Annotated in this window: 110 protein-coding genes and 3 pseudogenes (1 of these 113 cut by a window edge); 36 read left to right on the plus strand and 77 right to left on the minus strand. The window is 42.2% G+C overall.

Features of this window, described 5'->3' with window-relative positions:
* The 3 genes and pseudogenes from ACRQQK_RS11645 to ACRQQK_RS11655 form a co-directional block, all read left to right on the plus strand.
* Window positions 1–525 (plus strand): annotated as a pseudogene (locus tag ACRQQK_RS11645) (hypothetical protein); the annotation flags it as partial.
* Between the two features lie 2 nt (window positions 526–527).
* On the plus strand, window positions 528–2,210 hold the full coding sequence (locus ACRQQK_RS11650) for a BatD family protein (protein ID WP_457511582.1): 1,683 nt from the start codon (window positions 528–530) through the stop codon (window positions 2,208–2,210).
* A 117-nt stretch (window positions 2,211–2,327) separates the two neighbouring features.
* A complete protein-coding gene (locus tag ACRQQK_RS11655; protein ID WP_457511584.1) occupies window positions 2,328–2,543 on the plus strand; it encodes a DUF3820 family protein in 216 nt (71 codons plus the stop codon).
* 358 nt (window positions 2,544–2,901) lie between these two features.
* On the opposite strand, the gene ACRQQK_RS11660 is transcribed toward ACRQQK_RS11655, so the two are convergent.
* Both ACRQQK_RS11660 and ACRQQK_RS11665 read right to left on the minus strand, forming a co-directional pair.
* Window positions 2,902–3,936 (minus strand): hypothetical protein, encoded by a 1,035-nt coding sequence (locus ACRQQK_RS11660; protein ID WP_457511586.1) that lies wholly within the window; start codon window positions 3,934–3,936, stop codon window positions 2,902–2,904.
* Between the two features lies 1 nt (window position 3,937).
* Window positions 3,938–4,618 (minus strand): hypothetical protein, encoded by a 681-nt coding sequence (locus ACRQQK_RS11665; RefSeq protein ID WP_457511588.1) that lies wholly within the window; start codon window positions 4,616–4,618, stop codon window positions 3,938–3,940.
* Between the two features lie 330 nt (window positions 4,619–4,948).
* Here ACRQQK_RS11665 and ACRQQK_RS11670 point away from each other — a divergent pair.
* Window positions 4,949–5,074 (plus strand): annotated as a pseudogene (locus ACRQQK_RS11670) (putative quorum-sensing-regulated virulence factor); the annotation flags it as partial.
* Between the two features lie 221 nt (window positions 5,075–5,295).
* On the opposite strand, the gene ACRQQK_RS11675 reads toward ACRQQK_RS11670, so the two are convergent.
* On the minus strand, window positions 5,296–8,058 hold the full coding sequence (locus ACRQQK_RS11675; RefSeq protein ID WP_457511589.1) for a hypothetical protein: 2,763 nt from the start codon (window positions 8,056–8,058) through the stop codon (window positions 5,296–5,298).
* A 467-nt stretch (window positions 8,059–8,525) separates the two neighbouring features.
* A complete protein-coding gene (locus tag ACRQQK_RS11680; protein WP_457511591.1) occupies window positions 8,526–8,894 on the minus strand; it encodes a RidA family protein in 369 nt (122 codons plus the stop codon).
* Window positions 8,895–9,263: 369 nt separating this feature from the next.
* Between ACRQQK_RS11680 and ACRQQK_RS11685 the strand changes: the two genes are divergently transcribed.
* Window positions 9,264–10,514 (plus strand): DEAD/DEAH box helicase, encoded by a 1,251-nt coding sequence (locus ACRQQK_RS11685; RefSeq protein WP_457511593.1) that lies wholly within the window; start codon window positions 9,264–9,266, stop codon window positions 10,512–10,514.
* 148 nt (window positions 10,515–10,662) lie between these two features.
* On the opposite strand, the gene ACRQQK_RS11690 is transcribed toward ACRQQK_RS11685, so the two are convergent.
* The 3 genes from ACRQQK_RS11690 to ACRQQK_RS11700 form a co-directional block, all read right to left on the minus strand.
* Entirely contained in the window at window positions 10,663–11,076 is a 414-nt protein-coding gene (locus tag ACRQQK_RS11690) for a VF530 family protein (protein WP_457511594.1), read from the minus strand.
* A 291-nt stretch (window positions 11,077–11,367) separates the two neighbouring features.
* Entirely contained in the window at window positions 11,368–12,921 is a 1,554-nt protein-coding gene (locus ACRQQK_RS11695) for an arylsulfatase (RefSeq protein ID WP_457511596.1), read from the minus strand.
* A 512-nt stretch (window positions 12,922–13,433) separates the two neighbouring features.
* Window positions 13,434–14,348: a GlxA family transcriptional regulator gene (locus tag ACRQQK_RS11700; RefSeq protein ID WP_457511598.1), complete on the minus strand. Its 915-nt coding sequence runs from the start codon at window positions 14,346–14,348 to the stop codon at window positions 13,434–13,436.
* A 117-nt stretch (window positions 14,349–14,465) separates the two neighbouring features.
* Here ACRQQK_RS11700 and ACRQQK_RS11705 point away from each other — a divergent pair, with 117 nt between their 5' ends.
* Window positions 14,466–14,984, plus strand: coding sequence for a cysteine hydrolase family protein (locus ACRQQK_RS11705; protein ID WP_457511600.1), 519 nt, complete (start codon window positions 14,466–14,468; stop codon window positions 14,982–14,984).
* 442 nt (window positions 14,985–15,426) lie between these two features.
* Here ACRQQK_RS11705 and ACRQQK_RS11710 read toward each other — a convergent pair whose 3' ends face one another.
* Window positions 15,427–16,308, minus strand: a complete 882-nt coding sequence (locus tag ACRQQK_RS11710) for a LysR substrate-binding domain-containing protein (protein WP_457511602.1) — start codon at window positions 16,306–16,308, stop codon at window positions 15,427–15,429.
* 191 nt (window positions 16,309–16,499) lie between these two features.
* Between ACRQQK_RS11710 and ACRQQK_RS11715 the strand changes: the two genes are divergently transcribed.
* Complete coding sequence (locus ACRQQK_RS11715; RefSeq protein ID WP_457511604.1) at window positions 16,500–17,687, plus strand: MFS transporter; 1,188 nt, start codon at window positions 16,500–16,502, stop codon at window positions 17,685–17,687.
* 178 nt (window positions 17,688–17,865) lie between these two features.
* Here ACRQQK_RS11715 and ACRQQK_RS11720 read toward each other — a convergent pair whose 3' ends face one another.
* The gene (locus ACRQQK_RS11720; protein WP_457511606.1) at window positions 17,866–18,504 is read right to left on the minus strand and encodes an HD domain-containing protein; all 639 of its coding nucleotides are present in this window, start codon (window positions 18,502–18,504) and stop codon (window positions 17,866–17,868) included.
* A 36-nt stretch (window positions 18,505–18,540) separates the two neighbouring features.
* A complete protein-coding gene (gene fabF, locus ACRQQK_RS11725) occupies window positions 18,541–19,815 on the minus strand; it encodes a beta-ketoacyl-ACP synthase II (RefSeq protein WP_457511608.1) in 1,275 nt (424 codons plus the stop codon).
* Between the two features lie 126 nt (window positions 19,816–19,941).
* Here fabF and ACRQQK_RS11730 point away from each other — a divergent pair, with 126 nt between their 5' ends.
* Both ACRQQK_RS11730 and ACRQQK_RS11735 read left to right on the plus strand, forming a co-directional pair.
* On the plus strand, window positions 19,942–20,538 hold the full coding sequence (locus tag ACRQQK_RS11730) for a TetR/AcrR family transcriptional regulator (protein ID WP_457511610.1): 597 nt from the start codon (window positions 19,942–19,944) through the stop codon (window positions 20,536–20,538).
* A 321-nt stretch (window positions 20,539–20,859) separates the two neighbouring features.
* Window positions 20,860–21,198: a cytosolic protein gene (locus ACRQQK_RS11735; RefSeq protein ID WP_457511612.1), complete on the plus strand. Its 339-nt coding sequence runs from the start codon at window positions 20,860–20,862 to the stop codon at window positions 21,196–21,198.
* A 95-nt stretch (window positions 21,199–21,293) separates the two neighbouring features.
* On the opposite strand, the gene ACRQQK_RS11740 is transcribed toward ACRQQK_RS11735, so the two are convergent.
* The 5 genes from ACRQQK_RS11740 to ACRQQK_RS11760 form a co-directional block, all read right to left on the minus strand.
* Window positions 21,294–21,788, minus strand: a complete 495-nt coding sequence (locus ACRQQK_RS11740) for a YcxB family protein (protein WP_457511614.1) — start codon at window positions 21,786–21,788, stop codon at window positions 21,294–21,296.
* A 281-nt stretch (window positions 21,789–22,069) separates the two neighbouring features.
* Window positions 22,070–22,330 carry a DUF5062 family protein gene (locus ACRQQK_RS11745; protein ID WP_167410567.1) on the minus strand — a complete coding sequence of 87 codons (261 nt, stop codon included), beginning with the start codon at window positions 22,328–22,330 and terminating at the stop codon, window positions 22,070–22,072.
* Between the two features lie 383 nt (window positions 22,331–22,713).
* The gene (locus ACRQQK_RS11750) at window positions 22,714–24,600 is read right to left on the minus strand and encodes a methyl-accepting chemotaxis protein (protein WP_457511616.1); all 1,887 of its coding nucleotides are present in this window, start codon (window positions 24,598–24,600) and stop codon (window positions 22,714–22,716) included.
* A gap of 110 nt (window positions 24,601–24,710) precedes the next feature.
* On the minus strand, window positions 24,711–27,284 hold the full coding sequence (locus ACRQQK_RS11755; protein ID WP_457512348.1) for a bifunctional aconitate hydratase 2/2-methylisocitrate dehydratase: 2,574 nt from the start codon (window positions 27,282–27,284) through the stop codon (window positions 24,711–24,713).
* Between the two features lie 130 nt (window positions 27,285–27,414).
* Window positions 27,415–28,800: an ATP-binding protein gene (locus ACRQQK_RS11760; RefSeq protein WP_254869189.1), complete on the minus strand. Its 1,386-nt coding sequence runs from the start codon at window positions 28,798–28,800 to the stop codon at window positions 27,415–27,417.
* 484 nt (window positions 28,801–29,284) lie between these two features.
* Here ACRQQK_RS11760 and ACRQQK_RS11765 point away from each other — a divergent pair, with 484 nt between their 5' ends.
* The 4 genes from ACRQQK_RS11765 (at window position 29,285) to ACRQQK_RS11780 (ending at window position 33,603) form a co-directional block, all read left to right on the plus strand.
* Window positions 29,285–30,268, plus strand: a complete 984-nt coding sequence (locus ACRQQK_RS11765) for a Bug family tripartite tricarboxylate transporter substrate binding protein (RefSeq protein WP_457511619.1) — start codon at window positions 29,285–29,287, stop codon at window positions 30,266–30,268.
* A 14-nt stretch (window positions 30,269–30,282) separates the two neighbouring features.
* Window positions 30,283–30,768, plus strand: coding sequence for a tripartite tricarboxylate transporter TctB family protein (locus ACRQQK_RS11770; RefSeq protein WP_457511621.1), 486 nt, complete (start codon window positions 30,283–30,285; stop codon window positions 30,766–30,768).
* Between the two features lie 20 nt (window positions 30,769–30,788).
* Window positions 30,789–32,303 carry a tripartite tricarboxylate transporter permease gene (locus ACRQQK_RS11775; protein WP_102954257.1) on the plus strand — a complete coding sequence of 505 codons (1,515 nt, stop codon included), beginning with the start codon at window positions 30,789–30,791 and terminating at the stop codon, window positions 32,301–32,303.
* 244 nt (window positions 32,304–32,547) lie between these two features.
* The gene (locus tag ACRQQK_RS11780; RefSeq protein ID WP_457511623.1) at window positions 32,548–33,603 is read left to right on the plus strand and encodes a 4-oxalomesaconate tautomerase; all 1,056 of its coding nucleotides are present in this window, start codon (window positions 32,548–32,550) and stop codon (window positions 33,601–33,603) included.
* Between the two features lie 59 nt (window positions 33,604–33,662).
* Here ACRQQK_RS11780 and ACRQQK_RS11785 read toward each other — a convergent pair whose 3' ends face one another.
* The 3 genes from ACRQQK_RS11785 to ACRQQK_RS11795 form a co-directional block, all read right to left on the minus strand.
* Window positions 33,663–34,361, minus strand: a complete 699-nt coding sequence (locus ACRQQK_RS11785; protein WP_167410576.1) for a response regulator — start codon at window positions 34,359–34,361, stop codon at window positions 33,663–33,665.
* A 401-nt stretch (window positions 34,362–34,762) separates the two neighbouring features.
* Window positions 34,763–35,242: a DUF2127 domain-containing protein gene (locus ACRQQK_RS11790; protein ID WP_457511625.1), complete on the minus strand. Its 480-nt coding sequence runs from the start codon at window positions 35,240–35,242 to the stop codon at window positions 34,763–34,765.
* A gap of 175 nt (window positions 35,243–35,417) precedes the next feature.
* The gene (locus ACRQQK_RS11795) at window positions 35,418–36,791 is read right to left on the minus strand and encodes an L-cystine transporter (protein WP_457511627.1); all 1,374 of its coding nucleotides are present in this window, start codon (window positions 36,789–36,791) and stop codon (window positions 35,418–35,420) included.
* 604 nt (window positions 36,792–37,395) lie between these two features.
* Here ACRQQK_RS11795 and ACRQQK_RS11800 point away from each other — a divergent pair.
* On the plus strand, window positions 37,396–38,391 hold the full coding sequence (locus tag ACRQQK_RS11800) for a transporter (RefSeq protein WP_457511629.1): 996 nt from the start codon (window positions 37,396–37,398) through the stop codon (window positions 38,389–38,391).
* A gap of 38 nt (window positions 38,392–38,429) precedes the next feature.
* On the opposite strand, the gene ACRQQK_RS11805 is transcribed toward ACRQQK_RS11800, so the two are convergent.
* The 4 genes from ACRQQK_RS11805 to ACRQQK_RS11820 are packed head-to-tail and all read right to left on the minus strand — an operon-like array spanning window position 38,430 to window position 40,656.
* Window positions 38,430–38,987 (minus strand): hypothetical protein, encoded by a 558-nt coding sequence (locus ACRQQK_RS11805; protein ID WP_457511631.1) that lies wholly within the window; start codon window positions 38,985–38,987, stop codon window positions 38,430–38,432.
* A gap of 17 nt (window positions 38,988–39,004) precedes the next feature.
* Window positions 39,005–39,682 (minus strand): C39 family peptidase, encoded by a 678-nt coding sequence (locus tag ACRQQK_RS11810; protein WP_102939583.1) that lies wholly within the window; start codon window positions 39,680–39,682, stop codon window positions 39,005–39,007.
* Window position 39,683: 1 nt separating this feature from the next.
* Window positions 39,684–40,010: a carbon storage regulator gene (locus tag ACRQQK_RS11815; protein WP_102939584.1), complete on the minus strand. Its 327-nt coding sequence runs from the start codon at window positions 40,008–40,010 to the stop codon at window positions 39,684–39,686.
* 25 nt (window positions 40,011–40,035) lie between these two features.
* Window positions 40,036–40,656: a hypothetical protein gene (locus ACRQQK_RS11820; protein ID WP_457511633.1), complete on the minus strand. Its 621-nt coding sequence runs from the start codon at window positions 40,654–40,656 to the stop codon at window positions 40,036–40,038.
* Between the two features lie 487 nt (window positions 40,657–41,143).
* Between ACRQQK_RS11820 and ACRQQK_RS11825 the strand changes: the two genes are divergently transcribed.
* Window positions 41,144–41,764: a response regulator transcription factor gene (locus ACRQQK_RS11825; protein ID WP_457511635.1), complete on the plus strand. Its 621-nt coding sequence runs from the start codon at window positions 41,144–41,146 to the stop codon at window positions 41,762–41,764.
* Between the two features lie 64 nt (window positions 41,765–41,828).
* Here ACRQQK_RS11825 and ACRQQK_RS11830 read toward each other — a convergent pair whose 3' ends face one another.
* From ACRQQK_RS11830 to ACRQQK_RS11870, 9 genes are all read right to left on the minus strand, one after another.
* Entirely contained in the window at window positions 41,829–42,806 is a 978-nt protein-coding gene (locus ACRQQK_RS11830; RefSeq protein ID WP_457512350.1) for an HAD family hydrolase, read from the minus strand.
* 79 nt (window positions 42,807–42,885) lie between these two features.
* Window positions 42,886–44,142, minus strand: coding sequence for a BatD family protein (locus ACRQQK_RS11835; protein WP_457511637.1), 1,257 nt, complete (start codon window positions 44,140–44,142; stop codon window positions 42,886–42,888).
* Window positions 44,135–45,844 (minus strand): VWA domain-containing protein, encoded by a 1,710-nt coding sequence (locus tag ACRQQK_RS11840; RefSeq protein WP_457511639.1) that lies wholly within the window; start codon window positions 45,842–45,844, stop codon window positions 44,135–44,137. The genes ACRQQK_RS11835 and ACRQQK_RS11840 overlap by 8 nt, the downstream gene beginning before the upstream one ends.
* A complete protein-coding gene (locus ACRQQK_RS11845) occupies window positions 45,837–46,832 on the minus strand; it encodes a VWA domain-containing protein (RefSeq protein WP_457511641.1) in 996 nt (331 codons plus the stop codon). The genes ACRQQK_RS11840 and ACRQQK_RS11845 overlap by 8 nt, the downstream gene beginning before the upstream one ends.
* Window positions 46,825–47,319, minus strand: coding sequence for a DUF4381 domain-containing protein (locus tag ACRQQK_RS11850; protein WP_457511643.1), 495 nt, complete (start codon window positions 47,317–47,319; stop codon window positions 46,825–46,827). Before ACRQQK_RS11850 ends, ACRQQK_RS11845 begins: the two co-directional genes overlap by 8 nt.
* Complete coding sequence (locus ACRQQK_RS11855; protein WP_457511646.1) at window positions 47,316–48,266, minus strand: DUF58 domain-containing protein; 951 nt, start codon at window positions 48,264–48,266, stop codon at window positions 47,316–47,318. Before ACRQQK_RS11855 ends, ACRQQK_RS11850 begins: the two co-directional genes overlap by 4 nt.
* A 5-nt stretch (window positions 48,267–48,271) precedes the next feature.
* A complete protein-coding gene (locus ACRQQK_RS11860) occupies window positions 48,272–49,255 on the minus strand; it encodes an AAA family ATPase (protein WP_457512352.1) in 984 nt (327 codons plus the stop codon).
* 66 nt (window positions 49,256–49,321) lie between these two features.
* On the minus strand, window positions 49,322–50,620 hold the full coding sequence (locus tag ACRQQK_RS11865) for an anaerobic sulfatase maturase (RefSeq protein WP_457511649.1): 1,299 nt from the start codon (window positions 50,618–50,620) through the stop codon (window positions 49,322–49,324).
* A gap of 65 nt (window positions 50,621–50,685) precedes the next feature.
* Entirely contained in the window at window positions 50,686–52,203 is a 1,518-nt protein-coding gene (locus ACRQQK_RS11870; RefSeq protein WP_457511651.1) for an arylsulfatase, read from the minus strand.
* Between the two features lie 142 nt (window positions 52,204–52,345).
* Here ACRQQK_RS11870 and ACRQQK_RS11875 point away from each other — a divergent pair, with 142 nt between their 5' ends.
* Window positions 52,346–53,188 carry a LysR family transcriptional regulator gene (locus ACRQQK_RS11875; RefSeq protein ID WP_457511653.1) on the plus strand — a complete coding sequence of 281 codons (843 nt, stop codon included), beginning with the start codon at window positions 52,346–52,348 and terminating at the stop codon, window positions 53,186–53,188.
* Between the two features lie 21 nt (window positions 53,189–53,209).
* On the opposite strand, the gene ACRQQK_RS11880 is transcribed toward ACRQQK_RS11875, so the two are convergent.
* Window positions 53,210–54,172 carry a GGDEF domain-containing protein gene (locus tag ACRQQK_RS11880; protein ID WP_457511655.1) on the minus strand — a complete coding sequence of 321 codons (963 nt, stop codon included), beginning with the start codon at window positions 54,170–54,172 and terminating at the stop codon, window positions 53,210–53,212.
* A 139-nt stretch (window positions 54,173–54,311) separates the two neighbouring features.
* Here ACRQQK_RS11880 and ACRQQK_RS11885 point away from each other — a divergent pair, with 139 nt between their 5' ends.
* Window positions 54,312–54,749, plus strand: a complete 438-nt coding sequence (locus ACRQQK_RS11885) for a DUF3069 domain-containing protein (protein ID WP_457511657.1) — start codon at window positions 54,312–54,314, stop codon at window positions 54,747–54,749.
* Between the two features lie 87 nt (window positions 54,750–54,836).
* Here the strand turns inward: ACRQQK_RS11885 and ACRQQK_RS11890 are convergent, their stop codons facing one another.
* The 3 genes from ACRQQK_RS11890 to ACRQQK_RS11900 form a co-directional block, all read right to left on the minus strand.
* Window positions 54,837–55,880, minus strand: coding sequence for an AbrB family transcriptional regulator (locus ACRQQK_RS11890; RefSeq protein ID WP_457511659.1), 1,044 nt, complete (start codon window positions 55,878–55,880; stop codon window positions 54,837–54,839).
* Window positions 55,881–55,949: 69 nt separating this feature from the next.
* A complete protein-coding gene (locus tag ACRQQK_RS11895; protein ID WP_457511661.1) occupies window positions 55,950–56,645 on the minus strand; it encodes an aspartate/glutamate racemase family protein in 696 nt (231 codons plus the stop codon).
* 23 nt (window positions 56,646–56,668) lie between these two features.
* Window positions 56,669–57,136, minus strand: coding sequence for an HAD family hydrolase (locus tag ACRQQK_RS11900; RefSeq protein WP_457511663.1), 468 nt, complete (start codon window positions 57,134–57,136; stop codon window positions 56,669–56,671).
* 313 nt (window positions 57,137–57,449) lie between these two features.
* Here ACRQQK_RS11900 and ACRQQK_RS11905 point away from each other — a divergent pair, with 313 nt between their 5' ends.
* Window positions 57,450–58,124, plus strand: coding sequence for an SDR family oxidoreductase (locus ACRQQK_RS11905; protein WP_457511665.1), 675 nt, complete (start codon window positions 57,450–57,452; stop codon window positions 58,122–58,124).
* Between the two features lie 149 nt (window positions 58,125–58,273).
* A complete protein-coding gene (locus ACRQQK_RS11910) occupies window positions 58,274–58,975 on the plus strand; it encodes a tRNA (adenine(22)-N(1))-methyltransferase (protein WP_457511667.1) in 702 nt (233 codons plus the stop codon).
* 32 nt (window positions 58,976–59,007) lie between these two features.
* Here ACRQQK_RS11910 and ACRQQK_RS11915 read toward each other — a convergent pair whose 3' ends face one another.
* Window positions 59,008–59,511, minus strand: a complete 504-nt coding sequence (locus ACRQQK_RS11915; RefSeq protein WP_457511669.1) for a GNAT family N-acetyltransferase — start codon at window positions 59,509–59,511, stop codon at window positions 59,008–59,010.
* A 230-nt stretch (window positions 59,512–59,741) separates the two neighbouring features.
* Here ACRQQK_RS11915 and ACRQQK_RS11920 point away from each other — a divergent pair, with 230 nt between their 5' ends.
* Window positions 59,742–60,263, plus strand: coding sequence for a DUF2058 domain-containing protein (locus tag ACRQQK_RS11920; RefSeq protein ID WP_457512354.1), 522 nt, complete (start codon window positions 59,742–59,744; stop codon window positions 60,261–60,263).
* A gap of 82 nt (window positions 60,264–60,345) precedes the next feature.
* On the opposite strand, the gene ACRQQK_RS11925 is transcribed toward ACRQQK_RS11920, so the two are convergent.
* The 7 genes from ACRQQK_RS11925 to ACRQQK_RS11955 form a co-directional block, all read right to left on the minus strand.
* Window positions 60,346–60,780 (minus strand): GNAT family N-acetyltransferase, encoded by a 435-nt coding sequence (locus ACRQQK_RS11925; protein ID WP_457512356.1) that lies wholly within the window; start codon window positions 60,778–60,780, stop codon window positions 60,346–60,348.
* 15 nt (window positions 60,781–60,795) lie between these two features.
* The gene (locus ACRQQK_RS11930) at window positions 60,796–61,287 is read right to left on the minus strand and encodes a GNAT family N-acetyltransferase (protein ID WP_457511671.1); all 492 of its coding nucleotides are present in this window, start codon (window positions 61,285–61,287) and stop codon (window positions 60,796–60,798) included.
* A gap of 23 nt (window positions 61,288–61,310) precedes the next feature.
* The gene (locus tag ACRQQK_RS11935; protein WP_457511673.1) at window positions 61,311–61,505 is read right to left on the minus strand and encodes a DUF1289 domain-containing protein; all 195 of its coding nucleotides are present in this window, start codon (window positions 61,503–61,505) and stop codon (window positions 61,311–61,313) included.
* Between the two features lie 3 nt (window positions 61,506–61,508).
* Entirely contained in the window at window positions 61,509–61,979 is a 471-nt protein-coding gene (locus ACRQQK_RS11940; protein WP_457511675.1) for a GNAT family N-acetyltransferase, read from the minus strand.
* Between the two features lie 240 nt (window positions 61,980–62,219).
* Window positions 62,220–62,585 (minus strand): VOC family protein, encoded by a 366-nt coding sequence (locus tag ACRQQK_RS11945; RefSeq protein WP_457511677.1) that lies wholly within the window; start codon window positions 62,583–62,585, stop codon window positions 62,220–62,222.
* Between the two features lie 387 nt (window positions 62,586–62,972).
* Window positions 62,973–63,221: a DUF3297 family protein gene (locus ACRQQK_RS11950; RefSeq protein ID WP_457511679.1), complete on the minus strand. Its 249-nt coding sequence runs from the start codon at window positions 63,219–63,221 to the stop codon at window positions 62,973–62,975.
* Between the two features lie 128 nt (window positions 63,222–63,349).
* Complete coding sequence (locus ACRQQK_RS11955; protein WP_457511681.1) at window positions 63,350–63,844, minus strand: arsinothricin resistance N-acetyltransferase ArsN1 family B; 495 nt, start codon at window positions 63,842–63,844, stop codon at window positions 63,350–63,352.
* Between the two features lie 156 nt (window positions 63,845–64,000).
* On the opposite strand from ACRQQK_RS11955, the gene ACRQQK_RS11960 reads away from it, so the two are divergent.
* Complete coding sequence (locus ACRQQK_RS11960; protein ID WP_457511683.1) at window positions 64,001–64,198, plus strand: hypothetical protein; 198 nt, start codon at window positions 64,001–64,003, stop codon at window positions 64,196–64,198.
* Between the two features lie 39 nt (window positions 64,199–64,237).
* Here ACRQQK_RS11960 and ACRQQK_RS11965 read toward each other — a convergent pair whose 3' ends face one another.
* The 4 genes from ACRQQK_RS11965 to ACRQQK_RS11980 all read right to left on the minus strand — a co-directional run bounded on the left by ACRQQK_RS11965 (window position 64,238) and on the right by ACRQQK_RS11980 (window position 67,967).
* Complete coding sequence (locus ACRQQK_RS11965) at window positions 64,238–64,456, minus strand: VF530 family protein (RefSeq protein WP_042485806.1); 219 nt, start codon at window positions 64,454–64,456, stop codon at window positions 64,238–64,240.
* An 89-nt stretch (window positions 64,457–64,545) separates the two neighbouring features.
* On the minus strand, window positions 64,546–64,821 hold the full coding sequence (locus ACRQQK_RS11970; protein ID WP_457512358.1) for a putative quinol monooxygenase: 276 nt from the start codon (window positions 64,819–64,821) through the stop codon (window positions 64,546–64,548).
* A gap of 240 nt (window positions 64,822–65,061) precedes the next feature.
* A complete protein-coding gene (locus tag ACRQQK_RS11975; RefSeq protein WP_457511686.1) occupies window positions 65,062–66,051 on the minus strand; it encodes a 2-hydroxyacid dehydrogenase in 990 nt (329 codons plus the stop codon).
* A 500-nt stretch (window positions 66,052–66,551) separates the two neighbouring features.
* A complete protein-coding gene (locus tag ACRQQK_RS11980; RefSeq protein WP_457511688.1) occupies window positions 66,552–67,967 on the minus strand; it encodes an MFS transporter in 1,416 nt (471 codons plus the stop codon).
* An 84-nt stretch (window positions 67,968–68,051) separates the two neighbouring features.
* Between ACRQQK_RS11980 and ACRQQK_RS11985 the strand changes: the two genes are divergently transcribed.
* Window positions 68,052–68,534, plus strand: coding sequence for an Rrf2 family transcriptional regulator (locus tag ACRQQK_RS11985; RefSeq protein WP_457511690.1), 483 nt, complete (start codon window positions 68,052–68,054; stop codon window positions 68,532–68,534).
* A gap of 55 nt (window positions 68,535–68,589) precedes the next feature.
* Here ACRQQK_RS11985 and ACRQQK_RS11990 read toward each other — a convergent pair whose 3' ends face one another.
* Complete coding sequence (locus ACRQQK_RS11990; protein ID WP_457511692.1) at window positions 68,590–69,279, minus strand: helix-turn-helix transcriptional regulator; 690 nt, start codon at window positions 69,277–69,279, stop codon at window positions 68,590–68,592.
* Window positions 69,280–69,367: 88 nt separating this feature from the next.
* Here ACRQQK_RS11990 and ACRQQK_RS11995 point away from each other — a divergent pair, with 88 nt between their 5' ends.
* Entirely contained in the window at window positions 69,368–69,772 is a 405-nt protein-coding gene (locus ACRQQK_RS11995) for a VOC family protein (RefSeq protein WP_457511694.1), read from the plus strand.
* Between the two features lie 507 nt (window positions 69,773–70,279).
* Here the strand turns inward: ACRQQK_RS11995 and ACRQQK_RS12000 are convergent.
* The 15 genes and pseudogenes from ACRQQK_RS12000 to ACRQQK_RS12070 all read right to left on the minus strand — a co-directional run bounded on the left by ACRQQK_RS12000 (window position 70,280) and on the right by ACRQQK_RS12070 (window position 82,197).
* On the minus strand, window positions 70,280–70,708 hold the full coding sequence (locus tag ACRQQK_RS12000) for a hypothetical protein (RefSeq protein WP_457511696.1): 429 nt from the start codon (window positions 70,706–70,708) through the stop codon (window positions 70,280–70,282).
* Entirely contained in the window at window positions 70,692–71,378 is a 687-nt protein-coding gene (locus ACRQQK_RS12005; protein ID WP_457512360.1) for a hypothetical protein, read from the minus strand. The genes ACRQQK_RS12000 and ACRQQK_RS12005 overlap by 17 nt, the downstream gene beginning before the upstream one ends.
* Window positions 71,379–71,708: 330 nt before the next feature.
* Window positions 71,709–71,936 (minus strand): annotated as a pseudogene (locus tag ACRQQK_RS12010) (PAAR domain-containing protein); the annotation flags it as partial.
* Window positions 71,937–72,478: 542 nt separating this feature from the next.
* Window positions 72,479–72,958: a YehS family protein gene (locus ACRQQK_RS12015; RefSeq protein WP_020329986.1), complete on the minus strand. Its 480-nt coding sequence runs from the start codon at window positions 72,956–72,958 to the stop codon at window positions 72,479–72,481.
* A 345-nt stretch (window positions 72,959–73,303) separates the two neighbouring features.
* Complete coding sequence (locus tag ACRQQK_RS12020; protein ID WP_457511698.1) at window positions 73,304–73,726, minus strand: GFA family protein; 423 nt, start codon at window positions 73,724–73,726, stop codon at window positions 73,304–73,306.
* A gap of 29 nt (window positions 73,727–73,755) precedes the next feature.
* The gene (locus ACRQQK_RS12025; RefSeq protein WP_457511700.1) at window positions 73,756–74,091 is read right to left on the minus strand and encodes a 5-carboxymethyl-2-hydroxymuconate Delta-isomerase; all 336 of its coding nucleotides are present in this window, start codon (window positions 74,089–74,091) and stop codon (window positions 73,756–73,758) included.
* A gap of 60 nt (window positions 74,092–74,151) precedes the next feature.
* The gene (locus ACRQQK_RS12030; RefSeq protein WP_457511702.1) at window positions 74,152–75,096 is read right to left on the minus strand and encodes a D-2-hydroxyacid dehydrogenase family protein; all 945 of its coding nucleotides are present in this window, start codon (window positions 75,094–75,096) and stop codon (window positions 74,152–74,154) included.
* A 75-nt stretch (window positions 75,097–75,171) separates the two neighbouring features.
* Entirely contained in the window at window positions 75,172–75,636 is a 465-nt protein-coding gene (locus ACRQQK_RS12035) for an ASCH domain-containing protein (protein WP_457511704.1), read from the minus strand.
* Between the two features lie 48 nt (window positions 75,637–75,684).
* Complete coding sequence (locus ACRQQK_RS12040) at window positions 75,685–76,152, minus strand: N-acetyltransferase family protein (protein ID WP_457511706.1); 468 nt, start codon at window positions 76,150–76,152, stop codon at window positions 75,685–75,687.
* 64 nt (window positions 76,153–76,216) lie between these two features.
* Entirely contained in the window at window positions 76,217–76,666 is a 450-nt protein-coding gene (locus ACRQQK_RS12045) for a GNAT family N-acetyltransferase (RefSeq protein WP_457511708.1), read from the minus strand.
* Window positions 76,667–76,818: 152 nt separating this feature from the next.
* On the minus strand, window positions 76,819–77,172 hold the full coding sequence (gene rplT / locus ACRQQK_RS12050; protein WP_042485688.1) for a 50S ribosomal protein L20: 354 nt from the start codon (window positions 77,170–77,172) through the stop codon (window positions 76,819–76,821).
* Between the two features lie 41 nt (window positions 77,173–77,213).
* On the minus strand, window positions 77,214–77,408 hold the full coding sequence (gene rpmI / locus ACRQQK_RS12055) for a 50S ribosomal protein L35 (RefSeq protein WP_042485685.1): 195 nt from the start codon (window positions 77,406–77,408) through the stop codon (window positions 77,214–77,216).
* A 118-nt stretch (window positions 77,409–77,526) separates the two neighbouring features.
* Window positions 77,527–78,078, minus strand: a complete 552-nt coding sequence (gene infC / locus ACRQQK_RS12060) for a translation initiation factor IF-3 (protein WP_167410682.1) — start codon at window positions 78,076–78,078, stop codon at window positions 77,527–77,529.
* A gap of 3 nt (window positions 78,079–78,081) precedes the next feature.
* Window positions 78,082–80,010, minus strand: a complete 1,929-nt coding sequence (gene thrS, locus ACRQQK_RS12065) for a threonine--tRNA ligase (protein WP_457511710.1) — start codon at window positions 80,008–80,010, stop codon at window positions 78,082–78,084.
* 294 nt (window positions 80,011–80,304) lie between these two features.
* The gene (locus tag ACRQQK_RS12070) at window positions 80,305–82,197 is read right to left on the minus strand and encodes a DEAD/DEAH box helicase (protein WP_457511712.1); all 1,893 of its coding nucleotides are present in this window, start codon (window positions 82,195–82,197) and stop codon (window positions 80,305–80,307) included.
* Window positions 82,198–82,574: 377 nt separating this feature from the next.
* Between ACRQQK_RS12070 and rnb the strand changes: the two genes are divergently transcribed.
* Window positions 82,575–84,617, plus strand: coding sequence for an exoribonuclease II (gene rnb, locus ACRQQK_RS12075; RefSeq protein WP_457511714.1), 2,043 nt, complete (start codon window positions 82,575–82,577; stop codon window positions 84,615–84,617).
* A gap of 75 nt (window positions 84,618–84,692) precedes the next feature.
* On the opposite strand, the gene ACRQQK_RS12080 is transcribed toward rnb, so the two are convergent.
* Window positions 84,693–85,046: a DUF3024 domain-containing protein gene (locus tag ACRQQK_RS12080; RefSeq protein ID WP_457511716.1), complete on the minus strand. Its 354-nt coding sequence runs from the start codon at window positions 85,044–85,046 to the stop codon at window positions 84,693–84,695.
* A gap of 304 nt (window positions 85,047–85,350) precedes the next feature.
* Between ACRQQK_RS12080 and ACRQQK_RS12085 the strand changes: the two genes are divergently transcribed.
* Entirely contained in the window at window positions 85,351–86,175 is an 825-nt protein-coding gene (locus ACRQQK_RS12085; protein WP_457511718.1) for a phosphate ABC transporter substrate-binding protein, read from the plus strand.
* Window positions 86,176–86,228: 53 nt separating this feature from the next.
* On the opposite strand, the gene ACRQQK_RS12090 is transcribed toward ACRQQK_RS12085, so the two are convergent.
* Both ACRQQK_RS12090 and ACRQQK_RS12095 read right to left on the minus strand, forming a co-directional pair.
* The gene (locus ACRQQK_RS12090; RefSeq protein WP_457511720.1) at window positions 86,229–86,900 is read right to left on the minus strand and encodes a MaoC family dehydratase; all 672 of its coding nucleotides are present in this window, start codon (window positions 86,898–86,900) and stop codon (window positions 86,229–86,231) included.
* A gap of 408 nt (window positions 86,901–87,308) precedes the next feature.
* Window positions 87,309–89,015, minus strand: coding sequence for a HAMP domain-containing methyl-accepting chemotaxis protein (locus ACRQQK_RS12095; RefSeq protein ID WP_457511722.1), 1,707 nt, complete (start codon window positions 89,013–89,015; stop codon window positions 87,309–87,311).
* Between the two features lie 198 nt (window positions 89,016–89,213).
* On the opposite strand from ACRQQK_RS12095, the gene ACRQQK_RS12100 reads away from it, so the two are divergent.
* On the plus strand, window positions 89,214–89,486 hold the full coding sequence (locus tag ACRQQK_RS12100) for a PepSY domain-containing protein (protein WP_457512362.1): 273 nt from the start codon (window positions 89,214–89,216) through the stop codon (window positions 89,484–89,486).
* On the plus strand, window positions 89,479–89,994 hold the full coding sequence (locus ACRQQK_RS12105; RefSeq protein ID WP_457511724.1) for a cytochrome b/b6 domain-containing protein: 516 nt from the start codon (window positions 89,479–89,481) through the stop codon (window positions 89,992–89,994). The genes ACRQQK_RS12100 and ACRQQK_RS12105 overlap by 8 nt, the downstream gene beginning before the upstream one ends.
* Window positions 89,995–90,548: 554 nt before the next feature.
* Here the strand turns inward: ACRQQK_RS12105 and uxuA are convergent.
* The 5 genes from uxuA to ACRQQK_RS12130 all read right to left on the minus strand — a co-directional run bounded on the left by uxuA (window position 90,549) and on the right by ACRQQK_RS12130 (window position 96,037).
* Window positions 90,549–91,622 (minus strand): mannonate dehydratase, encoded by a 1,074-nt coding sequence (uxuA, locus tag ACRQQK_RS12110; RefSeq protein WP_457511726.1) that lies wholly within the window; start codon window positions 91,620–91,622, stop codon window positions 90,549–90,551.
* Between the two features lie 3 nt (window positions 91,623–91,625).
* Window positions 91,626–93,107, minus strand: coding sequence for a mannitol dehydrogenase family protein (locus tag ACRQQK_RS12115; RefSeq protein WP_457511728.1), 1,482 nt, complete (start codon window positions 93,105–93,107; stop codon window positions 91,626–91,628).
* 119 nt (window positions 93,108–93,226) lie between these two features.
* Window positions 93,227–94,189 (minus strand): TRAP transporter substrate-binding protein, encoded by a 963-nt coding sequence (locus tag ACRQQK_RS12120; RefSeq protein ID WP_457511730.1) that lies wholly within the window; start codon window positions 94,187–94,189, stop codon window positions 93,227–93,229.
* Window positions 94,190–94,205: 16 nt separating this feature from the next.
* Window positions 94,206–95,567: a TRAP transporter large permease gene (locus ACRQQK_RS12125; RefSeq protein WP_457511732.1), complete on the minus strand. Its 1,362-nt coding sequence runs from the start codon at window positions 95,565–95,567 to the stop codon at window positions 94,206–94,208.
* Window positions 95,564–96,037: a TRAP transporter small permease gene (locus tag ACRQQK_RS12130; protein WP_457511734.1), complete on the minus strand. Its 474-nt coding sequence runs from the start codon at window positions 96,035–96,037 to the stop codon at window positions 95,564–95,566. Before ACRQQK_RS12130 ends, ACRQQK_RS12125 begins: the two co-directional genes overlap by 4 nt.
* 441 nt (window positions 96,038–96,478) lie before the next feature.
* Between ACRQQK_RS12130 and uxaC the strand changes: the two genes are divergently transcribed.
* From uxaC to ACRQQK_RS12145, 3 genes are all read left to right on the plus strand, one after another.
* Window positions 96,479–97,891, plus strand: a complete 1,413-nt coding sequence (uxaC, locus tag ACRQQK_RS12135; protein ID WP_457511736.1) for a glucuronate isomerase — start codon at window positions 96,479–96,481, stop codon at window positions 97,889–97,891.
* A 95-nt stretch (window positions 97,892–97,986) separates the two neighbouring features.
* Window positions 97,987–99,447, plus strand: coding sequence for a tagaturonate reductase (locus tag ACRQQK_RS12140; RefSeq protein WP_457511738.1), 1,461 nt, complete (start codon window positions 97,987–97,989; stop codon window positions 99,445–99,447).
* Window positions 99,448–99,456: 9 nt separating this feature from the next.
* Complete coding sequence (locus tag ACRQQK_RS12145) at window positions 99,457–100,944, plus strand: UxaA family hydrolase (protein WP_457511740.1); 1,488 nt, start codon at window positions 99,457–99,459, stop codon at window positions 100,942–100,944.
* A 90-nt stretch (window positions 100,945–101,034) separates the two neighbouring features.
* Here ACRQQK_RS12145 and ACRQQK_RS12150 read toward each other — a convergent pair whose 3' ends face one another.
* Window positions 101,035–101,784 (minus strand): GntR family transcriptional regulator, encoded by a 750-nt coding sequence (locus tag ACRQQK_RS12150; protein ID WP_457511742.1) that lies wholly within the window; start codon window positions 101,782–101,784, stop codon window positions 101,035–101,037.
* A gap of 196 nt (window positions 101,785–101,980) precedes the next feature.
* On the opposite strand from ACRQQK_RS12150, the gene ACRQQK_RS12155 reads away from it, so the two are divergent.
* Window positions 101,981–102,667, plus strand: coding sequence for a DNA-3-methyladenine glycosylase I (locus tag ACRQQK_RS12155; protein WP_457511744.1), 687 nt, complete (start codon window positions 101,981–101,983; stop codon window positions 102,665–102,667).
* 81 nt (window positions 102,668–102,748) lie between these two features.
* On the opposite strand, the gene yghU is transcribed toward ACRQQK_RS12155, so the two are convergent.
* Window positions 102,749–103,609 carry a glutathione-dependent disulfide-bond oxidoreductase gene (yghU, locus tag ACRQQK_RS12160; protein ID WP_457511746.1) on the minus strand — a complete coding sequence of 287 codons (861 nt, stop codon included), beginning with the start codon at window positions 103,607–103,609 and terminating at the stop codon, window positions 102,749–102,751.
* A gap of 212 nt (window positions 103,610–103,821) precedes the next feature.
* Window positions 103,822–104,625: a MetQ/NlpA family ABC transporter substrate-binding protein gene (locus ACRQQK_RS12165; protein ID WP_457511748.1), complete on the minus strand. Its 804-nt coding sequence runs from the start codon at window positions 104,623–104,625 to the stop codon at window positions 103,822–103,824.
* 201 nt (window positions 104,626–104,826) lie between these two features.
* Here ACRQQK_RS12165 and ACRQQK_RS12170 point away from each other — a divergent pair, with 201 nt between their 5' ends.
* Both ACRQQK_RS12170 and ACRQQK_RS12175 read left to right on the plus strand, forming a co-directional pair.
* Window positions 104,827–105,543 carry a glutamine amidotransferase gene (locus ACRQQK_RS12170; protein ID WP_457511750.1) on the plus strand — a complete coding sequence of 239 codons (717 nt, stop codon included), beginning with the start codon at window positions 104,827–104,829 and terminating at the stop codon, window positions 105,541–105,543.
* Window positions 105,544–105,612: 69 nt separating this feature from the next.
* Complete coding sequence (locus tag ACRQQK_RS12175; RefSeq protein WP_457511752.1) at window positions 105,613–106,584, plus strand: diguanylate cyclase; 972 nt, start codon at window positions 105,613–105,615, stop codon at window positions 106,582–106,584.
* 89 nt (window positions 106,585–106,673) lie between these two features.
* On the opposite strand, the gene ACRQQK_RS12180 is transcribed toward ACRQQK_RS12175, so the two are convergent.
* Window positions 106,674–107,798, minus strand: coding sequence for a M14 family metallopeptidase (locus ACRQQK_RS12180; RefSeq protein ID WP_457511754.1), 1,125 nt, complete (start codon window positions 107,796–107,798; stop codon window positions 106,674–106,676).
* Window positions 107,799–107,887: 89 nt separating this feature from the next.
* Window positions 107,888–108,808, minus strand: a complete 921-nt coding sequence (locus ACRQQK_RS12185; protein WP_457511756.1) for a LysR family transcriptional regulator — start codon at window positions 108,806–108,808, stop codon at window positions 107,888–107,890.
* A gap of 130 nt (window positions 108,809–108,938) precedes the next feature.
* Between ACRQQK_RS12185 and ACRQQK_RS12190 the strand changes: the two genes are divergently transcribed.
* The 3 genes from ACRQQK_RS12190 to ACRQQK_RS12200 all read left to right on the plus strand — a co-directional run bounded on the left by ACRQQK_RS12190 (window position 108,939) and on the right by ACRQQK_RS12200 (window position 113,917).
* Complete coding sequence (locus ACRQQK_RS12190; RefSeq protein WP_457511758.1) at window positions 108,939–109,694, plus strand: SDR family NAD(P)-dependent oxidoreductase; 756 nt, start codon at window positions 108,939–108,941, stop codon at window positions 109,692–109,694.
* A 175-nt stretch (window positions 109,695–109,869) separates the two neighbouring features.
* Entirely contained in the window at window positions 109,870–112,044 is a 2,175-nt protein-coding gene (locus tag ACRQQK_RS12195) for an esterase-like activity of phytase family protein (RefSeq protein ID WP_457511760.1), read from the plus strand.
* Between the two features lie 157 nt (window positions 112,045–112,201).
* The gene (locus ACRQQK_RS12200) at window positions 112,202–113,917 is read left to right on the plus strand and encodes a S8 family serine peptidase (protein WP_457511762.1); all 1,716 of its coding nucleotides are present in this window, start codon (window positions 112,202–112,204) and stop codon (window positions 113,915–113,917) included.
* Window positions 113,918–114,026: 109 nt separating this feature from the next.
* Here the strand turns inward: ACRQQK_RS12200 and ACRQQK_RS12205 are convergent, their stop codons facing one another.
* Window positions 114,027–115,343, minus strand: the 3' portion of a protein-coding gene (locus ACRQQK_RS12205) for a glycoside-pentoside-hexuronide (GPH):cation symporter (protein WP_457512364.1). It continues 111 nt past the right edge of the window; the window shows 1,317 of its 1,428 coding nt (coding positions 112–1,428); the start codon falls outside the window, past its right edge; its stop codon occupies window positions 114,027–114,029.

Genomic DNA, 115,343 nt, shown 5'->3' on the forward strand with positions numbered 1-115,343 from the left:
CAGCAACAGCAACAGCAACAGCAACAGCAACAGCAACAGCAACAGCAACAGCAACAGCAACAGCAACAGCAACAGCAACAGCAGTCTCAATCAGGATCGGATTCTGGTCAATCACAAAACAACGAATCACAGCAGCAGGATTCACAGTCGCCACAACAAAACGATCCGCAACAGTCGCAAGCAAACTCTCAAGACGATAAGTCACAAGGCCAACAAAGTAAGGATTCTGCACAAGACAACCAAGATGCAAACAAAAATGCAAATCGAGGAAAAGAATCCAATCAACAGACCGATGCTCAAGCCAACGCCCAAGGCGGTAAACAAGATGAAAAACCAGAGCAGGATTCGCAGCCAGATGAAGAAACGACAGTTGCCACATCAAGTACAACTGAAAATATCGATCCTGAATTAAGAAAGTTGGAAAAAGTTGAAAGCGCTCGCGACCCAAGTCAGTTACTGCGAGCTCAATTGATTCTTCAGGCTAACAGTAAACAGCCTCCACAAACTGATGGTAAAAAGTGGTAATGATGAACGTATTACATTCTCCATTCGCTAATTCCCCGCGATTTGCATACATCTCTCGCTTAGGACGACTTACTCTATTCTTAGCTATTGCTGCTCTTAGTTTGAATAGTTTTTCCGTTCAAGCGGCATCCTTTTATGCCAGTGTCAGTAAGAACAAAGTCGTTAAAAACGAAGTTTTTCAGCTACGAGTAGTAAGTGATCAAAAAGCCTCATCAGACGATATTGATTTCACCGTATTAAGCAGTGATTTCCTGCTGGGGCGCCCGAGTTTTGGTTCATCAATCAATATCATTAACGGTACGCGCAGTAACAAAAGCGAATGGACGATTTCACTCGCAGCCACGCATATAGGTATTGTTACGATTCCGAGCTTTGAACTCAACGGACAAAAAACTCAGCCAATCGCAATTCAGGTAGCGCAAGACGAACAAGCGCCAGAGGTGAATGATCTGGTTGAAGTGCAAACTCAACTATCAACAACCGAACTCTATCCCAATGAAAGCGCATTGCTGAAAGCTCGATTAATCATCAAAGCAGACCCACGTCGTTTGCAAAATCCAACCGTCGCTCCACCAGCCGTTGAAGGGCTTGAACTTAACGCTGCCAGTGAAGCCAATCAGTATCAAACGGTGTTAGACGGCGTAGAAGTGACTGTCGTCGATCAGGATTTTCGTATCACTGCAAAAGAAGCTGGGACTTATCAACTCAATGAGCCAGTTTTCAAAGGCACCATTGTCTACGGTAGCAACTACAGCGGTGGCACCCGACTGGTTCCTATTGAAACTAAAGCGAAGACATACTCGATTACCGTCAATCCTAAACCGTCAAACTATCAGGGTATCTGGCTCCCTACGAGTAAGTTGAGCCTGACTCAAAAATGGACGGACAGTCAGGGAAATGCGATTTCTGGCGACAGCTACAAAACTCAGGTTGGCGAATCCATCACCCGCGAAGTGAATCTGCAAGTTGCGGGACTAACCCAAGAACAGTTGCCAAATATTAAGCTCAGCTACCCTACTTCGCTAAGTATTTACGATGAGAAACCTCAATTCACAACGCTGGATAACGGAGACGTTGTGATGGCAGTGAAACAGGTGCTTATTCCACGTCAAAGTGGCGATATTGCTTTGCCTGAAATAACTGTGGATTGGTGGAACACCACAGCAAAACAACAACAAGCGAGTAAAGTTTCAGGGCTTACCTTAAACGTTAAACAAAATGATACCCCACTGGTTGCGGCACCTACTCCTGTCCAACCCACAACAAAAGTGGAAACCGTCACTGTTAAAGATGCGGGCTTCTGGCCTTATTTAACCGCATTGTTCGCGGTACTTTGGGTGATCACAGGTGTGCTTGCATGGCGTTTTAAATCATCAGTGCCAAACCAATCAACCTCTACAGAAACAACAAGCTCAAGCGAATATCAAGCTGTCAAAAATGCCTTGTCTGGCAAGGTTGATGGTATTGCTATGAGTACAGCGATAAAAGCTTGGCTAAACACCGTAGTACTAGAAGAGCAAGAACAGGTAGCGATCAATAAAGCGCTTAATGACATCAATCAGGCTCTCTATTCTTCGACGCCTCAAGAGATCAAAACGGACGAACTTGAAAAGCTAGTTGAACGTATTCAAAAACAGCAGGCAAAGCGCAGTAAAGTTAAACCCGAAACCCTCGCTAAACTCTAATCTAGGAGCTTCGGCAATCTTGACTAAAGGTGGCTGACCATCGAAAGAAAAAGATCAATGTGCCATTAAAAGATGGCACAATACTCAAAAATAACGCAATAGATCGGCGATCCATTCATGTTAGAAAAAGAAAACCTCATCAAGCTTGCCCGCATTCAAATGCCCTTTGGCAAATACGCAGGCCGAGTACTGATTGATCTACCTGAAGAATACCTGTTGTGGTTTGACAAAAAAGGCTGGCCGCCCGGTGAGCTAGGTCAACTGCTTCAACTCTGTCTGGCACTGAAAATTGAAGGGTTAGATAGCGTTGTTAAGCCGTTGAAGCGGATGTGAGTTTCAGGGTGGTACTAAATCAGCCAATCGATTTTACCTTAGATGTGTCAGAACGTTATGTTCTGACTTATTTTTGGACAGAAGCAATTTAGGGGGCTTAGTTCGGATTCTATCTTTCGGATAACTTTTGGTATCCCCAACCCCAAGCAGCCACCTTTTATCAAGGTGGCTGATTTACACGTAACGGAACCAAACATAGCATTTGACACCGATACTTACATAAAATGTTTCATGTAAGTATTGAGGTTCTTTAATCTGCTCTAAACCACTTCTGACTCAAAAATATCATTCACACCCTTTTCATGAAAATTACCATATAAGGATTTATTCGAGGTTTGGCTGGTTTATCATTGGAATATTAAAGTATTACTTTTACTAAATTGCGCTGATAGCAGTAGTGAAGTTGGTTTAATTCGGTATCTTTAACTGGCTCAAAATGTATGTCCATATTATTAATTTTAAGTAATTCGCGAGCTCGGCCCATACCAATCCCTTGTCCTGCTTTTCCACAGCGAGTCGCATGATGACCTGAAACCCCTTCTTCAAATATTTTTTCCAACTCCGATTCATCCACTTTAATACTGAGCATATCAAAGGTTATCGTTATTTTTGGTGAAAACGGTTCTTTATCTATTGAGACCGTAAGTTCTGAATTGGGTTTTATATACTTCACAATATTATCAAGTATATAGTACAAGGCAACGGTTACTGTTTCGTAATCAAAAACAGATTGCAAAGTTGTTCTTTCAACGTTTACTAATACATTTTTATCAGTAAAGTCAGGAAAAAAAACATAAAATAAATTCATCAAAACTCTATGAATATGATGATTCTTTTGTTCTAAGCTCACTTTACCGTTTCTTAGAGAATCATAAACAGAGATCTCAGTTTTCATTTTAAGGCTATTCTTTGCTATTCTAACTAAAGATAATGCAGCTTCAGATAAGTCTTCTTGAACGTGCTCGGTGATAACTTTTTTCCATTGTTTATTTCTTTTATCAGCTAGAACTTCTTGTGGTATTATCGAATAAACCTCTTGCATATTATGTGCATTTAACGTAACAAGGTTGTGAATTAATCGATTAGTATGTTCATGGGTATTTTTTATAAAGTCCGACCTGAATTTAATTGCATCATCCATACAATCCAAAATTAGTTGTACTTCAGTGTTAAACTTTCTACTGCTTTTTATATATTGAGTTTTAGTAGTTAACGCAAAAATGGTATATTTACCATTACTTATTTTTACATACCTGATATTTGAACCGAATAAATTCTCTTTCTTACTAGTTCCTGAATCAACCGTTAACTCTATTAAATAATGATATTTATCAGGTAACTTATTAATAATAGTCTTGCCTTGCTTATCAAGAATTTTGTATTGAAAACTCATATTACACTCCCGCAAACTTCTCAACTAAAGAGGTAAACTGATAAGGATCTACATCTTTAGCTAAAAAGTCGTCAACCTTTCGCAAGGCCTCATGGAACCTATCCCCTTTCTGTTCCGCAGAGTAAATTATTATTTTCTTTTGCGGGTATTTGTCTTTTAGTGCAGATGCTAATCCAAGTCCTTCTTCTTTGAAGTTCAACTCAACGCCAACACCTTGTACATCGACAAAAATTATATCTGACTCAAGCACATCGTGGCAATCAAGGCTATCTATATCCTTGACTAACTTAGAGTTAACCCACCCAGACTTGTTTAATATTTTAACCACTTTAAATCGAGTATCATCATCAATAAAAAGAATTTTAGTGTTATTCTTTATTTCTCTAACTCTACTATCTGACAAGGGCGTTGAAAGAGATTCCTTTTCCTCTCTATCTTCTTTATCTTCTTTATCTTCTTTATCTTCTTTATCTTCTTTATCTTGAGAGGTTAGACCAATATTTATATTATTTGTTATCGAGTTCTCACTATTATTATCGCTATTCGGGGTGTTTTTTTTACCTCGAGATATTGTATAAACACCACCTAATGCAGCAACACCAATTCCGCTAAATATCACATCTGCATGTTCGACAACAAATTCAAAGGAGTTATAAAATAAATTGCTTTCTTCAATTGCCATTTCTGTATCTCATTAGATTCATATCAATCTGTTTAATATCTCAAATTTTTGTAAACTAATCAATCAGTTGCTTTTCCGAGTGCTATGAGTTTAATTCCCCCACAGTGATTAGACCAATCAGTACAGGGAATCGTTATGAAAATAATAACCAGATTTGATATGGTGCACACAGAAAGAAATAGGGAGAGCTAAGCCCCGTTTCTTCACAGCCAGCTATAAGGAAAAGTACCGTGACTCCAGCGACACAATCTACCACTGAGTAATTGCGTTAAATTGCTTTGGGGCACAAACAAGTTACAGTGATTAAATGAAAGAAGCGTCCCGAAGAAATTTGTTATTTTTTGGTTTGACAAAAAAGGCTGGCCGCCCGGTGAGCTAGGTCAACTACTCCAACTCTGCTTAGCTCTAAAAATTGAAGGGTTAGATAGTGTAGTCAAGCCGTTGAAGCGGATGTAATTTCTCGGGGTAATACTCTGATTCGATAAAAATTGATAATGCTGTAACTATCGATATCAACACAATAGAAGTTTGATGATTCGAAAGGTCTTTCACCATAGCCCCAGAACATTACTAGAGAATACTTAACCGTGGGCGTCTTGATAAAAGGTGGGATGGTTGAGTTATAAAAAGGCTAGCGTCAAACTTGATGCTAGCCTTTTAGTTGAGGGGGGTGTTAGTTATAAGCCGAACTCTAGGCCGACTTGGAAATGATCTTTATCTGTTAGTGAGGTTTCTGTAGTGCGTACGTATTCAGTGTAGAGACCGATAGGCAAGACGTTCAGTACTCGGGTATCAAAATGCAGTCCTACCACCGCTTGGTTGATACTAATATCACCAATGGTATTGAGTTGACCAATTTCATACCTGCGATAAGTAAGGTCGATTCTTTCTCGGCGCACAGAGAGTGGGAACTTAAATCCATAAGCTGAGAAGTCAACCACTTTGGATAAGCTCACCTCGCCCATTGCGACATCTTCTGCATAGGCATCATCAATTAATGCTGTCATTAAGAAGTTACTTGGGTCGTTGTTGATGAAATTACTGCTTGAAAGCAATTCGACGCCACGACGTTCTGTTGCGCCGACATTACTGCTGTCACTCGTCGAGTATTTTGCCGCAAGGTTGATGTAGAACTCTGCTGGTAAGTCGGTACCTAATGCTAAAGATGCACCACTGGTTTGGTCTTCACGATCTTGCACACCATATAAGGATAGAGCGGCTTGTTTATTGTATAACCAGCTTTGACCATAATGTTCTGTTCGTGAAATATCTAACTGTACCGATAATGGTTCACGTTCGTCTAATTTGTAATCTTGGTAATAGTTACTGGCGACTTCAGCATTCCAGAAACCAGTTTGAATAAATGGTAAGCGTAATTGGGCGGCCACACCATAATCACGAGTTTGATCTTGGTTGATAGCAGGGTCAGTGTAATTGTCATTTAGTACATAATAGCCACGTACGCCTACCAGTAAAAAATATTGGTTGTTACTAAAACCAGCACCGATTAAGTCACTGTATTCATCGTCATTCATGGCCCACATATTGTAGATGGTACGGTGTAATGGATCGGTAAATTCAAAGCTGGCGTTGTAACGTAATTTGGTAGTGTCTTCACCTTGATCATCCGTTTCGGTTACTGCACTTAAGCTAAATTCACCGCTGCTATAACGAATATTATTAAACCAACCATAGTCGGTATCAGTACCTAATGGTTCAGGTTCAAGGTTAGCAAGCATTTGTTGTTGTTGCTCTGCTAGCCCACCTTCATCATCCCAAATTAACTTTAACTGGTATGGCTGATTATCCGACACACTGATTGGTAGACGGGTGTAGTAGTAATCATCAGCCGAAATTGCAGTGGCAATCACTTTGTTGTCATCAATTAAACGAGCATCAACCACGTTATCGGCATCAAGTACTTGCTCAATTTTGCCATTTTGTGTGCGGAATAATGAGCTACCAAACTCAGTATTAGCAATGAAATAGACTCGGCCTTGGCTATCGACATCTTTCACAATACTGTAGAACGCAGGTAGGGTTAAAATCGCTTCTTTGTTGCGATATAAAGTGCGGTTATTGCCTTTTTGGATGAAGTAATACAGGTTGTCATTTTTTACTAATACAGAAGAGTTGACGGCGGCGTAGAACTCATCACCCACATACAGTTGTGGTTGAACGAAAGATTCGGTGGTTTTGAAATAAACTTCACGACCATCCGTTAACTCTCCTTGGTAGACATGACCTTCGCTGCCATCTTTAATTAAAGCATCATCATCAAATAAGCCTTGAGTGGTACGCCATACTGAAGTGCGGCGACCTGAAACAGTATAGTCTTCACCTTCGAGGCGGTAGACCTTACCCATATCTAAACTGGTGCGTTGCTGTGATACTTCGCCGCTGGCTAAATCATACTCAGTGAGGAGTGGCGCACGGACGGCATCAGGATTAGTTAGGAAGATAATACGGCCTTGCTGAGTATTAAGCTCACCATAATACTTAGAACGGGCGATGACCTCACCTTGAGCAATATTCATCTGTTCAGCTTCTTGGGTAGTTTTTTCTACCCAAGCTTTGAATGTGTCATCAAAAGATTCACCCACGGTATCACGCATTGGTTGATTGACTAAGAATGGCCAGTACCAATGTTTAGAACGATTTTGGAAAAATTTGTTAGCGGTTTCAAGGCCAAAAGTTTCGGCTAAATAATAGTGATATTGTGAGCCGAACACATACGCGCTTTCACCAAAAGGGAAAAACAGCGTGTCATTGTATAAACGTTCAGGTGTGAGATAACCTGCTTTGGCATGAATGTGCGTCATTGCTCGGTAACGACCACTGTATAAGCGTCCACCTTGACCATGCCAAGATTCATTTAATACCGCATTCCCTTCTAGCATAAAGCGAGATGTGTAAGCATTAGGTTGTACTGCTGGAATCAAACCTAAAGGACCAAAAGAGCCATTTCTAAATAAAGCATACATTGTTTGCGACACTTTGTTGTTCTTGCTGTTCATTTGGTAGTCATGAGCGGTTTCGTGGAACAGCAAGGTGTCTAACCAATTTGTCGAAGAAAAGTAGTCAGGTAATTGAGCGCCACCCATATAGTTAATCTGACGGTTAAGTGGTGATTGGCTCGAAAAACCATTGGCAATTTGGTTATAAGATGACATTAACCCAACGTTGAGTTGAGAGTCCATCTGATAACCATAATGTAGCTCATATTCGGGCTGCAAAATACGTTCAACGGCAGCTGCATGTTCGGCATAAGTCTTGTTTTGCTCAGTAAAAATGATGCGGGTGTTACGCACATCTTGAGTATAGTAACCCTGATCTTGTGCAACACCTGATTCATTTTGTGTGACTAAAGGAGCGGCAAAGGTGAAACTCGATAGGCTAGTCGTTAATACTAAACCGAGTGGTATGATCTTTTTATTCATAGAGTTAGCTTCTTTGTTGAATTTATTGCTATCTGAACATTCACAAATTGAATCTGATGATTATTGATAAGGTATTTCTCGTTCAGCCGCGTCTGACAAAAACCCAAGAATTCTAAAGGCATTACTGCGAATTTTTTCAAGGTTGCTTTCATGTGAATGGGGATAGCTTAGCTAACGAAGCTGAAGTAGAAAATTACTTACAGCCCATCGTGATATGAATCACAAAAGACACAGTTATTAAAATTAATAACAAAATAAAGTCAATAAAAACAAAATGTTAATTTTAAGATGACTTAATAGTTAAACAAGCAAGTTTTATTTTTGGAAGAACAACGCAATCCAGTACTGCTAGTTCAGAGTACTTTGTGGCGTTACTAACATTTGGTCAACGAAGCAATGCTAAAAGATATTTTAAGAAGAAATCGGACGGAGATGTTTCAGCCAGAACTGGCTGAAACGAAGATGGATCAGTTCCCTATATACGCGACACCATCAATTTGCACATGCAACCCGTCCTTACCACCTATATGAGCGAAATCTGTTGAGATAGTTTTTCTTGCGGGATAACCATTTTTAAACCGCGCTTTGATTACTTTCTCAAGTAGTGGAATGTCCCAAACATCCCTAAAGAGCACGTCTATTTTAACTACATGGTCAAGCGTGATTCCCTCCATTTCGAGTTTCCTTTCCATATCATCAAAGGCACCGTTTATTTGCTCTTCTATAGTTTTTCCAACATTCCCAACACAGTAACCAAGATACATAAAGTCTCCAGCCACAACATAGCCTGAATGTGCCCATTCTTCATTTACATCGCCACGTTTAATGCCTCGCATACTAAGGCTCCTCCAAATCAACTAAAACAAGCCGTAGTATAATCCTGTGGATTATTAAGCTTCGTGATTTCTGTATAAAAAATAATCATTTTGGTATAGAAAGAAATCTGTCAATGCATGGGTTCCATGATTCATTTACCCCCTGTTGCTTAAGTAGATAATGTGAGTTGGACGTAGCCTATTAATGGGAGATTCCGCGCAGAGGTATTACGCAATCTTCCACTTGCAATAGCTAGGCTATTTTCTGATAGGGATTACCGGCGTTCCGTTGCGACAGTCAATAATCTAGTTGGTTTATTATCACTAACATCCTCGCGCTAAATAGCATAAGATACACGGCCTTTACCTAGTACTGAGCCACTCACTGTAATGACAGATAAAACGCCGCATACAACATTTGCCGACCTTGGTCTGATTCCAACATTAGTCGAGAGACTAGAAGCGTTAGAATATAGCCAACCAACACCTATTCAATCTCATGCCATCCCTCATGTGCTTGATGGGCGGGATATGGTAGGCGGGGCCAATACAGGCTCAGGTAAAACGGCTGCTTTCTCACTACCAATTCTGCAAAAGGTTCTTCAGCACGATGATTCAAATAATCGCCGTGGCAACTTTGTTTCTCACCTGATTTTAGTTCCGACACGTGAACTGGCATCGCAGGTGGCTTACAGCGTTAAATCCTACTCATATCATCTTAGAGATAAAATCAAAACGGTCGCCGTATTTGGTGGTGTATCAGTGAACCCTCAAATGCTAGCCCTGCGTGGTGGTAGTGACATCATTGTTGCAACGCCAGGACGACTACTTGATCTGGTATCGAGTAACGCGATTAAGTTGGACCAAGTGAAAACGCTCGTGCTTGATGAAGCCGACCGTATGTTGAGCTTGGGATTTACCGACGAACTGAATAAGATTCTTAGATTACTTCCAGAGAAGAAACAGACACTGCTATTTTCGGCGACCTTTCCTGACCAAGTCACCACGTTGGCTCAGCACTTACTTAACGATCCTGTTGAAGTTCAGCTACAGAGTGCAGAAGCTAGCACTTTGGTACAGCGCGTGTTTAGTGTTAATAAAGGTGAGAAGACTGCGGTACTCGCACATCTAATCAAACAGCATCAATGGCGACAGACTTTAATCTTTGTGAATGCTAAGAATGCCTGTAACCACTTAGCTCAAAAACTGTCAAAACGAGGGATAACCGCTGAGGTTTTCCATGGTGATAAAGGGCAAGGTGCGCGTACTCGCGTTCTTGATGGATTTAGGTCTGGTGAAATACAAGTTCTTATTGCTACCGATATAGCAGCACGTGGTCTTGATATTGAAAAACTGCCAGTAGTGATTAACTTCGATCTTCCGCGTAGTCCTGCTGACTATATGCATCGTATCGGACGTAGTGGCCGTGCTGGCGAAGTGGGTCTGGGCCTGTCTCTTATCGATTACGATGACTACCACCATTTTAAAGTGATAGAAAAGAAAAATAAGTTCCAGCTTGAACGCGAGCAGGTCGAGGGCTTTGAAGTGAAAGACGATCAAAGTGAAGCATACTTTTTACCAATGAAGCCACGGGCAAAGCCAGCAGGTACGGGTAAAAACAAGAAAGCGCGTAATCAATAGAAGACAAAACCACAAATTAGTTTAATTGCGAAAATTTCTTGGACGAAAATAAACCAATCTGGTTACTCGCTACCAATGACTTATTCAAAAAGCAATAGAGCCTTGCTGAAACCTTCAGCCGGGCTCTATTGCTTTCCAAGAATACGTACTAGCGACGTGTCGGACGTCCGCGAGGTGAGCGTTTTTTAAATTCAGATGCAGCTTTAGCTTGTGAGTTGAGAATAGACTCGACAGTTAACGGCATCGGCTCTTTAGGTTCAAGACCATGAGGGAAAGTACGAGCTCTCGGTGGTAAATTGAACTCTTCTTCGCTTGCGCGTGGCATGCGCTTAAAGCGATAAAGGTAAAAGTTTTCTAACTTTTCTCTCGCCCAGTCGGTTTTCTTTAAATACTTAACACTACTTGCAATCGAAGGCTTGGTATTAAAGCAATTAAAACGCATGGCTGTATCTAGAATGTCCCAGCCATAAAAATCCACCAACTCTTGCAACATAGTCTCTAGCTTTAACCCGTGCAGCGGGTTGTTTTGTTGCAGTTCGATTCTCTCTTCGTCAGTCATCATTTTAGGCGCCTTACTCATTAAAGGTCGGAGTTTAACAAAGTATATCGAGCAGAGATATCTATAGTTAGGCTGCGATGGCTTGAATAGAAGGGTTGGACAGTTGGATAAACCTTAAAACGAATGTAGGGTTTATGATGCTCTTATGATTCAAAGGTTAGAGATTTACCTTTAAGTTGGTAACGCCATGATTTAATAGCCTAATTTTTCAAATTACTATACTTAAATCACTCCGGCTTATCTAACGTGAAAAATGAAGCCTATTCACGTTTGAATAGGCTCCCAAAAGTTTCGTTATTCTCTTCCCTTTTGTAGCTCAGTAATCAGCTCACTAAAGTCGTGTGTGTCAGCTTTCTGCACAGGCGGATATTCTTGTAGTGACTTGATATGCTCCATCAGCAGCTCTTGTACAGGTTCGTTTAACCACTGCTTACGCTGTAGAGCTTGTGAACGATCGAGCGTTGAACTGAAAGATTCAAATGGGTCCATATGCAAGTTGTAAATAATTGGGAATTTTTGTTTTACATACGGTTCATAGTAGTTTTCGCTGGTTTCAAAGTTCAGCTTCCACTGTTTATAACGTATTGCTTTGATGCTGGACTCGTAGTAATAGATAAAGTTATCTCGAGAGCTATCTTCTGTTTTACCTTCCCAATAATCCAGATTGTTTACACCATCAATGTATTGTTTACGCTTTTTCAGCATTTTTTCACGTACATCAGGCTCACCAGCCGCTGCCGCTAAGGTAGTAAAGATATCCATATGTGACTGAATGCCGGTTCTGACTTCACCTGCTGGGATATGCCCCGGCCAGCGGACAATCATAGGAACTCGAACACCACCTTCATACGTGGTCATTTTCTCACCACGGAATGGCGTTGTACCACCGTGTGTTTTAGCGCTGTGTTCTGGGCCATTGTCTGTGGAGTAAACAATAATCGTGTTATCAAGTACGCCCATTTTCTCCATTGAGTCTAATAGCTCACCTACTTGCATGTCATGTTCAATCATCCCACTACCGTATGCATCATGCTCGGTATTTGAGTCGGCCGCTAAGTAACGACGAGATTCTCTGAGGTGAGTAAACATGTGCATACGACTCGTATTCAACCAAACAAAGAACGGCTTGTTGTTGTCTTTGCTTTGTTGCATGAAATTCTCTGCCGCAGCAATGAATTCATCATCCACAGTTTCCATGCGTTTAGTCGTTAATGGACCAGTATCTTCACACTTCTGCTTACCCATTACGCCAAAGCGCGGATCATCAGTTTTATCGGCCTTGTCGGTAGCATAACAATGCAATACGCCACGAGTACCATACTTCTCCTTAAACGCAGGATCTTTAGGGTAATCATATTGCTCAGGTTCTTCTTCAGTATTTAGATGATAAAGGTTGCCGAAGAACTCATCGAAGCCATGCACTGTAGGCAAGTGCTCATTGCGATCCCCAAGGTGGTTTTTACCAAACTGACCACTACGATAACCAAGGTCTTTTAGGACTTCAGCTAGTGTTGGCGTTTTCTCATTGAGTCCAAGTTTTGCACCAGGTCGTCCAACGGTAGTCATACCGCTACGAATTGGATATTGGCCAGTGATAAGAGCGGCTCGGCCAGCAGTACTTGAAGGCTGTGCGTAATGCTCAGTGAACATAATCCCTTCGTTCGCTAGTCGGTCGATATTTGGAGTTTGATAACCAATAATCCCTCGCCCATAAGCACTGACGTTAGTCCAACCAACATCATCGGGGAAAATGATTAATATATTGGGCTGCTTTGCTTCTGCGGCCTTGACCGCAGGAGCGAGACTCATTGAAGCCAACAAAGCCGTTGCTAGTAATGTTTTTTTCATTAATAAGTACCTTATTGAATTTTACTTATCTTAAAAGATATATGTTTTGGGACCTTATCGATTTGAACGTTAGATAGTTCGATATGTGGCTTAACATTTAACAAGTTTAAAATGTTCAAAACACAATCCTTACTGAGATAATGATAGACCAATCAGACATTGTTATTTTGAAGCATTGTAGAAAATCTAAAAACCTAACGTACTGTTAACTATAGCCCGTTTGTATGACCGTTAATTATTGACCCTGAATTAGAGCGAAAGCTTTCGAGAAATTTTTGAAGATTCGCAAAGTGCTCCCTTTTCATAACCAACGGTTTGATATTGTTTATCACTCAAGAGCTAAGGAGCCATTGTTTTTAGATAAGCTATTCGAAGCAAGACAAATGCTGTCCCGCCACCTAATATACAAACAGACTCATAAGTTAACACTAACTAAATTAATTCAAGTTATGACAAAAGAGAAGCGCCATAACTCTTGAGCGAGCAACAACGCACATTCGATTCCACCAGCATTAGGAAAATCGCTTTCGAAACTCTCGTGGAGTTAACCCCACAGTATTGATGAAAACCTTGCGGCAGGCGCTGATATCTTCGTAACCCACCTGATTGGCTATCCATTCAAACGAATGCTGTGTACTTTCTAGGTAGTCACATGCACGCTGAACTCTTAGACGCTGTAAATACTGATTCGGGTTATAACCCGTAGCCTTTAGAAATCGCCTTTGCATTGTGCGTTCAGTAAGGTTTAACTGCTTAGCTAGCTGATTAATGGACAACGATTCCGCAAAACTCTGATGCATTATTTGTTGAGCCGAGACGATCGCGGAATCACCATGAGCGAACGACGGCTTAAATTGCTTATAATAACTCTGCTCTCTTTGTGAGGTATCGATAACCAGTATTTTGCCAAGTTGACGCACAACCCTAGGGGACGTATATCTAGCGACCAACTCAAAGCCGAGGTCCAGCCACGACATCATCCCGCCAGCCGTAACTATGTCTCCGTGATCGATCAATATCTTATTGCTGTTTAGAGGAATATCCGGAAACATTCGGCCAAATGTCTCTGCCAACGCCCAATGGGTCGTCACTTCTCTTGTGTTAATTAAGCGAGTTACGGCTAGAACAAATACCCCTGCACAAGCCGATGATAGAACTGCCCCGTTGGCATACTGCTCCTTAAGCCACTCAATAAAATCTCGTTCAGGCGCTAGGTAATAATCGCCTATCGAGGCAGGCGGTAATAAAACAATTGTAAAACTATCCTCTATCTGGTCAGTTTTCTGAACAATGATTGGCTCAAATATGACATCAATACCCTGCTCGCGACAAACTCGGTTCGCGAGTAAGAACATTTCTTCAAGACCATAAACCGCAGACTTCAACGCTGAAGGGTACTCACAAATTCCAACGGATATTTTGGTCACAACTGCCTCCGAACTTGTCGTTTTTAACCTTTTTTATGTCATTTTAACCTCTAAAAAGAGTACAGCAAGTTGCTCATAATCTTTCTGAACCTAAAGTCAAAACAACTGGAGATGAAAATGAATAAAAAGGCACTGCTTGTGATCGATATACAGAACGATTACTTCCCTGAAGGCAACTTCCCTTTATGGAACACAGATAAAGCACTGATAAACATCAAAGAATTAATCGCTAAAGCCAAGCAAAAAGATGTTCCGGTATTTCTTATCCAACACGTGTCGTCAGCCCCTAAAGGAAACGCGCCTTTCTTTGCAAAAGGCAGTGACGGTGTGAATATCCACCCGGAAATAATCGCCGTATGTCCTAATGCCGAAGTTATTCAGAAGCAGCATGCAGACAGTTTTCACCAAACTCATTTAGATAAATCACTGGAAGAGTTAGCGATTGATGAACTGCTGATATGTGGGATGATGACGCAAAATTGCGTTACACATACAGCTATATCAAAGAAAGCGGAAAAATATAAAGTTTCAGTTATTGAAGATTGCTGCACGACTACTGATAGCATGATTCATAACATTGCTTTAAATGCGCTATCAACTCGCGTACCTCTACTAAGCTTTTCCGAAGTACTGTAAAAACAAAGAACCATAGAAAAATATATCGAAAGCTCACTGGTATTGTTTACTCGTGAGCTTCAGATCTTAGCTTCATAGGGGCACGAACAAGTTAAAACAATCACGTCATAGTAATGCCCCAGTTAGTTTTCATTTGCTTTGAAAAGAGAAGATAGTCACAAAGCGCACTTGCTCAACGAGTCCAACTCTACCTGGCACTGAAACACCAATCGCTCTGGTTTAGAACAAACACGGACAATCAATATAAATAAAACGGCGCTTACACTCGGCAAAACAAAATGCAGAACAGGTATAAGCAATCTCGACTCGAAATGAAGTGATTGATGATTATTTGATGAATTATTACCGACTAATAGCGACAACAATTTTTATGGATAGATGCTTGTCCCTCGTACCATACGAACAACCTAACTGAGGCGATGATTTACCTCGCGTTGAAAAACTACAGCTCTAGCTTGGGCTGAATGAAATCGATAAAAGCGGAGATTCGCTTGGCAAGGGAAGAAGACTTGTAATACACCGCGTTCACTTGCTCTCTGCCAGAATGACTTATTTTCTCACCTTCTAACAAAGACACTAATCTCCCTTCCGCAATGTCTTTTTTCACCATAAATCCTGACAGGCAAGCGATGCCATTTCCCATCAATGCGAGCTGTCTGACGGTTTCACCGTTACTTGAATTCAGTGTCGGGGTAAGTTTTACAAATCCTTTAAGAGGCCAATCATTAAGTGCTTTCGGGGTTGAAAACCCAATCGTGTCATGATGGACTAAATCACTACTTTTATTAGGGAAGCCACGCTTTGCCAAATATTCAGGTGAAGCAACAATGTAGAGCAAGCTTCTACCAAGCGGCCTTGCATGTAACGTTGAGTCATTTAGTGCACCAATACGAATCGCGATATCTGTTTTCTTTTCTAGCAAATCGACAAAACCTTCATTTGAAGTCAGCTCCAACTCAATGTCAGGGTAAGCCTGATTAAACGGTTTCACCAATGGTACTAACTGATGAAACACAAACGGACTGGCAGCATCAACACGTAATCGCCCTTTGGGTAATTCCCCGCGGGAAATAATTTCTTCTTCCGCTTGCTGTAACTGCATCAATCCTGCTCGCACTGAATCTACAAATTGACGTCCCTCATCCGTTAGTTCAATCCGTCTGGTAGTTCGATTTAATATCGTCACGCCAAGCTGGCTTTCTACTTTGCTAACCGCTCGCGACACTCGGGCAACCTGTATATCTAAACTTTCCGCTGCCGCAGTAAACCCGCCGGTATCAACGACGGAAAGTAGAATTTCTAAATCATCAGATTTTGTGCGCATTCTTACCTACGATTTATATATCAGTGCATGTTTAATTGTTGCATTTATAACAAATATCATTTGTTAAATACTCTATTTTTTGCAATATCATTTCCGCGCAGAATCTCTCCTTATCAAGTCAATGCACCGCAACACGTTGATGAACGTATGCGTTGTATATATTCAAGCCTAAATAAAGAGAGTAAAAAAATATGCCATTAGCACTTCTCGCATTGACGCTCAGCGCCTTTGCTATTGGAACGACGGAGTTTGTGATCGTGGGGTTGATCCCTACTATGGCTTCTGACCTAAATGTCTCACTACCATCGGCAGGACTGCTGGTGAGCCTTTATGCCCTTGGTGTCGCAATTGGTGCACCTGTGTTAACCGCACTTACAGGCAAATGGAACCGTAAACACGTACTACTTACTGTTATGTCACTGTTTGTGGTTGGAAACGTGTTGGCGTGGCAAGCACCTGGGTATAACACCCTTATCGTTGCTCGCATTCTGACCGGTTTAGCACACGGAGTATTCTTTTCTATTGGCTCGACGATCGCCACTGGTCTCGTATCCAAAGAAAAAGCGGCAAGTGCTATTGCGATAATGTTTACGGGATTAACTGTAGCGCTAGTAACAGGCGTTCCACTGGGAACTTACATCGGTCAAACGTTTGGTTGGCAATCGACATTCCTAATCGTTGCGTTGTTAGGACTTATTGCGCTGATTGGTAGTGCTTTCTTAGTACCGAACAACCTAAAACAACCAGCCGCAGCTAAATTGTTATCACAGTTGAAAGTATTGACTCAACCAAGGCTACTTCTGGTTTATGCGATTACAGCACTGGGTTACGGGGGTACATTTACTGCCTTCACTTTCCTTGCTCCGATTTTGCAACAAGAATCAGGCTTTAGCGCCAATGCAATCAGCTTGATTATGTTGGTATACGGTGTATCTGTGGCAATTGGAAATATTTGGGGTGGAAAAATGGCCGATAAGAAAGGACCGATTAAAGCTCTAACTATCATCTTTGCAGGACTAGCAACTATTCTTTTGGTATTTAACTTTACCGCTGTAAACCCTATCACTGCTGTAGCAACGATTTTAGTTTGGGGTGCCTTTGCGTTCGGTAATGTTCCTGGTCTGCAAGTCTACGTTGTGAAACTGGCTGAAAAATTCACCCCTGATGCAGTAGATGTTGCATCTGGCCTAAACATTGCGGCATTTAACGTTGGTATTGCTTTTGGTTCTTGGGGAGGTGGCGTGATTGTGTCGAAAATGGGGTTGATGCATACACCATGGATTGGTGCGTTGATAGTACTCACGGCACTTGCTTTGACCCGAATGAGTGGTCGCCTTGATAATCAGACATCAAATCAGATGACACAGCTAGCAAATTAGAACAGCTAAGGACAAAGACTGATACTGAGTAAATAAGTTAATTCTATATGAGGCACTTCTGAGTTTCGAAGTGCCATCTGTGAAAGTTTTGGACAAAACGCGTCAGTGAATCTGCTAAATTAACATCTCACGGATAATTTCAAGTATTGCGAACCTTCAATCAAATGACCACATCCAGTCAACCGCTACACACCTCATTTTCTAATTGGGTTAAATACATTCGCATGAACGCTGTTCGTCTTTTCGCTTCTTCTCGAGCTGATAGAGTATTCATCGAACCTTCTAACTTGAGTAGCTTCTTATAGAAATGATCAATGGTGAATCGATCATCATCTGGCATTCGATTTGAGCAAAAAGAGTCTTCACTAGAATATAAGGGGCGATTTAATTTAGAGCTCACTTGCAAGCACCGTGATACACCAATCGCACCGAGTGCATCCAATCTATCAGCGTCTTGAACTATTTTAGCTTCAAGAGTTCTTGCTTCAATTCTCGCACTGTAGCTGTGAGCTTCAATAGCATGAGCAATGTCATCAATGTACATCGAAGGATACGAAATACTTTTCAGAAAGCTTACTGCTTTTTCCGCCGCTATCACTGAACTTTGGCTCCGTTCAGGATGATTTTTCTCAAATGAAAAACAATCATGTAAATACGCTGCAGGAATAACAACTTCCTCAATAGCTCGTTCTTTATAACATAAGGATTTCGCTGTCTTTACTACACGCAATACATGATCAATATCATGAGCGAGATCTTGGTTCATTTCTAAACGAATAAAACTGAATAATTTTTCTTCCATTTGCTTATTCAACATCAATCATTTCGTCCTTGGATATGTTCAAAATTTGGCTTAGGGTATATAGCGTTTTAACACAACAGCCGCATTCACGCCTCCAAATCCAAACCCATTACATAACGCGTAATCAACCGTTCTGGATTTTGACGTTAACGGAATCAAATCTAAATCGCTCATCTCAACCTCAACCTTCTCCAAATTTAGAGTAGGCGGTAAGATCCCTGTTCGAATGGCTTGTGCTGTAAAAATACTTTCCACACCACCGGCGGCCCCCAGTAAATGGCCTGTTGCTGATTTGGTTGAAGAAATCGACACATTAGAAATGCATTCTTGAAAAACTTTCCGTAATGCAGCGATTTCAGCCCGATCACCAACAGGAGTTGCCGTCGCATGTGCATTCACATAGCCTATATCGTTGGCCGTTATCTTAGCCATAGACATTGCTTGAACCATAGCACGAGCCGCCCCTTCTCCGGACTCTGGACCAGATGTAATATGATGTGCGTCAGCACTGGTGCCGTACCCTGCAATTTCAACTAACGGTACTGCCCCACGATTTAACGCATGTTCAAGCGACTCCAGTACCATTAATCCAGCACCTTCCCCCATCACAAACCCATTACGATTCGCATCAAAAGGACGAGATGCTTTAGCTGGCTCATCTGCATAGGTTGACAAAGCTTTCAATGCATTAAACCCGCCTAGAGACAATGGATCGATACAGGCTTCGGCCCCACCAGCAAGTACGACATCCGCTTCTCCTGTACGGATTATCCTCATAGCATCACCAATTGCCTGAATACCAGCAGCACAAGCGGTTACGGGCGTACCAATAGGACCTTTAAATCCATACCTGATAGACACATTTCCAGCGGCAAGATTCGCAAGAAACCCAGGGATAGTAAACGGCGATATTTTCTTCACTCCTGATGTAAATATAGCTGCCTGAGCTTTAGTCATAAATGGTAATCCACCAATTCCCGTCGCGATGATCGTGCCTGTAGATATACAATCTTGCTCTGTTACTGGGTGCCAATTTGCCTGATTAAGCGCTTCCTGTGCGGCAGCCAACGCATACAGAATAAAGCGATCAATCTTTTTACTTTCTTTCGTTGATACGATTCTACTTTCATCCAATCCATTGCTCTGTGATGTGATATCCGGAACTAATCCACCAACCTTGGTTGCACTAATATGTCTCAGTTCATCAGGTAAGTTTCGAATCCCAGATTCCGAATTAATGAGTTTGTTCCAAACACTATCCACTCCAATTCCCAGAGGAGAAACAATACCCATACCTGTAACCACAATGCGATTATTGTTCATCATATAACCTCTTCATTGACTTGCCTCTATCGTAGAACATACTATTTAACCCTTATATATGATCAACATAATATTTAAGCGCCTCTGCAAGTGTGTTTGATATCTCAGCAACATAGACAAGAGGGAACAATGCCGTATTTACCAGAACACAAAGCCAATAGTCACGAAAAGATTTTGAAATCAGCAGCTGATTTATTCTGCCGATATGGTTTCGATACCGTTAGTTTATCGGATGTGATGAAAGCAGCGAACATGACACACGGAGGGTTCTACGCCCACTTTAAATCAAAAACTGCACTCTATGCTGAAGCACTTCGTTATGCTGCAAAGCATTCGCTGTTGAATATGGTCAGTGAAGAGGCAATGAGTATTTCAGCACTGAAATCTTTAATAGACAGTTATTTAAGTCTTGCGCATATTCGTCAGGAGACAATGCCATGTGTACTTGCATTTTTATCTTCGGATATTGCACACAGAGAACAGATAGTCAGGGAAAGTTATGAGGATATATTCCACCGGATGGTTAAGAAAATCGCACGAGCATTCGTTAGCCCAATAACGGAAGAACAAGCTCAAGAATATGCTCAATATTTAGTGGCCAGTATGGTTGGTACTGTTTCAATTGCACGCTCTTTGGTTGATACGAACCTGCAACAGGAATTGCTTATTAATTCGAAAGTTACGCTATTAAACTGGTTGGATAGTATGCTTCAGAAAAAAAGCTAACAAACACGAAGTGGAATGTTGGTTCTCATCGACCAATCACAACATGAATAAATGAGAATCCTTTAAGAGCAGCCCTCACTATCAGCCTTTTCATTAGTTCAAGTATGACAAGTTCAACCAGAGATTTTGATACAGAGTATTTACCCTAAAACATTTCAGGGCGTTTCCGAGATAGAAGCAACTTCTGGCAAAGACGCGTTTCAAGTTGGCCTAGTGAATGCACGGAAATGACATAGAATTACCGCCTTCAGCAACTAAACCGCTACTACGTTAACCTCTGGTAATGATAAAATCTCTGCACCAGAATTACCGAGAAACTCTATGTTTATTCATCATGTTAATGGCATCGACTGGCTGGTGATTACAGCTTTTGAAGAATTGAAAACTATATTTATAGAAGAAGCGGGTGCCATCCCCTCTTACTTCTCTGCCGCCAGCGAATTAAACCCGCTTGATCAAGCCAAGCGTGCTTATGGATATTTGCCTCCACTCCAAGGCGTGATCACTGATACAGGAACATTTCAAAGCCAAGAGAACGAAGAAGATTTGAACCCACAACTTGCCTGCCTAGTTGAGGGGCATGGTCGGGTGTTTATCTATCACAGCGGCTTTGTGGCTTTTGTGAATGACGAACAAACTTTTATTACCCGAATGGGCTGAAATCTATTCAATCATTTGATATTGGAGAATTGGCATCCTTAGCCCTTCATCCGCAAGTGTTTCGACACTAGGACTTATAACTAGCCACAATAACGTCAATTCTTTTTTGAGGCGGCGTGCTGCTCAATCATGAATACTATTACTTCTTCATTTAAACAAGATTTGCTGACATATTGGCGCTGCTTACCCAGATGAAGTATGAATCCTAAATCGGTTTGTTCAAGTTGGTCAATTTCACTCCAAGCAATGTAGCGGTCGATTTCACCACTTTTGTAATTCACACCGTTCGCGTTGACTTGAAACACTACTTTGTTGCCACGACTGGAGCTGATGGTTTGTCGCCATAACCACCAAGTTCGCTTACAGTAAACACTGAACGCTTCAACAACACTCAATACGATAAAGAACCAGCCGACATAACCGTTAGGTAACAACTCAAACTCTAATAGAACCGTGCCAAAAATAAGAAAGAGTATTCCTTTCAGATACGCTTTTGGGAACTTAGCAGGCTGACTAGTTTGATCATAACACTCGGCAAAGAAAGGCTTATCGAGCGTATATTCTGTGGTGAAATCGAAATCTTTAGACATGTATGGGTACTTTAAGGTCTCTGTGAATGGGTATTCCAATTGCAATCTTGGAACACGAGCATTGTATCGCGTCTCAGAGCTTATCTTTAGCAATATTGATTCTGTTTTGTAAATCAATAATACCAAAAGATGCTAGGCGCTCTGTATGCGATACACAGACAACTCAATACTAACCCTTGGTACGCAGAGGATGCGGAAAATAAGTTAGAGTTACGCTCGATACTTGATGAGTGTATGGTTTGTTTATTTCTATTAAGCACCTGTTTCAGACAACATAGTTTTTATTTTAGAGGGTCGTTATCTGGTAATGCATTATGCATCCAAAGCGCAAGTCTGTGTTTAATGTTTGCGCCGTCGAGCTTGCTGTCAGGTAATGGCGTGATTTGTTTGGCATCGACCAAAAATAGGTAAATCGCTTTTACTCTTACTGGTTGTGGTGACTTGGGAAGGTCAAAACCTTGCAGTGTTGCCATCTTCCCACCTATCTCAAGTGCCTTCTTAACCAGTTTGTCTTCATTCTTAAGCATGGATTTTTGTGACATTGATAGAAGCCTCTTCTTAGTTTCAACTAAGAATACATTAAGTGTCTCCAATGGCGTGTTAGTAAACTCTCATATTGATAAGTTTAGGCTGTAACATCCATTAAGTGCTTAAAAAGCACACAAAACAATACCATTGGAGCGAAAATTGAATAGTCACCTAATTAGTAGGCTCGTATGTGACGTTACGCTTCGTGGTTTAGAGGTAGTTTGTTGTTCAACGTGCGTAAATGGGAGATTTCGCGCAGGGGGTAGTGCTAGGCTATTTCTTGTAGGGTATACACCTTCTTTTTAACGCAAAGTCTTCGCTAGTAATATTATTAGCGAAGACTAGTGAGTTATTCAGTCTAGAGGAGACGACTATTAATCGTCTATTGCCTGACAACCTAAATCTTGAATTTATGGACTTGCTCTGTCAGTTCATGAGCAAACCTATTTAACACGATTGAATGTTCAGCACCTTTGCTTGCTTCTTCATTTAACTGATCTGAAATTTGCTTGATCAATTCGGTGTTACCATTTATTTCACGGCTAACAGCAGCCTGCTGTTCGGCTGCAGTAGCAATATGAGTAAACATATTATTGATATCGACAGCAGAGCTACGAATGATAGAGAATACGTCCACAGCGTCACTGGTATTCTTCACACTTTGCTCTGCTAAGTCATGGCAATGATTCATTCCATTAACCGCTTTCATAGCGGTATTCTGCAGTTGACTGATCATTTGACTAATTTCTTCTGTAGAATTTCGAGTCTTCAAAGATAAGCTTCTTACTTCATCCGCGACTACAGCAAAGCCTCTACCCTGTTCACCAGCTCTAGCTGCTTCAATTGCAGCATTTAGTGCCAATAGGTTAGTTTGTTCTGCAATTTCATTTATTGCCGAAACAATTAGGGTAATTCTTTCCCCCTGTTTATGCAGCGCATCAACTACGGAGCCAGCATTTTGAACTTCTTCCAACAGCTCGCTAATTGATGCCTGACTTTTATAGACTAAATCGTTCGCGTTTTGACTAACGTCCGTCATTTGACGCATTCGTTCCGCAGCGTGTTCAGCATTGTCCGCAATATCATCTGTTGTTGCGGACATTTCTGTCATCGCGCTTGCAACCATGATGACCTCTGCCTGCTGATTGACTATCATCGCTTGTCTCTCATTGGAAGCATCAGAAATAATTTCCGCTTGCTCTTGAACTTCTGCTGAAAGCTGGCTGATAGAAAATATTAAGCTGTGCATTTTTTTGACAAATAGATTGAAACTAATTGCTAGTTTTCCAACTTCGTCATTACTTTTAGAGTGGATAGATACGGTGAGATCACCCTGCCCACTAGCAATATTGTCTAGTTCAGTTGCAACTGTTTTTAGGTTTGACAACAAATATCTCAATATCATTGTCAGCATAATGATAGATACTAAAATAATAACTACTGTTGCCAATGCCTGATATATTAACAGCTCTTTAACCGGCTCTAACAATAATGATTTCTGACTCATCATAACCAAGGACCAATTGGTATTCGGTACTGATGAAATCGTGCTCAAGTAATCAATACCATTGATAGATATCGGAATTAACTGCTCGCTGTCTTGTTGCTCAATGAGTGTTGTAACAGAAGAATTGTTTCTCACAGAGGCAAAGATTTCATCTTCTTTAAACTTACTAGAATGCGCGATAATCTTGCCATCTTCAGAAAACAAAACAGAAAAACCATCACCCGGAACCTTCACACTCAGGATGTCATTGTGAATTTTATCCAGTGGAATAGAAGCCATCGCTACACCACGCAACTTGTTACCAGATAATATTTTTTTTGATACTGTGGTAATGAGTTTTCCACTGGATGAACCAATATAGGGCTGGCTAAGATATACAGTATCCCTCGACAATGCATTCTTATACCAAGGACGTATCGTTGGATCATAATTATCCTTGGTATTTAAGCCTTCAGCTCTGTATGTGTCTCCATTCGGTGTACTAAACAACACCGAACCAAACTCTCCAGCACGGCTTACTGTATCGATTTCACCTATTAGTACAGAGGTGTCATCAATTCTGTCTAGTGCAGAGGAAAAAGCTTGTAATACATTCATTCTTTGACCAAACCACTCTCCAATAGCTTCTGCATTTCTTCTTACATAGAGGCTATTTGATATGGAAATATTATCCATTATTTGTGCTTGAATTCGATTAATAGCAATACTCGCTTGTATTAGGCTAAAAATGGATACAATAACGCAGCAAATAACTAAGATTTTCTTAGTAAGAGACATATGAAATTAAACCTTATCGACTTTATCTCCAATTTTTATTAAGAAATAAACGAACAAAAACTGGATCATGAAATGTACTATCCATAAAAATGGATAGTACATGCGTTGAATTAAGCAGTAAGAAGATTTAACTCTTTGTTATAAAGAGGGTCCTTATCAAAAGCCAAATAATGATAGATTTTGTCTTTATTCTCTTGAAGTCCAGACATGGCCTCTAGATATTCGCCTACCGTCGGAAGACGTCCAATAATTGCCGTAATTGCCGCCAGTTCCGCTGATGCAAGAAACACATTTGTATTTGTTCCCATACGGTTAGGGAAGTTACGAGTAGAGGTTGAAACAACTGTTGTACCTTCCATTGCTCTCGCTTGATTACCCATACATAGAGAACATCCAGGTTCTTCTATACGTCCACCAAATCGAACGAAGGTGTTAAAACACCCTTCTTTGCGGAGGCGAACATCGTCCATCTTGGTAGGTGGTGCTAGCCATAATTTCGATTGAACAATTTGGTTCTGTTCTGACAACAACTGCGCAGCGGCTCTGAAGTGACCGACATGAGTCATACATGAACCAATAAAGACTTCTTCTACCTCAGTTCCTGTTACATCTGACAAAAGCTTCGCATCATCAGGATCGTTAGGACAACAGAGAATAGGTTCTTTAATTTCATTGAGGTCAATTTCGATAATTTCTGCATACTCAGCATCTTCATCGGCTTTAATCAGAGTCGGCTCTTTCAACCACGTTTCAATAGCATGGATTCTATTTGACAGAGCCGTACGATCGCCATAGCCGTTATCTATCATCCAGTTCAACAGAGTGATATTAGACTTCATATGTTCGATCACTTTATCTTCTGAGAGTGCAATGCTACAAGCTGAAGAAGATCGCTCAGCAGAAGCGTCTGTTAGTTCGAATGCCTCATCAACACTTAGATGTTCAAGTCCCTGAATTTCGATGATACGACCAGAAAAAACGTTCTTCTTATTTGCTTTTTCCAGAGTGAGCAAGCCTTTCTGAATAGCGAAATATGGAATCGCGTGAACCAGATCTCGTAAGGTTATACCTGCCTGCATCTCGCCGGTAAACCGAACAAGCACAGATTCCGGCATATCTATTGGCATAGTGCCTGTCGTCGCAGCATAAGCGACCATTCCAGAACCAGCTGGGAATGAAATTCCCACAGGGAAACGCGTATGGCTGTCTCCACCAGTACCAAGAGTGTCTGGCACCAGCATGCGGTTCAGCCATGAGTGAATGACACCATCGCCCGGACGAAGAGCTATACCACCTCGAGAATGGAAGAAACCCGGTAATGTATCATGCAGTTTGCTATCGATAGCTCTTGGATACGCAGAGGTATGACAGAAAGATTGCATAACAAGGTCCGCGCTAAATTTCGTACAAGCGAGATCTTTTATCTCATCGCGAGTCATACCACCCGTTGTGTCCTGTGAACCGACAGTAGTCACTTTAGGTGTGCAAAACATTCCGGGGTTTATTCCTTCAACACCGCATGCTCTACCAACTATTTTTTGCGCCTGAGTAAACGGTCCTGTTGCCTTCTCGCAACCCTTTTCTTTTGATGGCAAACTTAGTGCGTTACGCACCCGATTCGTTAGAGACTGACCGATTAGGTAAGGAACCCGACCACCAGCGCGAACCTGTTCCAAAATTGAATCATGCTTTAATTTGAAGGTCGCAATTTCCGAATTAGAACCGTGCTTACAGATAACACCCTGATAAGGGTAAATATCGATAACGTCGCCAGTATTTAGCTGAGTAACATCAACTTCAATTGGCAAGCTTCCGGAATCTTCCAGCGTGTTGAAGAATATCGGCGCAATTTTCCCGCCGAGTACAACGCCACCAGCCTTTTTATTGGGCACATAAGGAATATTGTCACCGATATACCAAATTAGTGAGTTAGCCGCGGATTTTCGAGAGGAGCCCGTACCGACAACATCCCCAACAAAGCAGATAGGATGGCCTTTAGATTTTAGCTGTTCTATTTGAGCTACCGGACCGGTGACACCATCTTCATCTGGATGTACACCATCGCGTGGGTTCTTATACATACTTCTCGCATGTAGAGGAATGTCGGGGCGGGACCAAGCATCCGGAGCAGGTGAAAAATCATCCGTTGTGCTCTCGCCAGACACTTTAAATACTGTCATCGTCAAGCACTGAGCAACCTCGGGACGACGAGTAAACCATTCTTTGTTTGCCCAGCTATCTACCACTTCCGCTGCGTATGTATTACCCGCTTTCGCTTTAGCAACAACATCATCCGCTTTTTCGTAAACCAAGATGATTCTTTTCAATTGATCAGCCGCTGTCTGGGCTAGTTCATCATCATCTAGGATTGTTATTAGCTTATCGACACAGTAACCGCCTACCATACTGCCTAGCAGTTTTGTTGCTTCTTCTGGGCTAATGCCGTTTACACTTAGCTTCTGTTGCGCGATAGCAAACAGCTTTTCAGCTTTAACAAACGCTGCGTCATCCACCCCTGCTGGAGTTTGATAGGTAATAAGTTCAACCAATTCAGCTACTCGAAAGTCATTTGTCTCAGTCTCAAGCAATGAAAAGCAAGCGGTTACCTCTTCAGCAGATAAAGAGGGTTTAGTCACGCCAATCACTTCACGCTCTTTACACTTATTAATGTAATGCTGGTAAATTGTATCCATAATACTATTCCTATTTTAATGAATAGTACTATTGTCATTACTTTGTATTGCCGGTAACGTGATTAATAACTAACTGCCCACTTAGCATAAAGAACACTATGTTTTTTATGAACATAAATTTTTATGATTCTTTGGCTAGGCTCATTTCCGTGCTGGGAATATATATGGAGAATAGCGCGCCTCCCAACTCTGATTGATCTACTACAATAGTTCCATTAGAACTGGTTACAATATTATTTATTAGATTCAAACCAATCCCATGATTCGGATCTTTTTTTCTGGTGAATTTTCTATCAAATATTTTATCTATTTCTTGCTCACTAATACCGCAACCACTGTCTTCGACTTCTATTATAAAATCGTCACCTTCATACACATACAGTCGAACCGTTCGGTCACTACCTTTTGTTGAAATAATAGCTTCAAACGCATTATTTAATAGATTACCAACAATACAATTCAGTTCATTTTCACTGATAGGCATGGTATCTGACTGAACATAGCTAAACGGATCGACTTCTAGAACAATGCCAAGCTCTTTAGCTCTTGAGAGCTTGCTTAAAATTAAAGCCACAAAAGTAGAACACTGAAACATTTTTGACAGGTTAAAGATGTCACTTTGCTTACTTTTATGTTCGTCTTTAATAAAGTTAATGGCTTTATCGTATTGTTCCATTTGCAGTAAGCCATATACGATTGACAGCTGATTATTGAATTCATGGATTATCGCACGTAAGTTTTCTTTATCATTGTTGGCGTAATTTATAATTTGCTCGAGTTCTTCTAATCCCTTTTTAATTCGTAAGCTAATGACAACACCGGATTTTTCACCTTGCTCATCATACATAAAGCGTCTGTTCGCAATAAACTCTTCCCCATTACACGTCATGGGATAGTTTACAATCTCATCCTTGTTTGAAATGTCAAAAAATTCAATAGGATATAAGTAATCTGAAATGTGTGAACCATTCACTTTATCGCGCCCATCTAGAATGTTTAGGTCGCGCAAAGCGGAGTCATTAATCACTAAAATCTGGTTAGATTTATCTACAGCGACAACACCTTCAAAGACTGTATTAAGTATTCCTTGTCTCAACTTTAAAGCCATCTCAATCTGCTGAGGTGTTTGATGAGACATTTTTTTTCTGAGGTAATGAACAAATTTTAAGCTAAAGAAACCAAAGAAAGACAGAAGTAGCAACGCCACTATGAGTGTCGATAAATACCTTTTCGACAACGGACCCAAAGCCTTGTGGTAATTAATTCCAACGGATACGACACCACAAAATTTTTCATCAAAAAAAACTGGAACTCTTGCTTTTATCAAAAGCTTATTTTCTATTCCCGTACTAATTGAAGTAACGTCGTTTCCATTTTTTATTTTCTCAAAATCAGCATTCACTAAAGGCTGCCCAACGCCTCTACCTTCACTATGATAAAGTCGAATTTGTTGTGTATTTGTTATAGAAACATAGTCTATATCTTCTGGAGGAATATAGTTTTCCATTAATCTAGAGATCATAAGGCTATCTTGATTATATACAGCCTGTCTCAGATTCTGATTGGATGTGATAAGTTTAGCCTGACTTAATGCGAGAGACTTTATGCTATCAACTCTTACAGAGTTAATATTCTCATAAAGAACATACTCAAATACAAATACTACAATAAAAACTGAACATAGCATTATAAGTAAAATTTTCTGAAAAAATGATATCGGCTTCACAATGGTATTTCTCTGAATAAAATTCACTAGCTCAAAGTATACATAAAATCCCTATGCAAGAAACTAATAGAGTTAAAAATTTCATCCTTTAAAAAACATGAAGTTAGGATGGTTCTCTTATTTTGTCCATTAACTTCATACTATCAATTATGTTTCAGATTGATATCAATAACCATCACAATCCTAATCTAATTGGAGCGATATGATTGGTTCTATATTCAAGTTTTTGAACCAGCATTAAATCCAATAATTTGAGGATGTAAATATGAAAAAGTTAATTGCTCTATCAGGAGTTGCAGCTGCATTATTACTTGCAGGTTGTGGGCAAGAAAACAAAGCCGAAGATAAAGCAGTATACCCAGCAAAACCTATCGAAATGATTATTCCTTTTGGTGAAGGTGGCGCTAGTGATACTTTCGCTCGTAAATTTTCTACGCTAATGGCTAGCGATATGCCTCAGCCTATTCAGGCGGTCAATAAAAAAGGCAGTAGTGGCCTTGTCGGAATGGTTTATGCGGCTCAACAACCAAGCGATGGATACACCATCTTAGAAGTAACTCCTTCTATGGTGATTGCGGATGCGCTAGGCGTCAGTAAAGCGGTTAAATTTATGCGTGATTTTGAACCGCTTGCACGGATTCAATCAGATGTATACGTATTGTGCCTACCTGAAAACAGTCAATTCTCGTCATTCGAAGATCTGGTTAAATTCGGACAAACTCACCCGGTCACATTTGGTGGCGTAAGCCCTGGCGGACTGGACGATTTAACTCTTAACGCATTAGCTGATGAAACTGGCGTTCAAGTAAAATTCATCCCTTACCGTTCTGGTTCAGAAGTAAAAGCGGCTGTACTGGGCGGTGAAGTCGACATTTACTTGGACAAAATTGTATCAGCGGTCAATTACATTAAAGACGGTAAAGTGAAACCAGTTTTGGTATTGAATGACCAACGTATTGATCAAATTGATGTATTTAAAGAAGTGCCAACTGCGGTTGAACTTGGCTACGACGTTACTATCGGTTCATGGCGTGGATTTGTTGTTAAGAAAGGTACAGCTCCAGAAGTTAAACAGTATCTGATTGATAAAATGAAATCGGCCTATGACACAAAAGAATATAAAGACTTTGCAGAGCTGAACTTAGTTAATATTCGCCCTGGATATCTTGATGCGGAAGGTTTCTATAAACAATGGGAATCTGAATATAAGAAATTTGACAAAGTCGCCATTAAAGTTGGGCTTAAATAAGCGAGGTAAATAAAATGGGTGAGATAATCTTCCATGTATTTCTTTTAACAGTGCTAGGGTTATTTTTTAACGCTTCACTCGATATCAATACAGCTCGTATGAGTGACCCAATTGGTCCTGCCGGATTTCCTCAGGTCGTTATTATTTTGGCTGTTTTACTTTTAATCCCTTCACTCTATAAAGCCTTTAAGGCTTATAAAGCCCAAGGTGCAACTAGTAAAAATAACGGCAAGATTAAAGAGTTAGACCCAGGTTTCCTTGCGGTTTTATCCGTGATTGTCATGTTCGTATTGGTTATTGATTATGTAGGTTTTTGGTTTGGCGCGGCTATTATCGTTTCGTCGGTAATGTACATTCTTAATCAAAGAAAGCCATTACAACTGGCTTTAACCACTGTAATTAGTGCAATCGCGTTCACTGTTGTATTTGGTAATATTTTGAGCATACCACTTCCGCGCGGTATCAGTATTTTCCAATCAATTAGTTACCTACTCTACTAATATTAATCTGGAGTAAAATAATGGATTTCTCATTATTGTTAGACGCATTACAAGTTATCTTTGTACCTGCGAACTTTATCTTGATCATCGTCGGTATGTTCTTGGGTGTGTGTTTTGGTACACTTCCGGGTATCAGTTCCTCAATGGGTATCGTTCTGATGATCCCATTCACTTATTACATGGGGATCTACCCTTCTATTATTCTGCTTGTTGCTTTGTATGCGGGTTCCGCTTACGGTGGTTCAATCACTGCAATACTATTCAACACACCGGGAACAGCAGAGTCGGTAGCGACCACATTTGACGGTTACCCAATGGCACAGCAAGGCAAAGCTGGTAAAGCTCTTGGGCTTGCTATGTCTGGATCTTCATTCGGTGGCATCTTTTCCGTATTAGTAATGCTATTGCTAGCACCCGCACTGTCTACCATCGCATTAGAAATCCAAAGTGCTGAATACTTTGCCCTCACTCTTCTTGGTATGGCATGTATCTCTTCTGTTGGTTCAAAAAACCTTGGAAAAGCACTTGCTACAGGCCTTATCGGTATTCTTATCGCTATGGTTGGTATGGATCCGATGACAGGGGTTTCTCGTTTGACATTTGGCAGACTAGAATTCCTCAATGGTATTGAATATATCCCAATCATGATTGGTTCATTCGCCATGGCTGAGGTGTTCAAACAGATCATTGATCGTTCTAGCAACAACAATAATACGACTGGCGATACTGGCAAAGTCTCTCTTGAGAGCATCAGCCTTAAAGAGTTCTGGTCATACAAGGCGACTGTGCTTAAGTCTGCTATTATCGGCACTGCTGTTGGTATCTTACCTGGTACAGGCGGCTCAATTGCTTCTATCGTTAGTTATGGCGAAGCAGCTCGCTCAAGTAAACATAAAGAGCAGTTTGGTAAAGGAGCGGAAGAAGGTGTACTAGCTCCAGAAACAGCAAACAATGCTGCGGGTGGCGGTGCGATGATTCCAACGTTGGTACTGGGAATTCCAGGTTCACCAACAACCGCGATCATTCTTGCTGCATTGGTATTGCAAGGTTTGCAACCTGGGCCACAGTTGATGACAGAGCAACCTTTACTGCTTTACTGCATCTTCTTCTCAATGTTGATTGCAAGCATCATTGTATTCTTTAGTGGTCGTATTGCGGTGAAAGCATTCGCGGCAGTTCTTAGATTACCTTACGGCTTAATTGCCCCAATGATTGTGATGTTCTCAATTATCGGTGCTTACGCAAGAACTAACGATGTGTTCCAAATCTGGATTATGTTAGCGTTTGGTATTTTCGGCTACTTTGTTAAGAAATTTAAGTTCTCTTCTGCTTCTTTAATTTTGGGTATTGTATTGGGTAATATGATGGAAGAAACCTTCCGTCGCCAACTACTTATTTCAAATGGTGACTATTTATCTTTCTTCCAACGTCCAATTACCGTTATTATTCTTATTGCTGTAGTGGGCATGATCTTCTGGCCAATGATTAGTTCAAAGCTTGCTATAAGAAAAGAAAAGAAAATAGCTTCAGCTTAAATCGAATTAAACATAACCTAAATTTATCTTAAAAGAAGCCGTTGCATAATATGTAACGGCTTTATTTTTATACCTACTTCATTTTTATCTGAAATTACTAAACAAATAGGAAGCGTAATTTTATCCATTACGTTCATAGTATCTTTTATTTCCCAAGTAACTCGCTTTGATTATCGCAATTCTCTCTCTTCATTTATCCGAATATAGCCTGACTCCACACAAACTATCTATTAATGAGGATCTTATGACTGAGCAAAAGCTGCCATGTACTCTAATGAGAGGCGGTACTTCCCGCGGGCCCTATTTCCTTTCTACCGATTTACCACAAAGCCAAGAAGAAATAGCCAAAATTTTAGTGAATGTAATGGGTTCAGGTCACGAACTCCAAGTAGAAGGCATTGGTGGTGGCAATAGTTTAACCAGTAAAGTAGCGATTGTCGGACCTTCCAACCACCAAGATGTTGACGTTGATTATTTGTTTGCTCAAGTGGGCATAGAAGAGCGAACTGTCGATTTTTCACCTAACTGCGGAAATATTCTCTCTGGTGTTGGCCCTTTTGCAATTGAAAAAGGATTGGTTGAAGTTCAGGGAGAAATGACAACGGTAAAAATCCGCAACGTGAATACCAACAAAATCATTCACGCGAACGTACAAACACCAAACGGAAAAGTAAGCTACGAGGGTGACACCTATATCAGTGGTGTAAATAGCCCTGGTGCGCCAATTGAACTTAACTTTATCGGCGTTGAAGGTGCTAAAACGGGCAAGCTATTTCCTACTGGGAATACCACCGACCACATTGGCGAATTTAGAATTAGTTGTGTTGATGCAGCCATCCCTGTAATGATTGTTGATGCGACACAATTCGGTAAAACGGGTTATGAATCTCCTGCTGAACTGGATGCCGATACTGAGTTCACAAATAAACTTGAAGCACTGCGTTGCCAAGCTGGTGAGATGATGGGGCTTGGAGATGTATCTGAAAAAGTGATTCCTAAACCTGTATTAATTGCTAAGCCAGCCAGCAGCCGCGGTACAATCTGCGCTCGATATTATGTACCCAAACGTTGCCACAAAGCGATTGCAGTTACAGGAAGTATTGCTATTACCATGTCACTTTGTCATGAAGGAACGGTAAGTTCAGATTTGCTTAAGTTAGAAGAGAAACTTGTAGAATGTTGCATTGAACATCCATCTGGTTTTATCGATCTTAAAATTTCCAGAGAAGGCGATAAGGTATCTTCTGTTTCTTTAATCCGAACGGCTAAGAAAATTTTTGAAGGCTACGTATCACTTTAAAATGACAAATCCTCAGTGACATACCTCATATATAGTATGTCACTGAGGACATCAACAATTTAACCTTTCTGCTTATTATATACTTTGCGAAATACTCGCTGAGGCCGACCTACTTTGCCATATTCAATATCCGCAACAAGCTGACCTATATTCGTTGCATATTCTAAATATCTTCTGGCAGTTGTTCTGCTAATTGTCGTTTTCTCACTAATATCTACAGAGGTATAACTTTCACCATTATCGAATGCTTCCAATACCCTTTGCAGAGTAATTGAATCAATCCCTTTTGGTCGTTTAGTCATGCTGTCAGAATTGAGGTGCGTATTGTATATCCGCTTCACAAACGACTGGTTGATATTCTCACCTTTCTCGATATACACGCTACGATTAAACTCAAAATATCGTTCCAATGAGTCAGTCACCTGCTCCAAAGAGAAGGGTTTTAACAAGTAATCAAAAGCACCATATCGGACAGTTGTGACTGCAGTCTGAGAATCATTGGCAGCTGTCACAAAAATAACATCGACTGGATTGTCCTTGGCTCGTAAATATTTTAACAGATCAAGACCCGTTCCATCAGGAAGGAAATTGTCTAGAATAATTAACGCTGGTTTTAGATGGTTAATCATCACCTTCGCTTCTGCTATGGTCGGGGCTATGCCAATCACTTGGTAAGGATAAAGTCCAGAAATATGCTCGGATAACATACTGGACATTTCTTTAATGTCCTCAACTATTAAGACTGGAATGTTAAACATAGTATGCTCGCTCTAAATACATAAAATTTGTGCACTAAGTTTCATTATTATAATCGTGCTAAAAAAATACCTTTTCTACTAATGTGGCTGAGCATGCACACTATACTCAGTTGACTTAACTAAAACGTAGACTTGTGTACGTAATTTTTTGGCCACAATAACCAGTATGGTTTTTATGGTATTAATTATTAGCGGTGAGGGTGAAAGCAATAATATATGAACGGCTATTGCCGAGAGATGAGATGAGTCAAACTACCACGTAAAACATTGAAACCACTTATAGGTCGCAGTGCACATTATAAGGCTAACAGTAAGGTATCTTTAATCGCCAAATCCAACCACCAGCATACCCACAAGTAAAGGTGGCATACCGGCATGTTGGATCACCTATCACCACCGAGTCAAACTTCCTCAGATGTCACCCTCCTCTCTTTTCGTTTGATCAACAGAATACGCGCCATGTACCAGACGACCGCAACGTTGACCCCAAAAATACCAACGCCGATAGCACTAATATGGGTAACCATTTCATAAATTTCGAAAGGTAAGTAAACACCACCGCTTATCAAAGCAAACCACTCAATCCAAACAAAACCTCGCCAAAGTCCATACGCTTCAACAAAGCGAATCATTGCATAAGCAAAGACACCGATAGATAGAATTACTATTTTCCCTTCAGGTAATGTGCTCATATCATGGATAAATAGACTCGGTATACGGCTAGCAGGATTCAAGTGAGCATGGCTCACTATGGTTTCAGCTACGCGTTGAAGGTTTTGCCCAGCCAAAACATGCAACCCAAATGCAACGATAAGAGAAAGAAGGCCTTTAAAAGCTTCTAAAGCGGCAATGGCTTTTAAACCTTTATGAGAAGATGTCATACCCACCTCGGGGAACTCAAGATACGATAGCAATCAGACGACAACCATCAATATTAGTTCCTATGATCATTGGTTACCTTCTGTCACTTTTCAAACCTATTTCCGAGCAAAATAGTTAGAAACAAAAAAGGCAGGTTTCATACCTGCCTCTATCGAATTCATAGAACTGATTCGCTTACGCTTTCTGAGTTTGCAGCTCTTCGTCTGAAACTGTTTCACCCAAAATTCGGCTAGTGATCGTTCCTGCTGTCATTGCACCAGAAACGTTTAACGCCGTACGTGCCATATCAATCAGAGGTTCGATTGAAATCAGTAACGCAACGATTGTCACAGGTAAGCCCATCGCAGGCAGAACAATCAGTGCTGCGAAAGTCGCGCCGCCACCTACACCAGCAATGCCGAATGAGCTAATCGTGATCATCGCAACCAGAGAAACAATGAAATGAATACTGAGTGGATCAATGCCGACACTAGGAGCGACCATTACAGCCAACATTGCAGGGTAGATACCCGCACAACCGTTTTGACCAATCGTTGCACCGAATGAAGCAGATAGGTTTGCAATCGCTGGCGGTACACGTAATTTCTCGATTTGCGCTTCTACGTTTAGCGGAATTGTTGCCGCAGAGCTACGAGAAGTAAAAGCAAACGTCAGAACAGGCAGGATTTTGGTGAAGTACTCTTTCGGGCTTACACCAACAAGCGAAACCAACACACCGTGTACCACAAACATCAAAGCGATAGCTACATAAGAAGCCACGATGAAACTTAGTAGGTTCAGGATGTCTGACGCACTAGAAGTCGCAACCACTTTCGCCATCAAAGCAGCAACACCGTATGGAGTTAGAGCCATGATCATTTTCACAAGGCGCATCACTACAAACTGAGCGTTCTCAACAAAGCTACGGATTGAAGAAGCAGACTCTTCTTTCTCAATCATCACTTTACGTGCAGCAATACCGGTAAGAACACCGAAAATAACCACGGCAATGATTGATGTGGAACGAGCGCCAGTTAAATCAGCAAATGGGTTTGTTGGAATAAAGCTGATGAGCATTTGAGGAATAGTCAAATCACTTACGCTAGCAGATCGGCTTTCTAACACAGCAATACGCGCAGTTTCACGCGCGCCTTCGGTTAAACCTTCTGCACTTAGGCCAAATACATGAGCAATAACAATACCGATAATCGCAGAGATTGCAGTAGTGAAAAGCAGTACGCCAATGGTTAAACCAGAAATTTTGCCCAGTGAGCCGCCTTTCTCCAGTTTTACAACCGCAGAAATCATTGAAACAAGCACTAGTGGCATAATGACCATTTTTAGTAAACCGACATAGCCACTGCCAACCACTTTTACCCAATCTAGAGTCTGGCTAACAGCAGGGTTGCCTTCACCAAAAATGAGTTGCAGACCAAGACCAAACAAGCTGCCTGACACTAAGCCTAAAAGAACTAGACGAGAAAGTGAGTGTTTTTTCTGCTGCTGTTTAAACAGCAAGAAGAGAATACCGGTAAATACTGCTAAAGCAGCGATAACCGCAACTGACATACTGTATTCCTCAAACGTTGAAAAATGGGGTTTAGATATAATTCTAATAAAGGAGTGTAAAATAGTTGTTTGTCCTGCATTGATCCAATGCACATTTGTTCTTGGATATGCAAAATTGTTCTTAATCATCCATTACTAACAACAAACCGTCAGAAGAATCGCTGATTGACGAATCCGCTCAGCCATACTCATAGCTCAAAAAACACGCGATATGGCAGAAAGTCATCCATCATAGAGTCGATTACTTAGAAGAAAGCCGCACTCACGAGGCAAACTTAAAAGATTAAAAGATTAAAAGATTAAAGCGATGTCCCGAAGCTCTGGTTATCAGGTCAACTCCCCTAATCAAAAATAGGAGAGATAAATTTAATTTCAGATATTTTAACAATTAGTATTATGAAAGTAGGACACATAAAAACATCCATAAACTTTACTATTATATTTACAACTTCATTTAAATTTCACACACAACCTCTCACTTACAAAGCAACAAAATTTATAATTCCAAAAAGCAATAATGAAGTATATTCCGTTAATCAATAAAAATGATTTTTCTCGACTATTTACCTAAGTTAAATAGAACCTAACTAAATAGAAAAATCACATGCTAATAAAATATAAATCGGTTGCCTTTCTTCCCGTCATATTCAGCTTATTTCAACCCGTATTAGCTGAAGATAAGGACGAAGCGAAACGCCCACAATCCGTCAGTGACATAATTGAAAGACCAGGGGTTTTAACCCCGAAAGGTAAATTCGCTATCGATACTTCGGTAAGTTATACCCAAAACTCATCGAATAAAGTTTCCGTGGTTGGTTACACTATTTTGCCAACCCTTCTTGTGGGGCGAATAGAGGTTTCCGACTCTGACCGAACAACTATCACCACGGGACTTACGATGCGCTACGGATTGACCCGAAGTACTGAGTTGGAGCTCCGTCTACCCTATGTCTACCGCAACGATCAAATTTCTACTCGGCCAATCCAAGATGGAGCAGAAGCAAACACCATAAATACCACTTTAGACGGCGGAGGGCTTGGCGATATTGAGTTTGCACTTCGTCAGCAACTCAACTTTAATACAACGCCTTATTGGGTTGCGGGCTTTATTGTAAAGTCCGATACGGGTAAGTCTCCCTACGATGTTGAAGTAGATTCCAGTACCAATACGTTTTTAGATGTCCCTACCGGATCTGGCTTTTGGAGCGTAGAGCCTTCAATTTCGATGATCTTCCCTTCCGATCCTGCCGTCATCTATTCGAGTCTTAGCTACATCTACAACTTTAAAGACGATGTGGAAATCAGTAATCAGCAAGTTGAAGTTGATTTAGGAGACACCATTTCACTCAGTGGTGGTTTCGGTTTTGCTATTAACCCTGACTTCTCTTTTTCCGTTGGGCTTAGTCATAAAACCATATTAAAAAGCAAAATAAACGGTGCGGAAAATGACGACGCGAAGTTGCTCCAGCTGGACTCGCTTAACTTTGGAATTAACTATGCGATTAGTAAGAAAACATCACTGGGAATAAGCGCTCAAGCGGGTCTTACAGAAGACACTCCTGATTTCCAGCTCTCAGTAAGAGTACCTGTAACGTTTTAAAATATCCTTTCTACCATAAGTAGAAAGGATATGAGGTTTTAATAGAAGCGAGCCATGACGGCTTCTTCAAGCTGCTTTGCTACTCGGACTTGCTGCAAAGCAGAACCGACTTGTGCGTCGACATCGACAATCGTGCTCAATCCAATCACACTGTTATCCAGCGTATTTTGAACAATATTGGTGATAGAAGAAGCACTGACAACTTCAGGGCGGTAGGAAGAAGAAATATCATCAACAGAGAGATGATTTCCACCACCATTCTGAATGACATTGACTAGCCCTACCTCTTGCTGGTTTTGCTCCCTAACACTCACCGCAAGATTTTTCAAATTCCCATTCTGTATAACTAAATTGGCAATTCTGGAATTAAGCATCACATTACCGTCAATGGCTGTCTTGATACTCAAGCCAATATTCACAATATAGTCATTCTGAAATTTAAACCCTCCACGATAACTATCGAGTTGCTGGTCATCCAGAGGATTGACATTGTTCAGTGTTAATAGGGAACTAGCGTTAGTATTTGGGTTCGCCACCACCTCTCCTAGCGGAATATTTAAAGCGATCATGACTCCAAATAGGTAACGATATTTCATACATCCCTCCATAGAGTTCAATACTGACCTACGTTCGGCCGAAGAATACCGAGATTTCCAGAACTGTCTCTCAACACACCTTGCTTAATGGGAGACGCCGCGTATACAGAGAAATCGTTATCCGTAATAAACGTGGTTCTTCCAACCTCGGCTCGGTTACGAATAAGTAAAACAATTCCCTGATAGTGTTCCTCAAACCTTTCGTACTTCATCTTCATGGTCCCTCTTGAAGGATCGCCAAGAATCACGAATCCATCGTTCATTCCTTTAATCACGACAAAATGTAGATAACCGTCGAAGTTAACCAGCGTGATCCCTGGTACACCAAGCTCTCGAATTTTGGCTAAATTGAGTTTAAAACCATCTGACTTAAGACCAACAGATTCCAAGTACTTCTTCATATCGAGCAATGAAAAACCCTGCTGTTCAATGAGTTCTTTATCGCCGTTATCAAACATGTTCTGGAAAATGTCTTGCTCTTCAGAAGGCATATCGTAATGAAAGGAAAGCAAGGAAGCCAAAGCAGCCGAACCGCAACTGAAATCGTATTTTTGGCGCAATACTTTACCAAACACAACTTCACTGTAGCTTTTGACTGGCACTGAATATTGGCCACGGCTGGGCAGTATATTTAGTGAGTGTGACGGTGCCGATATGAAAAGCACCGCCACTATTAAAAAACGATAAACGTTCATATTATTTGAGTGTCAGGTTTACGACCGTTGAGTTTTGTATCAGCACGTTGTTACCACTATTCTGAATAACACTGTTAATGCCGGAACTATTGGCTAATGCGCCTGATGACATAATATTGTTGCCTGTCACAGAATCATTAACCGTGTTACCCGCATTGACACCATTGAGTTCAGACGATGCCGTTATACTCTCAATGTCGATGTAATATTGACCACCTCGTGAACTCTCCATGACATCTGGAGAAAGCTCTTGTTCAGTCAAATTAATATCATCGGCACTAGCGGATAGCGAAGCCATCGCACTCAAGGCGATTATTGCTAAGCGCATCGCTTTCTCCTGCTTAGATATTAAATTAATCGGTAAACAATGATGCGTTAGTAGTCACCGCTTGTTGTGTCAAAGAGTTAGCACCAGAGTTTTGAGACACAGTAACAATACCGGCAGCACCGCTCATACCATCCAGTGAATTCATGTTGTTAACACTCACACCTGCGCTTACAAAACCACCGCCATAGCTGACGCCGACACCAGATACATTGCCGCTAAGAGAGGCATTCGCCACCACAACTTCAGAATCAATGCGCAACTCATAACTTTCCGAGTTGCTGTACGTGTTCGCACTGTCTGTCCAACTTGCTGAGTTGGAAGAGTTACCGCTGTTATTCACGCTGTTGTCGGTGTTGTTGCTGAGCAGATCGACATCTGTATCATTATCATTACTAGTTAGCGTGTTGGTTTCTGTATCATTGTTGCTCAATAGATCAACGTCAGTACTGCTGTTGTTGCTGTTTGTATCGTTGAAGCTATTGTTATCGCTCAGATCAGTATTGGTTGTTGTTGTCGTTGTGTCACTCGCATCAACATACGTTGTGTTATTACTCAACACATCATTATTGTCTACTAATGCCCAAGCAGAACCACTAGCCATTAATGAACTGACAGCGATAGCGATACCTGTTTTACATATATTCATAATATCCACTCCATGTGAATTAAGTGTATTAATTACTGCTTAAGATGCCGATTGGCAAATTCATTATAGGTAGTATTACCAATATGGAATTAAATGAAAAATAATAATCAGCAATAAAGAAATAGTTAACCAAACGTACAACAAATAAACTCAATTCAAATCAAATCATTACAAACAATGATTTAACAAGTAGTATAGAAGTATGTTTTTAAAAAATATTTAAACTGACTAAAAAGATACTTTTTAATAACCAATCAACATCAACGAAAACCAAAATAACATTAAAAGCCTGATTACAACAATTTCAAGCATTTATTTAATATAACTTTATAAATAAAAGCCCATAAAATAGTACTAAAGTTTATTTATGAATATCTTCTTAATTATTACCTCCTAAAAATTGGTCAATTGTTCAACTCATTGCTAACCTATTAATCAAACCAAATAAGTAATTATTATCAATATTAACTAACCACTAGGTTTTTCTATGAACATCAAAAACTTGTTGATAATTTCAGAGAACGCCTTACAAAATAACTTAATAAAAAATCAATTGAACAAAATTGAGAATATTAAAATTGAGACAAGTGAAGTATCCGAATTATCAAAGCAGAACAATATCGATTTAGTCATCATTGACTTCAATGCATGCAAAGAACTTGAACAGTCAGAGCAACTGCCTGATTTTGATGTGTTAAATCTTGGCGTACTTGTTTTCAACGTACCAGAAAACAAGCAAAACGATATGTGTATACGCTGGAAATCACTCAAAGGACTATTGATAGAAGATGCAAAAATAGAGCACCTGCCGGAAAGCGTTGAGTGCATTTTAAACGGTGGTTTATGGCTTCCCCGTGACTGTTTAGAAAGAATGATCAATATATACCGCATTCCAGGCTGCTCAAGCCATCAATGCTTAGAGCAACTCACTAACAGAGAAAGACAGATACTGAATTTGATGTCTAGCGGCAGCTCAAATTGTGAAATCGCCAAAACGCTGTTTCTAGCTGAAAGTACTGTTAAAACGCATATATACAAGATATACAAAAAGTTAGACGTGCATAAACGGAGAGATGCCGTAAAGCTGACGAAATTGGTACGGGCCTAGATAAAAAGCCGCAATCTCTAAAATTGCGGCTTCTCTCAGAACATGTTGCTCTTAACGATTGCAGTTAGTTTGGATAAATCGTTTTCCACTCTTTCGCCATATCCACCACTGCCCAGCCTTTCGCTTTCGCTTCATCTAAGCCTTTATCTAAACGACCGATGTCAGATTCGCGATCGTACTTGTATTCACGTTTCTCGTCCGTGTGATGAATGTACATAGGGAAACGTAAGCCTTTGCCTGCGTAAGTCCATTGCAGCATCGCCAAATCACCGTCTGAGTTACCAAAAGCGGCAATAGGACGACGGCCAATACGTTCATAAATTTCCAGAGCTTTCACCTCTTTATCATCATTCACCAACACTTCTGGCAAACGTTTTATCTCTGGTATCCCGTTATTCATCACAAACTCAGTTTTAAAGGTTGAACCTACCACTTGCTCTGGTGGAATTCCATATACAGACTCTACCCAAGCACGCATAAATCCAGTACCACCGCCCGAAACGATAAAGGTTTTGAAGTCATTTGCGCGTAAGTAATCAAGCAGTTCCAACATTGGTTGGAAAATCATGTTTGTGTATTTCTTACCTGTGATTGGATGTTTCGCTGTCGCAATCCACTCTTTCGCAATTGCATCAAACTCTTCCGTATTCATACCTGTGTGAGTGGTATACAACACCTTCATCAGATCTTCTGTATGCAGGTTCTTAATATCACCTTTCAGCACGCTGGCAAACGGTTCTTCTGTCTGCCAATTAGGGTGCGAAGGGGCTAATGCTTTAATTCGATCAAGCGCAAACTGAATCTGGAAATACATAGGTTGCTCAGACCACAGTGTTCCATCGTTATCAAACGTGGCAATACGTTCAGCAACTGGAACAAAGTCTGGAGAGTCCGCATTCGTTACTGACTGAACAAACTTAATAATCGCTGTTTTTGAAGGACCAGTGTTCCATGAAGGAAGAGGGTCTTCAGCCGCCCAAGCAAAATTTAGAGAAGCTAAGCTAAACAAAATTGCTAAGGCATATTTTTTAAAATGAGCCAATTTCACGACGTTCTCCTTTATCAATATTTTTATAAACCAACCGAACATTAAGATGAGTGGAAACTGAAACATGCAACAACTAACTGTTTCGATTTTCCAACTCCGGCAACGCTTTGGGTATGATTTTTCTTCGTTTCACTTTGCGTTTTACATTCTGCCATAGCGTTGACATAACCATACGATTTGCGTCACCAGCTTGAACTTGCAGAGACTTGGTCTGTAAATGTTCGGGCATTATTTGAGTAATTGCCAAGCCGCCAGATGTCTTACGTACTTTTCTGTAAAGTAGGGTTCGAGCAAGTGGCCACTGCCCTTTAAATACCGATAAGTAATATTTTACCCATGCAGGAGAAGGATGCGTGCGATAGTAACGGCGAGCAGCAAACACCACCACGGAAAGCATAAACAAAACTAATGCCGTACTGGCGATTAGATAGCGATAGGCTTTTAGCCATGAGGCTAACGTGTGCTTAACATGTACTTTATATCCTTCAACCGTCACTTTTTCCAAGCTTTGCTTTTTCGAATTCCACCACCAAACTTCATAGCTTGGCCAATCAATGTCACCACCCTGCTGCAAAACATAAGTGAGGCTATCTTTACGGGTTGAAGTGTAACCATCACGACTTTGAGTATCCGTCAGTTCTGGTGGGTTAAGGTATCCCTGCCATGCAGAATTGACTGAATTGGTCATTACATTCGGCAATAAAACGGATAGCGAGTCTTGCGCTTGAATTTTAATCACTCGAGTGATGGTATCGCCGACTTTAGGTTCTTCAGAAGAAGCTTGCCATTCTTGTTTAATTGAGACATCACTGGCAGCAAACCAACGTTGTGTTCCCCCCAATTCAGCATTCGGCAGTTCAACTCTAAATTGCTGAGGAGGTGTCTCTAAAATAACTTTCTGCTTGCCGCCGTTTAAACCTGCAACTTGCATCTCAACAGAGACGGGGGGGACAACAAAATCACCACTTTTCTGCGGATACAGAACCACTTCCCACAACTGACTAGACCATGTTTGCCCTTTGTCACGCTTTGTCGAATTCACAGCAAAAGGGTTGCGACGTTTAACTAATACATCGGGTACTTCTAGTGCTGAAATCTTTGTGCCGGCGGTATACCAAGTGTTAGTAGACACTTCAATATTGAGGATGATCTGTTGCGTAGGTGCAAACACTTGCAGCTTATCTGTCGGTTTGTTGCCGAGCCACGCTTTCACTGTCACTTGTGTAGGCTGAGACTCCTCAGCGAGCGTCATTCCACTCAAAGTTAACAACAACACTATTGTTATTGCTCGCATAAATTCCGCAATGTGTCGCTGAGTCCACTTAATCATTTTGCGCGTCCTCTGCTCTGTTCACTTTAGTACCCGCTTGGTTGTACTGAATCTGAAATTTAGATTGCAAGAAGCGGCTTGGATCAGCTTCTACGCGCTTCAGCCACACTTCAGCGAGTTGCGGGTCACCTAAGATATCCTCAGCACTGAGCTTTTGTTGAATCATGTTTTCTTGCGCAGTGTTTTCATCAGCCCCATCTGCGGTTTGAGGTTGATCGTCAGGCAGTTCAATGGAAACCTCCTGATCCATATCCATGCTGTTGGCTTGAGACTCACTCATAATGTTTATTTCATCAATAATTGCAGTGATGACTTTAAGGTTGTGAGCGATATTCTCATGCAAAGTGCTATCAAGTTCGGTCAGTTCACTCAATTGCCTTAACAGAGTACGGGCAGCCACGTACTCGCGCTGTCTGGCCAGTGCACTGGCCGCATAATAAAACCCTTGTGGAGAGTTATCCTGCATAAAGGCAGAATGAGCCAGTTTGAATTCTCCGGCGTAGTAGTAAGCAATGCCTTTATTCAGAGGCTTTTGATAGTGAGCGGCCGCTTGCTTGTAATCACCTCGATTAAACAGACGTTGAGCTTGCTGATCGGGTGTCAGCCATAAATCCATCCACCATTGCTCGGTTTTGTCCCACAATGTCGTTTGCTCTGTTGTCACGCCGGTTTCGGCTTTACTTGAAACCATACCCGCAGCGTTCGCAGCGTTTGGCATAAGTGAAGGCATACTCACTACCAACACCAAGCTCCACTTCACTAACCAACCTTTGCGGAACCATAACAGCATCAGTAGTACTAATGGATATAACAAGCGATAACCTTCATCTTGCCAGGGCATAGAAGAATCACTATTAATCAACATAAAGCGCTCAATTTGGCTATTAAGTTGAGTAACATCAGCTTGATCAATACTCATTTCAATCAGCTTGCCATTAGTCTTTGCTGCAAGTGTGCGCAAAGAGGCCATATCCATCGGAGAATCAACAGTGACATCCGAATTACCGATTGCGAGAATCAGTAGCTGATAAGGCTTCGTTGCAAAATAGCGTTCAAAATCACTGACCGTATTAGCATCTACACCATCGGTCACTAATAGAACCGAATTGCCTTTGTTGGCTTCAATTTGTTGCGATAATAAAGGCAACGCCGTCTGAGGAGACTTACCTGCAAGTGGCATGATGTCAGGGTTTAACGCTGATAAGTAAGGAAGTATCACCTGATTATCTTTGGTGAGCGGCATCGCCACATGTGAGCTACCCGCATACACCATAAGTCCAGTTTTACCACCAGCGCGAAGCGCTGTTAAATCAGTGATCTTATGTTTTGCTCGCTCCAGTCGGCTCGGTGCGACATCTTTCTGCTGCATACTTTCGCTATTATCGAGCAGAATCATCAGTGACGCAGAATCCTCACCAAATGGCGAGGCCTGTCTTTGCCAAGCGGGGCCTGCACAGATCAGAACAGACAACACAAGCAACACCATAAGCATTTTGAGTGGCAATTGATTTGTCCAGCCTGAACGTTGCACGGTTAACGCACTGCGTAAATGAGGCGGAAAAAAAGCAAAGCGATTTTCGTCAGAACTCACCTTCCAACGCAAATAGAAAATCACTGCCAATGGTATCAAGGCCAGTAACCACCAAGGGCGTAAAAAATGAAACTGCAGCAGATATTGCCATTCCAGTTGCCAATCACTCATTTGGCACCTCTCTAATACGCTTGATGGAGAGTGCCCCAAACACCAACAGATGCATGACGACCAAAGCAATAATCAAATAATGATGAAGACTAATTTTAGGGCGATAAGTCGCCATGCTATAAGTTTGCGGTTCCAACTTATCAATAATTTTGTAGGCATCACTTAATGCTTGTTGATCAATTGCGGTAAACGAGCGCGCTTTGGTCAGAGCGGATACCCGCTCTATCACATTCATATCCAACGGTTGCTCACCGACAGTTTCAGGATCACCCATCGCAATCATATAGATTTTGATACCTTTGGCAGCGGCGATCTTGGCTGCATCAATAGGTTCAACGAAGCTGCCTGTATCGTTGCCGTCAGTCAGTACTATCATCACTTTTTGCTGCTCTGGGTCTCGGTTTTGATCAAATACTTTGATACCAAGCCCCATTGCATCACCTAAGTTCGTGCTCTGCCCTGCCATGGCAACATCAGACTCATTGAGTAAACTCAGCCACACGGAGCGGTCTGCGGTAAATGGCGTTTGTACAAATGCGGAATCACCAAAAAGAATCAAACCAAAGCGGTCGCCTTCGCGGTTAGCAACAAACTCTTTTAGCACCTGTTTTGCTGCTTGCAGACGCGTTAAGCTTTTCCCATCTGTTGTAAAATCTTGTTCTGCCATGGAGCCCGACAAGTCGACGACCACCATCACGTCTCGCCCAAACTCTTCTTTGGTTTGAACGTCACCCAAAATACTTGGGTGCGCCAAAGCCGTCACAATCAATAACCAGGAAATAAACAACGTGGCTTTTTGCCACCATTGGGAAGTAAGCAAACCGGCGGCTTCTCTTGGTGATTCGTTTAATGCTTCAAGAATCTGTGAAAAGAAAGGCACTTTAATTGCGATTTCTCGGCTGTGATAAGCAGGTACCAACCAGTACACCAACAAAGGAAGCGGCAACAATAAAAAATACCAAGGGTGCGCAAACTCGATACTACTCATGCTCACCTTCCGATATCACTTGATGCGTTTTGACCCAAACAATTAAGCCATTACGCAAATGGTCAAAATCTGGCTTCTCCAACTTGGAATTTTCGACGCATGCCAACCATTGTTGAACAATCTCGTCACGACGAAATTCCGCTTGTGAACTCTGGTAACTATCCATTTTCGACAATAGGCTAACGCCATATAAAGGCGCATTACGCTTGTCCAAATAAACCATGACTGCTTTTACAACCTTCAACATTTTGTAAGGCCAATGCTTGTCACTTGGTGCAATCGCTTGAAGTACGGTTATAGCTTCTTGACGATAGCGGTTATTCCACCAGTGTTTTACATAACGATAAATACGATAGACGGTGTACACCGCGAGTAAGGTAAAGACGATTTTCCAGCCTATCGTCTGAGGAAACCAACTGAATACTTCGGGTAGATCCACCTCACGAAGATTTCTGAGCATGTAGCTGTCTGGCGGCTTAGGGATCACTTCATTACCTCCAGATATTTGGCGAGCTCAACAAAGTGATCACCATGAGTACCAATTTCTATACAAGGCAGTTTTTGAGCAGCCATCAGTTTTTTCAGTTGTGCACGTTTTTCTTCATGACGTTGTTGCAAGGTTTCGTAAGCCTTTACGCTTTGTGTTCCTTGCTCTAAAGCAAACTGATACTCACCGTCTCCGATTACCCAAGGAGAACCCGAGTTATGAGTAGGCATAGACGACTCTAGAGGATCAGAGACAAAAACACTGATTACATCGTTGTGTTGATGCAAATATTGCAGTTGGCGAAGAGTCTGGTCATCCGCATCGGTAAAGTCGCTAATGATGATGAAAGTGGCTGATTTTAATTTCTTCGCCTGTAACGCTTTGAGCCAGAGGTTCATTCCAACAGTAGCTGAATTTTGCACCTCGACGTTAAGTTTGTGGTTGGCTTCCACCAGCTCATTCAGACCGAGCAAATAGGATTTACCGCCTCGTTTTGCAGAACGCCAGTGAAAACGTTGATGGTCACAAATAAGGAAACCTACGCGGTCATTCTGTGCTAATGCCATCCAGCCCATCAATGCCGTAATTTCAGCCGCAACCACCGACTTCATATGACTTACCGAGCCAAAATACATTGCGCTGCGTTGGTCAACGCACAGGATAATTTGACGATCTTTCTCTTCGGTATAACTACGGACGTGTGGCTTGCCGGTTCGTTGAGTCACTTTCCAGTCCATCTGACGAATATCGTCACCTTTTTGGTAGTGACGTAACTCTTCAAAATTCAGACCTCGGCCGCGAGCATGGGAATGATAGCGGCCTGACATTTGCGCGCGTGAGTAACGAGCACCCAATAAATTTATACTGGTTACGTGGCTTTGCGTACGATTGAGCTGTTTAATGTCAACGTAAATGCGTGGGTCTAAGCGATCTTGCTTATCATCCATATCAATTACCCAATATTGACGACGTCCAGTAGTTCCATCACTAAATCTTGCTGACTGATACCATCGGCTAGCGCTTCATAAGACAAGCTCAATCTGTGTCCCATCACCATTGCTGCCACGGCACGTACGTCATCAACAATGACATGGTCACGACCTTCTAACCAAGCAAGTGCTCGTGAACATTTGTCTAAAGCAATCGAAGCTCGAGGGCTTGCACCAATCGCAAGCCAGTTAGACAACTTAGAATCTGGATACTGATCCGGCTCACGTGTCGCCATCACCAAATTGATGATGTAGGTTTCCACCAGTTCGGACAGCTCAATTTTTGAAATTTCTCTACGTGCCTGAGAAATACAAGCAGGATCAATTGAAACTTGTTCAGTGCTTGACGAAAACCACTCACCCGCCTCTTCCTGACGCACTAAACGAATAATATCGCGTTCAGCACTGTGGGTTGGGTAATCGACACACACCTTGAGCAGGAAACGGTCCATCTGAGCTTCAGGCAGAGGATACGTACCTTCTTGCTCTATCGGGTTTTGTGTTGCCAAAACCATGAATAACTCGGGTAACGAGTGAGTCTCACCAGCAACAGTAATGGTACCTTCAGCCATAGCCTCAAGTAGCGCGGCCTGAACTTTTGCTGGAGCACGGTTGATTTCGTCCGCGAGAACAATTTGGTTAAATACTGGCCCCGGTTGAAAGTGCAGCGACGATTTACCGTCTGATTCTTGTAAAACTTCTGTACCTGTTACATCAGAAGGTAACAAATCGGGCGTGAACTGAATTCGGCCAAATGAAATAGACAGAGCATTCGCCAGCGCTTTCACAGAACGAGTCTTAGCGGTACCCGGTAAACCTTCCAGTAAGACGTGACCGCTACTGAGTAAACCAAGCAAGATACCCTTCACAACCGAATGTTGACCAACCACTTGCGAGTCTAAATAGTCTAATAATTTCACCACATCAGAGTGGGCTTGATTAGTCATATCGTCAGTTACTGCCATTGTTGTTTCCTACCAAGTCGTTTTGTCCAAGCCAATATGTTGTTCAATCTATTTGTTGTTTTGCCCAAGTAACACAGAAATGCCCGTTAAGATCGGTAACGAGTAATCAAAGAAGGCCTTAATGCCAGGACATAGATAGTTCAGTCCGTCTTCACCATCAGGCGTTTTCAAAAGGCGGTTTTTCGGGCATTCACCCCAACACAAATGGAGATATGGACACTCTTTACAATATTTAGGCAGAGAGTCACGTTTTGCGGTGCCAAAGGCTTGTTGTCGAACAGAGAACGCCATCTCATTCAACGGACGATCTTTAACGTTAGCGAGTTTGTATTCAGGGTAAACATAGTGGTCACAACTAAACACATCACCATTGTGTTCAATAGCTAACCCTTTACCACAAAATTCCGCAGTAATGCATAACTGAGCAGGTTTGCCCATCACCTGAGCCACGGCGGTTTCAAATAAGTTCACCAACACCCGACCAAGGTCGTTGTTCACCCACTCTTCAAACGTTGCAATCAGGAACTGCCCCCAATCATCAGCATCAACAGACCAGTCAGTCACTATCGACATTGGGTGGCCCGGTTTAGCCAATTCACTGCCAACAGTGGGAGTCATACTTTCGTTCCAAAACTGCGGCGCTGTGGTTTTAAAATCGCTTGGCTCTACAACAGGGTTGTACTGAATGTAGGTAACACCTAACTCCTGGGTAAGGAATCGATACACTTCGAGTGGATGTTTAACGTTGTGGTTATTGACTGTCACCAAGGCATTAAATCGAACACCATGAGCTTTCATGGTTTCAACCGCTTTCATCACCAAATGGAAGGTTGGTTTGCCGCTGCGTGTCACGCGATATTTGTTGTGAATCTCTTCCGGGCCATCGATTGAAAGACCAACGAGGAAGTTGTTCTGCGCAAGAAACTCACACCATTCATCATTAAGCAAAATGCCATTGGTTTGCAGGTCGTTCTCAATACGAACACCTTGCGGTTGATATTTCTTTTGCAAAGAGACGATTTGGCGGAAATAGTCCAGACCAAGTAGAGTAGGCTCCCCACCCTGCCAAGAAAAGACAACTTCTTCGCCATCTTGACTCTCAATATAGCTCTTAACAAAGGCTTCTAAGGTTTCATCATCCATTTTGGGTTGTTTTGGTTGATGAAGCAGATCTTCTTTGTGCAAGTAAAAGCAATATTGGCAGTCAATGTTACATTTAGCGCCACCTGGTTTTGCCATCACGTGAAAACGACGTTGGTATTGAGGTTTGTCACTTAAATCTTTATACGCTGACTTTAACGCCACGACATCCAGCATTGTTGAAGCGCGCATTGAGGTTTTTGTCATTTATACTTCCTTATTTCAAAATGGGCGCTCCTTAGAGCGCCACAATTAAACTACAGCAAATATTGTTACTTTGGAACGAAAGAACCCGCTTCCATACGTGGTGGGAATTCTTTGAACGATGCCATGATCTCGTTCACCTTCGCCGCTGCCGGAGCAATCAGATATGAGCGCTCATACATCCATTGGCCGTAACCAATACCTGTATCACCACGTTCAAATGGGTCGATGCTCAAGTCATACACAAATGGAACACGAAGCTTAGTCAAAGGTTTACGCCAAATATCTAAGCCAGTTTCGTTTTCTTGGATATTGAAATGGAACTTATATTTACCATAACGAAGTGCAAATAAGTCACCGTCATCACTCCAGTAAACGAATTCCTTACGTGCTGATTCTTCTGTCTTACCTGTGAAGTAAGGCAATTGGTTGTAGCCATCTAGGTGAACCTTATACGATCTACCATCAGCTTTTTTACCTTTCAGCAGTTCATCTTTCACTTTATCGTTACCTGCCGCAGCAACCAACGTTGGGAAGAAGTCTTCTAAAGAAACAATACCATTAAAATTCTTACCAGCTTCAATATGACCAGGCCATTTGATCAACATAGGAACTCGGAAAGCACCTTCCCAACCGGTATTTTTCTCACTACGGAATGGTGTCATACCAGCTTCTGGCCATAAGTTGATCATAGGACCGTTATCAGTGGTATATACAATGATAGTGTTGTCTTCGATACCTAAATCTTTAACTTTCTGCAGAATTTGACCAATTTGATCATCGTGCTGTTTCACACCATCAGCATAGAAACCGTGGCCTGTAGCGCCTTTGTACTCATCAGGAAGGTGAGTAAAATTGTGCATACGTGTGGTGTTAAACCATGTAAAGAATGGCTTATCCGCTTTTACCTGTTTCTCCATAAAGCCTTCAGCAGCTTCAAGGAACTCACCATCAACGTTTTCCATACGCTTACGAGTCAGCGGACCAGTATCTTCAATCTTACCGTCAGCGTATGAATGAATTACACCACGAGGACCGAATTTTTTCTTAAACTCAGGATCTTGCGGGTAATCCACATTTTCTGGTTCTTCTTCTGCATTTAAGTGATAAAGATTACCAAAAAATTCATCAAAACCGTGGTTAGTTGGAAGGTGTTCGTCTCGGTCACCTAGGTGGTTTTTACCGAATTGACCGGTTGCATAGCCCATTTCTCTTAGGATACTTGCAATCGTTGGATCTTTCTCAGAAAGTCCTTCTTTCGCACCTGGCAAACCAACTTTAGTCAAACCTGTACGCTTAGGCATTTGCCCAGTAATGAAAGCACTACGACCAGCCGTTGAACTTTGCTGAGCGTAAAAGTTAGTGAACTTAGCACCATCTTTAGCAATACTATCGATGTTCGGAGTTGTGTAACCCAACATGCCTTGGTTGTAAGCACTTAAGTTCCAGTAGCCAACGTCATCACCAAAGATAACTAAAATGTTTGGCTTATCTGCCGCGTATGCGGTCGCAGAAGCGGCTCCTATAGCAAGTGTACATGCATTTAGCAGCAACTTGCTCGAACGCTTTTTAGCACCTGTACTCATAAAGACTCCATTTGACGGTTAGTGAATTAGAAATGTCTATTCAAACATGCACATATCAAATTTAGACTAAACCTAATTTAAACGGGAAACAATCCACCTTTTGTTTTATAATTCATAAATCAAATTTATGCATGGTTGGATTATGGACCTCAATTTATTACGTACATTTTTGGTTGTTGCTGAAAACCTCTCGTATACAAAAGCAGCGGAACAAATGAACCTCACCCAGCCTGCTATCAGTTCTGCAATAAAAAGGTTAGAAAAAGAGTACGGGCAAACTTTGTTCGTTAAGAATGGGCGGGGCATAGAATTAACGACAAAAGGTTATCAACTGATACCATTTTTTCGTCAGGCTTTAGATATCATCGAAAATGCGATGCACATGCGAGAACACTTTAATGTCTACTGCAATGAAGCGATACTTCACTGCCTCTTGCCAATGGAGAACATTACTTTTACTGAATCTCCACAAGATAAAAGTGCCTTATTTGAACACATGCGTCAGCAAAAAGCCGATCTAATCATCGATACTATTTTGATGAAAGACAGTTCGTTCGTTATAGAAGAAGTGCATCGGGAACCTGTTGTTGTGGTTTGCCGAAAAGGTCACCCTAGAATTAAAGGAACAATAACAAAGCAGGAGTATTATCAAGAACTGCACGTCCTTAATTCCGCTATGTGGGAAAACCTGCGCGGATTTGAACAAATTACTCAAGAGCCTATTGAAGAAAGAAAAACCAATATCATTAGTGGGTCTATTGCAGGACTTGTCCTTCACGCTTCACAAAGCGACGCATTGGCATTTGTGAATCAGTCTTTTGCGCAAAAATGGGCAGATAAATTAGGTCTGCAAATTTTAGAGTGCCCAATCAAAACAGATTTGGCTCCCTATCATTTGGTCTATCACAAACGCGAGCTGAAGAACCCAGCCCACAAAGCTTTGCGAGAAAATATTAAACAGAAGCTAGCTAACTTTGAGTTCTAGCTTTCAGTCGAGTTCTCGCTTTTATTGGTATTTGACGTGCGTGATAACATAACGATCACGACCTTGTGTTTTGGCTTGATATAAAGCTTTATCAACCACTTCATAGATATCTGACAACGTTTCTCTACCCGTTGGAGTCACTGAAACGACTCCTTGAGAAACCGTGACAAAATTGGAGATGGTGCTGAACGCATGTGGGTAACACAACTTCCGCATCGCCATTTGAATTCGTTCAGCGGCAGTTTCACACTCTTCGTTATGAGAAAGCATGACCACAAACTCTTCTCCACCATAACGCCCAACATATTCACCGCTACGGCAAAACAATTTGCTGGCAACTTGCGCAATTGTGTACAAGCAGTGATCTCCCTCTATATGACCATAGTTATCGTTAAACAACTTAAACTGATCAACATCGAATAGGACTACTGTAAAAGAACCACCATGACGGCCATGCCAAGAGATCATCTCTTTGAGTTTCTCGTCCATAAAACGACGATTAAAAACTTGAGTTAAACCATCTTCATTGGCTTGATGCTGTAACACCCTGTTAAGTTCTTCCAGTTTAGCACTGGTACGCTTCAGTTCCCTTCTCATATTGGCAATCCGCTGCATCGCGAGAAGTTTAGAGTTCAGAACCAGTTTATCTACTGGCTTAATTAAGTAATCATCACCACCAGCTTCTATAGCTTGTGCGATAACCGCGGGTTCGTCATGCCCGCTAAGAAAAATGATTGGGACCCAGTCATCTTGGTAGCGAGAACGCAATTCCTGAGACAGTTGAAAACCGTCCATATCAGGCATAGAGATATCCAGTAACACCAACTCTGGGTCAAATTGTGGGTAAATTAGTAACGCTTCGTGGCCACTGGAAACGACCTCGACATTATGTCCAAGTTGTTTTAAACGAATCGCTAATTGCATTCTGTCTAGTTGAACGTCGTCAACCAACAAAATTCGCATCGAGGAACCGGAAGCTACCATGCTATTCTCGTTTTATTACAATCATATAGTTACGTATAGCATAACTTTCGCAGCCTTTCACCGCTTAATATTGAAAAGCTTATGTTGACATTTCACCCAAAATTTCTAGCATTACAGTTTTTCTTACCGAGAATTTTTCATGTCTGAGACAACTCAAAACGAAGTAACAACAGTGGACTTAGAAGCCATCTCTGCAGAGTTACGCCAAGTAATCGAATTCGACCAAGTACCAGAAGAGATGTACCAAATGGTGACATCTATTCACGAAGTTTCTGAAGAAGCGGTTCGTGAAGCTTGGGATGAACTTCCAGCGAGTGCGCAAAACATTTTGGACAATTTTGAGCAGTTTCATGCACTTATTTCTGTTAGCCAAGCGTTTGCAGGTATCAATGTGATGGAAGAATTTCCAAGCATTCAACTACCAAAAGATATGACAGAAGAAGACAAAGAACAGTACCGCGCTCAGTTGCTTGATAAAGTTCTTTTCGATTGTGTTAAAGACATGGCGAAACAGCTTAAGAAAGCTCGCCGTGACCCAATCCTGAAGCGTGATTTTAAAGACGTATTCGCTAAATAATTTAGCGTCATACACGCAAAAGCCCGCTAGCAATAGCGGGCTTTTTTATCTCTGAACTTTTTAAGTCTCACAATAATGTTCAAAACACTACTGCTGTTCTCTTAATTGCTCCAGTCGATTTTTCAATACAACAGGCAAGGTATAGAGAAGTAACAATCGAATCGCATGATTCACCATAACGAAAGCGGGTTCCAAACCAAGAAGCAAAGCAACAGCCGTCATTGCTTCCACACTTCCCGGCACCCAAGCCAACAGCACGACCACCCAGCTTAAGCCTAACAGATGTGATGCAACATAAGACGTTACAGCAGCAACAAACAAACCAATGATGGTTACAAACACACCCGCCTTTGAATAGGACATCGCCTCACGCAAAGTCGTTTCAGCCAAGCGTGCACCAATCAATGAACCGAGTAGTCCAGTGGCAAAAATTACGATGAACGACGGCACGGATAAATCTATCGTAGTGACATAGCTGTTACAAAAAGCAGCAATCACCAGCGATGCAATCATATACGGTGCTGGTATCCCAAATCGAAGCGAGAGCTTACCGCAAACCATACTTACGGCAATAACACCCGCGAGTAATGCCCACTGTTGCCAACCAATCATCGTATGCTCAATAGCTACGTCAGCGGTGGTATTTGAAATAAAACCCGCTAAAACAATCAATATGATCAATCGAACCGAGTGAGAGTACACCACTCTTGGTGACGGCTTATTTCCCGACTCGCTAATGACCAAAATGGCTGCCATGGCACCGGGGACAGCGCCAAGTAATGACTCAAATGGGTTCCATTTTTCTTTGTGGTGAAGCCACCAATAGCTGCAACTTGTTTGCAATATCAAACAGATAACTAAACCTAGAATTACCGCAGGATTCAAAGTATGGGAAAGTTCACCTAATGAGATCGTCGCGCCAACACTGATACCTAATATCACTTGGATAAACATCAGAAGTGAATTTGGAATGACGATTTGCACATTAAAGCGTTTTCTTAAAACAATAATTGCCGCAGCTGACATAAAAAGCTCAGCGAGAGGTATAGAAGACAGCAGCCCGATCGACGCCGACATCAATGCAATACCGACCATGATAGGTAAACTATACCTAGAAGAACCTTCAAACATACTTTTGTATTTACATCCTCTTTTCCCAAACAACTCCAAAGTAACTCCGGCGACTTGGATGGGAATATTTTAATTGGAAAGAGCGAGCTTCACAGCTTCTTCTGCGTGAATTTTTGTTGTGTCGTAAAGCTTTACTTGTGTGTGTTGTTGTTCAACTAACAGAGCGATTTCCGTGCAACCCAGAATTACCGCTTCGGCTCCTGCGCGGCGTAAATTGTCGATGATGTTGATGTATTGCTCTCTGGATTCAGAAAGGATCTGTCCCTGACATAGCTCATCATAAATCACTCGGTGTACGACTTCCCGCTCTTCATGCTCCGGTACGATGACCTCAATGCCAAATTTTTCGCTGATCCTATGCTTGTAGAAATCCTGCTCCATAGTAAAGGCCGTACCAAGCAACCCTACTTTTGAAATGCCATCTTCGATAAGCTTGTTCGCCGTCGCGTCAGCAATATGAAGAACGGGAATGTCTATTTTCTCTTCAATTTGCGGAAGCACTTTGTGCATCGTGTTGGTGCAGATCAGTAAAAAATCTGCGCCACCCGCCTGTATGGATTTAGCGGCTTCGCCTAAAACAACACCAGCTTGGTCCCAATCGCCAACTCGTTGTAATTTCTCAATTTCATCGAAATTAACACTGTAAAGTGCTATCTTTGCCGAATGCAAACCGCCCAACGCCTGCTTTACACCTTCATTAATCGCTTTGTAATAACTTACCGTCGATTCCCACGACATTCCGCCCAACATTCCAATGGTTTTCATTCTACGCTCCTTAACTTTTCGGCTTAAGTATGGATTAATTCCGTTAACGACATAATAGTTTTATAGGATGAATGTTTTACGCCCGTGTGACTCAGCCAAACGGCATTCAAGCCCGCTTTGACGGCTGTTGCAACATCATTGACTTCGTTATCCCCAACCATAGTGAGACTCTCTGGAGACACGCCTAGCTTGTTGGCAATTCTTATATAGAAGTCAGGGTCTTGCTTGTTTAACCCTATATTTTCAAAACAAAAATAACCTTTGATGAATGGGGCTAAGCCTACCCGTTGGAACGCGGCTTTTATATCCTGTTCACGAGAATCCGCTGCATTTGTTGCAACGTAAATATCATGTTTACGAGAGAGTATCTCCAGCGTTTCTAATGCGCCATCAACCGCTTTGACGGTTGGCCAATCGCACATTTTCCCGATGGCATCGAGATCATCAATCATCAGCGTATCGCCCCAATCGAAAAGATAAATCGAAGACATTTCATTTCCTTATGTTGTTGCCAAATAAACCCGCTTCAATGACTTAAATTCGAGTATAGATTTGCCTTAATTCGAGCGATGAGAAGGAAGAGACAACAAATCCCAACAGCGTAAATCATTCATCAAATCATTGAGTTGATGTAACAACCATCGTATTCGTTACTAAACAGGACTTCAACCATACAAATTTCCAAGCAGTACCCCGAATTTCACACCGTAATCACCTTATTACGGTACGCATCTCTCTTTACGAAGACACTGGATACTGACACTATCTATACATCACTCACCTTGTCTATAAAAGCGAATAGCTATGAATATCCTAATAACCGGAGCGACGAGCGGCATCGGCTATGAACTCACAAAATTACTGGCTTCGAAAGGCCATAAGATTGTTGCGACTGGCAGAAACACCGACAAACTTACCGAGTTACAAGCGGAGACTCAATGCTTCACCATTGAAGCGGACTTAAGTTGTGCAACTCAAACAGTCGAAATGTTCAACAAAGCCTATCATCAGCTAGGCAAACTGGACGTGCTGATCAACAACGCAGGGATGAACTCGAGAAAATGTGCAATCGAAGAGTTCACTCTGGAAGAGTTTGATCACCAGTATGCTGTGAATTTGCGTGCTCCAGCCCTGTTGAGCCGAGAAGCATTGGCAGTCATGAAACCTTTAAAGAAAGGATTCATTATCAATGTAGTCAGCACTGTGGCAAAACGCGCTAATGAAACCATGAGCGTCTACACTGCTATGAAGCAAGGATTCGCAGGGTTCAGCTCAATACTGATGAAAGAGGCTCAGCCTCACAGCATTAAAGTAACAACGCTATTTCCTGGCGGTACGGATACTAACTTCCGAGAAGTAGAACGCCCTCAATATATGAGTGCTAAGAGTGTTGCCTACACCATCAACCAGATCTTAGAGCTTCCAGAAGATGTGGTAATGCATGAGATGGTCTTCCGACCACCAGTCGAACTCGAATAACATTCAAAGACTGATTTCGGGGCAAAATGCCCCGAATTATCTTCATCCTCACCGCATGCTCACGCTGAGCTCGCCACCTTGTTATCTGTTTTCTAACGAGTGAAAAACCTCTAGAATGCGCTCGTTGAAATAGGTTTTAGGTACAGTAGTTGAAACTCAGCAAACGACTCAAACAAATTGACCAGATGATCACAGCATCTTATGACCACATTTGGGACTGCTGTTGTGACCACGGTTTTCTTGGCGCTTCCTTACTAAACAGACAAGCGGCAGACAATATCCATTTTGTCGATATTGTCCCAAGCTTAATGGCAGAGGTAGAAGGGAAACTGCAGCGGTTCTACGCCCATTCATCATCTAAATGGCATACCCACTGCTTAGATGTTGCCAAATTACCTCTAGAGCAATTCTCAGGTAATCATCTGATAATTATTGCCGGTGTAGGTGGTGACTTGATGATGAACTTCATCAGTGAAATACACCGTCAGTATTCAAACTTAGCAATCAACTTCTTGCTGTGCCCAGTGCATCACCAGTTCGCCTTACGGCAAAAACTGATTGAGCTTGAGCTCGGATTGATTGATGAAGTGCTGCTTGAAGAGAACAACCGCTTCTACGAAATTATATACGTATCGACCAAAGCGGAAGAAAAAAAACCGGTCGCGATGACGGGCAGCCGTATTTGGCATTGCAACAATGAACAACAAGTCGCTTCAGCAAACAAATACCTGACGGCCACGTTAAACCATTATCACCGTATTCAAAACGGTAACTCGGCAAACGTACAACACATCATCGATGCCTATTCAGAAGTAAAGTTGGAATACGCTCATGAGCATGTGGCTGAATAGTTATATACAGCCACCGTGACGAAAAAGTGAGTCTATTGTTTCAGGGTTTTCTCATAGCAGGCAAGTGTCAGCGTTTTACCATTAAGGACAAACGCATTCTTTTCCTGTCCTACACGAACAAAACCGACTTTTTCAAGCACACGCATAGAGGCGGGGTTGTTTATGGCCGCTTTTGCAGTTAGCAATCTAAGCGCCAACTCGTCACGGGCAATCTCAATCAAGCCTTTCACAGCAAAACTGGCAACACCTTTGCCGCTCCACTTTTGGCAAACTCGATAACCAACTTCACATTCATCATCCGTGAGATCGATAAGATTTGCGCGAGCGATCACCTCTCCATCTTCAACCACTACATAGAAGTAGCCCGTTCCTTCGTCATGCTCTTCAATCAAACTATTAGTGATATCGCGAAAGCTGGCAAAACCGTCATAACTTGATGGTCTAGGAGGCACAAATTGCTCAAACCAGTCACGATTGTTTTTCTCAAACTCAAAAAGTGATTGGAAATGTTTTTCTTCTAATAACTCTAATTCCATATCTCAGATCCACGCGGAAATTAATTAAATGGTACGAGCCAAAATTTGAATATAACGTCCAGTGCATGGACTCGCAATGCATAGATATCACATCTCGAACAATAAGATGTCGAATCAGGAAACGGCTACATTCGCCAAGTTAACGCCAAAAGACCTGAATGTCAGTCGATGCTTTATTTGCACTGCTTGAGCCGCTAAAATGGAGCAAATTTAAGGAACTGGACAAATCAATGGCAAAGCTAACTCTCCAAGAACAGATGCTAAAAGCTGGCTTGGTTAATGAGAAAAAGTTAAAAAAGGCAAAAAAAGGTTCGAAGAAATCTCGTGTACAAGCACGTGAAGTTAAAGCGGCGGTTGAAGAAAACAAACGCGCTCAACTAGAACGTGATAAGGAACTTAGCCTACAACAAAAAGAGCAGCGTCTAAGCAAAGAAATCAGCGCTCAAATTAAGCAGTTAGTAGAAATGAACAGAATTGATATTGCTGATGGCGATATCAAGTACAACTTCACTGACGGCACGCTTGTGAAATCTCTGTATGTAACGCCCCTGATCCGCGATCAACTGATTAAAGGTATTGTCGCGATTGCTCGTTATGAAGAGACTTATGCCGTGATTCCAAGTGGTGTGGCAAACAAAATCGCCATGCGTGATGACAAGACAGTGATCGAACAAAAAGCACTTGAAGCGGATATTCCAGCTGAAGATGACCCGTATGCAGATTTCGTCGTACCTGATGACTTGATGTGGTAATCACGGCAGTTGTAATAAGTTCGACAGCATTAAAAAACGGCGCTAGTAGCGCCGTTTCTATTTCAGTTCGAGCAGATATTGGCTAGACGTTTAAGTTGTCTGAACTATTAAACGAATACATGGTTATTTCATTGCGCGGATACCAACCCAGTTTGTCGTAAAAACCTTTGGCACTGTGGTTTTCATTTAAAACAAATAAATGGGTTTTCGAAATACCGAGCTCCGCCAATGCGCGAATGGACTGGTCAACCAACCCCTGTCCGATTCTCTGTCCACGATAGCGATCATCAACCGCTAGGTGTTGTAGATATCCACGGCGGCCATCGGTACCGACTAACACTGCACCAACAACGATGTCGCCATCAAGAGCGACAAAGCTTAGCCTTGGATTTCGCTCTAAATACGCCGCGATGTTTTGCTCAGAATCTGCGTCTCTGAGTGACAAATTATCGGTTTGTCCCCATAACTCAATTACCGCTTGATAATCAGAAATATCCATTTCTCGTATGGTGATCATCATACATCCTCACAATCAATCCAATACCCGCGCCATATGGTAAGCAGAGACATATTCACCATTGCGAAATGCGTACGCCTTCGACTCACCTTCAACAGCAAAACCAAACTTCTTATATAAGTTAATCGCCCGATCATTGTCACTGTATACCGTCAGCTCAATCCGTTTTAGATTCAGCCAGTTGTCCGCCAGATCAATCACAGTGGCAAGCAAAGCGCTACCAACACCACGACCTTGAACATCATCTTTCACTCCCATCCCCAGAGAAGCCACATGACGCCTGCGTGGGCTAGTGCAAACTTCAAAACCCAAGTTGCCAACAATTTCTCCATCCACTAACGCGACATAGACAAACACGTTGTCTGGCACATCCGTCGTACGTTTTTCCCAGAGTGTTAACGAAGGATGAGGGAGTTGGAGTGTACTCGAATAGGCATTTTTACATTCATATATCTGTTTGATTGCTCTTGCATCTGAAGGCTCAGCCCTTCGAATATCAACGCTCATAATTGCTCCAACACTCTCTTTTATTAACAACGTTTTCGTTGCACTTTTCTTTCTTTACATCGTTCTATTATTTGAATTTTTTCTGCGTTCGACGACGCACTCCAATGAATGATTTCTTCTATAGTCCGAAAACACCCAACACAAACATCTTGTTCATCCAAGCAACATTGACGAATACAAGGTGATGTGGGGGTGTTGCTACTATCGGTAGTCGACAAAATCTACAACTCTCTTTGCATTATGTGTTGTGGACCTACAGGTCCGCCCGTATACAACTCACCACTATCCACAAAACCACATTTCAAATAACACGCATAAGCGGCCTTATTGCGGCAATTTACCGTTAACTGCATGACTTCATAGTCGGGATAGTGCTCTGTCACATAGCTTGGTAACGCTCTAATGGCTTGGGTCGCAATACCTTTGCCTTGATATTTCTGGTCAACCAGCAAAGCTCTTACGCCTATCGCCTTGTGCTGTCCAAACTGATATTTCTCAGAGTAATTCAGATCGAGCAAAAAGAAGCCGACCGCTTTACCTTTAAAAATAATAAGGTGGGGATGTTCAGACTCTTTTAAGTCTCTAACCACTTTGGGAACATTGCTGACCGTAAACTGTGCTTGGTCGCTTAGAACATTCAACAGACTGGCTTCTTCTTCCCTGATTGGGCTGTATTTTTCAATCGTTACCACAACTATCCCTGACCCTTTTTACTTCTTGTAAACGAGACAGATGCTCTCTCTTTAGGGGGAGAACATCATCGTTTACTGAACGTAATAGTTATGCAACAAAGATTCAACAAGAAAATAAATTAACCTGTTGATTTACCGTTATTCATAAGAAGTCGAAGAGATAGTTTCCTGCTCCGTTGCTTGGCCCTGATCTGGTAAAACCAATCATTTCTGCATGACTTCACTGCCAGCGTTTGGCCGTTATTGTTCGCCTAAACCTTCAGACCAAACGGCAAACTCATTACCACTCGGTTCTGTAAAATGAAAACGGCAGCCTCCGGGAAACTCAAAGATAGGACGCACGATATCTCCCCCATTGAGCAGTACTTTCTCTAATGTCTCCTCAATGTTAGCACTGTAAAAGATCAGCAGTGCACCGCCATTGGCGCTTAGGCTGCAAGCATCTGCTTTGTAAAAACCACCATCAATCCCTTGGTCGGAAAACGCAGCGTAGTCTGGTCCATAATCAATAAACTCCCAACCGAAAACCATAGAGAAAAAAGTCTTAGTGGCGATTAAATCTTTCGCAGCATATTCAACGTAGTTGATTTTCTCATGTTGTTTCATTGTTATCCCTTCCTTCAATAAATGTTTGTCATCACGACATATTGTCAAACAACAATAGGCAATAGCTTGGTTCAATACTTTACTTAAGCCTAGCACTCTATTGGATTTGAGGAAGTGTCAGCGAGAGAAACTCTTTGCAGATTACAGTTTAAGATCAGTGATATAAACATGGTTGAGATTGCTTTAGTTAGTTGAGTCAACAAACACGACGATCATTGAAGGCAGTATTAAGTGACAATGTAACAACGTTTATTCACAAAAGAGACGAGTTTCGCACTGGGAGGTGACATAGGAAATGGAAACTGAGGAGAAAGATACATAGAGCTTGCACCCTATGTATCGAATTCACATGGCGAATCATACCTGCTCGCCAAAGATAAGAGCGGCTTACTTGTAGAAAGCTTCTACTTCACCTTTTAGAGTGATTAGCATTGGGTTACCCCAACGGTCTTTCGCTTTTGGTGAAGGAATTTTTACCCAACCTTCACTAACGCAGTATTCTTCAACATCTGTACGCTCTTTACCATTAAGACGAATACCAATATGGTGTTCAAAACACTCAGCAACAAAATGTGGGCTGCGTGGATTGCCTGATAGATGATCTGGTAAAGCTGGTTTAGAGTTGTTTTCGCTCATTTTTATGACCTGATATATAAAAAGTAGGCCATTTTAAACAATGCGAGCCACAGGCTCAACAAATAACACCCAGCACAACACTGTGGTTAATAACAACCGAGGGTATCTTCCTCTATTCGGTTGTCAAACTAGCTACTGAGTTCCAACTGCCAATAACCTACTGAGATCTGTTGATCAAATTTAAATCCTATATTGTTAAACTCGCCAACTTTCTTAAACCCCATGCGCTCATGTAAAGCCACGCTTGAAGGATTAGGAAGAGCGATAGAACCAACAGCATTCTTGAAACCCGCAGCTTTTAACATTTCCAGTAGCTCACCATAAAGTGCACGTCCAATACCTTTACCTGTCATTTCATGAGCAACATAGACCGAGGGTTCAACGGTATAGCGGTATGCGCTGCGGGCTTTCCATTGGTTGGCGTAAGCATAACCACTCACCTTACCGTCTTGCTCTAAGACGATCCAAGGTAGCCCCAGACTCAACACGTTTTCAACGCGGTTGGTCATCTCTTCGGTGCTTACGGGCTGTTCTTCGAAAGATATGGTAGTGGTAGCAATGTAGTGATTATAGATCCGTACAATTGGATCAATATCTGAATTCGATACTTTGCGAATGAGCATACGTCCTCCGTGACGTCGTTTGATTGTTAATCTGCACTTCAACTGATAAACAAATTTTGCTTAATTTAAAACAAATCTTACTTATTTGACATTGTATTTACGGAGGTTGGTTCAATAAATACCTGAACCTCAACTATGCTTGTGATCTCATAAGTAATGAGAGCTGGTTTTATGGTGGAAAAACTGAAGATACCTTACATCACGGAAACCGTCTTGGTTGATGGTGTATATCAAGCTGAGCGTCGGATCGTCATTGAACGACGCCAAGGTAAAAAGCATGCCGTGAATTATGAACGCAGAAGGAATCAAGACCCGCGCTTACCTATTTCAAAACCCATCAACGAAGTCATATAGGTATGTTACCCAATCACAATAAATCCATTATCAGATGTCTTAACTGAAGGTTCGAATATAGAGAGCTTCAACCTTGTCTCTCGCCCACTGAGTACGACGTAAAAATTTCAGTGACGACTTGATTGAAGGGTCGTTATAAAAACAATTCAAATGAATTTCAGCATCTAAGCCCTCCCAGCCATAGTGCTCGACCAACTGAGTGAGAATTTTCTCTAGGGTTAGACCGTGTAATGGATTGTTAGCTTGCGGTTGGCTCATTTGGTGTATCTCAGTAACAGAAAAATTGGAGGGGCAGTTTAACAGAAAGGTCAAACAAGACCTTATCTATCTCAGAGTTCCCCGGAAAATTATTCAACAATCTCGTAGTAACGCTCGACATCTCGGGTAACTTCGCCCCAATAAGACACTTTGACACGCTGCTGATGATGTTCAAACGAAGCTTTGTTTAAAAACTCTTCATAAACATCAAACCTTAAAGGGTTATCAGAGTTTTCAACCACATCAAAGACTAAACACCCTTGCTCTTCCAACGTTAGCCTTTTGTGATTGATCAGTTCTTGTTTAACGGCATCCAAATCCGCTTCAGGGACAAGTATGAAACCTTTTAAAATGACTTTAGACATAAAAGTGTTGGGAGTATCCCTCATAATCAAGCCTTCTGATAACTTCAGATATCCCAAAACGGACCGACCACCACTTTTATCCGATGGTCGAGTTGTACAGTAATGGACCATTTGAGTTACATGCTGTATAGAACCTTAATCATCAAAAAACAGCGCTGAGATCAATAAACCAGTATATAGGTGAAGTGATTTATTCAGTGTATTTAAACAATTAAAGTGACCCGTAAACCAAAAACATATCTACAAAAAATTCGAACTCGGTTTTGAATGGATGAATGCATCAATATTCTTTAGTGTAGCTACAGCGATATTATCTAGTGCATCGGAGGTTAGAAAAGCTTGATGCCCGGTGAAAATAACGTTGTGGCAGGCTGACAGCCTGCGGAATACATCATCCACGATTACATCATTCGATTTATCTTGGAAGAATAGATCTTTTTCAGCTTCATAGACATCAAGACCAAGTGCCCCGATATGCCCTTCTTTAAGCGATTCAATTGCCGCAGAGGAATCTAATAACTCTCCACGACTAGTATTAATGATCATCACGCCATGCTTCATATTATCAAAGGCTGCTTTATCCAGAAGGTGGTAATTATCTGGTGTCATTGGACAGTGAAGTGAAATGACATCAGACTGTTCAATTAAATCATTCAAGCTGCAATAACTGGCACCAAGTTCTCGCGCAACGTCACTTGGAAAAGGGTCGTAGCACAAAACATTCATTCCAAGTCCTTTTAAGATTCTTATCGTGGCTAAGCCAATTTTCCCAGTACCAATGATGCCTGCTGTCTTACCATGAAAATTAAAACCCACTAGACCTTCTAGCGAAAAATTTGCTTCTCTTGTACGTTGATAGGCCTTATGAAAACGTCGGTTTAAGGTCATCATTAACCCAACAGCATGTTCAGCGATCGCCTCTGGTGAATAGGCTGGTACGCGTGCGACCACAATATTGAACTCTTTAGCGGCTTCTAAATCGACGTTGTTAAAACCCGCACAGCGCATGGCAATCATTTTCACGCCATAACTCGCCAATTGCTTGAGAACCTCACGGGATAAATCGTCATTAACGAAAGCACACACCACCTCGCAACCCTGTGCAATTTGTGCGGTTTTGCTGGTGAGTAAAAAATCATGAAAATGATAGGATATATCTTCACGGTTTTTTACTTGCTCAAAACTCACTTGGTCGTAAGACTTGGTACTAAAAAAAGCAATATTAATCATAAGGTTTCCTTCCAACTCATTCTCATAAGCCAAAATGTTGAACGAGGTTAAAGTTTCTGATTTAGCGTTTCAGCTAAACCTAGTCTATACGCATCAATATCATAGCTAAGCCATTATACGAAACCACTTTTACTCTTCTCTGTCCCTTAAAATCGTCAAACATGATTGCCCATCATAGGTTTTTGCCACAATACTTTATCGAGATAGCTCGATTTACCACAGGGAATTTTTGTCGTTGAACAACTAAGACTGAAACTCTGAGAGTTAAGTTTAAAACTGTGACATTAAAGATTAGAACTTTTCTGCTGCTGAATGTTACTGACTACCTTTTGGCCGACAGAATCGCTCGGTGATCACACACAACCGACCTTTTGTTTTGTCATATTTTTGGACAAAAACGTTTTAGGCTTGTTGATCTAATATTCTGATTTCTAATACTAGAAGTCATTTAGTTCTCAAATACTATAGAGAAGAGTTTCGGGTTCCTACTTTTTACAAAATCAGTGACTTTGATTATCTACTCGAATGAGATCGTAAAGAGACTTCATCGAAAATCCAGCAAGCATAATAGCACTGTATAACACGCAGTTTTTAATCGCTAACAGTGGAACTTCATACAAATCCAACGAAATGAAATAAATCTGCCCAGCTATACCAATACCTATTGCCATGCCGATATGTTGTAATGCTTGCATTGCTCCAGAAGCAGTACCAGAGTCTTCCCTATCTACATTGCTCATAATGCTCTGAAATAATGCAATTATTGCACTTCCCATTCCAAGCCCCCCAATGAATAAAGGAAACGAAACCCAATATAGCTCATCAAATGCAGAAACATAGTTAACAGTAAAATAGAGCATTGACCATGCAATAGTCAGGCTGAAACAACCGCCTACGACTCTGTAGCGTTGCCATGAAATAGGGCTGCTTTTTAGAACTGATGAAGAAATAAGAACCCCTAAAGGGAATGCCAAAGTCACGACTCCTGATTCAAATGGACTAAACCCAAGAACCCCCTGAATGTAATATGCAAGAACAAAGAACAAGCCCGGAGTCGTTGCACCAAATAACATCATAAAGAAAGCTTGGTTTGTGAATATATGGTTTTTGTATAGGCTAATTGAGACTAATTTGGTTTGACTACTATCTGCTGTGGGGCTCTTTAACCAACGGTTAAGCCCCCAAATACTAGGTAGAGACATTGCCAACATAATCAGTAACCACGGTTGCCAACCCAAGCTGTAGCCTTCAATGAGCGGTACGATAAGGGAAATACTGATGAATATAATTAGACTATTCCCAATCCAATCTATTCGTTGCTTCTGAGTTTCCACTTCACTGTCCAAATTTTTTTTCGCACCCCAATAGGCTATTGCTCCAATAGGTATATTAATGGCAAAGATGATGCGCCAATCAAGACTCAATAGATTGAGCGAAATCAACGCTCCCCCAACGATGGGACCAAGTATTGATGCTAAGCTTCCTACAATTCCCACATACCCAAACATCTTTGTTTTTTCATCGACAGGAAACATTGATACTGCAATGGCTAACGCCTGTGGGACCATCATCGCACTTGCAAGACCTTGAAAGAGCCTGCTTAACATCAATATCTCAATGTTAGGCGATGCCGCACATATCAACGATGTCACAACAAAAGCAATTAACCCCATTTTGAAAAATCTTACTTTGCCGTACATGTCCCCGCACTTTCCAAAAGGAAGTAAGAAAGCAGCAAAACTTATCAAGTATATGATTGATATCCATTGTGCTTGAGAATGTGAAATTCCCATGTCGTGGTAAATACGCGGAATCGCGACATTGACGATAGTCACATCCAAAATGTTAAGGAAGTTAGCAAGCAATAAAAAGAAAAGTGCGTGCCATCTGTTTGGTGGGTATTGTTCGTTCTTCATAGCTTACTCATGTAACTTCAAATGTATCGTGATAAGCATTCTATTTTTATGTATCTTTAAAAGCAACATAAAAAGGAGTCAGCTATGCGAACAGATTCTAGGCTATCGAGAGTTATTCATGCCTTATTACATATGCATGATACGCAGCAACCTTTAACCTCAGAAGTTTTAGCTAAGATGCTAAACACAAATTCATCTGTAATTAGAAGAACAATGTCAGGGCTACGTGACAAAGGTTATGTCATGTCTAACAAAGGCCATCATGGAGGCTGGGTATTAACGAAACGCCTCGACGAAATTACGCTGCTTGGGCTTTACGAAGCTTTGGGGATGCCTCGCTTATTTGCAATATCAAGTGAACCCGATAACTCGACATGTTTAGTACAGAAAATTGCAGACGAGTCACTGAACAACGCGCTAGAGATGTCTCGACATGTGTTTATATCCCAGCTTGAAAAAGTGACACTTGCAGAATTGAATGAGCAATTTAAGTATCGTTTAGATAATTTGGATAATGGAAGTGCTGAAACTCTAAGTACATGTGGACAAGCAAAAGAATCAAAGTGACTTGTAATCATGCCAAATTCACATTAAGGCCCCAGAATATTACGAGTGCTTGCCCCTACGAGTATATGTAACGCTCTCGGTAGTTCTCCCAATCAGATCTTAACTGAGACAAAGATTGAGGTATTGGATTGGCCAACATCGTACAACTTACAATTCGGTCAACGCGAAAATGTCTGAACTGATTTCGTAATTCACACCAGGCAACAACTAAGCAATGCGTATCATCGTAGCCCACAAAAATCGGCCAGATAACACGCTCTGAACGCACTTCGACTTGATCAACGTAGGTAATCAGCAATTTACGCTTTATCCAAATGGCTTGCCGATAAATGCGAGTATTAAATTTTATATTTTCAGTGAAATTAGGCTTAATACGCACGTTTTCATTTTCAATCGTATTAACCAGCTCTTTAGGTACAACCGACTTTACTTTAGACAAAACATCTTCGGCAGCAGCAGCAATTGCTGCATCCGGGAGCATTTTAGCAAATGACATTCCTAAAATGAGCGCTTCTAGCTCTTCGTGATTAAACATTAAAGGTGGCATATCGTAATCACTATGTAAGATATACCCGACGCCGGCTTCACCTTCAATAGGGACTCGCTGCCCGATTAAATCTGCAACGTCTCTGTATACCGTCCGTTTTGAGACCTCTAACTCTTCAGCAATTCTGCTTGCAGTTTGGGGCTGTTTAGATCGTCTTAAAATTTGGATGATTTGAAATAATCGGTCAGCTCTGCGCATTTTCTTTTTCCTGTTGCCACGACGTTGTCAGCATGCCCTGATTATACTAGTCGATATCAACGAACATGGCAGTAAGCAAAGGAAAATCATGCAGTTTATTTCAAGCAGAATAATAGTATCTGATATTAAAACTATGACCGCATTTTATGAGCATATCACATCTATTAAAGCCAAGTGGTTAGCGCCTGTTTATGCGGAAATACAGACTCCGGTAGGAAATATTGCTCTCGGCGATGTGAGTACCGTCGCGTTATTTAGTGAGAGTTGCGCCGTACCTAACAGCAACAGAAGTGCCATATTTGAATTTATGGTCCAAGACATTGACTCTGAGTTCGAACGTCTCAAAGATTTCGTCAAGATTGTGCATGAAATAAAAGACATGCCTTGGGGAAACAGAACATTCGGCTTTCGAGATCCAGAAGGAAACCTCATTTCATTCTTTACCCCTGTAACCCCACAGGCGAAAGAGCGCTTTATCGCAAAAACGATCTAGCATTTAACCATTTCTCTTTGTGCGATAATGAGCCGGATAATAAACGGCTCACTGGCAAACGAAACCCATGTTAATACGAGTCTGATGGCGTAATATCGTATACGTTATCGGAATTTTCACGACCTTAGCGTGCAATACGATATTAATCGTGTAAAACACCTGATGTAGCGAGCGCGGTGATGAGTGCAAAGTGGCGCAGAAAGCGCGTTTATCTAGACGTTTGAAAACAGAATGGAACCAGAACTAGGCTAGCAGCCAAGCACGCGATAACGGATTACCGAAAACATGGCACCCATGTTTCGACGCTGATGAAATGGAACCTAAAGTTAGGTGTTAACAACTCGCTTCTGGACATTTGTGTTTCAATGACTTTACTAAATTAGCAATTTACAAATAACCGCTGGTATGGCAAAGCGAGATTTGGAGAGCTAGCGCGATGAATAAAATCACATCGCACTAGCATAAAGGAAAGGGTTGGCTTAGGTATACATTAAATATTATTTATGTTTAGAGAGTAGCTTTTATGTACATCAAATGTATTCCCGTTGGAGTTATTCTTGTCAAATCTCGGCTGTACACATAACCATATTTTTCTAACAAGTCGATAGAGTGATATGTCCATCCCGCAGCAAATGCTACGCCTACCAATGCAAAATAAAGAGTTGTTTTGTTTACCAATGGAGTCCATCGTTCACCGATAACTAATCTTGCAGTCTTCCCCGTAACTAAAGCAACTCCAGAAAAAATTGCAATGAACAGAATAGCACCAAAGCCTCCAACAGGAACCCATAACGTAATAACTGAAACTTGTACCATTTCTTCTCGATTCAATAGATCAATATAATCTTGAAAGACTCCAACACTAACCCAAAACCACAATGGAACAAGCAGAAAGCTAAGAATTGCCGCACATCTAACTTTAGTTTTCGACAGCATCTTCTAACACCTCAACTATTGAGTTGGCGATATTATATTCCCCCCAAGCCCATTCAATAATTCCATAAGTAACAGCCACGGCAACAGCACCAACAAGTACATAACCGGAAACAGCAACAACTCCCCACAAAATAGCCTCACCAGCCCCAAATTGAACTAGCGCTTTAAACATGTCTGAACCAACATTCCCAAACCAATCAACGAGGTGATAATCGTCTTTGAAAACTAAATCACTGGTCGCAATACTGGCGGAGACAACAAACGTAAATACACCAGCCCCTTTAAAATTCACAGCTCTTGATTTCGGGCTAAAACCTGCCTGCATTGCCTTAAACGAGTTCAATGGATACTTTTTACCGTTCATGTTGATACGAGAGCCATTCACGAACGCATGTTTTAAAACTTTACCGTTTTGATCCGTCCCGTTAAACGCCACAAAGATTTTGCCTCTGCTCTCAATAAGATCCGCCTTAATGTTCATATCCCCGAATTGCTTAGCAATGGACGCAGCATCAAACATTGGCTCTGTGTGGTTAAACCATGATTTTGTAGTATTAATACTCGTAGCGAGGGCGGCAACATCTTTACCCGATTCAAGCCAAACGTTATGCAATATCTTGTGCGCATCTTCTAAATCAGTGATAAGCACATGCTGCATGTTCTTTGCCATTTCTTCTTCAAGAGAACACTCTAAAGCAATGGAATCACTCAATATTTTTTCAACTGTTTGAGCCTGGCTATACAATAACGGCTCTGAACGATAAGGGTCGTTCACTTGCGATAGATGACTCGCAGAACTGGTTAAATCAGACGATGGAGAAGTAGACGAGCGGCCACCAAAAGAGACTCGTTGACCAAAGCTCACACCCGACCCCGTATTGATATTGACACCCTGCCCAATATTTACGCCTCCCCCCATATCAATTGAGCCAGACGTTTGAGTACCAAGACTCACGGCGTCACCACTCGAAAGTAAAAAACAATTGCCACATCCGGTATCAACCGGATCGTCTTTCATCGCTATCAATTTATTACCGATTTTAATGTTTCGAGGGCTACCTTGTAGGATTGGACCAACCCCACGACAGTTCTTAGCCCCACAAGTACAAGTGGCTTGATCCCCTAATACACACACATCCAAATTGTTAATTTTGACACCAGCAATGCCCGTGAGGACTTTTCCGCCCGTGCTTGTTGGCGTTCCAACGGTAACCGCATTATTTAACATTCTATTTCCAAACAGACATAAACGCTTTATTGGCTCGCATAATAAGCAATTGATTTACTATCGACAAACTCAAAGGACAGACAATAGGCAAAAGGTCACATTATCTTCATTTGAGGAAAATTCGACTATTTACGAACTTAGGTTTTTTGACGATAACTCAGAATGGGGCAAATTCGTGTTACCAATGGCGTCAGTCGTGACTCTGCACGCATGACCAAAAGCATGGAAAAACTCTATATACGTGGCCAGTTTTAGTTAATCACTACAAGATGTCTGGAACACTTGACCAGAATAGTGGCCCCTAACTGGCTTAAGGTTTTAGCTTGGGTTTATCTTGGTAGGGTCATAGGGGGCGGTGTGTGTCTTGGCTCTAAAAGCCGACCAGATTTCAGCGTGGTTTGATAGGTATCTACTGAAGAAAGACAAAGAGTAGACGCGATTGTGAAGCTCTAATATCGGTCTTTAGCATGATAAAAGCGAGTAGCCAAATAAAATGGTTCTCGCTTTTTTAATCAATTACCACGTTCGATTCGAGATAAAAATTACCCAGTAAACTCTTCAGAATCGGGACGATTGGTAAACTGCACACCATTTAAGAAGTCGCACAGCAGTTGGTCTTCACACTGTTTGTAGTTTTTGTTGTTTGGCTTGCGGAAATACGCACCAATTTCGTATTTACTTAAACTAGTACCTACCACTTCTAATACGTCCAACACATCTTCTGCTTTCATGTCTAGCGCAATGCGCAGCTTCATGAGAATCATGTTGTTGGTCAACGTGACTTCTGGCTTAGGTTGTTCGCCGTCTTTTTTTCCTCGCTTGAGGTTAATAAAGCCATTTAAGAATACAGCTAACTCTTGATCCTTCATCTTAACGCAAGATTTGTCGCTTTCATCTTTTAACCAGTTTGCCACTTTATCGTGAGCCACAGTGACTTCGGCCTGCCCGAAAGCTTTCATTATCTGCGCGTTTTTAAGGTTTAACGCGTGTTGGATACGACGTAAAATTTCGTTGTTAGTCACTAGGGATTCCTAAAATGAGTTCTAAGGGTGAATAAAAATCCATCAATGACATGCGATCTGTGAGTGTCTTTATTCAATAGCGTAGTTGACGGTGACTCTAACAGAGAACACGTTTCTTCGGTAGGTTAAAAAATAGAAATAAGACGGCCTATTCGAACTAGTTGGCTAAGTCGGTAAGACCCCACTTTCATAGACACTATTCTGATTAGAAGAAGTAGGTCAAACCACCTCACTGTGAATTGTGAGGTAGAAGGTTACTGACAAAGAATGGGGCAATTTTCGTGCTAGCCAAGATCTTGCTGGCACAATGATGAACATAAATACCCTATTGTGTTTTCTGTATGATTAAGCGTTAGGGAAAGTCTCAAACGATGGAATGTCTGATAGATCTTTAGACCAACTTGCACTACTACCTACAAATATTTTTGCTGTCGGCAATATGGACGGTGCTTCATCTAAACTACCAGCGGGAACGACGACACTCTTTATGCTGTCTACTATCATAGGTAATGCTGAACCGCACTGTTGGCAAAAACTTTTGGCGTGTCTGCTGTTGGGATGAAGATACGTTTTCACATTGCTTTCTCCCTGCGTCCAAACCAACTTAGCTGAAAGCGCAAACAAGTTTGCAGCATGTGCAGATCCTGTATCTTTTTGGCAGCGTGAACAATGACAGAGAAAAAACGACTGGAATTCTCCGATAAGCTCAAATTTCACTGCTGAGCACAAACATGATCCTTTGTACGTTTTTGTCTTCGCTTCAGTCATATAACCTCCTGATAGCTCTCAATAACTAGTTACACTAAACACTTAGCGTAGCTATCTCTGTCTATATCAACGATCTCTACCGTCAAAGATGCCTCAGAAAGATATAAAGACTTTAACTGCTCTAACACAGAATGCGACAGCTTCATCTTACTCTCTTCATTTCTCCCAGAGAGTATACGTATTGTCACGTGAATGAAGTCTTCACGCTTTGAGCCCGTTTGATAATGCTCATACGCAATACTGCGAACTTTAATATCACTACCATCAGGCGCAAAAAGATTCGATGCCATCGCACCAGCAAAGACTTTCTGATTCAGTTCACCGTTTGGAATAGTTGCAGAGTGTTCAATAATACAATGAGGCAATTTATGTTCCTTTTTTCAATAATGCTGATAGTAGCTAAACATCAATGGTGATTAATTCATTTACGCTCGATCTTTCACAAAGTTTAGGATGTTTTCAAAAGCGAGGCGGAAGTAGAGCTCATAGCTGTTTTTCTCTACATAGCCTAAATGCGGAGTAGCGGTGACGTTAGGCAGAGTCAATAGAGGCTCATTATCAGGAAGTGCTGGCTCGATATTAAATACATCGACCGCGGCTCGCTTGGTCGGAACCGATAATAATTCATTATACAGGGCTGAATCTGCTACGAGTTCGGCTCGGCTGATGTTTACAAATAACGAATCAGGCTTCATCCGTTTGAGATCGTCCGCGGTAACACAAAATCGGGTGACTTCATTGAGTCGTAAGTGAAGAGAAACGATATCCGAATCAACGAAGAATGCTTGTTTCGTTTCTGCCGCTTCGAAGCCATGTTCAATGGCGAGTTGGCGCGACTTCTCACTTCCCCATACCAGTACAGACATTTCAAACGCCTTGGCATACTGCGCAATGCGCTGCCCAATATTGCCATATCCCCAGATACCCAGCTTCAAACCTTTTAAGGTTCGACCTAAACCCAAACTGTCTGAACTTTGCCACACGTTATTGTGCAAGTTGCGTGTATAAGTCGGTATGTGCCTTGATGCGGCCATTATGAGCGCCCAGCAAAGCTCAGAGGGTGCAATAGGAGAACCTCTCCCTTCTATGACTTCAACACCGAACTTGGCGCATAAATTCGGGTCAATATGATTGCTGACTTTTCCGGTCTGGCTGATTAGCTTCAAATTGGGTAACTGCCTGAGCAGAGACGCTGTAATTACGGTACGCTCTCGAATAAGAACAATCGCCTCAACATCGATCAACTTTGCGACAAGATCCGACTCAGAATACGTCTGTGTTAAAACTGTCACTTCATGCTTAGCGAGTAAGGTAAAGCAATCCAACGCTTTAACCACATTTTGATAATCATCCAGTATGGCTATTTTCACTACTCGCTCCTTATTTTATTCAAGGCAATTGTTAGCCTATGGCCAGAACGGGTTATCTACTAATACTTAGTATTGTTAAGAATAAACAACCTTAAAATGCTCCAAGACCAAAAGCATATCTTCAGTTGGTTCAATGCCTAATTCTTCACATTCCAAAGAGAAGAATCGCCAGTGAGCTTCACGCCACCAAGCCAACGTTTTATCCCCTTCTCCTTCCGCAGCAGCAAACTCTTGCGTGACATCTTCATATCGGCATTTTTCAACCGACGTTATTTCCACGATGCATTTAGGCTCGCCTTGCCAGTTTGTTACCACCTGAAGATGTCCTGTTTCAGGCATAATTTCGCCTTTTTGGCTATACCAGTAATCCATGCTGCACGATGCCGTCTTTTCTCCCTTTAGAATCAAATCCGCACAGAGATTCGCGTTGTATTCATCCGCGCAAAAATAATCAGAACTAAAAGAGCTGTATTGCTGCGCAATGTCGACTGGCAAAGAGTTTAGGTACTGTTCCAGAAACAACTGGCTTCTGCTTTCCATAATTTACTGTACTCAAATAAAAAGAAGTGAAATAACTAGGATTAATTCTTAATCGACGTTTCTAATCATTAGGAAATTCTTGAGTTTTTGACCACGCACTTCAATCAGTTGCTCTTTCGCAACGGAGAATCCCATGCGTTCGTAAAATCGACGAGCTGTAATACTGACGTGAGAATAGAAGCGTTTGATATCTTTCTGTTTTCCCACACTAAAGACATGATTCATCAAAGCCTTACCAACCCCTATGCCCTGAAACTCATGATGGCAGAAAAAATGGTCTATCAATCCATCCAGTTGCAAGTCTGTATAACCGACGATGACACCATCTATCGTCGCAACAAACGGGTTCAATGCATCAACACGCTTCTGCCACACGTGGAGATCGAAATTATCTGGAGCCCATGCTTCGATTTGCGCCTGAGAATAGTCACGAACATTAATGTTGCGGATCGTATAGTGATGGATAGCCCAAAGAGTCGGAGCATCTTCTTCTCTGTAGTCCCGGATGGTAATCACATATTTCTCCATACTGTCAGTTTGTGTGAGACAAATGCATCACAGGTTCAATATGAGTCATTTTTTACGCTGTTTTTGCAGGGGTATATTGCATCAAATACTCGAATTCTGTTTCCCCTACTCGTTCAAATCCAAGTCTCGAATAGAGTCGTTGTGCCGGATTCGTTTTAATGACACTTAGACCAACCGTTGATCCTGATGAGTCGGCTTTATTGATCAGCGTTGAAATAAGACGATGAGCAATCCCTTTGCCTTGGTAATCGGGATGAAGTTGGATCTGAACCAGATACCATTCGTTGATTTCTGGGTTGAATTGGGCTTTAAACAAGCCAGAAGGAACATCATTAATAATGATAATTTCAGCTTGGTCAAAGGCGTAATGAACTCTTTCAAGATAAGCTTCTCTGCCAACAGGCATACCAACTTCTCTTAAGTACTGGCCCATAGTGGTTTCACGAAGCTCAATCAGGAATTCGACATCCGTTTTAACTGCTTTCCTCAATGAAAATTCCATTGTCCTTCCTCATGATCATTTTTAAAAAGGAACTAGCACTAATTCCTTGTATTTAACATACTAATAACACGACAAAAAATTTATACAAGTACAAATTTCAGGCATAAAAAAAGGAGAGCTAATGCTCTCCTTTTTCAAAACTTGACTGCTAATTAAAGAGCAGCTTTCGCTTTTTCAACTAAAACAGTAAATGCTGCTTTATCGAATACTGCGATGTCCGCAAGGATCTTACGATCGATCTCGATAGATGCTTTCTTAAGACCGTTGATGAAACGGCTGTAAGATAGACCATTTTGACGAGATGCCGCATTGATACGTGCAATCCATAGTTGACGGAATTGACGTTTCTTAGTACGACGGTCACGGTATGCGTATTGACCAGCTTTTGTAACAGCTTGGAAAGCTACGCGGTAAACACGTGAACGTGCTCCGTAGTAACCTTTAGCTTGTTTTAGAACTTTCTTATGACGTGCACGAGCTTGTACACCACGTTTTACGCGAGGCATTATGCTTCTCCTAAACTAAACGATAAATAAACTAAAAAGAATTAAGCGTATGGCAACATACGTAGTACTGCAGCCACTTCACACTTAGGAAGGATTGCATTTGGACGTAGTTGACGCTTGTTCTTAGTAGTACGCTTAGTCAGAATATGACGTTTAGTCGCGTGCTTGTATTTAATACCACCAGCAGTTTTCTTGAAACGCTTAGCAGCACCTTTGTTGTTTTTCATCTTAGGCATGATGAATAACTCCGCATTGTAGTAGTTTAATAAACAACGTAATTAGGGCGAATAAAACCCAGCCTAGTACCTTTACTTGAAAGGGACGCGGCTAGGTTCATTACTTGTAAGCCGTTAATTACTTCTTCTTAGGGGCAAGCACCATGATCATTTGGCGACCTTCAATTCTCGTTGGGAAAGATTCAACTACAGCTAGTTCTGCAGTGTCTTCTTTCAAACGATTAAGAACGTCAACACCGATCTCTTGGTGAGCCATTTCTCGGCCACGGAAGCGAATTGTTACCTTCACTTTGTTGCCTTCTTCAAGGAAACCGGTCAGGTTGCGTAGTTTTACCTGATAGTCTCCGATATCAGTCCCAGGACGGAATTTTACTTCCTTAATCTGGATCTGTTTTTGTTTCTTCTTCTGCTCTTTCGCAGCTTTACTCTTCTCGAAGAGGAACTTGCCATAGTCCATCACACGACAAACTGGTGGCTCGGCGTTAGGGCTGATCTCTACGAGATCCATACCAGCTTCTTCGGCAGCAGCTAGTGCTTCTTGGATTGACACAACGCCAACTGATTCACCATCAGCGCCTGTTAAACGAACTTCACGAACGCCACGAATTTCACCGTTTAAACGGTGCTGGTTTTGCTTGGCCGGAACTTGGCCACGTCTTCCGCCTTTAATAGTTTATTCCTCCAGATTAAGCTTACGGCTTTCAACTTCGGCGTAGATGTATGAAATAAAGTCATCCAACTTAAATTTGCCTAGGTCTTTGCCCTTACGAGTACGTACTGCAATTTCGCCAGCTTCCATTTCTTGGTCGCCACAAACAAGCATATACGGTACACGCTTCAAAGTGTGTTCGCGGATTTTAAAGCCAATCTTCTCATTTCTCAAGTCCGCTTTTGCTCTAATGCCACTTTTTTGTAGCTTTTGTGCTACTTCTTGAGCGTAATCAGCTTGTTTGTCAGTAATATTCATGACAACAGCCTGTTCTGGCGCCAACCAAGTCGGGAAGAAACCAGCATACTCTTCAATCAGAATACCGATGAAGCGCTCAAGAGAGCCTAAAATAGCGCGGTGAATCATTACTGGCACTAAACGCTCATTATTTTCACCTACATATGTCGCACCAAGGCGAGAAGGTAGGTTGAAATCAAGCTGAACAGTACCACACTGCCACGCGCGATCTAGACAGTCGTGTAACGTGAACTCAATTTTCGGTCCGTAGAACGCGCCTTCGCCTTCTTGAATCTCATAGGCAATGCCCATCGCTTCTAGTGAAAGTTTTAGCGCTTCTTCAGAGCGATCCCAGATTTCATCGCTACCTACACGCTGTTCAGGACGTGTAGAAAGTTTTACTGCAATGTTATCGAAGCCGAAAGTGGTGTATGTGTCATAAACCATCTTAATGCACGATGTAACTTCTTGCTGAATTTGTTCTTCGGTACAGAAGATGTGAGCATCATCCTGAGTGAAGCCACGAACACGCATAATACCGTGTAATGAACCAGATGGTTCGTTACGGTGACAAGAACCGAACTCAGCCATACGTAATGGCAAATCACGGTACGATTTCAAACCTTGGTTAAAGATTTGAACGTGACCAGGACAGTTCATTGGTTTAATCGCGTATTCACGGTTCTCAGAAGACGTTGTGAACATTGCGTCTGCGTATTTGTCCCAGTGACCAGAACGTTCCCAAAGAACGCGATCCATCATTAGTGGACCTTTCACTTCTTGATAGTCGTATTCAGTCAGCTTTTGACGAATGAATACTTCTAAATAACGGAATACTGACCAACCATTGTGGTGCCAGAACACCATACCCGGAGCTTCTTGCTGCATGTGGAACAGGTCAAGCTGCTTACCCAGTTTACGGTGGTCACGCTTCGCTGCTTCTTCAAGGCGAGTTAAGTGAGCCTTTAGTGCTTTCTTATCGTGGAAAGCTGTACCGTAGATACGTTGTAGCATCTTGTTGTCGCTGTTACCGCGCCAGTATGCGCCAGCAACGTTCAACAGTTTGAAGTGTTTACAGAAACCCATGTGCGGTACGTGCGGACCACGACACATGTCGATGTATTCTTCATGGTGGTAAAGACCTGGACGATCATCGCGAGATACGTTCTCATCTAAGATTTCCATCTTGTATGGTTCTTGACGGGATTCAAATGTATCGCGAGCTTCCTGCCAGCTAACGTTCTTTTTAACAACTTGATATTTGGTTTTCGCCAAATCTTGCATGCGAGCTTCGATCTTCTCTAAATCTTCTTGAGATAGAGGTTGTTCTACATCGATGTCGTAGTAGAAACCGTTATCGATCGTAGGACCAATTGCCATTTTTGCGTCTGGGTATAGCTGCTTCAGAGCATGACCAAGCAAGTGAGCACAAGAGTGACGAACAATTTCTAAACCATCAACTTCGTCTTTAACCGTGATGATTTCAAGGCTTGCATCGTTTTCGATCAAATCACAAGCATCAACACGAACACCATCAACGCGACCTGCAATCGTTGCTTTAGCAAGACCAGGGCCGATAGATAGAGCGACATCCATTGTAGAAATTGGGTTATCAAATTGACGTTGGCTACCGTCAGGAAGAGTAATAATAGGCATGAATTGTCCTTACAGTGGTGTTGCACACCAAGCAACACTTGTTTAAATATTGTGCTTAAAAATCAGAATGATAGAAAACAAGCACTCGATAAATCATTTCTTACTGTATTAACTCAAAGCGCAAATACGGATGCACTATCGTTAACACGAGCTGAGCATTCTAACGGATATGGGTGAAATCTCAAGCAATCATTGCGTTCAAGCCTGATTAGACTGTGTTTATTAAGACAATCAAAAAAAGAAACCCATGGTTTTCACCACGGGTTTACTCAATCAAGCTTTAGCAGCAGTCAATTAAGCTTCTTGGCTACGACGGCTGTGACCACGTTCACCACGGAAGTTACCACGGTTATCGCCACCACGGTTACGGTCGAAACGACGCTCACCGCCTTCACGGCTACCACCTTCGCGGTTACCACGGTAACCACCTTCACGGCGAGGTGCGCCGTCACGGTTGCCACGGAAGCCATCACGGTTACCACCTTCACGACGACCACGAGATTCACGGAAATCATCAAAATCACACACTACAGCGCCCACTTCTTTTTGACGGATACGCAGTTTACGTAGTTTGCCTGTCACTTCAGAAGACATAGTCTTAGGAAGCTGAACAAATGTATGACCTTGTGCAAGTTTAATTGCACCGATAGAACCTTTAGTTAGGCCTAGTTCGTTCGCAAGAGCACCAACGATGTCTTTAACTTGTACGCCTTGGTCACGACCAACCTGAAGTTGGTAAGTTTCCCAATCCGCGTTGTCACGGCTACCGAATTCACGACGGCCACCTTCGCTACGCTCACCGCGATCATCACGACGGTCACGACGACGTTGCTTATCACGCTCAACTGCTGCGATCATTGGATCTTCACCAGTGTAGAACAATGGACGTTTACCTTGTTGGCGTTTCAACAAGATTGCACATAGTGTTGCTGCATCCATTTCTAGAGACGCCTGTAGCTTCTCTACTAGTTCTGCAAACTTATCAAGAACTGTGTTGTTTTCTTTCTCAGCAGCTAACTCAGCAGCAAGTAGAGACAGACGCGCTTCTGCTACTTGATCACGGTGTGGAAGTTGAATTTCTTCCATTGACGAACGAGTAACGCGCTCAATAGTGCGAAGCATACGAAGTTGGTTAGTACGTACCAACAGGATCGCTTTACCTTTACGGCCAGCACGACCTGTACGACCGATACGGTGGATGTACGACTCAACATCGAATGGAATATCGTAGTTAAATACGTGAGTGATTCGTGGCACATCAAGACCACGTGCAACAACGTCAGTCGCAACAAGGATATCAATTACACCTTGTTTGATATGGTCAACAGTACGCTCACGTAGAGACTGAGGAATATCACCGTGCAATGCAGCAGCTTTAAAGCCACGAGAGCTTAACCAGTCTGCAAGACGCTCTGTATCTTGACGAGTACGAACGAACACGATTGATGCATCTGTTTCTTCAGTTTCTAGAAGACGAGACATTGCTTCGTCTTTCTCTACGCCTTTTACAACCCAGAATTGTTGTTCTACTTTCGCAACAGTTTGGTTTGAACCAGCAACGTCTACACGAGCAGGATCACGTAGGAAACGGTCAACAATAGTTTTAACCATTGGAGGCATAGTTGCAGAGAACAGTACGCGTTGCGCTGTCTCAGGAGCTTGCTCCATGATCCAAGTAACGTCGTCAACAAAGCCCATCTTCAACATTTCGTCAGCTTCATCAAGAACGAAAGTATGACATTCGTCTAGGTGTAGGCGCTCACGAGTGATCAAGTCTTTCACACGGCCAGGAGTACCAACAACAATGTGAGCACCTGAACGTAGAGAACGCATTTGATCAACGATAGAAGCACCACCGTAGATTTCTAGAACTTTAAGGCCAGTGATATTTTGACCTAAGTTTTTAATTTCAGCAGCAACCTGAATCGCCAGCTCACGAGTTGGAGCCATGATGATTGCTTGAGGTTTATGCTGAGATAAATCGATTTTGTTTAGTAGCGGTAACGAGAATGCAGCAGTTTTACCTGTACCCGTTTGCGCTTTACCTAGTGCGTCGCGACCTTCCAAAAGGAAAGGAATAGCAGCAGCTTGGATAGGAGTTGGAGAAACGAAGCCCATTGAGTTAAGGGCAGAAAGAACAGCACTATTAAGTGCTAAGTCACTGAATTGAATCACAGTATCAGACATGGGGATCCCACTAAAATAATAATTAACCAAGGTCCCATGTGCTCCACCATTTCCAACCAATCCTGCGATTGTCTGATTCCGTTCAGATACGGATAAGTTTTGTAACGCATCAAGCCACTAGGGACATATAAGGGAGGCGGATTATTCCCTAAAAGCATAAAAAAAGCTAGAAAAAATTGAAATTCATCACAATTTATTCTCTTAAAGGATAAAAAATCATCAAAGCCCGGTTCCAACCCTCTCATTAGTCAGTAATTTGCACTTACAAATGCACAAATAGCATTCATCAAATTGCCTGAGAAAGGTCTTCGTTGGGTAGTAATAATTGCCTGTAATGATTATAGTGTGCGCAATTCACTAAGCTAGAAATAGAAGACATGTTCCAAGACAACCCGTTACTTGCCCAACTAAAGCAACAAATTCAAGAAAACCTGCCAAAGAAAGAAGGTGTGATTAAAGCCACCGACAAAGGTTTTGGATTTTTAGAAGTCGATAGTAAAAACAGTTTCTTTATTCCGCCTCCGTACATGAAAAAATGTATGCACGGAGACAAAGTGATTGCCATTATCCGTACGGAAAAAGAGCGGGAAGTAGCCGAGCCACAAGAACTTGTCGAGCAGTCTCTTACACGCTTTATTGGTAGAGTTAAGTTATTCAAGGGAAAACTCAACGTTGCCCCTGATCACCCTCAACTTAAAAAATTGCCATTAAAAGCGAAAGTTAAGAAAGGCTTGAATCCCGAACACTTCCAAGAAGGTGACTGGGTAGTTGCCCATCTCGTTCGTCACCCTCTAAAAGGCGAAGATAACTTCCTTGCAGAAATCTCGGAAAAAATTACAGATTCTGACGATAAAATCGCACCTTGGTGGGTAACGTTGGCAGAAAACGATTTGCCCAATACTGAACCTGCGGGTATTGAAAACTGGCAACTTAAAGATGATGCTGAACTTGAGCGCTCAGATTTAACACATATCCCGTTTGTAACCATTGATGGCGCTTCGACTAAAGATATGGACGATGCGCTATACGCGAAAAAGCTCGATAACGGTAACTTTGAACTGGCGATTGCGATTGCTGACCCTACCGCCTACATCACACCAGATGATGAGATGGATAAAGTGGCTCGTGAACGTGGATTCACTATCTATCTACCGGGGCGTAACATTCCAATGTTGCCACGTGATTTAGCAGACGACTTATGTTCTCTGATCGAAAATCAAGTGCGCCCTGCTCTTTGCTGCACTGTAACAGTGGGCGCTGATGGAGTTATAGCTGACGATATTCGTTTCTTTGCCGCAAACATCCAGTCTCATGGCCGTCTGGTTTATGACCACGTTTCAGATTGGTTGGAAAATGGTGAGTCCACAGAGTGGCAGCCGAATGAAACGATAGCAGAAGTTGTTAAAACTCTGCACGAATTCTCTCAAGCTCGTGCAAACTGGCGTGAAAACAATGCTGTTGTATTCCCAGATCGCCCAGATTACCGTTTCGAACTGAGCGAAGATAACGACGTTATCGCTATTCATGCTGATATGCGCCGCACAGCAAACCGCCTTGTTGAAGAAGCAATGATCACAGCCAACATCTGTGCAGGTAAGATTCTTCAATCAACCTTTAATACCGGTGTATTTAACACCCACGCAGGCTTTAAAGCCGATAAAATGGCGGACGTGGTTGAACTAATGACATCGAATGGTGCGCAGTGCGATGCAGAAAGTTTAGCAACGCTTGAGGGTTTCGCTGCGTTGCGTCGTTGGTTGTGTGAGCAAGAAACTTCTTACTTAGATAACCGTATTCGTAAATGTCAAAGCTACAGTGAAATTGGTAACCAGCCACTCCCTCACTACGCTATGGGCTTAGACGTATACGCAACTTGGACATCACCAATTCGCAAGTACGGCGACATGATTAACCACCGTATGCTAAAAGCGCATATCTTGAGTAAAGAACCAGTTCAACAGCCGGATGAAACTGTGGGTGAAGAGCTCGCGCTTCACCGAAAACATCACAAGATTGCTGAACGCAACGTCGCTGATTGGTTGTACGCAAGAACACTCGCAGAAGAGCCAAGTAAGCAAACACTCTTTAATGCAGAGATCTTTGATATTAACCGCGCTGGTGCTCGTGTTCGTTTACTTGAAAATGGCGCAGCCGCGTTTATTCCAGCTTCATTGATCCTTGCAAATAAAGAACGTTTAGAATGCAACGGCGACCAAGGAATTATCACTATCGATAAAGAAGTGGTATATCGTTTGGGTGATACGCTTGAGGTTGTATTAGCCGATGTCAGTCAAGAAAACCGCAGCATTGTAGCCAAACCAACTCAAGTATTTTCAAGTGAACCGAAGCAAGAAGACGAAGCTCAAACTGAGAACACTCAGCAGGCGGAAATAAACCAAGAAGAGAATGCGGAACAATAAGTTTCGACTTCATCAGCTTTAAACATTAAAGGCATTCCATCGGAATGCCTTTTTCATTCATCACTACCGTTCTATTTACGACCAGAAATAAGATTTCGGATCTTTCTCAATTTCACGCATCACTGCGGTTAAATCGGAACTTTTGGATAGAAATGGGTAAGGAACCCACATTTCACTATTCTCTTCAAGAGTTGGAATATAAAGCTCCCAGTGACGTTTATCCGCATCCCAAATGATACGAGCAACTGGGCTCGAATACTCACTATGCACAGAGTCCAGCTTATAGTGTTGTTGTATGAACTGCACACCATTATCTATCGGTTCAAAACTCGATTTTCCTAAATCCACAGGAAGGCTGCGGTTGCGGCTATGGCACACAAGTTCTGCCCTGCGTTCAATTTGACGCTGTAACAAGTTTACGACCGTCATGACGTTGGATACCCCATTATCTTGTGACCGAATACAGCATTAAGAGTCAGTCACTCCAAGTCTCTTAAAGTTAACTCAGTATAACTCAATAGAGTCTGTTTATCCTTTGGTGGCCTTTTGCTGTGAAAACAACTTTTATGATGCGAACTAAACTAAACTTCAAAAGACGAACAAACACAACGTCACACTAGAGATCTTCCGCCAATATTTCTATGCGTATTATCAAACACTTTCATAAAACTGTCATTTATTCGCAATAAGATATTCCGCTGAATCTGTACTTATTTTTGCTTGGAGTTCCATTATGTTTCGAGTTGCGCTAGCCACTCTTTGCTCACTTTTTCTAGTAACCTCTTTCGCACATGCTAGCGAAATCAACGTTTCTGGATCGACCTCTGTTGCACGCATCATGGATGTGATTGCTGAAGAATATAACGCTAGCCATAAAGATACCTATATTGCGGTGCAAGGTGTGGGCTCTACCGCTGGTATTACTCTATTAAAGAAAGGTGTGGCCGACGTAGCGATGAGTTCTCGTTACCTTACAAATGATGAAGTAGAAGAGTCGCTGCAAACATTCATCATTGCATTTGATGGTCTGGCAGTAGTCGTTAACCAATCAAACCCGATCGGTAACTTAACTCGTGAGCAACTTTACGACATCTATAAAGGTAAGATCACTAACTGGAAACAAGTCGGTGGAAACGATCAAAAAATTGCGGTTGTAACACGCGAAGCGTCTTCGGGTTCACGTTTTAGTTTTGAGAGCTTGCTAGGGTTAACTAAAGTGATCAAGGACAGATTAGTCTCTGATATCAGCCCAAACAATCTTGTTGTTAATAGCAACAGTATGGTGAAAACGTTAGTAAATCATAACTCGCAAGCGATCGGTTTTATATCTACAGGTTCAGTTGACCGCTCTATAAAAGCAATCAAGTTTGAAGGTGTAGAAGCAACCGCAGAAAACATCGCTAACCATGAATACCAGTTATCACGTCCATTCTTGCTACTCCACTATCCAGAGAAAGATAAGCAAGAAACTAAAGAGCTGTTCAGATTTATTCAGTCAGACAGAGTGAAAAAATTAATTGAAGAGTATGGATATATTCCAACAGCAAAATACAAATAAGCATGATAAAAAAAGGAGAGCAGATGCTCTCCTTTTTAAATTAAATCAACACATTAAAAGTGTAATTGAATAACGGATGTTACGACACAGCCTGGTCGGCGAACACCTTCAATTTCAACTTTGATTTCACGCTCAATCTCTAAACCTTTCTTGATTGGCGTTACTTTTGACAGTGTGCTTACAGCTCTTACACGGCTATCCACTTTAATTGGATAAGGGAAACGCACTGAGTTTAAGCCAATGTTCACCATCATTTTCGCGGTCGGAAATAGCAACTTGTCTTCATCAACACTGTCCGTCAATTTTGGCAATAACGCTAATGTAAGAAAACCGTGTGCAATAGTGGTTTTAAATGGTGACTCTGCTTGAGCTCTTTCAGGATCCGTATGAATCCACTGCATATCTTCCGTAATTGCGCCAAACTGGTTGATTCTGTTCTGATCAACCAATAGCCAATCCCCTGTATGAATAACCTCACCTAACTTCGACTCAAGTTGGTTATACACAGCCTGAGCTTCTGGCTTTAATACGATAGGTTCAACAACAGGTACATCTTCATTTGCTGGCTGGTGAAAATCCTTCACCCATGAAAAAAGCTGGCGGCTATTGGTTTTATCCAATAACTCTCCCCAGTACTCACGCACTGTAGGAGACATCAATTGTTTAAACTCGTTATGCTTAACTAAGTTCTCAGCATGATGTTTAAAAATATCCGCAACTTTCATCAAAACCTCATTCTTAACTAAGAAGAAATACTAATTCGTTAATTTTGAAGCACTTCACAATAATCCGCAATAACTTTCGAGCGTACATGCGTATTCCGAACAGAGTGTTTTATATAAAATACAATGAGTTACAAAATAAAACATTATTTTATTAGGATCTATATCATTAGAATAATTGCTCAACTGATTAAAATTGGCACCTTTCCAATTTCTTTGTTTTTCAATCAGTAATATAACTTTAGTTAACTGGGCGAATATCAACCAAATAACATAAGAATTTTGTACAGAGACTCACATATTACGTGCCACATTTAGAATGGCACTTACGTCTATCAACCCTGCACCCCCTTCTAAAACTATACCCTCCCATTGCAGGCAGAAAGTATTGAACTAACACTCAGCATCCAACTAAGATACGTATTCCGTTCTTACTTGGAAAGCTGACATCAACGCCCGCAAAGCGTTAGCCTGTACGGCTAATCCTTCGCTAGCCATTGCTGTTTCTTCCGTACTTTGTAACACCCGATCTCCGGAATCTTTAATGCCAATCAGATTTTGACTTATTTCATCCGCAGTGACAGCTTGCTCTTCACTAGCGGCAGCAACCTGAGTATTGGATTCAGCAAGTTCAGTCAAAGCCGTGGCAATATGATTCAGTTGATCCCTTGCTTGTTGAATACAATCGGAAGTTTGATGCACTTTCTCATTACTATGATTCATAGCATTATGGGCGTGTTCTGAGCTCTTAACTAACATTTCAATCAAGTTGCCTATTTCGTTTGTAGCTTGTTGGCTGCGAGATGCAAGGGCTCGAACTTCATCAGCGACAACAGCGAACCCACGGCCTTGCTCCCCTGCTCGCGCAGATTCAATGGCGGCATTCAAAGCTAATAGGTTGGTCTGCTCCGATATTCCGTCTACGACTTTGACGAAATCTTGTATCTTTTGCGTGCTGTTTTTTAAATCAAGAATCATGTTCTGCGATTGGCTTGCTTGCTCCACCAGCATAACAGACAACTCTTGGCTCATATCGATCGTTGAGCACCCCTCTTTTACGTTCGTTTCCGCGCGAGAAGTGGCAAACGCAGCACTGTCAGCGTTACTCGCCACCTCTGTGATGGTAGCGGCCATTTCAGTCATTGCCGAAGCCACTTGTTCTGTGTTTTCTTGCTGAACTTGCATTGCCTGCCGATTGCTCTCAGCCACAGCAGATAGCTGTGTCACGGTAGCGGCAATGGCATCGGTTCGGCTCATCACTTCCCCGATCATCTTACTTAATGAACTGGCCATCACATTCATACTCGACATCAGTTGACCAATTTCATCATTCGATTTCACTTCGATTATTTGGTCAAAGTTACCTTGCGCCATACTCGCGGCAACATTTCTCGCCCGACTCATGGAACTGACAATTCTGCGACTAAATAGTATGCCAACAGTTAAACCAAAAATAATCGAGGCTATAGAAAGCGTCGCCATACCAATCAAGGCTTCGTGTTCCTCCTCTTCCGTCACCAATACAGCATTCTCTGTTGCATTTTCTAAACCAACCAAAAAATCGGCTAATTCTTCGTTGAGTAATTGCTGTGTCTGCTCAAATTGATGGACGGTAGAAGCCATTGCCGCATTGTCTTGTTTCTCTTCCAATGCATCCAATATAGAAAACAAAGTTTTCTCATAGCTTTTATGATGTTCTTCGAGCTGAGCCAAATTACTCGTTAATTGAGTAAGATGATTAATTTGCTTGGTTGTAACAGCGTGTGTTTTTGCTTCCATAAGAAGTGACTTAGCATCGACGATTTCCTCGTCAAAATACAATGATGATTGCCTGACTTGGGAGATAAACTTAGCCATAAATTGCTGGTTTTCTCCCGAAGGGATCTCCGCTAAGCGAAAGGCTTTTTCTAACAACACTGCTCCTTCCAACTGTTTTATGGTGATATTACTTGCCAGCTTTACCAAAGGTAAATTCTCATGGGCAATACCATCAATTTCTTTGGCAACACGTTCCATCTTTATTACTGCATAAGAAGAAACGATTAAGGTCAACGCCAGTAACGTGACGATTAACCCGATCAGTTTTTTTGTAATTGTTAGGTTTCTAAGCCAACTCATAGACGCCTCTTCATTGTTAGCAAACAAATTAAGAATAGCTGATACAAAAATTTAAGATAAAAATTGTAACAATATTAGATCTAACCCTCCTTCAACCTATGAATGAAGCATTCTTAAGCATTCCTTAAGAATTAGTGTTCAAACTGAGCCTTGATCGTTAACCGAGATTCTCAAGGAGAGAACATGACTACTAATACAATGATCCGTTCTGGCTTACTCGCAACACTGATGGCTACATCTTCGTTGGCAATGGCTTCTGACCCAATATGTACCAAAGAACCGGAATCCAAATGGATGTCGTTTGACCAAGCTAAACAGCAAGTTCAGGACATGGGCTACAAGATTAAAAAGTTCAAAAAAACCAGTACTGGCTGTTACGAGTTATATGGATATAACGCTGAAGGCAAAAAAACTGAAATCTATTTCAACCCAGTGGATATGAGTAAAGTGAAAGAGGAACAAGATGACTAAACCATACGTTTGGGACACTGTCGTTCGTCTCACACACTGGACCGTAGCCGCTATGTTCCTTGCGAACTACTTTGTCACAGAAGAAGGCAGTGAAACGCACGAATGGGTGGGATACATCGTTCTGGCAGCGATAGCAGTTCGCCTCTTATGGGGCTTTGTTGCTCGTTCTCCTGCACGTTTATCAGCATTCAAGCCGTCTGTGTCTCAAGCTGTAGAGCATTTGCAACAGGTCTTAAATACCAAGTCTGATGATCATCAGGGCCATAATCCTGCTGGCGCAGTAATGATTTGGGTAATGTGGACTCTTCTCATCCTTACAGGCTTATCCGGTTGGTCAACTCAGCTAGATATGTTTTGGGGAGAAGAATGGGTAGAGCAAATTCATGAGTTGTTTGCCAATCTCACCATGTTCGCTGTTGCGATTCATATCAGCGCGGTTATCTTTATGACTCACTGGACGAAACGCTCTTACGTGAAAAGTATGCTGTTTTCTCGACACTCTCGCTAACCAATTCATTTAATTAGATATTTAAAACAGCCTGTTTCTAGCTTACAGGCTGTTTTTCTTTCTTCTGAATAGAAAGAATGTAATTTAATTACACTAAACAAAAGTAAAAATTAAAAATCTCATCAAATGAATAAAAATAACAACAAGCAATATTGAACTACGTCATCCCAAGGAGTAAAGTGTGACATATATCTCGTTATTTTAACCATTTCAAAGGTGAGAACATGTTCGACAGAAAGAAAACGTTACTAAGCAACATTCGTGAATTAGGCAGTATCCTAGCTCTATTCTCAGTATCATCACTGGTAGTGCTATTGCTAAGCCAAACTTGGGTTAATTTCTAATTCTGAGTCAATCACAGCGACACTGAGAAAAATCGAGAGAACGAACTTTGGTTGTTACACAAACGCTGGTTCTAATGGAGAATTTTGATGGTTTGCTTAAGTTCAGATAACCCAAACAAGGTGTCATTTCACCGCTAGTGTTTCACCATGAGTGAAATGACACACTTATAAAACAGACAATCACTTATCAATAGCTGTCTATTTCCTTTCTTAAGATTGTTTCGCGTTCTTTTCTACGCTGTCCCACACACCAAGAATATACATAATTCCTAGCGCACGATCGTAAAGCCCGTAGCCCGGACGCGCCCACTGTTCTTCGCCCCAAATATGACGACCATGATCTGGACGCACATAACCTTCGTAACCATGTTTATGCAGAGTCTGAACGACTTTTACTGTATCCACGGATCCATCACAAGCCCGGTGTGAAGCTTCAATAAAATCACCGTTGTCATAACGTTTAACGTTACGAATGTGCATAAAATGAATACGGTCGTGGTACGCATCAATAATGTCAGGAATATCGTTATTTGACGAACCCAGAGAACCCGTGCACAAGCTCAAACCGTTGTATGGGCTTTGTACTAAATTAAGAAAACGACCAATATTCTCTTTATTAATGATCAAACGTGGAAGACCAAAAATTGGGAATGCAGGGTCGTCTGGGTGAATACCCATCTTGATACCCACTTCTTCACACACAGGAATAACTTGCTCTAAGAAGTATTGCAGGTTACGCCACAGATCTTCGGCCGTGAAATTCTCGTACAGCTTAAAGGTTTCCTTCAAGCGAGCTAAGCGCTCTGGCTCCCAACCTGGCATAGTCACATCAACGTTGGTCGACAATTTTTCAATCAATTCGATTGGATCGATATTTTCGATTTTGCTCTTTTCAAAGAAAAGCGCATTTGAACCATCTTCCATTTCTTTGTAAAGTTCGGTGCGAGTCCAGTCAAATACCGGCATAAAGTTGTAACACACCACTTTTACGCCCACTTTTGCCAGACGACGTAGCGTTTCTTTATAGTTCTCGATGTATTTATCACGTGTTGGCAAACCAAGTTTGATGTCTTCGTGAACGTTAACACTCTCAACAACATCAATATGAAAACCCGCCGCTTCGATGATCGCTTTTTCTGTCGCGATACGTTCTTCGCTCCATAACTCACCAGCGGCCATATCATGCAGTGACCAGACGATGCCTTCTACACCAGGGATCTGTTTAATGTTGCCGAGAGTAACTTTGTCGTTACCTTCTCCGTACCAACGGAATGTCATTTTCATCTATTATTTCCTCTGTGCTACGAAGCTGGCTACCGATGCTTTGGCACCGTTTGCAAACAGTGTTTCTAACGCGGATTGCAGCTCTACTCTAAATGTTTGATTAGTCGCTAGATCTTGTTCAAAGACACTGCGAAGAGATAAGAAGCCATCTAAGGCTTTTTCTAAATCTGAGCCAGCTTGCTGCCAAACTTGAGCAAGCTGCTGTTTGAGCGGATCTTGAACATCAATCTCCTGCCCTTGTTCATTCACACCGCTGACATAACGAATCCAGCCTGCCAACGCTAAGCATAAGCCTTTGATTGAAATTCCGTTGTTTAGTGAATAGCGAATGGTTTGTAAGAAACGTTGTGGGATCTTCTGCGTTCCGTCCATTGCAATCTGCCATGTACGGTGTTGCAGCCCTTTGTTCTCGTAACGCTCAATCAACTGGTCTTTGTACTTATCGAGGTCAATGCCTTCAATGCTTAACGATGGCGTAATTTCTTCGTCCATCAGATAGCGAACAAAGGTTTTAAAATTCGGGTCTTGAATAGTTTCCGCAATGGTTTCATAACCAGACAAATAACCAAGATAAGCCATCGTTGAATGGGTACCGTTAAGCAGGCGCAGTTTCATTTCTTCAAACGGCACCACGTTGTCCGTTACCTCAACATTGGCAATCGACGTCTTTTCCCACGCAGGGCGTTCATTGACAAATTTGTCTTCAATTACCCACTGTAAAAAAGGTTCGGTAATCACGCTGGCTTTGTCTTCTAAACCCAAGACTTTCTCAACACGAGCGATATCGTTTTCCGTGGTACGAGGAACAATGCGATCGACCATGGTACAAGGGAAAGTAATGTGCTCTTTAATCCATTGGTACAGCTCAGCATCCAGCTGCTTAGCAAACTGCAACACCACTTTTTCTAATACATGACCATTTTCAGGCAAGTTGTCACAAGTCAACGGTGTAAACGGTTGAATGCCTTTTAGGTAACGACAACGCATAGCTGAAACCAAAAATCCGATCGCAGACTTTGGTGTATCAATATTTTCTAAATCATGCTGAATCAGCGGATGTGAAAGGTCTAAATCACCCGTCGCTGGGTTGTGGCAATAGCCCTTTTCTGTGACGGTCAGCGAGACGATTTTCACCTCTGGATCACACATATAACTTAATACTTGCTCTGTCTGAGCTGACATCAACACAGTTTCAATAGAGCCAACAATGTTGATATCTAATTGATCGTTGTATCCGACACCGACCGAATAGAGGCTGTCTTGTGCGATCAACTCTTTCTGTAAACCAGCGTCGCTCCAAGTAACACCAACAATTTTCCAGTTACCGCCAATTTCTTTTATCACAGCATCTGTAATGAGTGCCTGATGAGCGCGGTGAAAAGCGCCAAAGCCCAAATGTACAATCCCTACTTTTGCATTCTTGTTATTTTCGTTGGGTTGAACTAGGGCATTAGCCGCAGATAAGTGAGCTTGACTTAATCTCATAATTATTAGAACCAAATGATGTTAGTAGACGCAAAACGAACTCGTTGCGTAGGAAATTTTGCGTGAGAAAGTGACTTATAGCGCAGGGAGATTTCCCCGCGCTATAGAGACATCTCTAATTACATAGATTGAATCTTGTCTAGAAGAGGTACTAGGTCTGGGTTTTCCTTACGGAATTTTTCATACACAGGCTTAACCGCTTCTTGGAACTTAGGAATATCACTTTCAACAAACGTTACGTTTTGATTAACCAGTTCCGCTTTCGCTTTTTCTACGTAGTTTGCCCAGTTAGTGTCTTGCTGCTTAACTGTCTCTTTCGCGATTTCACGAATTTTCGCTTGGTCTTCTGCAGATAGGCTATCCCATACACCCGTTGACACTACAAGTACGTCTGGAACCATAGTGTGCTTGTCGTAAGAGAATGTTTTCTTTACTTCGTAGTGACGAGAAGAGTAATAAGACGGGATGTTGTTCTCCGCACCATCCACAACACCTTGTTGCAACGCAGAGTAAAGCTCACCGTATGGTAGAGGAACCGGAGTACCGCCTAGCGCTTTGATAGTATCAATTGAAAGCGCTGAGTTTTGTACACGGATTTTTAAACCTTTCAAATCATCTGGAGTACGAATTGGTTTGTCAGTGTAGAAGCTACGTGCACCTGCATCTAGGAATGCAAGACCGATAAAACCAGAGTCTTTAGAAGACAGCAGGATCTGCTCACCAATTGGACCTTGAAGTACAGCATCATATTGTGCGCGGTCACGGTATAGGTAAGGTAGAGAAAGCAGTTTGTAATCTGATGCGAATGCTGTCAGTGGTGCCGCACTAACTTTAGTGAAACCGATAGTGCCACCTTGTACCATTTGCAGTAATTCAGTCTCATTACCTAAAGTACCGTTTGGATACACTTTCACGCGCATTTTCGTTTCTTTTGTCACTTTAGCTGCAAACCAATCCAAAGATGCGTGAACTGGATGCTCTGTTGGTAACGCATGAGCTAGCTTAACTGTAGCGGCATAAACGTTACCTGCCATCAGTGTAGAAAGAGTGCAAGCAAGTAAAAGTTTGTTTGTTGTTTTCATTTTATAGTCCTATCAATTATTGAGGTTTATAACCAGCTAGTTCCGGTAGCCATAATGAAAGTGAGGGGAACAAGGTCACTATCGTCAACGTGATAACCATGAGGACGAATAGCGGTGCCAATTTAGGAACAACAGCACCCAACTTGGAGCCAGTAACACTACAACCAACAAACAAGGCAGTGCCTACTGGTGGTGTACATATACCGATACATAAGTTGAATACTAAGATGATCCCAAAGTGAATTGGGTCAATACCAAGCGTGATAGCAATTGGTAAGAAAATAGGTGTAAAAATCAGTACTGCTGGCGTCATGTCCATGAAGGTGCCTACTACCAACAGAATCAGGTTCATCAAAAGAATAACCATGATTGGATTGGTTGAGGTTTCAAGTACAAACTCAGCAATGTAAGTAGGAATATCGGCGTTCGCCATCGCCCATGACATTGCAGAAGATGTCGCCACCATCAGCAATACGATAGAAGTAGTGATCACACTGTCCACAAGCACAGGGAACATGTCGCTCATTTTCAGTTCGCGATAAGCAAAACCAAGGATTAGAGCGTAGACAACCGCAATTGCAGATGCTTCAGTTGCCGTGAAGATACCGCCCAAGATACCACCCATGATGATGATAACCAGCGTTAAGCTTGGGATAGCATCCCAGATAACTTTGCGTTTCTTCTCTGTTGAAATAATTTTCTCGTGAGGAATGTTGTAACGTTTTCCGAGTAAAAAGATACCCAACATCACACTTAGACCCATTAAGATGCCCGGGATATAGCCAGCAATAAAAAGATACTGAACTGAAGTGCTACTTACCAAAGCAAACAAAATCAGAATGTTTGATGGCGGAATAAGCAAACCTGACGGACAAGATGCCACGTTAACCGCAGTTGAGAAATCCATTGGGTATTTGTGCTTCTCTTGCAGTGGCTTCATGATGCCGCCAACAGCAGCAGCAGACGCAGCCGCAGAGCCTGACAATGAACCGAACAACATGTTCGCCATAACGTTTACATGTGATAGCGAACCCGGCAAGCGGCCACCAAAGATCATTGCAAAGTTAATCAAACGAGACGCAAGGCCGCCGCGGTTCATTAAGTTCCCAGCCACTATAAAGAATGGCAGGGCGAGTAAACCGAAATTGTCTAACCCGTTGGCTAACTTCTGAGAAACAAGAATGGTCACCTGTTCAATTGGGAAATCGATGAAAACAGTCAGTAGCGCTGCAATACCGATAGCAAAGGCAATAGGCACACCAATAATCAGCAATACACCTAATACACCGAACAACACAGCCGCAGGAAAGAAGTCGTAAAATGCATCAGGAGCATTCGCTAGAAAGTCTTGTGAAAACAGTAAATCAATCAGAGTCATTTTGAATATCCTTCTGCTGCCACTCGCTCTTCTTTATTTACAAGCGAAAGAACTGAAGAAATAACGTCGACAGTACCGAAGTAAGAAATAATGTAGCCCGCCAGTGGTACAACAACATAAACATAACCAATCAATAGGTGGTGACCACCTATCACGATCCCAGGTGAAATCTGACCATGTTTAAGTGTGTTTGTGACCAGTGCAGTTCCGCCATAAATAAAGGTGACAGCAGCGAAAGCAATAATGATTAGGTTAATAATGATACCCAACACCAATTGCCCATTGTGGTTAAATCTTGGCGCCAAAAGTTCCAACGCTAAATGACGTTTTATTGCGAAGGTGTAAGCTCCACCTAAGACTCCAATCCAAATTAATAAATAACGTGACAGTTCATCAGTAAAGGCAGAAGGGTCTTGCAATACAAAGCGAGTAAATACTTGCCACACAACCGCAACAATCATTACGGTCATAAACATGCTCAAAACAACACGCAATAAGCTATTAATATATGAGTTGATAGACTTAATTATCATAGTAATTAATCTCTAATTAGTTTTTTGTGCCACCAGACAGAACAAATCGTCCATTACATTCCCATTCCGTTGGTGACGTTTCCCTGAACAACGTGTGTCGCTTGCAATCATCACAGTTCGTTATTCGTAAACTTAATCATCGGTTGTTCCGACAACGAAGTAATCCTACATTTGGTATAACAATAAAAAATTGGTCTAGATCATAAAACGAAACGGGCTTTCATTTTTTTACTTAAAGTATGATCACCTTTAAACTTTTGACAAAAACCACTCTAATTCCGTTTAAAAATCAATCAAAACTCTACTTAAATCGTGTTTATTTGGCTTTTATGAGTTTAATATCACACACAAATGGTAGAACACATAAGGACAACCTGTATGACATCTTTTCTTTCGGAGGATTTTTTACTCCACAGCGAATTTGCTAAACGCCTTTATCATGAAGTAGTAGCCGATTTGCCTATCATCGACTACCACTGCCACCTGCTACCACATCAGGTTTCTGAGGATTACAAGTTTCAAAACTTAACCGATATCTGGCTTCGCGGTGACCACTATAAATGGCGTGCAATGCGTATTAATGGTGTGGATGAGCGCTTCTGTACTGGTGATGCAACAGATAAAGAGAAGTTCTTGGCATTCGCACGTACGGTTCCCTATACAATTGGTAACCCAATTTATCACTGGGCTCATTTAGAGTTACGCCGTCCGTTTGGTATCTCTGGCATTGTATTAAATGAAGACACTGCCGAACGTGTGTGGAACGAAACCAATGAGATGCTAGCAACGCCTGAGTTTTCTGCTCGTTCGATCATGCAGAAAATGAATGTGGAAATGGTGGGTACAACCGATGATCCAATCGACGACCTCGCCGCACATAAAAAAGTGGCAGAAGACAAAGATTTCCCAGTGCAAATGCTTCCAAGCTGGCGACCAGACAAAGCATTCAACATCCATCAGGACACTTTCCCTGCTTATATAGAGGCGTTATCACAAGCAGCGGATGTTGAAATCTCTTGCTTTGCAGATTTGTGCTCTGCTTTAGATAAACGTCTACAACACTTTGCAGACCACGGCTGTTGTATATCAGACCACGCTCTAGATACGGTCTGCTACGAAGATTCAACCAAGCAAGAACTGGATGCGATCCTCAGCAAGCGTCTAAGCGGCGGAACAGTTTCCGAATTTGAAACCGCTCAATTCAAAACGGCAGTATTGGTATACCTAGGTAAAGAATACGCTAAACGTGGTTGGGTTCAGCAATACCATATTGGCGCTCTGCGTAATAACAACCAACGAATGTTCAAGCTTCTTGGTCCAGACGTTGGTTTCGACTCTATCCATGATGGTTTGGTTGCCTTGCCTTTATCACGTCTGCTTGATGCGCTTGACCGTGACAATGCATTACCAAAAACCATTCTTTACGGTCTAAACCCTCGTGACAACGAAGTTCTGGCAACCATGTGTGGCAACTTCCAGGACGGTAGTATTGCCGGCAAGATCCAATTTGGTTCTGGTTGGTGGTTCAACGACCAAAAAGACGGCATGGAACGTCAGATGACCCAACTAGCGCAATTAGGTCTGCTAAGCCGCTTCGTCGGAATGTTAACCGATAGCCGTAGCTTCTTGTCATACACCCGACACGAGTACTTCCGCCGCATCCTTTGTCAAATGATTGGTCAATGGGTTGAAGATGGTGAAGCACCAGCGGACTTCGAACTACTTAGCCGTATGGTTCGCGATATCTGTTATTACAACGCGAAAAACTATTTCGGTATTACTGCTAAATAATCTAACGCTCTGCGGCTGTTACTTATTGGAGAAGATCTACTGACAAAGAAGTTCTTCACCAAGCTTCAGCCGCAGCATATCGATAGGTAACTTTTATGAAACAGCTAAACCGAGATACCTTTCCCGGCCCTTCTTACCCAACCAAGATCATTCAATTTGGCGAAGGTAATTTTTTACGCGCATTTTTAGACTGGCAAATTGACCAACTCAACGAACACACGGATCTCAATGCTGGTGTCAGCATTATTCGCCCAATCGATACCGATTTCCCGTCAAGTCTCAACACTCAACAAGGTGTGTATACCACTTTGATTCGTGGTCTGGATGAAACAGGCCAGGCGCTCTCTCAATCCCGTGTCATCTACTCTGTGAACGAAGAGCTGTCTGCTTACCAAGATTTCCAAACCATTCTTGAACTTGCTCGTAACCCAGACATTCAATTTGTGTTCTCAAACACAACGGAAGCGGGGATTGCATTTGTGGAAAGCGATCAGCTTGATGATTTGCCACCAAGCAGCTATCCAGCCAAGCTGACGCGTATGCTGTGGGAACGCTACAACCACTTTGAAGCCGATGAAGACAAAGGTTGGGTCATTGTTCCTTGTGAACTCATCGATTACAACGGCGAATGCTTGAAAGAAATTATCGGGCGCTACATTGAGGCTTGGGCTCTTCCTGTTGAATTTAAACATTGGGTAGAAGCCGCAAATACTTTCTGCTCAACCTTGGTAGACCGCATCGTTACTGGCTATCCAAAAGATGAAGTGAACACGCTGGAGGCGGAGCTAGGCTACAAAGACACCTTTATGGTCAGTGCCGAGAACTTCTATCTGTTTGTTATTCAAGGTCCACAGTGGTTAAACCAAGCACTGTGTCTGGATCAGCTCAGTACAGAACACTCGCTCAACATTAAGATTGTCGATGACATCAAGCCATATAAAGAACGTAAAGTCGCGATTCTTAACGGTGCACATACCGCCCTAGTACCAGTGGCATTCCAATCTGGTATTGACACGGTTGGTGAGAGCATGGCTGACGAACAGATGGCAACTTATATCAAAGAGCTGATGTTCTCGGAGATCATCCCTACTCTTTCGTTGCCCAAAGATGAACTGCAAACTTTTGCTCAGGATGTGGAGTATCGCTTTAAGAACCCTTACATCAAGCACCTGCTGTTATCTATTTCGCTTAATGGTATGACAAAATTCAAAACCCGAATTTTGCCGCAGTTACTCGCATATCAACAAGAGACCGAGCATTTACCTCGTCACATGAGCTTTGCACTCGCAGCGTTAATTACCTTCTATCGCGGCGAACGTGAGAACGGAAACTACCCTATTAATGACGACCAACCATGGCTAGATTTCTTTGCTTCCGAGTGGCCTAAGGTGTCATCAGGAGAGCAAAGCTATGGCGCGTTAGTTGAAGCGGTGTTGGGTAATGCTGCGCACTGGGGACAAGACCTCAATCAGGTGCCGGGACTGACTGAATGCGTAACCGCGTACGTCGAACAAATTTGCCTAGTGGGCATGCGACGAGCGTTAAATCGCTGCTAAGGAAATAGCATGAACTCTCTTATCAAAATACATCCAGCCGATAATGTTGCAGTTGCACTAAAAGACTTAAGTGCTGGCACAACATTAGTTGTGGATGAGCAGGAAATAACGTTGCAAGAGGACATTCCTCAGGCACACAAAGTGGCGCTGCAAACTTTTGCTCAAAATGACCAGATAATTAAATATGGTTGCCCTATCGGACATGCGTTGCAAACCATAGAGCTAGGCCACCGCGTTTATCAGGACAACATTCGCACTAACTTGAGTGATTTAAACGAATACCAATACCAGCCTGAATTCCAAAACGTACATAGTGCATTGGAAGATAAGCCAGTAAATATCTACCGTCGATCAAACGGTGATGTCGGAATTCGCAACGAGCTGTGGATCATCCCAACCGTTGGCTGTGTAAACGCCATGGCGAACATGATGAAAAAGCAGTTTGAGTCTGAAGTCGACATGTCTACTATCGATGGCGTGCAAGTGTTTACTCACCAATACGGCTGTTCACAGCTAGGTGACGACCACAACAACACTAAGATTCTGCTGCAGAACTTGGTTAAGCATCCGAACTCTGGCGGTGTTTTAGTTGTGGGTTTAGGTTGTGAAAACAATCAAGTGAACGCGTTTAAAGACACACTCGGTGAATACGATGAACAGCGTGTTCAGTTCATGATCTGTCAAAAGCAGGACGATGAAGTGGAATACGGCGTTGAGCTGATGAAAATGCTGTATGACGTAATGTCTAAAGATCAGCGAGTTGCGGGCACCCTGAGCGAAGTTCGTTTTGGTTTAGAGTGTGGCGGATCTGATGGCTTCTCTGGCATCACTGCTAACCCTCTGCTTGGCCGTTTCTCGGATTACCTTGTCACACAAGGCGGCACCACAGTACTGACTGAAGTGCCAGAGATGTTTGGTGCAGAGCATATCCTGATGAGCCGCTGCGCAGATAGAAGCGTGTTCGACGATACAGTATCCATGATCAATAACTTCAAGCAGTATTTTATCGATCACAAACAACCTATTTATGAAAATCCATCTCCGGGTAACAAGGCAGGCGGTATTTCAACTTTAGAAGAGAAATCTTTAGGTTGTACGCAAAAAGCAGGCTCTAGCCAAGTAATGGACGTACTTAAGTACGGTGAACGATTAACCAAACCGGGTTTGAACCTGTTAAGCGCTCCAGGTAACGATGCAATTGCAACTTCTGCACTGGCAATGGCTGGCTGTCATATGGTGCTGTTCAGTACTGGTCGTGGCACACCTTATGGCGGCCCTGTACCAACATTGAAATTAGCCACCAACAGTGATTTAGCACGCCGCAAGCCACACTGGATTGACTTTAATGCCGGAACGCTAGTGGAAGGCATATCAATGGACACCTTGCTTGAAGAGTTTGTCGATAAGGTCGCCAGTTTCGTAAATGGTGAGCCAACGCGCAATGAAATCAATGAGTTCCGAGAAATTGCCATATTCAAAAGCGGCGTAACGCTTTAATAAGATGTGTTGAAAGACAACAAAGGCTACCTTCGGGTAGCCTTTCATTTTCAGTTCTATCGCTGCATTTTTTGTCGAATAAAGTAACTTCTATGACGTAGTAATTGGGCTTTCTGAGAACAAGAAACGATCATAATCATCATTGGAAGCATCAAACAGCATGGTCTTGGTATTTTCAATGTGCTGCCAAGCTGCCTGACGTGCGGCTACCGCATCTCTCTTGATTAACGCTTTTACAATTTCATCGTGATCGCTACACCAGCCACGAATCTTATTGTCTTCAATGTGCTCGTGAAGTTTCTTCCAATATGGATTGTTTTCACGATGCTTAGACAACATCTCCGCAATATGTACCACTACCGAGTTTTGTGTACAACGAGCCATCTGAATATGGAATTCAATATCCCAGTAGGAATCACGTGAGTAATCGTCTTGCTTCGCTTGTTCTTGAATCTTCATCAAAGCAACCAAATCTTGCTTGGTCGCTTGAGTCGCGGCAAATTCGGCAATATTGCTTTCAAATAACTGGCGAGCCTGTAGCAGTTCAAACGGACCACAAGTGAGCATGAAACCGAAATCGCCCACCGCCTGCGCGATGTCCGGTACTACGTTGTCAACCTGCGTGTTAATCACTCGAATACCCGAGCCTTTGCGCACCTCAACATAGCCTTCAACTTCAAGCATTATCATTGCTTCGCGAATCACGGTTCGACTCACTTCCATCTGCTCAGCGATCACTCGTTCAGCAGGAAGCATATCCCCAACTTTGTAAACGCCATTAAAGATTTCAGTTTTAAAGTGATTGGCGATTTTTTGATAAAGCTTAATATTCGGTTCCATATTAATCTCTTAAACCACTTGTTATACCAATTTAGCGCCAGCTTACCATAGATAGTATTCCAATCGATAGTCAAAACTATGGTCTGATTTCAAAATTTTTAAAATGACTCGCAACACGCCCTATCCCTCTTTCACGTGCCGATCGTTTATCACTTTGCTAGTATTTATTTCTAAAACTAAACACGAGCCTTCAAACATGACAGTCGAAAAATTTTCATCTATTTATCAACGAGCCGTCGATCGTAAAGGTGGCGAAGACCAATTAGAAAAACTGCTTAGCACGCCATTAAGTAAAACTGAGCTTGCTGCGATACCTGAAGACCGTTGGTTATCTGCGTTCAGCATGAAAGTGTTTCAATCGGGTATCTCTTGGGATGTAGTGAGAAAGAAATGGCCAAACTTCGAAGAGCTTTTCTTCGGCTTCAAAATTGAGCCTCTGCTAATGCTGTCTGACGAAGTGTGGGAAGAAAAAGCGCAAGACCCACGCATCATCCGCCATTTAATCAAAGTCATGTCGATTCCGCGCAATGCCCGTATGATTTATGAAGCCAGAGCCGAACACGGTTCTTTCAGTGAAATGGTGGCAAACTGGCCGTTAGACAACATTACCGGCCTTTGGGAACACATTAAAAAACACGGTGACCGCCTAGGTGGTAACACGGGGCCATACACGCTACGTACTATGGGGGCGGATACTTTTATCTTCTCTACCGATGTTGAAGCATACCTTCGTAACACTGGCGTTATTGATAGCGCGAAGACAACCAAACGAGCCATGGCCGCAGCCAATCAAGCATTCTGCCAATGGCGTGAAGAGTCCGGACGTAGCCTGAGCGAAATAAGTCAGATCATCGCTTATAGCACTGGTGATAACCGAATCTAACGTGATTTATACACACAGTAATCATGCAAAAAAGGGAGAGTCTCCAAAGACTCTCCCTTTTGTTTATCAACACTGAAATAATTATTTAGGTTGCTTACTCAATACCGCGTCAATGTCTGCGGCGCTGTGGCGCTCTTCGACTTGCTCCCACTCTTCACCAAAAGTACGGTTTACAATTCGACCACGTTGAACCGCAGGACGTTCTAACATCATTTTCGCCCAACGCTGAACGTGCTTGTAAGACTCAACATCCAAGAACTCACCAGCATTGTATGCTTTGCCTAGTACAAGGTTACCGTACCAAGGCCAGATAGCGATATCTGCAATACTGATTTCTTCACCAGCAATAAAAGTATGCTTAGCCAGTTGCTTATCAAGAACGTCAAGCTGACGCTTTGTTTCCATTGCAAAACGGTTAATTGGATATTCAAATTTCTCTGGCGCGTAAGCGTAGAAGTGGCCAAAGCCACCACCAAGATAAGGTGCAGAACCTTGAAGCCAGAATAACCAGTTCATTACTTCAGCACGTGCAGCTCCTTCTTTAGGAAGGAAATGACCAAACTTCTCTGCCAGATAAAACAAAATATTACCAGATTCGAATACGTTTACAGGTTCACCACCTGAACGGTCAACCATTGCTGGAATTTTCGAGTTCGGGTTTACTGCAACAAAGCCAGAACTGAACTGGTCACTGTCTCCAATGCGAATCAAAAACGCATCATATTCTGCTTCTGTCACGCCCAGAGTAAGCAGCTCTTCAAGCATGATAGTCACTTTCTGACCATTTGGCGTACCCATTGAGTAAAGCTGGATTGGGTGAGAGCCCACTGGAAGTTCTCTTTCAAAACGAGCACCTGAATCCGGTCGGTTGATGCTCGCCCATTGACCACCATTCTCGCTGTCCATTGTCCAGACTTTTGGTGGGATATATTCACTTGCCATGGTTGATCCTTCTCTTGGTTTACGTATTCGATATTCGATTTACGACTCCTTAAGATATAGGGGCTAATTATTGCAGATAAAGTCTTTTGTGAATTTTTAGTTATAACAATAAATTCTTGCAAGGGAGAAGAAATTATATAGAGAGGGAGGAACAATCAAAGCGGAGATTTGAGTTCCCGCAGTAACAGATGCTACTACGGGAATCAGAGCAATTAGAACGCTGGCTCAATCGTGCCATTAAAGGTTTGTTGCATGTAGTCACGAATCGCCTGTGATTGGTAGATCTCTACGAATTTCTTGTACGCTTCGTTATCTTTGTCTTTCTCACGACTTGCAATCACCATGACCGCAAGAGGAGCTTGTTTCGATTCTAGGTAGATACCCTGTTTCTTAGGATCCAAACCCGCAGACATTACGTAGTTCATCGTGATAGCCGCAGCATCAACGTCATCCAAAGTACGTGGAAGTTGCGCCGCATCCACTTCCAAGAACTCGAAGTCTTTCGGATTTTCAACGATATCGTTTAGCGTCGCTTTAAAGCCTGCATCCGCTTTCAAGGTAATCAAACCAGCCTCAGCAAACAGCAGTAAGCCACGACCACCGTTGGTCGGATCATTTGGAATGGCAATACGCGCATTCTCTGGCAACTCTTCTAACGATTTGTATTTATTAGAGTAAATACCCATCCGCATTAAGATAGATTCGCCAATAGATACAAGGTGTGAACCTTGGCTATTGTTGTAATTGTTTAGGAAAGGAAGATGCTGATAGCTGTTCAAATCAATACTGCCATCTTCCAACGCCGCGTTTGGCGTAATGTAGTCAGAGAACTCGACTACTTTCACTTTTAAACCCTGTTTAGCTGCCTCTTTTGCAACAGCTTCTACTACCTGTGCATGAGGGCCAACTGTTGCACCAACAGAGATTTCATCACTCTCTTTCTGACCACAAGCGGTTAAGCCGAAAACCAACGATGCCACTAAGCCCAACTGAGAGAGTTTTTTATATCCGTTCATTTTATTTATTCCTTACCCAAACATAGAGACGTATAGCCGTCTAAACAGCTATATTATCGATGACGAAGTAATATGCAACTAAAAATTTGCTATAAGATAGTTCCCGCGGTCCTTTTCTTAAAGCGCAACAAATAGCGATTGAACTCACATTTCGTTTTCACTAAATTAGCCAAAGTAGCAGGAAGTCAGAAAAAGGAATTTATGAAAACGTTACTGATAATTAATGTTGGTCAGGCTCCTGAACAACAACTCAAGAAATACGGCGATTTTGAGCTCTGGGCAAAAAGATCCATCAGTGAGGTCAATGTCCCTGTGACCTTCCTAGATGGAACTCGCAACGCTTTACCTGCATATGATTCTTTGGCAGGTGTCATCATCATGGGTTCACTTTCTATGGTGACGGACAAGACCGATTGGATGCTGAAATTATCAAACGACATCGTTGCCCTCACTGAAAAGAGAATTCCTCTTCTTGGTATTTGCTTTGGTCACCAACTAATAGCCCAGGCTCTTGGTGGTGCTGTGGGTTATAACCCGAAAGGTCTGGAAATTGGAACGGTAGAGTTGGAGCGTTTACCGAGCGCAAGTAATGATCCATTGTTTGAGTCACTCCCAGCAAGCTTTGCAGCTCAAACAGTGCATTTCCAATCGGTTCAACAACTACCACCAAATGCGGTTTGCCTCGCAAAAAGTGAACTTGATGACCATCATGCCTTCCGTGCCGGAAGCTGCACTTGGGGCGTTCAATTCCATCCAGAATTTACCAGCGACATCATGCGAGACTCGTTAGAGGGCTTAAAAGAAGCGATTGCCGATAGCTACACAAGCAAGCTCGAACAGGTCGCTGAAACAGAACAGGCGAAACAAATTCTAGTAAGATTCGCCAGTATGTGTAAATCACGTATGGATCACCCTTAGACTTTAAAAACATGAGCTAAAATATCAACAGTTGAGCCAATTTTGTTATGAATGTGAGTGGTTCAGCTTATGATTAGGCCTATTGGAAAGGGTTGGAACTACGTGAAAGTAGAACATACGGATAGACAGTGTTATGAATGCGAAGAATACGCTGCGGTAATTTCAGCTCTGCCTGATTTGGTTTTTGTTCTCACTGAATCTGGTCGCTATGCGGCGATATTTGGTGGTGAAAACTCCGAACTTTACCATGACGGCTCATCTTTAAAGGGGCTAACCCTCGACAATGTTCTTCCAGCAGAAAAGGCAGCTTGGTTTAAAGATCGAATTAAAGAAACGCTTGATTGCGATTGCGTCAAAGTTTTTGAATATTCATTATCAGCAGATGATGTAGATACGGTCGATGAAGCAAGTGGCCCGATTGGGGAACTGCGTTTTGAAGGACGCGTCAGCCCTCTAAAATCATTACGCTATGGTGAAAGAGCTGTAGTGTGGGTAGCTCGCAATATTACCGCTCGATACCATATTGAGCAGCAATTGCTCTATCAATCTGAAGTGGATGATTTATCCAAAACACTCAATCGAAGAAAGCTGTTTGAAACGCTTAACGACGCATTTTATGCCTTCAAGCGTTACCATGAAAACTACTGCTTCCTTGTGGTTGATATTGATAATTTCAAACGGATTAATGACTCCTACGGGCACAGCCTAGGTGATGAAGCGATCCGCAAAGTCGCGGAGATATGCAAACTCAAAGTGCGTAAAACTGACGCTATTGGACGGCTTGGCGGCGATGAGTTTGGTATTATTCTCAAGCATACTGACGAGATTTCTCCCGTCGCGTTTGCAGAGAGGTTGGTAGATGCGGTATCCAACACACTCTTACACGAAGAGCTTTCCGATACGCGAGTCTCCATTAGTATCGGCTTAAGTTATTTCACTGAAAGTGATGCCGGGATGGAAGACATATACCATCGCGCTGACCTCGCACTATACGACGCAAAGCGCCGAGGAAAAAATCGAGTATCTTGTAAAATAAATTAATTAGCTTAATCCTACGTCTGCATTTCCACCAAATACAACAAAGGCACGTCAGAGTACTGACGTGCCTTTTATCGATTACGGTTTGTACCTTACAAGTGGTCAATTACCGCAGGAATAGCGGCCAGTACATCTTGACCAAAGGCCACACTGCGCTCAGGAGACCAGCCATAAAGCTCATCAGGATGGCAGTTATGATCTTTGAACGGCATCTCTAAGGTGTAAGACAGACACTTAAATTCTTCGGCAACCCAGTTCGAACCAACGGTCAGATTTGCTTTACCCGGTTCATCTTTATCGTAACCAAATTCATCCTGAAACTCTGGTGTAATAAAGGTTAATGCTTGCTTAAACAGAGCTTCAAGGTTAGCCATTTTCTCGTTGTAACTTGGAACACCTTCTGCACCAGCCACAAAGTTATAAGGGATTGCTTCATCACCGTGAATATCGAGGAACAGATCAACACCCGTTTCTATCATTCGCTGACGAACGTAGTAAACCTCAGGGCTTTTCTCTAATGACGGTGATTGCCATTCACGGTTAAGGTTGATACCAATCGCGTTAGTTCTCAGGTGACCACGAACGCTGCCATCTGGGTTCATGTTTGGCACAATGTAGAACACCGCTTTTTCAAGCAGAGCATTCGCTACTGTGTCAGTGTTATCGAGTAAGCGCTGCAGCAAACCTTCCACAAACCATTCAGCCATGGTTTCACCCGGATGCTGACGTGCAGTAATCCAGATATTTTTCTTCTCAGCACTTGGCTCACCAATCGTTAACAGACTGATGTCACGGCTATCCAGTGTTTGACCTAGCGTTTGAAGTTTGGTTTGTGGGTGCATTTGAGCTTGATGCAACAAGTCCAAATGACGCTCATAACTGTACGGCGCAAAATAGGCGAAGTAGATCGAATCGTACTCTGGCAGAATCGAGAAACTCAGGTTGTCGCCGTCATAAGAAGCTGGCACACGGAACCACTCTTCACGATCGTAAGAAGCCACCACATCGTAACCGTCCCAACCTTCTGGATAAGCCGATTTTGCTAGATTCGTTATGCGGAACTTGTGTTCTGTGTTGGCTTCACTTTCTACTCGAAAGAAAAACCATTGAGCAATTTCAGTCTCGTTATCACGTTTGATCGACAATTGAATATCTTCACGATTTTCAGCGTTGATAACTTCAATGTTGCCCGCGTCAAAATTACTAAATATTTTCATAAAGTCACTATATTGCTCTGTGTCTTGGTTGTTCGGTGTTTTATCTAATTTATCAATATAAACCATCAGTTAAAAGAATGTTCTAAAGATTACAACTTTGTATCTGGTTCATTGCGGCTAAATCGCTCAAATAGCAGGGTTAACCAGTCAATAAACTCTCTTATTCTTCTTGGCTGTTGATGGCGAGACTCATAGAGCACCGACATTGGCATCGGCATACAAACATAATCACTCAGTACTTCAATCAACGCCTCTTTGGCGATTTGCTCCTGAACTCCCCACTTAGGTAATTGGATAATACCTAAACCATTAAGACACGCAGACAGATAGGCATCTGTTGTACTGACCGAGATAAGGCTCTTGGTTGACACAAAATGCGTTTTGTTATTTTTGACGTACTCAAAACCAGTCTGTTGTGCACTCTGCTCAGGTGCGTAATCCACCACAAAATGCTGATCAAGCTGGTTCAATTGAGTTGGCAATCCATATCTCTCAACATAACTTGGACTAACACAGTTAATCATTTCAATGTCGCCCAAATGCCGCGCAATCAAATTGCTATCTTCCAATACTCCACCACGAATTACACAGTCGATGCGCTCTTTGATTAGATCAATTCGATAGTCTGCACCGACTAATCTCAACTGAGTTTTCGGGTGAAGCTCGAACCATTGATGAAGATTGGGAGCAACGACAGTAGAAAAGAAGCGGCTTGGCATATCCACTTTTATCACACCGCTCAGTTCATTACTTTCACGTTGAAACTGATTCTCTAACCCTTCTAGCTCGTCAATCAGTCTCTGACTTTGAGATAAATAGCGTTCGCCAGCTTCTGTTAATGATACCTGCCGCGTGCTGCGTCTTAATAACCTCGTCTGTAAATGCTCTTCCAAACGGCTCACCGACATAGAAATCGCTGATTTCGGCACGCCAAGTTGATTGGAAGCTTGAGTAAAACTGCCAGTTTGAGCAACAGCAATAAAACGCTTCATCGTTTCTATCTTATCCATCAGCCCTGTTTACCTACTGGTTATTGTTCATTTAATACGAACAGTGTTGTCTGATTGCCGCTATTTTTCAATCCAATACCGAAGAGTAACGTATAAACGAACCCAACAACTGAGCTCAAAAGGTAAAAACATGAACAAAATTGCACTGATAACTGGTGGCAGTCGCGGTTTAGGCAAAAGCGCTGCGCTTAAATTGGCAGAGAAAAACGTCGACATCATTTTCACCTATCACAGTAACCAACAAGCGGCGCTGGAAGTCGTTGCCGAAATCCAACACTTGGGACAAAAAGCAGTCGCTTTGCAATGTGATATACGTGATACCGCATCGTTCGCTGCATTTGAACGTTCCATTTCGAAGATCCTACAAGAGCAGTTTGCGCGCTCTGATATAGACTATTTGCTAAACAATGCAGGCACCGGTTTGCATGCCTCCATCGAAGAAACGAGTATTGAAGATCTCGAAGAGATGTTTAACACCCATGTGAAAGGCCCGTTTGTTTTCACTCAAAAGATGCTTCCGCTAATCAAATCAGGCGGTCATATCGTGAATGTATCTTCTGGTTTAACGCGATTTTCTTTCCCCGGATCTGCGTCCTATGCCATGGCTAAAGGTGCTGTGGAAGTAATGACTCGCTATATGGCGAAAGAGTTTGCGACAAAAAACATTCGAGTGAACACGCTTGCTCCTGGGGCTATCGCAACCGATTTTAGAGGCGGTGCAATTCGTGATAATCAACAGGCACAAGCGATGGTGTCATCGGTTACTGCTCTCGGACGTGTCGGTGAAGCTGACGATATTGGAAAAATCATTTCATCTATGTTTAGCGAAGGTTTTGACTGGGTAACAGGTCAACGAATTGAGGCGTCAGGCGGTATGATTCTTTAATTTCTGATACGAAGGGCATAGTTTGACTGTGCCCCACATTCTCCAATCCCAGTTATAAATTAGACATGGTGCTGCAGTTTCAAACGGTGTAAACATAACAACATAAAACTCTCATGCAACTGACACACAGCCCGTCTAGCGTAATCGGCTAAGTCTAAATAACTGGGAATAAGGCATGGAAGTCAAATATTTAAAAACCACATTACTTGCGGCAACGATTGCAGCCGCTTCATCTTTTGCGCATGCAGAATCATTTCAACGAATTGCTACATTTGCAGTAGCAGACAACATTCCTGCTGGTAAAGCGAAATCATCGGTGACTTCATCAGAGATCATAACCGCATCGGAAGATGGCAATACTTTGATCTATTCCGACAGCCCGATGGGTGGTATTGGTTTCATCGACATTAAAAAGCCAAATCAGCCTTTAGCTGCGGGGTTCCTTGATTTACAAGGTGAACCGACATCAGTAGCAGCAATCGGCAAAATGGTGGTTGCGGGTGTTAATACTTCGAAAAGTTTCACTGAACCTTCAGGTTATCTGGCCGCTGTTTCCATCGCGGGCCATAAGCTGATTCAAAAGTGTGATTTGGGCGGACAGCCTGATTCTGTGGCGGTATCAAAAGATGGGCGTTTTGTTGCCGTTGCGATAGAGAACGAGCGTGACGAAGAGCTTAACGATGGCGAATTGCCACAAATGCCTGCGGGTTATCTTTCGATTGTTCCAATCACAAACAACAAACTTGATTGCGCGAGCATCAAGAAAGTCGATTTAACAGGCATCGCCGAGATTGCACCAACCGATCCTGAGCCGGAATTTGTCGCTTTCAACGATAACAATCAAATAGCGCTGACACTTCAGGAAAACAACCACATCGCCATCATTGATGCGGAATCTGGAAAAGTCATCCATCATTTCTCGGCAGGCACCGTTGATCTAAAGAATATTGATATCAAGAAAGATGGCGCGCTGACTTTCAACCAATCGCTAACTAACGTACGCAGAGAACCCGATTCAGTAAAATGGCTCGACAATGACCGTTTCGTCATAGCGAACGAAGGCGACTACAAAGGCGGCGCTCGCGGCTTTACCATTTTCAACAAACAAGGCGAAGTTCTGTTTGAAAGCGGAGCGAGTTTTGAATACGAAGTGGTCAAAGCGGGTCATTACCCAGAAAAACGTTCAGGTAAAAAAGGCGCTGAGCCAGAAGGGATTGAAGTTGCAAAATTCGGCAACGATACGTACATATTTGTTATGTCTGAACGTGGCTCAATTATGGGTGTATATCGTGATACAGGAGCCGAGCCAGAACTTGTTCAAATGCTGCCTTCTGGCATCGCACCTGAATCCGCAATTGCGATTCCAAAACGAGGTCTGATTGCGACTGCAAACGAAGAAGACATGGTGAAAGACAAAGGTGCCCGCTCTCATGTGATGATTTATCAATGGACGAATACAGCACCGGCCTACCCTATGATTCAATCCACAATGGACAATGACCATCGTCCTATCGGCTGGGGAGCGTTGTCGGGGCTTGCTGCGGATTTAACTCAAGCAGGAAAACTTTACGCGATCAGCGATAGTTTTTATTCCGCTCAGCCAGCTATCTTTACGATCGATGCCAATCAAACCCCTGCTCTCATAACCAATAAGATGATAATCACTGATGTTGGAAAAGCAGCAGAGAAGCTCGATTTAGAAGGCATTGCGGTTGATCCAAAAGGCGGATACTGGCTGGCTTCAGAAGGCAATGCTCAAAAATCCGTCCCACATCAGCTGCTTCATGTAACAAACAAAGGCAGTATTGATCAAACGATTCCTTTTCCTGAAGAACTACTTCAATATCAAGAACGATTTGGCTCTGAAGGCATTGCAATTCATGGTGATACTCTATGGGTAGCGATTCAACGCCCTTGGAAAGATGATGACAAGAATAGCGTTAAATTGCTCTCTTACAACACGCAGAGCAAACAATGGGGTGCAGTCAAATATCCATTAGAAAGCGCGCAGAAAGGTTGGATTGGTCTGTCTGAAATCACTATCTACGGAAACAACGCCTACATTGTTGAGCGTGATAATCAGCTGGATAGCGATGCGAAAGTCAAACGTCTTTATAAGGTTGCACTTTCAGAGTTAAAACCGGCGCCATTAAGCTCTCAGTTACCTACAGTAAGCAAAACCTTGATTCACGATTTCCTGCCTGAACTAAAAGCAGCGAAAGGCTATGTGGTTGATAAAATCGAAGGTTTCACTATCGATGCATCCGGTCAGGGTTATGCAGTCACCGACAATGATGGTGTAGACGACAGCAGTGGTGAAACCCTTTTCTTCAAAGTAGACAAGTTCTAAGTTCTCTTCAGAGTCAGAATACTACTCTCCAAGCGAGCCTAAGCGGCTCGCTTTTTAATTCGTTCACTCCCAAAGCAACACTTTAGTATTAAGACCAATCTCACGCTTATTAACTATACTATCAGTAATATTTAAAAGACGTTTAAGGTGAGCGGTCATGAATATCATGCGCAATGTTTTGCTTTTAATGCTAACAACCTTCTTTATATCAACGAGCTATGCTCAAAATGCAGACCTTTTAAACAAATATATTGTTGTACTCAAGCCAAGTACGATTCCTTCTGCAGTGGCTAGTGACATTGCACAGCAAGCAAATGGTCGTGTTGGCTATATTTATGAAAATGCCATACGAGGTTTTTCTATTTCAATTCCAGAGCAAGCGTTAAAAGGAATCTTAAACAACCCTAATGTGTTGTATGTGGAACAAGACCTACCGATAACAGCATTTGTGCAAACATTCCCCACTGGTGTTGAGCGAATTTTCGCAAACGAAGTAACTCTGAGCATCAACAATACCGATGATCAACATGTAGACGCAGATGTCGCAGTACTTGATACGGGTATTGATATTGACCACCCAGACCTTAACGTGGTTGGCGGTGCGAACTGTCTAAGTTACTCAGGGAAATCTCCATGGAATCGAACTTACTATTGCGATGAAACCAAAAACTACGATGACGACCATTACCATGGTACTCATGTCGCAGGAACCATTGGTGCCTTAGATAATGATTTTGGAGTTGTCGGTATCGCGCCAGGAGTACGTTTGTGGGCGGTTAAAGTTTTGGATTCAGCGGGTTCAGGTTCCCTGGCTGGAATCATTGCCGGTATCGACTGGGTGGTAAAACAGGGCAATATCGAAGTAATCAATATGAGTTTAGGCGGTAGCGGACAAAGCAGCGCAATGGATAGCGCTATTAAAACAGCCTTTGAAGCAGGTGTATTTGTTGTCGTAGCTGCCGGGAACTCAAATGCCGATAGCGCAGACTTTACCCCAGCAAACGCACCGTTTGCATTTACAGTTTCCGCTCTCGCTGATTTTGATGGGCTAGAAGGCGGCTATGGTTCTGCTACATGTCGATCAGACGAAGATGATACTTTAGCCAATTTTAGTAATTGGGGAGCACCTGTAGACATCGCCGCCCCTGGTGTATGTATTACCTCAACTTACCCAATTGAAAAAGGAAGCTACGGTACGATTAGCGGAACATCAATGGCATCTCCCCATGTTGCCGGAGCAGCAGCGCTATTAGCCAGCAAGGAAAATGAACCAACTCAAATCGAAAATATCCTTATCACAAAGGGAAATAGTAACTGGGTAGATACCAGCCCCGACGGTGTCAAAGAGCCACTACTCGATATTCAAAGTGCCGCTTTTGTACCGACATTAATTGATGTGAATAGTAGTAATGAAAATGTTCCACCAACGGCTCAATTCAATGCAAACTGTATCGATCTTACCTGTACCTTTGATGCTTCTGCTTCAACAGATAGTGACGGCACCATTGTTTCTTACGAATGGAATTTTGGCGATTCTTCATTTGGAGCTGGTGATATTGTCGCTCATGTTTACGGTACTTACGCTTCCTATAACGTGACTCTCACCGTTACTGACGATAAGGGAGCCGTGGATGTGTATGAGAATACTGTCAATGTCAGCGAATCTCCTGCCATCGTGACAGAAAGTATTAGTATGGGCAAAACTTGGATTGCGAGAGTCTCATATAGCTTCGGTGCAAATATTTCAGGAACATGGTCTGAGTCTGGAGGCTCATGTACACAAACACAATGTGAAATTGAACTCGCGAAGAAGAAAGCCAGCGTGGTATTTACCAGTGTTCAAAATGAGTCAGTGATCATTTACAAACCTTAGTATTCTTGATGGATAATTAAGGTGAATGACCAGAGAAAGCCCCTGAAATCAGGGGCTTTCTTATTTGTTGTAAAACTATTTGTTGTGAGAAGAGTGTAACTCCGATGAATTATGCGAGTGCTTCTTGCTCTTTAATTTCAGGGACGAAAGTAGCTGGTTGCTCTTTCTCTTGTTGTTTTACCAACTCTTGTTTTATTTCACCCAACTTTTTGTTGTCGAGCTTATAGAACAACATAAACACCGCTAGCGACGCAAAGAACACACCCGGTAGCACGGTAAACAGAAGATTGATGGCATTAACCGCTTCATCAGTTTGCACTTCTGCACCACCTTGATAGCCAGCCCAAGCAAGAATCCAACCCACGCCTGCTCCACCAATAGCAATACCAAGTTTGATAGCGAATAGGTTGGTTGAAAACACCATTCCACTCAGTGAACGATTGCTGCGTGTTTTCTCGTAATCAACAACGTCAGACATCATACTCCACAGAATTGGCGTAGTTGCCATCTGTACTATGCCGAGCAAAATCACTAATGAGAAAACCGCTACGATGTTTGATGGTTCAACCAAGTAAATCATCGCAGAAAGAATACCAGATATAACAATAAGAATTTTGTAGACCGTTGGCTTGTCGTACTTACCTAACAGCGGAGCAGATAAGATAGCGCCAACGATGTTTGCCAGCATGCCACAAACCATGAAAATAGTTGCCAAGTCAGCTCTGCCCATCACAATTTTTACGTAATACATGGTTGATGCACCTTTAAGTACAACGCCCGTCAGCAGCACAACGTTAACAACGAACAACACTCTCCATTGGCTATTCTTCGCCAGCAATTTTAGATCTTTAAATACGGACTGTTTTTCTTCTTGAGGCACATAACGCTCTTTGGTGTTTGAGAAACTGAAGAAGAACAAAGCAATTGCGCCAATGCCCATAATAGCCATGGCACCAAGGTATCCTTTTTGCTCATCCCCTTGGCCAATGATGTCTACCAGTGGTAAAGCCACCATAGCAACCACAAGTCCACCAGCTGTACTTAACGCAAAACGGTAAGACTGTAATGACGTACGCTCAGCGGAGTCATTCGTCATAGCATTTGCCATTGCACAGTAAGGGACGTTGATAGCGGTATACATTAACGTCAGGAAGATGTAGGACGCATACGCGTATACAATTTTACCCACTTCGCCAACATTTGGCGTGAAGAAAGCGAACATACAAGCCGCGCCAAAAGGCACAGCCATCCATAACAGATAAGGTCTGTAACGCCCATGTTTTGACTGAGTTCTATCAACAATAGAACCCATAACAGGATCAGTGACGGCATCAATAAAACGAACGATCAGAAACATGGTACCCATATGCGCTGGGGATAAACCATAAATGTCGGTATAGAAGTAAGCTAAAAAAAGCATGACAGT

Source organism: Vibrio sp. C8 (genome assembly GCF_054051265.1).

Coding starts and splice junctions, on each gene's coding strand:
- ACRQQK_RS11650 (WP_457511582.1), top strand. CDS start 528: ATGAACGTATTACATTCTCCATTCGCTAATTCCCCGCGATTTGCATAC.
- ACRQQK_RS11655 (WP_457511584.1), top strand. CDS start 2,328: ATGTTAGAAAAAGAAAACCTCATCAAGCTTGCCCGCATTCAAATGCCC.
- ACRQQK_RS11660 (WP_457511586.1), bottom strand. CDS start 3,936: ATGAGTTTTCAATACAAAATTCTTGATAAGCAAGGCAAGACTATTATT.
- ACRQQK_RS11665 (WP_457511588.1), bottom strand. CDS start 4,618: ATGGCAATTGAAGAAAGCAATTTATTTTATAACTCCTTTGAATTTGTT.
- ACRQQK_RS11675 (WP_457511589.1), bottom strand. CDS start 8,058: ATGAATAAAAAGATCATACCACTCGGTTTAGTATTAACGACTAGCCTA.
- ACRQQK_RS11680 (WP_457511591.1), bottom strand. CDS start 8,894: ATGCGAGGCATTAAACGTGGCGATGTAAATGAAGAATGGGCACATTCA.
- ACRQQK_RS11685 (WP_457511593.1), top strand. CDS start 9,264: ATGACAGATAAAACGCCGCATACAACATTTGCCGACCTTGGTCTGATT.
- ACRQQK_RS11690 (WP_457511594.1), bottom strand. CDS start 11,076: ATGATGACTGACGAAGAGAGAATCGAACTGCAACAAAACAACCCGCTG.
- ACRQQK_RS11695 (WP_457511596.1), bottom strand. CDS start 12,921: ATGAAAAAAACATTACTAGCAACGGCTTTGTTGGCTTCAATGAGTCTC.
- ACRQQK_RS11705 (WP_457511600.1), top strand. CDS start 14,466: ATGAATAAAAAGGCACTGCTTGTGATCGATATACAGAACGATTACTTC.
- ACRQQK_RS11710 (WP_457511602.1), bottom strand. CDS start 16,308: ATGCGCACAAAATCTGATGATTTAGAAATTCTACTTTCCGTCGTTGAT.
- ACRQQK_RS11715 (WP_457511604.1), top strand. CDS start 16,500: ATGCCATTAGCACTTCTCGCATTGACGCTCAGCGCCTTTGCTATTGGA.
- ACRQQK_RS11720 (WP_457511606.1), bottom strand. CDS start 18,504: ATGTTGAATAAGCAAATGGAAGAAAAATTATTCAGTTTTATTCGTTTA.
- fabF (WP_457511608.1), bottom strand. CDS start 19,815: ATGATGAACAATAATCGCATTGTGGTTACAGGTATGGGTATTGTTTCT.
- ACRQQK_RS11730 (WP_457511610.1), top strand. CDS start 19,942: ATGCCGTATTTACCAGAACACAAAGCCAATAGTCACGAAAAGATTTTG.
- ACRQQK_RS11735 (WP_457511612.1), top strand. CDS start 20,860: ATGTTTATTCATCATGTTAATGGCATCGACTGGCTGGTGATTACAGCT.
- ACRQQK_RS11740 (WP_457511614.1), bottom strand. CDS start 21,788: ATGTCTAAAGATTTCGATTTCACCACAGAATATACGCTCGATAAGCCT.
- ACRQQK_RS11745 (WP_167410567.1), bottom strand. CDS start 22,330: ATGTCACAAAAATCCATGCTTAAGAATGAAGACAAACTGGTTAAGAAG.
- ACRQQK_RS11750 (WP_457511616.1), bottom strand. CDS start 24,600: ATGTCTCTTACTAAGAAAATCTTAGTTATTTGCTGCGTTATTGTATCC.
- ACRQQK_RS11760 (WP_254869189.1), bottom strand. CDS start 28,800: ATGGAAAACTATATTCCTCCAGAAGATATAGACTATGTTTCTATAACA.
- ACRQQK_RS11765 (WP_457511619.1), top strand. CDS start 29,285: ATGAAAAAGTTAATTGCTCTATCAGGAGTTGCAGCTGCATTATTACTT.
- ACRQQK_RS11770 (WP_457511621.1), top strand. CDS start 30,283: ATGGGTGAGATAATCTTCCATGTATTTCTTTTAACAGTGCTAGGGTTA.
- ACRQQK_RS11775 (WP_102954257.1), top strand. CDS start 30,789: ATGGATTTCTCATTATTGTTAGACGCATTACAAGTTATCTTTGTACCT.
- ACRQQK_RS11780 (WP_457511623.1), top strand. CDS start 32,548: ATGACTGAGCAAAAGCTGCCATGTACTCTAATGAGAGGCGGTACTTCC.
- ACRQQK_RS11785 (WP_167410576.1), bottom strand. CDS start 34,361: ATGTTTAACATTCCAGTCTTAATAGTTGAGGACATTAAAGAAATGTCC.
- ACRQQK_RS11790 (WP_457511625.1), bottom strand. CDS start 35,242: ATGACATCTTCTCATAAAGGTTTAAAAGCCATTGCCGCTTTAGAAGCT.
- ACRQQK_RS11795 (WP_457511627.1), bottom strand. CDS start 36,791: ATGTCAGTTGCGGTTATCGCTGCTTTAGCAGTATTTACCGGTATTCTC.
- ACRQQK_RS11800 (WP_457511629.1), top strand. CDS start 37,396: ATGCTAATAAAATATAAATCGGTTGCCTTTCTTCCCGTCATATTCAGC.
- ACRQQK_RS11805 (WP_457511631.1), bottom strand. CDS start 38,987: ATGAAATATCGTTACCTATTTGGAGTCATGATCGCTTTAAATATTCCG.
- ACRQQK_RS11810 (WP_102939583.1), bottom strand. CDS start 39,682: ATGAACGTTTATCGTTTTTTAATAGTGGCGGTGCTTTTCATATCGGCA.
- ACRQQK_RS11815 (WP_102939584.1), bottom strand. CDS start 40,010: ATGCGCTTAGCAATAATCGCCTTGAGTGCGATGGCTTCGCTATCCGCT.
- ACRQQK_RS11820 (WP_457511633.1), bottom strand. CDS start 40,656: ATGAATATATGTAAAACAGGTATCGCTATCGCTGTCAGTTCATTAATG.
- ACRQQK_RS11825 (WP_457511635.1), top strand. CDS start 41,144: ATGAACATCAAAAACTTGTTGATAATTTCAGAGAACGCCTTACAAAAT.
- ACRQQK_RS11835 (WP_457511637.1), bottom strand. CDS start 44,142: ATGATTAAGTGGACTCAGCGACACATTGCGGAATTTATGCGAGCAATA.
- ACRQQK_RS11840 (WP_457511639.1), bottom strand. CDS start 45,844: ATGAGTGATTGGCAACTGGAATGGCAATATCTGCTGCAGTTTCATTTT.
- ACRQQK_RS11845 (WP_457511641.1), bottom strand. CDS start 46,832: ATGAGTAGTATCGAGTTTGCGCACCCTTGGTATTTTTTATTGTTGCCG.
- ACRQQK_RS11855 (WP_457511646.1), bottom strand. CDS start 48,266: ATGGATGATAAGCAAGATCGCTTAGACCCACGCATTTACGTTGACATT.
- ACRQQK_RS11860 (WP_457512352.1), bottom strand. CDS start 49,255: ATGACTAATCAAGCCCACTCTGATGTGGTGAAATTATTAGACTATTTA.
- ACRQQK_RS11865 (WP_457511649.1), bottom strand. CDS start 50,620: ATGACAAAAACCTCAATGCGCGCTTCAACAATGCTGGATGTCGTGGCG.
- ACRQQK_RS11870 (WP_457511651.1), bottom strand. CDS start 52,203: ATGAGTACAGGTGCTAAAAAGCGTTCGAGCAAGTTGCTGCTAAATGCA.
- ACRQQK_RS11875 (WP_457511653.1), top strand. CDS start 52,346: ATGGACCTCAATTTATTACGTACATTTTTGGTTGTTGCTGAAAACCTC.
- ACRQQK_RS11880 (WP_457511655.1), bottom strand. CDS start 54,172: ATGGTAGCTTCCGGTTCCTCGATGCGAATTTTGTTGGTTGACGACGTT.
- ACRQQK_RS11885 (WP_457511657.1), top strand. CDS start 54,312: ATGTCTGAGACAACTCAAAACGAAGTAACAACAGTGGACTTAGAAGCC.
- ACRQQK_RS11890 (WP_457511659.1), bottom strand. CDS start 55,880: ATGTTTGAAGGTTCTTCTAGGTATAGTTTACCTATCATGGTCGGTATT.
- ACRQQK_RS11895 (WP_457511661.1), bottom strand. CDS start 56,645: ATGAAAACCATTGGAATGTTGGGCGGAATGTCGTGGGAATCGACGGTA.
- ACRQQK_RS11900 (WP_457511663.1), bottom strand. CDS start 57,136: ATGTCTTCGATTTATCTTTTCGATTGGGGCGATACGCTGATGATTGAT.
- ACRQQK_RS11905 (WP_457511665.1), top strand. CDS start 57,450: ATGAATATCCTAATAACCGGAGCGACGAGCGGCATCGGCTATGAACTC.
- ACRQQK_RS11915 (WP_457511669.1), bottom strand. CDS start 59,511: ATGGAATTAGAGTTATTAGAAGAAAAACATTTCCAATCACTTTTTGAG.
- ACRQQK_RS11920 (WP_457512354.1), top strand. CDS start 59,742: ATGGCAAAGCTAACTCTCCAAGAACAGATGCTAAAAGCTGGCTTGGTT.
- ACRQQK_RS11925 (WP_457512356.1), bottom strand. CDS start 60,780: ATGATCACCATACGAGAAATGGATATTTCTGATTATCAAGCGGTAATT.
- ACRQQK_RS11930 (WP_457511671.1), bottom strand. CDS start 61,287: ATGAGCGTTGATATTCGAAGGGCTGAGCCTTCAGATGCAAGAGCAATC.
- ACRQQK_RS11945 (WP_457511677.1), bottom strand. CDS start 62,585: ATGAAACAACATGAGAAAATCAACTACGTTGAATATGCTGCGAAAGAT.
- ACRQQK_RS11950 (WP_457511679.1), bottom strand. CDS start 63,221: ATGAGCGAAAACAACTCTAAACCAGCTTTACCAGATCATCTATCAGGC.
- ACRQQK_RS11955 (WP_457511681.1), bottom strand. CDS start 63,844: ATGCTCATTCGCAAAGTATCGAATTCAGATATTGATCCAATTGTACGG.
- ACRQQK_RS11960 (WP_457511683.1), top strand. CDS start 64,001: ATGAGAGCTGGTTTTATGGTGGAAAAACTGAAGATACCTTACATCACG.
- ACRQQK_RS11965 (WP_042485806.1), bottom strand. CDS start 64,456: ATGAGCCAACCGCAAGCTAACAATCCATTACACGGTCTAACCCTAGAG.
- ACRQQK_RS11970 (WP_457512358.1), bottom strand. CDS start 64,821: ATGTCTAAAGTCATTTTAAAAGGTTTCATACTTGTCCCTGAAGCGGAT.
- ACRQQK_RS11975 (WP_457511686.1), bottom strand. CDS start 66,051: ATGATTAATATTGCTTTTTTTAGTACCAAGTCTTACGACCAAGTGAGT.
- ACRQQK_RS11980 (WP_457511688.1), bottom strand. CDS start 67,967: ATGAAGAACGAACAATACCCACCAAACAGATGGCACGCACTTTTCTTT.
- ACRQQK_RS11985 (WP_457511690.1), top strand. CDS start 68,052: ATGCGAACAGATTCTAGGCTATCGAGAGTTATTCATGCCTTATTACAT.
- ACRQQK_RS11990 (WP_457511692.1), bottom strand. CDS start 69,279: ATGCGCAGAGCTGACCGATTATTTCAAATCATCCAAATTTTAAGACGA.
- ACRQQK_RS11995 (WP_457511694.1), top strand. CDS start 69,368: ATGCAGTTTATTTCAAGCAGAATAATAGTATCTGATATTAAAACTATG.
- ACRQQK_RS12000 (WP_457511696.1), bottom strand. CDS start 70,708: ATGCTGTCGAAAACTAAAGTTAGATGTGCGGCAATTCTTAGCTTTCTG.
- ACRQQK_RS12005 (WP_457512360.1), bottom strand. CDS start 71,378: ATGGCAAAGAACATGCAGCATGTGCTTATCACTGATTTAGAAGATGCG.
- ACRQQK_RS12020 (WP_457511698.1), bottom strand. CDS start 73,726: ATGACTGAAGCGAAGACAAAAACGTACAAAGGATCATGTTTGTGCTCA.
- ACRQQK_RS12035 (WP_457511704.1), bottom strand. CDS start 75,636: ATGGAAAGCAGAAGCCAGTTGTTTCTGGAACAGTACCTAAACTCTTTG.
- ACRQQK_RS12045 (WP_457511708.1), bottom strand. CDS start 76,666: ATGGAATTTTCATTGAGGAAAGCAGTTAAAACGGATGTCGAATTCCTG.
- rplT (WP_042485688.1), bottom strand. CDS start 77,172: ATGCCTCGCGTAAAACGTGGTGTACAAGCTCGTGCACGTCATAAGAAA.
- rpmI (WP_042485685.1), bottom strand. CDS start 77,408: ATGCCTAAGATGAAAAACAACAAAGGTGCTGCTAAGCGTTTCAAGAAA.
- thrS (WP_457511710.1), bottom strand. CDS start 80,010: ATGCCTATTATTACTCTTCCTGACGGTAGCCAACGTCAATTTGATAAC.
- ACRQQK_RS12070 (WP_457511712.1), bottom strand. CDS start 82,197: ATGTCTGATACTGTGATTCAATTCAGTGACTTAGCACTTAATAGTGCT.
- rnb (WP_457511714.1), top strand. CDS start 82,575: ATGTTCCAAGACAACCCGTTACTTGCCCAACTAAAGCAACAAATTCAA.
- ACRQQK_RS12080 (WP_457511716.1), bottom strand. CDS start 85,046: ATGACGGTCGTAAACTTGTTACAGCGTCAAATTGAACGCAGGGCAGAA.
- ACRQQK_RS12085 (WP_457511718.1), top strand. CDS start 85,351: ATGTTTCGAGTTGCGCTAGCCACTCTTTGCTCACTTTTTCTAGTAACC.
- ACRQQK_RS12090 (WP_457511720.1), bottom strand. CDS start 86,900: ATGAAAGTTGCGGATATTTTTAAACATCATGCTGAGAACTTAGTTAAG.
- ACRQQK_RS12095 (WP_457511722.1), bottom strand. CDS start 89,015: ATGAGTTGGCTTAGAAACCTAACAATTACAAAAAAACTGATCGGGTTA.
- ACRQQK_RS12100 (WP_457512362.1), top strand. CDS start 89,214: ATGATCCGTTCTGGCTTACTCGCAACACTGATGGCTACATCTTCGTTG.
- ACRQQK_RS12105 (WP_457511724.1), top strand. CDS start 89,479: ATGACTAAACCATACGTTTGGGACACTGTCGTTCGTCTCACACACTGG.
- uxuA (WP_457511726.1), bottom strand. CDS start 91,622: ATGAAAATGACATTCCGTTGGTACGGAGAAGGTAACGACAAAGTTACT.
- ACRQQK_RS12115 (WP_457511728.1), bottom strand. CDS start 93,107: ATGAGATTAAGTCAAGCTCACTTATCTGCGGCTAATGCCCTAGTTCAA.
- ACRQQK_RS12120 (WP_457511730.1), bottom strand. CDS start 94,189: ATGAAAACAACAAACAAACTTTTACTTGCTTGCACTCTTTCTACACTG.
- ACRQQK_RS12125 (WP_457511732.1), bottom strand. CDS start 95,567: ATGACTCTGATTGATTTACTGTTTTCACAAGACTTTCTAGCGAATGCT.
- ACRQQK_RS12130 (WP_457511734.1), bottom strand. CDS start 96,037: ATGACCGTAATGATTGTTGCGGTTGTGTGGCAAGTATTTACTCGCTTT.
- uxaC (WP_457511736.1), top strand. CDS start 96,479: ATGACATCTTTTCTTTCGGAGGATTTTTTACTCCACAGCGAATTTGCT.
- ACRQQK_RS12140 (WP_457511738.1), top strand. CDS start 97,987: ATGAAACAGCTAAACCGAGATACCTTTCCCGGCCCTTCTTACCCAACC.
- ACRQQK_RS12145 (WP_457511740.1), top strand. CDS start 99,457: ATGAACTCTCTTATCAAAATACATCCAGCCGATAATGTTGCAGTTGCA.
- ACRQQK_RS12150 (WP_457511742.1), bottom strand. CDS start 101,784: ATGGAACCGAATATTAAGCTTTATCAAAAAATCGCCAATCACTTTAAA.
- ACRQQK_RS12155 (WP_457511744.1), top strand. CDS start 101,981: ATGACAGTCGAAAAATTTTCATCTATTTATCAACGAGCCGTCGATCGT.
- yghU (WP_457511746.1), bottom strand. CDS start 103,609: ATGGCAAGTGAATATATCCCACCAAAAGTCTGGACAATGGACAGCGAG.
- ACRQQK_RS12165 (WP_457511748.1), bottom strand. CDS start 104,625: ATGAACGGATATAAAAAACTCTCTCAGTTGGGCTTAGTGGCATCGTTG.
- ACRQQK_RS12170 (WP_457511750.1), top strand. CDS start 104,827: ATGAAAACGTTACTGATAATTAATGTTGGTCAGGCTCCTGAACAACAA.
- ACRQQK_RS12175 (WP_457511752.1), top strand. CDS start 105,613: ATGATTAGGCCTATTGGAAAGGGTTGGAACTACGTGAAAGTAGAACAT.
- ACRQQK_RS12180 (WP_457511754.1), bottom strand. CDS start 107,798: ATGAAAATATTTAGTAATTTTGACGCGGGCAACATTGAAGTTATCAAC.
- ACRQQK_RS12185 (WP_457511756.1), bottom strand. CDS start 108,808: ATGGATAAGATAGAAACGATGAAGCGTTTTATTGCTGTTGCTCAAACT.
- ACRQQK_RS12190 (WP_457511758.1), top strand. CDS start 108,939: ATGAACAAAATTGCACTGATAACTGGTGGCAGTCGCGGTTTAGGCAAA.
- ACRQQK_RS12195 (WP_457511760.1), top strand. CDS start 109,870: ATGGAAGTCAAATATTTAAAAACCACATTACTTGCGGCAACGATTGCA.
- ACRQQK_RS12200 (WP_457511762.1), top strand. CDS start 112,202: ATGAATATCATGCGCAATGTTTTGCTTTTAATGCTAACAACCTTCTTT.